The sequence below is a fragment of the Streptomyces sp. NPDC045899 genome (genome assembly GCF_056431485.1).
In genome coordinates this window covers 1-94822 of the sequence record NZ_JBWKKP010000017.1, presented here as the reverse complement: position 1 = coordinate 94822, position 94822 = coordinate 1, and the positions used below count along the sequence as shown (strand labels likewise).

Annotated in this window: 61 protein-coding genes and 1 pseudogene; 20 read left to right on the top strand and 42 right to left on the bottom strand. The window is 73.1% G+C overall.

Annotated elements, in window-relative coordinates:
- Positions 1-110 precede the first annotated feature (110 nt).
- The 3 genes from AC07FT_RS24315 (at position 111) to AC07FT_RS24305 (ending at position 2433) form a co-directional block, all read left to right on the top strand.
- Positions 111-608, top strand: a complete 498-nt coding sequence (locus AC07FT_RS24315) for a hypothetical protein (RefSeq protein WP_479178087.1) — start codon at positions 111-113, stop codon at positions 606-608.
- 103 nt (positions 609-711) lie between these two features.
- Positions 712-1716, top strand: a complete 1005-nt coding sequence (locus tag AC07FT_RS24310; protein WP_479178086.1) for a zinc-binding dehydrogenase — start codon at positions 712-714, stop codon at positions 1714-1716.
- A gap of 372 nt (positions 1717-2088) precedes the next feature.
- Positions 2089-2433, top strand: coding sequence for a hypothetical protein (locus AC07FT_RS24305; protein WP_471203606.1), 345 nt, complete (start codon positions 2089-2091; stop codon positions 2431-2433).
- Positions 2434-2495: 62 nt separating this feature from the next.
- On the opposite strand, the gene AC07FT_RS24300 is transcribed toward AC07FT_RS24305, so the two are convergent.
- The 21 genes from AC07FT_RS24300 to AC07FT_RS24200 form a co-directional block, all read right to left on the bottom strand.
- A complete protein-coding gene (locus AC07FT_RS24300; protein ID WP_479178085.1) occupies positions 2496-4415 on the bottom strand; it encodes an AfsR/SARP family transcriptional regulator in 1920 nt (639 codons plus the stop codon).
- 66 nt (positions 4416-4481) lie between these two features.
- Positions 4482-5267 carry an IclR family transcriptional regulator gene (locus tag AC07FT_RS24295; protein WP_471203610.1) on the bottom strand — a complete coding sequence of 262 codons (786 nt, stop codon included), beginning with the start codon at positions 5265-5267 and terminating at the stop codon, positions 4482-4484.
- 11 nt (positions 5268-5278) lie between these two features.
- Positions 5279-6037: a thioesterase II family protein gene (locus AC07FT_RS24290; RefSeq protein ID WP_479178084.1), complete on the bottom strand. Its 759-nt coding sequence runs from the start codon at positions 6035-6037 to the stop codon at positions 5279-5281.
- Between the two features lie 153 nt (positions 6038-6190).
- The gene (locus AC07FT_RS24285; protein WP_432037686.1) at positions 6191-7012 is read right to left on the bottom strand and encodes a helix-turn-helix transcriptional regulator; all 822 of its coding nucleotides are present in this window, start codon (positions 7010-7012) and stop codon (positions 6191-6193) included.
- Positions 7013-7101: 89 nt separating this feature from the next.
- Positions 7102-7833 carry a helix-turn-helix transcriptional regulator gene (locus tag AC07FT_RS24280; RefSeq protein ID WP_254739555.1) on the bottom strand — a complete coding sequence of 244 codons (732 nt, stop codon included), beginning with the start codon at positions 7831-7833 and terminating at the stop codon, positions 7102-7104.
- Between the two features lie 595 nt (positions 7834-8428).
- Positions 8429-10033: a phosphoglycerate dehydrogenase gene (gene serA / locus AC07FT_RS24275; protein WP_479178083.1), complete on the bottom strand. Its 1605-nt coding sequence runs from the start codon at positions 10031-10033 to the stop codon at positions 8429-8431.
- Between the two features lie 77 nt (positions 10034-10110).
- Complete coding sequence (gene sbnA / locus AC07FT_RS24270) at positions 10111-11130, bottom strand: 2,3-diaminopropionate biosynthesis protein SbnA (RefSeq protein ID WP_479178082.1); 1020 nt, start codon at positions 11128-11130, stop codon at positions 10111-10113.
- A 40-nt stretch (positions 11131-11170) separates the two neighbouring features.
- The gene (gene sbnB / locus AC07FT_RS24265; RefSeq protein ID WP_479178081.1) at positions 11171-12214 is read right to left on the bottom strand and encodes a 2,3-diaminopropionate biosynthesis protein SbnB; all 1044 of its coding nucleotides are present in this window, start codon (positions 12212-12214) and stop codon (positions 11171-11173) included.
- A 56-nt stretch (positions 12215-12270) separates the two neighbouring features.
- Complete coding sequence (locus AC07FT_RS24260) at positions 12271-13251, bottom strand: TauD/TfdA family dioxygenase (protein ID WP_479178080.1); 981 nt, start codon at positions 13249-13251, stop codon at positions 12271-12273.
- 11 nt (positions 13252-13262) lie between these two features.
- On the bottom strand, positions 13263-15650 hold the full coding sequence (locus tag AC07FT_RS24255) for a non-ribosomal peptide synthetase (RefSeq protein ID WP_479178079.1): 2388 nt from the start codon (positions 15648-15650) through the stop codon (positions 13263-13265).
- Positions 15647-16366 (bottom strand): DsbA family protein, encoded by a 720-nt coding sequence (locus tag AC07FT_RS24250; protein WP_471203626.1) that lies wholly within the window; start codon positions 16364-16366, stop codon positions 15647-15649. The genes AC07FT_RS24255 and AC07FT_RS24250 overlap by 4 nt, the downstream gene beginning before the upstream one ends.
- A complete protein-coding gene (gene fabG / locus AC07FT_RS24245) occupies positions 16363-17127 on the bottom strand; it encodes a 3-oxoacyl-ACP reductase FabG (RefSeq protein WP_479178078.1) in 765 nt (254 codons plus the stop codon). The genes AC07FT_RS24250 and fabG overlap by 4 nt, the downstream gene beginning before the upstream one ends.
- Positions 17124-17969, bottom strand: coding sequence for a 3-hydroxyacyl-ACP dehydratase FabZ family protein (locus tag AC07FT_RS24240; protein ID WP_479178077.1), 846 nt, complete (start codon positions 17967-17969; stop codon positions 17124-17126). Before AC07FT_RS24240 ends, fabG begins: the two co-directional genes overlap by 4 nt.
- Positions 17966-19066, bottom strand: coding sequence for a beta-ketoacyl synthase N-terminal-like domain-containing protein (locus tag AC07FT_RS24235; protein ID WP_479178076.1), 1101 nt, complete (start codon positions 19064-19066; stop codon positions 17966-17968). Before AC07FT_RS24235 ends, AC07FT_RS24240 begins: the two co-directional genes overlap by 4 nt.
- The gene (locus AC07FT_RS24230) at positions 19063-20076 is read right to left on the bottom strand and encodes an acyl-CoA thioesterase family protein (RefSeq protein WP_479178075.1); all 1014 of its coding nucleotides are present in this window, start codon (positions 20074-20076) and stop codon (positions 19063-19065) included. Before AC07FT_RS24230 ends, AC07FT_RS24235 begins: the two co-directional genes overlap by 4 nt.
- Positions 20077-20112: 36 nt before the next feature.
- Positions 20113-20883, bottom strand: coding sequence for an alpha/beta fold hydrolase (locus AC07FT_RS24225; protein ID WP_479178074.1), 771 nt, complete (start codon positions 20881-20883; stop codon positions 20113-20115).
- Positions 20880-21920 carry a beta-ketoacyl synthase N-terminal-like domain-containing protein gene (locus tag AC07FT_RS24220; RefSeq protein ID WP_479178073.1) on the bottom strand — a complete coding sequence of 347 codons (1041 nt, stop codon included), beginning with the start codon at positions 21918-21920 and terminating at the stop codon, positions 20880-20882. The genes AC07FT_RS24225 and AC07FT_RS24220 overlap by 4 nt, the downstream gene beginning before the upstream one ends.
- On the bottom strand, positions 21917-23050 hold the full coding sequence (locus tag AC07FT_RS24215) for a beta-ketoacyl synthase N-terminal-like domain-containing protein (protein WP_479178072.1): 1134 nt from the start codon (positions 23048-23050) through the stop codon (positions 21917-21919). The genes AC07FT_RS24220 and AC07FT_RS24215 overlap by 4 nt, the downstream gene beginning before the upstream one ends.
- A complete protein-coding gene (locus tag AC07FT_RS24210; RefSeq protein ID WP_479178071.1) occupies positions 23047-24324 on the bottom strand; it encodes a beta-ketoacyl-[acyl-carrier-protein] synthase family protein in 1278 nt (425 codons plus the stop codon). The genes AC07FT_RS24215 and AC07FT_RS24210 overlap by 4 nt, the downstream gene beginning before the upstream one ends.
- 36 nt (positions 24325-24360) lie before the next feature.
- Positions 24361-24612 (bottom strand): acyl carrier protein, encoded by a 252-nt coding sequence (locus tag AC07FT_RS24205; protein WP_254739585.1) that lies wholly within the window; start codon positions 24610-24612, stop codon positions 24361-24363.
- Positions 24613-24697: 85 nt separating this feature from the next.
- The gene (locus AC07FT_RS24200; RefSeq protein ID WP_471203643.1) at positions 24698-24916 is read right to left on the bottom strand and encodes an MbtH family protein; all 219 of its coding nucleotides are present in this window, start codon (positions 24914-24916) and stop codon (positions 24698-24700) included.
- Between the two features lie 359 nt (positions 24917-25275).
- On the opposite strand from AC07FT_RS24200, the gene AC07FT_RS24195 reads away from it, so the two are divergent.
- The 4 genes from AC07FT_RS24195 (at position 25276) to AC07FT_RS24180 (ending at position 28572) form a co-directional block, all read left to right on the top strand.
- Entirely contained in the window at positions 25276-26046 is a 771-nt protein-coding gene (locus AC07FT_RS24195; protein ID WP_479178070.1) for a thioesterase II family protein, read from the top strand.
- Positions 26047-26280: 234 nt separating this feature from the next.
- Complete coding sequence (locus tag AC07FT_RS24190; RefSeq protein WP_479178069.1) at positions 26281-27423, top strand: Cmx/CmrA family chloramphenicol efflux MFS transporter; 1143 nt, start codon at positions 26281-26283, stop codon at positions 27421-27423.
- A 171-nt stretch (positions 27424-27594) separates the two neighbouring features.
- Positions 27595-28266 carry a DUF4232 domain-containing protein gene (locus AC07FT_RS24185; RefSeq protein WP_479178068.1) on the top strand — a complete coding sequence of 224 codons (672 nt, stop codon included), beginning with the start codon at positions 27595-27597 and terminating at the stop codon, positions 28264-28266.
- A gap of 57 nt (positions 28267-28323) precedes the next feature.
- Complete coding sequence (locus AC07FT_RS24180; RefSeq protein ID WP_432037667.1) at positions 28324-28572, top strand: hypothetical protein; 249 nt, start codon at positions 28324-28326, stop codon at positions 28570-28572.
- A 93-nt stretch (positions 28573-28665) separates the two neighbouring features.
- On the opposite strand, the gene AC07FT_RS24175 is transcribed toward AC07FT_RS24180, so the two are convergent.
- On the bottom strand, positions 28666-29214 hold the full coding sequence (locus AC07FT_RS24175; protein ID WP_479178067.1) for a hypothetical protein: 549 nt from the start codon (positions 29212-29214) through the stop codon (positions 28666-28668).
- A 152-nt stretch (positions 29215-29366) separates the two neighbouring features.
- Between AC07FT_RS24175 and AC07FT_RS24170 the strand changes: the two genes are divergently transcribed.
- The gene (locus AC07FT_RS24170; protein ID WP_479178066.1) at positions 29367-30602 is read left to right on the top strand and encodes a sensor histidine kinase; all 1236 of its coding nucleotides are present in this window, start codon (positions 29367-29369) and stop codon (positions 30600-30602) included.
- On the opposite strand, the gene AC07FT_RS24165 is transcribed toward AC07FT_RS24170, so the two are convergent.
- A complete protein-coding gene (locus AC07FT_RS24165; RefSeq protein ID WP_479178065.1) occupies positions 30520-31137 on the bottom strand; it encodes a hypothetical protein in 618 nt (205 codons plus the stop codon). The genes AC07FT_RS24170 and AC07FT_RS24165 overlap by 83 nt on opposite strands.
- 292 nt (positions 31138-31429) lie before the next feature.
- On the opposite strand from AC07FT_RS24165, the gene AC07FT_RS24160 reads away from it, so the two are divergent.
- Together AC07FT_RS24160 and AC07FT_RS24155 are read left to right on the top strand one after the other, a co-directional pair.
- Positions 31430-32419 (top strand): ATP-binding cassette domain-containing protein, encoded by a 990-nt coding sequence (locus AC07FT_RS24160; RefSeq protein WP_479178128.1) that lies wholly within the window; start codon positions 31430-31432, stop codon positions 32417-32419.
- On the top strand, positions 32416-33267 hold the full coding sequence (locus tag AC07FT_RS24155) for an ABC transporter permease (protein ID WP_479178064.1): 852 nt from the start codon (positions 32416-32418) through the stop codon (positions 33265-33267). Before AC07FT_RS24160 ends, AC07FT_RS24155 begins: the two co-directional genes overlap by 4 nt.
- 69 nt (positions 33268-33336) lie before the next feature.
- Here AC07FT_RS24155 and AC07FT_RS24150 read toward each other — a convergent pair whose 3' ends face one another.
- The 8 genes from AC07FT_RS24150 to AC07FT_RS24115 all read right to left on the bottom strand — a co-directional run bounded on the left by AC07FT_RS24150 (position 33337) and on the right by AC07FT_RS24115 (position 78114).
- Entirely contained in the window at positions 33337-34401 is a 1065-nt protein-coding gene (locus tag AC07FT_RS24150; RefSeq protein ID WP_479178063.1) for a hypothetical protein, read from the bottom strand.
- A 193-nt stretch (positions 34402-34594) separates the two neighbouring features.
- Positions 34595-34906, bottom strand: coding sequence for a hypothetical protein (locus AC07FT_RS24145; RefSeq protein WP_479178062.1), 312 nt, complete (start codon positions 34904-34906; stop codon positions 34595-34597).
- A gap of 87 nt (positions 34907-34993) precedes the next feature.
- Positions 34994-49909, bottom strand: coding sequence for an amino acid adenylation domain-containing protein (locus AC07FT_RS24140; protein WP_479178061.1), 14916 nt, complete (start codon positions 49907-49909; stop codon positions 34994-34996).
- 3 nt (positions 49910-49912) lie between these two features.
- On the bottom strand, positions 49913-65314 hold the full coding sequence (locus tag AC07FT_RS24135) for an amino acid adenylation domain-containing protein (RefSeq protein WP_479178060.1): 15402 nt from the start codon (positions 65312-65314) through the stop codon (positions 49913-49915).
- A complete protein-coding gene (locus tag AC07FT_RS24130) occupies positions 65311-71625 on the bottom strand; it encodes an amino acid adenylation domain-containing protein (RefSeq protein ID WP_479178059.1) in 6315 nt (2104 codons plus the stop codon). The genes AC07FT_RS24135 and AC07FT_RS24130 overlap by 4 nt, the downstream gene beginning before the upstream one ends.
- Before the next feature lie 237 nt (positions 71626-71862).
- The gene (locus AC07FT_RS24125; protein WP_479178058.1) at positions 71863-73125 is read right to left on the bottom strand and encodes a cytochrome P450; all 1263 of its coding nucleotides are present in this window, start codon (positions 73123-73125) and stop codon (positions 71863-71865) included.
- A gap of 7 nt (positions 73126-73132) precedes the next feature.
- Positions 73133-74101 carry a TauD/TfdA family dioxygenase gene (locus AC07FT_RS24120; protein WP_479178057.1) on the bottom strand — a complete coding sequence of 323 codons (969 nt, stop codon included), beginning with the start codon at positions 74099-74101 and terminating at the stop codon, positions 73133-73135.
- Positions 74098-78114: a PA14 domain-containing protein gene (locus tag AC07FT_RS24115; RefSeq protein WP_479178056.1), complete on the bottom strand. Its 4017-nt coding sequence runs from the start codon at positions 78112-78114 to the stop codon at positions 74098-74100. Before AC07FT_RS24115 ends, AC07FT_RS24120 begins: the two co-directional genes overlap by 4 nt.
- A gap of 267 nt (positions 78115-78381) precedes the next feature.
- On the opposite strand from AC07FT_RS24115, the gene AC07FT_RS24110 reads away from it, so the two are divergent.
- Entirely contained in the window at positions 78382-79032 is a 651-nt protein-coding gene (locus tag AC07FT_RS24110; protein ID WP_471203674.1) for a response regulator, read from the top strand.
- Positions 79033-79234: 202 nt separating this feature from the next.
- Here the strand turns inward: AC07FT_RS24110 and AC07FT_RS24105 are convergent, their stop codons facing one another.
- The 3 genes from AC07FT_RS24105 to AC07FT_RS24095 form a co-directional block, all read right to left on the bottom strand.
- On the bottom strand, positions 79235-79489 hold the full coding sequence (locus AC07FT_RS24105; protein WP_176182264.1) for a LysR family transcriptional regulator: 255 nt from the start codon (positions 79487-79489) through the stop codon (positions 79235-79237).
- Between the two features lie 270 nt (positions 79490-79759).
- The gene (locus tag AC07FT_RS24100; protein WP_479178055.1) at positions 79760-82309 is read right to left on the bottom strand and encodes an ABC transporter permease; all 2550 of its coding nucleotides are present in this window, start codon (positions 82307-82309) and stop codon (positions 79760-79762) included.
- The gene (locus AC07FT_RS24095; protein ID WP_471203677.1) at positions 82309-83073 is read right to left on the bottom strand and encodes an ABC transporter ATP-binding protein; all 765 of its coding nucleotides are present in this window, start codon (positions 83071-83073) and stop codon (positions 82309-82311) included. Before AC07FT_RS24095 ends, AC07FT_RS24100 begins: the two co-directional genes overlap by 1 nt.
- Before the next feature lie 228 nt (positions 83074-83301).
- Between AC07FT_RS24095 and AC07FT_RS24090 the strand changes: the two genes are divergently transcribed.
- Complete coding sequence (locus AC07FT_RS24090; RefSeq protein ID WP_479178054.1) at positions 83302-84519, top strand: cytochrome P450 family protein; 1218 nt, start codon at positions 83302-83304, stop codon at positions 84517-84519.
- Between the two features lie 27 nt (positions 84520-84546).
- Here the strand turns inward: AC07FT_RS24090 and AC07FT_RS24085 are convergent, their stop codons facing one another.
- Positions 84547-85227, bottom strand: coding sequence for a DUF4142 domain-containing protein (locus AC07FT_RS24085; RefSeq protein WP_479178053.1), 681 nt, complete (start codon positions 85225-85227; stop codon positions 84547-84549).
- Positions 85228-85772: 545 nt separating this feature from the next.
- Positions 85773-86267 carry a MarR family winged helix-turn-helix transcriptional regulator gene (locus AC07FT_RS24080; RefSeq protein ID WP_471203683.1) on the bottom strand — a complete coding sequence of 165 codons (495 nt, stop codon included), beginning with the start codon at positions 86265-86267 and terminating at the stop codon, positions 85773-85775.
- Positions 86268-86380: 113 nt separating this feature from the next.
- Here AC07FT_RS24080 and AC07FT_RS24075 point away from each other — a divergent pair, with 113 nt between their 5' ends.
- Entirely contained in the window at positions 86381-86794 is a 414-nt protein-coding gene (locus AC07FT_RS24075) for a hypothetical protein (protein WP_479178052.1), read from the top strand.
- A 5-nt stretch (positions 86795-86799) separates the two neighbouring features.
- Here AC07FT_RS24075 and AC07FT_RS24070 read toward each other — a convergent pair whose 3' ends face one another.
- The gene (locus AC07FT_RS24070; protein ID WP_479178051.1) at positions 86800-87006 is read right to left on the bottom strand and encodes a hypothetical protein; all 207 of its coding nucleotides are present in this window, start codon (positions 87004-87006) and stop codon (positions 86800-86802) included.
- 53 nt (positions 87007-87059) lie between these two features.
- Between AC07FT_RS24070 and AC07FT_RS24065 the strand changes: the two genes are divergently transcribed.
- A complete protein-coding gene (locus tag AC07FT_RS24065; protein ID WP_479178050.1) occupies positions 87060-87899 on the top strand; it encodes an alpha/beta fold hydrolase in 840 nt (279 codons plus the stop codon).
- Positions 87900-87905: 6 nt separating this feature from the next.
- Here AC07FT_RS24065 and AC07FT_RS24060 read toward each other — a convergent pair whose 3' ends face one another.
- Positions 87906-88265 carry a DUF6234 family protein gene (locus tag AC07FT_RS24060; RefSeq protein ID WP_479178049.1) on the bottom strand — a complete coding sequence of 120 codons (360 nt, stop codon included), beginning with the start codon at positions 88263-88265 and terminating at the stop codon, positions 87906-87908.
- A gap of 47 nt (positions 88266-88312) precedes the next feature.
- Positions 88313-89281 (bottom strand): GlxA family transcriptional regulator, encoded by a 969-nt coding sequence (locus AC07FT_RS24055; protein ID WP_479178048.1) that lies wholly within the window; start codon positions 89279-89281, stop codon positions 88313-88315.
- A 115-nt stretch (positions 89282-89396) separates the two neighbouring features.
- Here AC07FT_RS24055 and AC07FT_RS24050 point away from each other — a divergent pair, with 115 nt between their 5' ends.
- Together AC07FT_RS24050 and AC07FT_RS24045 are read left to right on the top strand one after the other, a co-directional pair.
- On the top strand, positions 89397-90386 hold the full coding sequence (locus tag AC07FT_RS24050) for an NADP-dependent oxidoreductase (RefSeq protein WP_479178047.1): 990 nt from the start codon (positions 89397-89399) through the stop codon (positions 90384-90386).
- Positions 90387-90608: 222 nt separating this feature from the next.
- Positions 90609-91145, top strand: a complete 537-nt coding sequence (locus tag AC07FT_RS24045; RefSeq protein WP_479178046.1) for a DUF1062 domain-containing protein — start codon at positions 90609-90611, stop codon at positions 91143-91145.
- A 78-nt stretch (positions 91146-91223) separates the two neighbouring features.
- Here the strand turns inward: AC07FT_RS24045 and AC07FT_RS24040 are convergent, their stop codons facing one another.
- Complete coding sequence (locus AC07FT_RS24040; RefSeq protein ID WP_471203699.1) at positions 91224-91607, bottom strand: VOC family protein; 384 nt, start codon at positions 91605-91607, stop codon at positions 91224-91226.
- Positions 91608-91725: 118 nt separating this feature from the next.
- Here AC07FT_RS24040 and AC07FT_RS24035 point away from each other — a divergent pair, with 118 nt between their 5' ends.
- Both AC07FT_RS24035 and AC07FT_RS24030 read left to right on the top strand, forming a co-directional pair.
- Positions 91726-92103 (top strand): hypothetical protein, encoded by a 378-nt coding sequence (locus AC07FT_RS24035; protein ID WP_479178045.1) that lies wholly within the window; start codon positions 91726-91728, stop codon positions 92101-92103.
- A gap of 57 nt (positions 92104-92160) precedes the next feature.
- Complete coding sequence (locus AC07FT_RS24030; protein ID WP_479178044.1) at positions 92161-92490, top strand: hypothetical protein; 330 nt, start codon at positions 92161-92163, stop codon at positions 92488-92490.
- Between the two features lie 202 nt (positions 92491-92692).
- On the opposite strand, the gene AC07FT_RS24025 is transcribed toward AC07FT_RS24030, so the two are convergent.
- Positions 92693-93070: a hypothetical protein gene (locus AC07FT_RS24025; RefSeq protein WP_479178043.1), complete on the bottom strand. Its 378-nt coding sequence runs from the start codon at positions 93068-93070 to the stop codon at positions 92693-92695.
- A 473-nt stretch (positions 93071-93543) separates the two neighbouring features.
- Here AC07FT_RS24025 and AC07FT_RS24020 point away from each other — a divergent pair, with 473 nt between their 5' ends.
- Positions 93544-93876 (top strand): ATP-binding protein, encoded by a 333-nt coding sequence (locus AC07FT_RS24020; protein ID WP_479178042.1) that lies wholly within the window; start codon positions 93544-93546, stop codon positions 93874-93876.
- Positions 93877-94203: 327 nt separating this feature from the next.
- Here AC07FT_RS24020 and AC07FT_RS24015 read toward each other — a convergent pair whose 3' ends face one another.
- Positions 94204-94425 carry a hypothetical protein gene (locus tag AC07FT_RS24015; RefSeq protein WP_471203702.1) on the bottom strand — a complete coding sequence of 74 codons (222 nt, stop codon included), beginning with the start codon at positions 94423-94425 and terminating at the stop codon, positions 94204-94206.
- A gap of 215 nt (positions 94426-94640) precedes the next feature.
- On the opposite strand from AC07FT_RS24015, the pseudogene AC07FT_RS24010 reads away from it, so the two are divergent.
- A pseudogene (locus tag AC07FT_RS24010) lies at positions 94641-94822 on the top strand (DNA-directed RNA polymerase subunit alpha); the annotation flags it as partial.

The window sequence follows — 94822 nt, the reverse complement described above, 5'->3', positions numbered from 1 at the left end:
TTGTCGAGCCGAATGCCCGCGTCTCCCTCCTACCGCGTGGGTCATCCCCCCCCCCCCCCCCCCCCCCCCCCGCGGCCGGGGATCTCCCGGCCCATGACACCATCGACGGCGTGATCGACCTGGGCTACTCCCTCTCCCGCCGCTTCCCGGACCCACCGCAGACGGACTACCGGAGCGCGGACCAGCGTGCGCTGCGCCACGATCTCTTCTGCGGTGACGTCTATCTCGCCGACACCCGCGAGGACCGTGAGGTGTCCACCGCCTGGGGCTGGGTTCCGGTGCTCGACTTCGCCTGGGCACTGTGCGACATCGTGGAGCGGCTCGACCGGGATCCGCGGGGCAGCCGTTCGGCCACCCCCGTCCACGCGGAGCTGGACTTCACCGAGTCCACCGACCGGCTGCTCTTCGAGCGGCGGTTCGGCTGGGTGGACATCACCGCCGACTGGGTCCCGGCCGGGGAACCGCCGCTGTCCTTCAACCACACGGCGCTGCGCCGGGAGGCCCGCGACTTCCTGCACGATCTGATCGCCGATCTCGTGGACATGCACGAGGGCCTGGGCGACAACCCCGTGGTGTGGGACCTCCAGTCCCGCTTCCCCCGGGTCTGATCCGCCTCCCGGAGGAGCTTGACTTCAACCTTTGTTGACGTCGGAGGCTCATCGGGCAGGGGCACCGATCATCCGGTGCGCCACCGGCCCTTGGGAGAGCGCCATGCACGCCGTACGACTGCACGCCTTCGGCCCCGCCGAGAACCTGGTCCTGGAGGAGACCGAGGACCCCGAGCCCGGTCCCGGCCAGGTGCGGATCGCGGTCGCCGCGGCCGGGGTGCACCTCCTGGACACCGCGCTGCGCGCCGGGATGACCAGCGCCGTCCACACCGCCCCCGAACTGCCCACCGTCCCGGGCCGGGAGGTCGCGGGCACGGTGGACGCGCTCGGCGAGGGCACCGACCCGGCCTGGCTGGGCAAGCGGGTCGTCGCCCATCTGGGCATGGTCCCCGGCGGCTACGCCGAACGGGCCGTGGCCGCTGCCGGGAGGCTGCACGAACTGCCGGACGGGCTGGACGAGGCAGCGGCCGTCGCCATGATCGGTACCGGCCGCACCACCATGGGCATCCTGCAGTTCGCGGAGCCGGCCCCGGACGACGTGGTGATCGTGACCTCGGCGGCGGGCGGGATCGGCCAGCTGCTCGTCCAGTACGCGAGGAACGCGGGCGCCACCGTCGTCGGACTCGCGGGCGGGGCGGCCAAGGTGGCGCGCGTGCGGGAGCTGGGTGCCGCGATCGCCGAGGACTACGACGATCCGGCGTGGCCCGGGCGGGTGCGGACGGCCCTGGCCGGGCGCGCGGCCACCGTACTCTTCGACGGGGTGGGCGGGGACGCGGCGCGGGCCGCGATCGGCCTCCTGGGCCGGGGCGGACGCCATCTGGTCTTCGGCTGGTCCTCGACGGGACTGACCGGCGGCGGCCCACTGGAGCCGGACGAGCGGGAGCTCGCCGAGCGCGGGATCACCTCCACCCCGGTGCTGGGCCCGCCGATGCTGGAGCGGGCCGGTGGCCCGGACCCGCTGCGCACCCTGGAGGAGCGGTCGCTCGCGGAGGCAGCCGCCGGGCGGATGGTCCCGGCGGTGCAGCGATTCCCGCTCGCCGAGGCCGCCGCCGCGCACCGGGCGCTGGAGACCCGCGCCACGATGGGAAAGGTCGTCCTCATCCCCTGAACCGGCGTGCGGGGAAAGGCCATTCCCCGGCGCCCGGATATCCGTGCCGAGTTGCCGCCTGGCGGGGGTCCAGGCGGCGGCTCAGAAACTAGCAGCGCGGGGAAAGCGCTCGCGATCTCAAGTCAAAGAATTCGATCTCGGACGCCCTCCGCCGGTCCCCGGCAGCACCATGGGCCCCGTGCCCGCCGCATGTCACGCCTCGTCCCGCTCCTGTTCCGCCCCGCTCCGGCCGGCGCCGGTGCCCGCCACGGAGGGATCTATCAAACGTCTATAGCCGGTGCGGACCGGAGAATAGGGCGGTGATGGGCGCGTATTCCATGCTGGTTCCACGGCACCGCTGTCGGCGCCCGCAGGGAAAACCGGGGAGGAAACATGGGAAACGACACGACGGAGATCCTCGCCAGAATGGAACGCGACTACACGGCCTGGCTGGAGCAGGGCGGACTCAGCCATATGGTGAGTCTGGACGGTCGTGATCTGGCCGACCCGGCGGTATTCGCCGAGGTGATCAGTGAACTCGCCCTGGCGGCGCACCGGGCGGAGTACACCGGGTCGCTCGCGGGCCAGTCGCTGATGAGCGACGCCAGCGCCCGCTGGGCCAGTCTGGTGGCGCTCTTCATCAACGCCGTACACAACGACACCCTCGACGCGCTGCGCGCCGAGACCTCCGTGATGGCCGCCGGCCTCGACGGGGGCCATGCGGGCGGCTGCGGCTGAACCACCGCGCCGCACCGTGAGGACGGCGTCGGCGGCCACCGCGCGGTGGCCGCCGACCGGTTTCAGGCCACCAGCGCGGGACCGGGGAAGCCGGTCAGCTCCGGCTCGGCGGCGTCCTGCTCCCGGGCGAACTGCCGGACCAGGAAACGGAACCGGTACTCCAGCCGGTCCCCCTCGGCCGAGAGCTCCAGCAGCCGTGCGGTGGTGAGCGAGTCGAGCGCGCTCTCCGCGCTGGCCTCGGACCAGCGCAGCTCCGCCGCCGCGTCCCGGGCGGTGAAGGCCGCCGCGAACCGGTGGGCCAGCGCCCGGAAGGCGTGCCGCGCGTCGGCGGCCAGCCGGGCGTGGCTGCGGCGCAGCGCGGCCCGCACATCGAGGCTGCCGAGGGAGAGTTCGCCCAGCAGCCGTTCCACCGGGCCCAGCCGGTTGGCCAGATGGGCCAGCCGCCACTGTGGCTGGGCGGCCAGCCGGGCCGCGCAGATCCGCAGTGCCAGCGGCAGTCCGTCGCAGCGCTCCACGATCCGTCCGGCCGCCTCGGGCTCCGCCGCGACCCGTTCGGATCCGGCGACCGCGGCCAGCAGCCCGCACGCCTCCACCGCGTCCAGCGGGCCGAGCCTGACCAGCCGTACGCCCTCCACCGAGGTGAGCGGGGAGTGGCTGGTGACCAGAGTGCGACAGCCGTCGCCGACCGCGAGCAGCGGGCGGACCTGGCGGTCCTCCACCGCGTTGTCCAGGACGACCAGGGCGCGGCGGCCCGCGAGCCGGCTGCGGTAGAGCTGGGCCCGCTCGTCCAGCGCGGCGGGCAGGTCGTGGGGACCGGCGCCCAGGGCGCGCAGGAACCAGCCGAGCACATCCGAGGGGTCCTTGGGGCTGCCGTCCTCGGCGCGCAGATCGGCGTAGAGCTGGCCGTGCGGAAAGGCCCGGCGACAGCGGTGGGCGGCGTGCACCGCCAGTGCGGAGGTGCCGGTGCCGGGGGCTCCGGTGAGCACGATGCCGCCGGTGCCGTGCGGATCGGCCAGGGCGGTGCCGAGTTCGGCGAGCGGCTGGGCGCGGCCGGAGAAGTCGGCGATGTCCGGCGGCAGCATGGCGGGGACCAGTCCGGCCCAGATGTCCGCCGGGGGCGGCGCGACGGCGGATGCGAGGGCGGCTCCCCTTCCGGCCCCCGGCACCGCCGGACCCGGTTCCGTCCCGGCGCCCGGTCCGACCCCGGGTCCGGCGCCGAGGGTGACGGCCTTCGGCGTGGCGGCCGGTCCGGTCACCTCACCGATGAGCAGCTCCCGGTGCAGACGGCGCAGGGCGGACCCGGGGTCCACGCCCAGTTCGTCGCGGAGCGCCCGGCGCCCCCGCTCATACACGGCCAGTGCGTCGGCCTGCCGGTCGCAGCGGTACAGCGCGGTCATCAGCTGGCAGCGCAGGGTCTCCCGGAGGGGGTGCTCGGCGACCAGCCGGGTCAGCTCGGGAACGGACTGGGCGTGGCGTCCCAGGGCGAGTTCGGCCTCGATCCGGTCCTGTACGGCGGCGAGCCGGGCCTCCTCCAGACGCGGCAGTTCGGCCTCGCTGAGCCGGCCGGTGACATCGGAGAGGGCGGGGCCGCGCCACAGCGCGAGCGCGGCGGTCAGTCGGTCGGCGGCGGTGGCGTAGTGGCCTCCGGTCAGCGCGGTACGGCCCTGTTCGGCCAGCCGCCGGAACTCGTCCCAGTCGTAGCGGGCGTCGCCGACGTCCATCGCGTAGCCGCTGCCGCGGCGGTCGGTGCGCAGCCAGGGGCCGCAGCGCTTCCGCAGCCGGGAGACATAGGTGTAGAGCTGCGCGGTACGGGTCGGTGGCGGGGTGGGGCCCCACAGCAGTTCGCTGAGCCGGTCGTCGGAGAGCACCCGGCCGCCGGAGAGCAGCAGGGCGGCGAGGACGGTGCGCTGTTTGGCCCCCTCGACCGGTACCGCCGAACCGTCCACCCGGACCTGCACCGGGCCGAGGATCCGGAACTCCACGTGCGGCGGGCGCTCCTGACCATCACATTCCAGCCGCAAAGCTGCACTCCTCCAGGCTTGAGCCTGTCAGCATCCTGACAGTTCGCTGAGTCTGACGGCCGCGCCGATCGTGTCGGATCCGTACTCCTGCCCGGGGTGCCGGGTCAGTCTGCTGACCGGTCCGGAGAGCGACAGCGCGGCGATCACCCGGCCGCCGGGCCCGCGGACGGGCGCGGCGACGGTGGCCATGGCGGGTTCCCAGCCGCCGAAGCTCTGGGCCCAGCCGCGGCGGCGGACCCCGGAGAGCATGCCGGCGCTGAACCGGGCGCCGCGCAGCCCCTCGTACAGCAGCTCGGGCTCCTCCCAGGCCAGCAGCACCTGGGCGACCGCACCCGACTTCAGCGGGAAGGCGCTGCCGACCGGCACGGTGTCGGCCCCGGTCCCGAGCGCTTCGGAAGCGGCCACGCACACCCGCAGTTCACCGCGGCGGCGGTAGAGCCGGGCGCTGGCGCCGGTGCGCTCGCGCAGTGCGGTGAGCACGGGTTCGGCGGTGAGCAGCAGCCGGTCGTGGCGCGCCTCGACGACCATGTCGCCCAGGCGCGGGCCGAGTGCGAACCGCCCGTCGCGGTCCCGGGCGACCAGCCGCAGCCGTTCCAGGGCGAGGGCCAGCCGGTGCACGGTGGGCCGCTTGAGACCGGTGGCGGAGACCAGGGTGGCCAGGGTGGCCGGACCGCTCTCCAACACGCCCAGCAGCAGCGACGCCTTGTCCAGTACGCCGACGCCGCTCTCCAGCCGGGGCGGGCCGGGCCGGGCGGCACCGGCCGCCCGCCGCGCTGCCGGGTCCACTGTGGTCGTCATCGTCAAGGTGGCCATGGCAGTCGTCCTCAGCCGAGGTGGGCGGCCAGCGCGCGGAGGACCGCCTCCCGCTGCTGGACGAGGTAGAAGTGGTCTCCGGGCAGCACCGTGAGGTCGAACCCGGCGGGGGCCACCGCGGCCCAGGCCCGCAGATCGGCCACGGTGACGCGGGGGTCGCGGTCGCCGACGAGGCCGGTGACGGGGCAGCCGACCGGGACCGGGGGACGCGGTCCGTAGGTGCCCACGGCCTTGAAGTCGGCCCGGAGCGCGGGCAGCACCAGGGCGCGCAAGTCCGGATGGTCCAGCAGCGCGGTGTCCGTGCCGCCGATGCCGCGGATCTCCTCCAGCAGCGCGTCATCGCCGCGGAGGTAGGTGTCCTTGGGGGTGACCTGGTGGGGTGCCTTGCGGGCGGAGACGACGAGCGCGTCGAGGCGGATACCGTGTCCGCTCTCCAGCCGCAGCGCCACCTCGTAGCCGACCGAGGAGCCCATGCTGTGGCCGAACAGGGTCAGCGGGGTGTCGGTGAACGGCAGCAGTGCGGCGGTCACTTCGTCGGCGAGCCGCTCGACGCTGTCGATGGCCGGTTCCTCCAGCCGCTCCTGGCGGCCGGGGTAGCGGGTGGTGAGGACCTCCACACCGGCGGGGAGCGTCCCGTCGGCGGCCGCCCGTCCCCAGTTGTGGAAGAAGCCCGCCGAGCCGCCCGCGTGGGGCAGACAGACCAGCCTCCTGCGGACCGCCCCGGCCGGGGCGTACCTGCGGAACCACCTGCTGTCGACACCGATGGCCATCGTCTGCTCGCCTCCCCGCGCGGGAATTGACGGGATTCACCGTACGGATCGGACCGCCCGGATTCCCCTGGTCTTTTCTAGCGGCGTGAGTCGGCGTCCGGCAACGCGGCTTCATGAACCTGCCAGTGGGTTGCGGAAAACCAGGAAAGGGGTTCATCTTCGGCCGCCGGGGGATTGCGAGAGCAGCAGTCCCAGTTCGGCGGCGCGCACTCCGGCTTGAAATCTCGAGGTGGCACCTAACAGCGCCATAATTTCGGCCACATATCTTCGGTAGGTACGGACCGACATGGCCAGTTCCCGGGCGGCGACGTCATCGGTGACCCCGGCGCGCAGCCGTTCCAGGATCTGCTGGGCGATCTCGGTACGGCCCTTGTCGCCGAAGTCGATACGGTCCGAGACCACCACGGCGTTGCGCCACACCCCGTCGAAGAGGGCCAGCAGCGGCCGGATCACCCCGCCGGAGCGGATGACCGAGGCCCGGCGGCCGACCGCGGAATCAGCGCAGACCAGGGCGCGTTCATGGTCGGCGATCACGGCGGCCAGGGCGGGGATCCGGGCGACCCGGGTCTCCACCCGGGGCTCGCCGACATGGCCGCTGACGAACCGCCAGTCGAGGGTGGCCGGGGTGCACAGCAGCCGCACGGTCAGCTCCTCGTGGCCGTCGGCGGCCAGGAGTACGGTGAGCGCCTGGTGGACGGCGCGGGCATAGCCGGGTTCGGCGGCGAGCACCACATCAACGCGCGTAGTGGCGTCGGAGACCAGTTGTGCCGCGGTGTCCACCGCGGTGTCCTGGCCCTCGATGACATCGACCGTGGCGCCCTGGTGCATCCGGTCGCGGCGGCGTACGACGGTGGAGGCCAGCAGGGCGCTGACTTCCAGGAGTTCCTGCTCGAATTCATCGCCGACATCGACCGATTCCAGGCCGAGTTCCGGCCGACTGGTGCCGTGCGCCCGTTCGGGCATCACCGATGACACACCACTCACCCCCGTGTGAGTCGTCGTTCAGCGGACGGCGCCGCCGAACCCCTCTTCAGCTCTGTGTCCCCCCGCGCCGGTGCGGCGCCTCAGTCGTTCGACGACAGCAGCCCCAGTTCGACCGCCCGCACCCCCGCCTGGAACCGGGAACTGGCGCCGAGACCGCGCATGATCTCGGCGACATGGCGGCGGTAGGTGCGCAGGGACACCTCGACCTCGCGGGCCGCCACATCGTCGGTGTAGCCCTGGCAGAGCCGCTCCAGGATGCGGCGGGCGGACTCGGTCCGCAGCCGCTCGCTGATCCACTCGTGCTCGGCGGGCTGGACGGCGCCGCCCCAGGCACCGGCGAACAGCAGGTCCAGCGCGCGGACCAGGGCCGGGTCCTCGATGACCGAGACCACTTCCTCACCGCCGCGCTCCAGCCGGGACCGCACCATGGCCACCCGGCCGTCCACGATCAGGGTTTCGGCCACGGCCTCGGTGACCCGGAGCTGTACATGGGCGCCGCCGCGTTCGGCGACGGTCCGCACGGCGGACTCCCCCAGCGATTCGGGGGTGCACAGCAGCCGGGCGGGAATGCGCTTGCGGCCGCCCGCGGTGAGCCGCCCGACGGCGGCGCCGACCGCCTTGGCACGGTCACCGCCCTCCGGCAGGGCCGCACTGACACCGTGCCGGGCCTGGCTGATGAGCACCTCGACGGCATTGGCGACGACCGCTTCATCGCGTTCGAGGGTGACGATGGAGTTCCGGGCGGCGGTGCGCCGATGCAGATTCACCGTCGACTCGATCAACTCGCGGGCCTGGAGCAGCGCTTCTTCCACGCTGTCGGCCGTTCTCGAGGAATCGGATGCCTTCGATGGACCTGTCATGCCTACCCCCGAGACGTTTCGACGAACAGCGCTGCCCACGGCATGTCGATCGACCAGGAGTGACCCAGCGGTTGACCCTTGAATGTATTGCTGGTGACCAGGGTCCGACCCAACGGGAATCGCCTGAACATCCGAGCGGAACTCCGTGAACGGGAAAAGCTGCGAAGCACGGAACACTTCACCAAGCGGCTCGGGGCCGAGATTAGTTTGAGCGGTGTACGGCAGTCAACGCACCGGAAACGGTCAAGAGTCGGCAAAGTCCGCTTCTTATGGGTCACTTCACGTTCATCCGGGCGGAGGCGCGCCCGCCGTGTCAGCAACCTGCGCCACTCAACCGGAAACTCGACACCATTTCGCCCCACACCGATCACGCTACGCACTGTTCTCGCGACCTTCGGCTACCATCACGCCTCTCTCTGTCCTGTTGCTGCCACCTCCGGAGCATTCGCGGGGTCAAGCCCACGGTAAAGTCCGGCCATCGCACAATTGCTCCGGTGTTCCGGCTGATGCGGAATAGAGGAATCTATACAAGCGTCCTCCGGATTTCCTATCCGCCGTCGCCCAGCGTCCACCAGCGCGTCGCCCGCACGTCACCGGCGGCTTCGGCCAGCGGTTCGGGCCCAACCGGGGCGTCCACGCTCAGCGCCACCACCGCGTCCCCGCCCGGTGCCGTCCTGGCCAGCCGCATCGCGGCGATGTTCACCCCGGCCGCGCCCAGCGCCGCGCCGAGCGCGCCCAGCACACCGGTCCGGTCCGGACAGCGGAAGAACACCGCCTCCCCGCCCAGCGGGAAGTCGATCGGCAGTCCGAAGATCTCCACCAGCAGGGCCCGGCCGCCGGGTTCGGTGAGCGTGCCGGTCACCGACGCCTCGGAGCCGTCGGCGAAGACCGCCCGCAGCGTGACCGCCGAGCGGTGGCCCAGCGCGTCCGGCCCGGTGGTGGCGAACGCCTCCAGCCCCCGTCCGGCGGCCAGCGCCGGGGCGTTCACATACGACACACCGCCCTCCACCGGACCGGTCAACGCACCCTTGAGCGCACCCAGTTCCAGCACCCGTACGTCATGGCCGGCGATCTCCCCGCGGGCCACCGCCTCCAGCCGCCCCGGCAGCCGTCCGGTGGCCGCGACCAGCAGTCCCGCCAGCCGCTCGGTGAGCACCAGCCACGGCGCGAGATCCGGGGCGACCGCCCCGGCCCGCACATTGACCGCCTCCGGCAGCAGCGCCCCGGCCAGCGCCCGCCGCACCGAGCCGGCCACCGACACCCCCGCCCGCTCCTGGGCCTCGGCGGTGCCCGCCCCCAGATGCGGGGTGACCACCACCGAGTCCAGTTCGAACAGCGGCGACTGCGGGCACGGTTCGACGGCGAACACATCGATGCCCGCCGCGGCCACCCGGCCCTCCTTGAGCGCCGCGTACAACTCCGCCTCGTCCACGATGCCGCCACGGGCCGCGTTGACGATCCGCACCCCGGGTCTGACCCGGTGCAGCGCCTCGAACCCCAGCAGTCCGGTGGTCTCCGGGGTGCGGGGCAGATGCACCGAGATCAGCTCGGACCGCTCCAGCAGTTCCTCCAGCGGCACCAGCGTCACGCCCTCCTGGGCCGCGTGGGCGGGCTGGACGTACGGGTCGTGGGCGATGACGTCCATCTCGAACGCCCGCATCCGCCGGGCCACCAGGGTGCCGATCCGGCCCAGCCCCAGCAGTCCGAGCGTCTTGCCCGCCAGTTCCACCCCGGAGAACCGGGAGCGCTGCCACTGTCCCGCCTTGAGCGCCGCGTCGGCCTGCGGGATGTTGCGGGCCACCGCCACCAGCAGCCCCACCGCCAGCTCCGCCGCGCTCACCACGTTGGAGGTGGGGGCGTTGACCACCATCACCCCGGCCGCGGACGCCGCGGGCACGTCGACGTTGTCAAGACCCACCCCGGCCCGGCCGATCACCCGCAGCCGGTCCGCGGCGGCCAGGGCCTCGGCGTCCATCCGGGTCGCGCTGCGGATCAGCACCGCATCGGCTCCGGGGAGCGCGGCGAGCAGCGCCGCGCGGCCGGCCCCGGCGCAGTGGCGCACCTCCACGCCCGGCCCGAGCGCCTCCACGGTGGCCGGCGACAGTTCCTCGGCGATCAGTACGACGGGCCGGTGGACCACGGGCTCGTCCATGGCTTGCCTCCTCCAACGACTCCTGCTGGGACAACTCCTGGCATCACGGTGACCTCCGGGGCCGGGGGGCGGGGCGCTCAGCCGACGCCCGCGACCAGCCGCCCGGCCGGGACCGGCGGCACCGGCGGCACCGGCGGCTCGCCGTCACCCTCCAGGGGGGCGTAGTGCTCGGCCACCCACTCCGGGTCGTAGACCGAGTCGAGATAGCGGTCGCCCTGGTCGGGCGCGATGGCCACCGCGGTGAGCCGCTCCCCGCCCGGCCGCGCCGCCAGCCAGCGCCGCGCACCGCTCACCACCGTCCCGGTGGAACCACCGAAGAGGAAACCGCGGCGGGCCATCGTCCGGCAGGTCTCGATGGTCTCCCGCTCCTCCACCAGCACCACGTCGTCGACCAGTCCGGTGTCCAGCAGCGGCGGCCGCACCCCGGCGCCGAGCCCCGGGATCAGCCGCCGCGCGGGCGGACCGCCGAAGGTCACCGAGCCGACCGAGTCCACCGCCACCACCGTCACCGACCGGCGGTGCTCCCAGAACCAGCGGGCACAGCCCATCAGGGTGCCGGTGGTGCCCGCCCCGACGAACAGCACGTCCAGCGCCGGGAACTGGGCGGCGATGGCGGGTGCCGTGGTGCGGTAGTGCGCCGACCGGTTGTGCGGGTTGGTGTACTGGTTGAGCCAGACGTAGCGGGGGTCGTAGGCCACCAGCCGCTGGACGTAGTCCATCCGCGCGCCGAGCAGTCCCCGGGTCCGGTCCGGACGGCTGATGGTGAGCACCTGGGCGCCGAAGGACTGCATCTGGCGGCGGCTGGCGGGGTTGCAGCGCGAGTCGGTGACACAGAGGAAGCCGTAGCCGCGGCTGGCCGCGATCATGCTGAGCGCGATACCGAGGTTGCCGGAGGAGGACTCGACGATGACCGAACCCGGGGTCAGCGCCCCGTCGCGTTCGGCGGCGAGCACCATCTCCCGGGCGGCCTTCAGCTTCACCGATCCGGCGAAGTTGAAGCTCTCGCACTTGAGGAAGACAGGGAGGTCGCACACCGCGGCGAGATCCACATAGAGGTCCTCCATGTTGATCTCGTGCGGGGCTTGGATTACGGGCACGTCATCACCGCGATTCGTTGGGGGCGCCGCTGTCCGGCGCCTACGAGCCGGCTCGCCCGTAGCGGCTGAGCTCGTGGAAGAAGCCGTCCACCACCGACAGTCCGCCCGCGCGGGCCAGCCGGTCGTGGACGAAGCGGCCGAGGGCGATGTCGAGCACGCCCAGGCCGAAGGGGGAGAACACCAGCGGGCGGTCGGCGGGCAGCTCCACCCGGCCCTCCAGCACGTCGTACAGGGTCCCGGCGATGAAGTCCCGGTTGCCGGTCAGCTGTTCCACCAGATGCGGGGAGGTGTCCGCCTTCAGGCAGTGGTCCACGTCGTCGACGACGTTGGTGGCGCCGAGCAGGATCTCGGGGGCCAGATCACGCAGCGAGACATTGAGCACCAGCGGGTTGTGGGCGAACCAGGCCGGGTCGTGGATATGCGGGGCGCCCGCCACCGTCGCGAACACCACCAGATCGCTGGCCCCGATCAGCTCCCGCGCGGAGCCGTGCACCACCGAGGGGGCGGCGCCGGGGCGTGCGCCGAGGTATCCGGCGAAGCCCTGTGCGTGCTGGTCGGACAGGTCGAAGACACCGACCTCGTCGAAGCTCCAGCCGGTCTCCACCAGATAGGTGTGGATGTAGCGGGCGATCAGCCCGGTGCCGATGAAGCCGATCCGCCGCGGCCGCTCGCCCCGGCTGAGCCGGTCGGCGGCCAGCGCCGCGGAGGCCGCGGTGCGCGCGGCGGAGATGATCGAGGACTCCAGGCAGGCGAACGGATAGCCGGTGTCATGGTCGTTGAGGATCAGGACGGCCGAGGCGCGCGGAATGCCCGCGGCCACGTTCTCCGGGAAGCTGGAGATCCACTTCAGTCCGTCGGTGGGCCGCTCACCGCCGACCGAGGCCGGCAGCGCGATGATCCGCGAGCTGGGCCAGTCGGGGAAGCGCAGGAAGTACGACGGCGGATTGACCGTCCGCTCCTCGCCGTGCAGCCGGTAGACTTCCTCGACCAGCTCCAGGACCTGCTTCTCGTGGCCCGAGAGCACGTGGTCCACCTGGGCTCCGGAGATGACGGCGAACGGCGGCACGCCGGACCGCTGGGACATGTTGGGCTCCATCCATGACATCGGTGGTGACGGTCGGTCGGTGGGGACGGGGTCGTTCAGGCCGGGCCGGGGACCCGTACCGGGTCGCCGAGCACCACGGCGATCTCGCGCTCCCCCTCGTAGGGTTCGCGGCTGTGCGCCATCCGCAGGTTGTCCACGACCATCAGGTCCCCGGGCCGCCAGGGCTCCCGCAGGGTGTGCTTCTCGTAGACGCCGTTGATGGCCAGCACGGTGTCCTCGGTGATGGCGCCGCCGTCCCCGTAACGGCTGTTGAACGGCAGTCCGTCCGCGCCGAATTCGAAGGTCAGGTACTCGCGGACGACCGGGTCCAGCGTCCATTCGTTGAGGAAGGCGATCTGGTTGAACCAGCCGCGGCGGCCGTCGGCCGGATGGCGCAGTACCGCGGCCGAGCGCTGCCGGGTGCGCAGATCGCCGCCCGGCAGCCATGCGGTCTCGATGCCCCACCGGGCGCAGTACGCGTCGATGGCCGCGCGGTCCGGGGCGCCGAAGGACTCCTCGCGCCCCACGCCCACGGTGTCGGTGTAACTGCGGTCCAGCCGCCAGCCGGTGCGCTCGAACCGCTCCACCAGCGCCGGGTCCAGCGCCTCCAGCACCGTCCGGGAGTCGGCCACCCCGGTGATCCCGCCGGAGGCGGGCGCGGTGAGGGCACCGAAGAGCAGGGTGGCGGGCACCTCGCGGCGGTAGCTCAGCTCGTGGTGCATACACATCGGCTGGTCGGGGGGCCACTCCGAGGAGGAGTACACCCCCTCGGCGAGCCGCCGCCGGGTGGCGAACCCCTCCCGTTCGTCCATCACCTCCTCCAGCAGTTCCCGGCCGACGCGGCCCACCGCGGCCACGTCGACCAGGCCCAGACCGCGCACCAGCACCGCGCCGTGTGCGGCGACGGCCGCGCGCAGCGCGGTGCGGTGGGCGGCGGCCCAGGCGGCGGGGTCGGCGGGCGGCGGCCCGTCGAGCCGGATGACGGCGGGGCGGTCGGCGAGGACCTCCACCGGGGGGAGCGGGGCGTGCACGGCCATCGTCGGGGTCCTCACGTCTCGGGGGCGGCGTCGACCAGCGCGGCCAGGTCGGCCAGTACGGGCAGGCGGTGGAGGTCCTTGAGGGTGAACCGGCGCTCCATCGACACGATCAGCCGCACCGCGGTGAGCGAGGTGCCGCCCCGGTCGAAGAAGTTCTCGGTGCGTCCGATCTCTTCGGCGGGCACCTTCAGCACCTCGGCCCAGGCGCGCGCCAGCCGCTGTTCGGTGCGGGTGCGCGGGGGCTCGTGGCCGGTACCGCCGCCGCTGTCGTCGAGTTCGGCGGCCAGGGCGCGCAGCGCCTTCTTGTCGGTCTTGCCGTTGCCGGTGAGCGGCAGCCGCTCCAGCCGTTGGATCCGGCGCGGCACCATATAGCCGGGCAGCACCCGGGCCAGCCGTTCGCGCAGCACCTCGGCGGGTTCGGTGGAGCCGGACTCGAAGGCCACCAGCTGCTTCCCGGCGTCCGGGGTCTCCACGACCACCACCGCGCCGTCCCGTACCCCGGGCAGCCTCAGCAGCTGGTTCTCGATCTCGCCGATCTCGATCCGGAACCCCCGGATCTTGACCTGGGCGTCCCGGCGGCCGAGGAACTCCAGTTTCCCGTCCGGCAGCCAGCGGCCGAAGTCACCGGAGCGGTAGAGCCGCTCACCGGGCCGGTGGGGGTCGGTGGTGAACGCCTGGGCGGTGCGCTCGGGGTCGTTGACGTAGCCGCGGCCGACGCAGATCCCGGAGAACACGATCTCGCCGGGGGCGCCGAGCGGCACCGGCCGGAGCCGTTCGTCCACCACGTACACGGTGACGTTGCCGACCGGCGGGCCCAGCGGTACGGAGTCCCGTGCGGGGACCGCCGTCATCACCTCGTGGTTGGTGTCGTCGCTGGTCTCCGTCAGCCCGTAGGCGTTCATCAGGGCGATCCGCGGGAAGCGGGCGAACCAGCGGACGGTCAGCTCCTTCTTCAGCGCCTCGCCGGTCACGGACACACAGCGCAGCGCGGGCAGTTCACGCGGCCGGGCCTCCAGCCGGGAGAGCACCACCTCCAGGTAGGAGGGCACCGCCTGGAGCACCGCGACCTCACCGCGCTCGATGGTGTCGAGGTAGCGGTCGACGTCGAGGACGGCCTCCTGCTCGACGATGAGCGTGCGGCCGCCGACCACCAGGGCCGCCACCAGCTGCCACAGCGAGATGTCGAAGGACTGCGGGGCGGTCTGCGCCACCACCTGGCCCTCGGTGATCGACTGGTCGTCGATCTTGGCGTAGAGGTGGTTGACGAAGCCGCCGTGTTCGCACATCGCGCCCTTGGGCTCACCGGTGGAGCCCGAGGTGAAGTAGAGGTAGGCCAGCCGTTCGGGGCCGATGGCGAGCCCGGGGTCGGTGTCCGGGTGCCCCTCGGCGCACGCGTCCTCCACGGTCAGCAGCTCCGTGCCCGCGGGCGCGGCCTGCCGGAGGTGGCCGGGGCCGCCGGGTTCGGTGAGCACCAGACGGCATCCGGCACGGCTCAGGGTGCGGCCCATCCGGTCGGCGGGCGCGCCCGGTTCGACGGGCAGATACGCGGCCCCGGCCTTGAACACCCCGATCACAGCGGCCATCCAGTCCAGGTTCCGCTCGGTGACCACGGCGACCACGGCCTCCTCGCCGAGACCGCGGGCGAGCACCGCGTGGGCGATCCGGTTGGCGCGCGCGTTGAGCCCGGCGTAGGTCAGGCTCCGTCCGGCGTACACGGCCGCGATGTCGTCCGGGCGGACGGCCGCCTGCGCCTCGAACAGCTCGTGGAACCGCCGGTCGGGCAGCGCCCGCTGGGGCCCGGACATCCCGGTGAGCTGGTGGCGCAGCTCTTCCCCGGAGAGCAGGGTGCGGGCCCGGCAGGACGTGTCGGGCTCGGTGGCCAGCCGCTCCAGCGCGGTCAGGTAGTAGCCCGCGATCCGTTCCGCGGCGGCGCCGTCCAGCACCTCGGTGCGATACCGCAGCCGCAGCTCGGCGCCGCCGGGGATCAGGTGGAAGGAGACGGTGAGCACCACCGGGGAGCCCTCGGCGGGGACGTACCGGCCGCCACTGAGGTCGAGCACCGTCTCGTACGGCGCCTCGTCCGGCCGGGGCGCCACGGAGCCGCGCAGCAGCTCCCGCCAGCTCTCGTCACCGGCCGTGACCCGCACCCCGAGGGGCACGGTCTCGCCATGGGCCACCCAGCCGGTGGTGAGCTCCCGTTCGCCGCTGAGCGCGCCGAGCACCACGGTGTGCGCGGCCAGCGCCACGGTCTGCCAGCCGCAGCCGGAGCGGCGGGCCCGCAGCCGCGCGGCGGCCAGCAGCCGCGCCGGGAGCGGCCGGGAGGCCGTGGCGGTGTGCCCGGCGGCCGGACCGGTCGCCGGCGACCAGCGGGGCACGGTCCGTGCGGGTCCTGCGCTCATGACGGGGTCCTCTCCAGCCGGTCACCGGCGACGGCCGTGACGTCCTCGGGGACGGCCACCGGGGCGGCCGCGAAGGGGACGTCCGAGACGCCGTCCCACGCGGTGCCGCGCACCGCCGCCACGAACGCCGAGACCCGCTCGGCGCCCCAGAAGCCCTCCCGCCCGTGCACGAAGTACGGCACCCCGAAGGCGTCGTCCTGGTACGCGGCGGTCAGACAGGCCACGCCCCTGGCGCGCAGCCGCTCGTCGTCCACGGCGTCCGCGACGCCCGGGTCCAGGCCCAGTTCGTCCGCGATGAGCGCGATGGTGGCCCGGTCCGCGAGGTCCAGTCCGCGGTTCCAGCGCGCCCGGTAGGCGGCGGCCACGAACTCCCGTCCCCGGCCCGCCTCCTCGGCGGCCAGATAGGCCAGGTGCGAGACCTCCCAGTGCGGTGCCCGGTCCACCGGCCAGGTCACCTGCCAGCCGCGGGCCTGGGCCCAGCGGCGGGCGTCGCGCAGGATGTAGAAGTTCTTGGCCCGCGACATCGGGACCACGGGCAGGGTGATGCCCTCGTCGGCGAGCAGCTTCTCGGACGCGGCGTCCGGCTCCCAGTACGGGATCCACCGGATGGCGTCCAGGACGTCCGGGTAGCGCTCGCTCAGGTCCCGGTACGCGAACCACGAGTACGGGCTGCGCAGCGAGAAGTACCAGCGGGGCTGTGTGTTCCGGCGGCTCACAGCACGATCCCCCCGTCGATGTGGACCACGGATCCGGTGATGTACGCGGCGCGGTCCCCGGCCAGGAAGGCCACCAGCTCGGCGACCTCCTCCGGGGTGCCCATGCGGCCGAGGGTGACGTCCGCGAGGGCCTTGTCGCGCGCGGTGTCGCCGACGGCCGCCACCATGTCGGTGTCGATGAAGCCGGGAGCCACGACATTGACGCGGACGCCGTAGCGGCCGATCTCCTTGGCCAGGGAACGGGAGAAGCCGATGATCCCGGCCTTGGAGGCGGCGTAGTTGGTCTGGGTGGCGTTGCCGTGCACCCCGGCCACCGAGGAGATGTTGACCAGGGCGCCGGAGCGCCGCTTCATCATGGAGAAGGCGACCGAACGGCAGACGTGGAAGACACCGTCGAGATTGGTGCCCAGTACCGAGCGCCAGTCGTCGTCGCTCATCATCACCATCGCCTTGTCGCGGGTGATCCCCGCGGAGGTGACACCGACCGCGACCGGGCCCAGCTCCCGTTCGGTGTGCGCCACCCAGGCCCGCACCGCGTCCGGGTCGGACACGTCCACCCGCTCGGCCAGCACCCGGGCGCCCAGCGCCTCGGCCTCCTTGGCGAGGAGTTCGGCGGCCTCGGGCCGGGAGTGGTAGCAGAAGCCGACGTCATAGCCGTCCCCGGCCAGCCGCAGCACCGTGGCCCGGCCGATCCCGCGGGATCCGCCGCTGATCAGCGCCACCGGTCTGGTCCGGTCCGGCCGTCGCTCGTCCTGGGTCATGAAGTCGCCTCCTTCAGCGCGCCGGCCGGCCGGAAGGCCATCACCATGCGCGCCACGGACATCACCGGGCGGGAGCCGCAGCGGCTCTCGCCCTCGAAGATCACCGAGTCGCCGAGCGAACGCGCCACCGTGACGCGGTGCTCGATCAACTCGCCGGGGTGGACGGGGCCGTGGAACTCCGCGTCGGCGACCGAGCCGAACAGCATCACCTGCCCGCGGGTCGCGGGGGCGTCGGCCGAGGCCAGCAGCCCGGCGGCCTGGCCCCAGGACTCGATCACCAGCGAGGAGGGGTAGGCCGGGGAGGTGCCGGGGGTGAGACCGGCGTACCAGGGCTCGTTGAGGGTGACGGCCTTGACCGCGGTCACCCGCCGTCCGGGGACCAGTTCCAGCACCCGGTCCACCAGCAGCATCGGATAGCGGTGCGGCAGCAGCCCGGTCACCTCGGGGCCGTCGGGGGCGGCTGCCCGGCCGCTGTCCGCGGGACGGTAGCGCAGCCGTACCGAGGCGGCGTCACCGCGCGGGGTCACGGCGGTGGCCGCGCAGCGCCAGCCGTCGTCCCGGCGGCGCCAGGTCAGTGTGAGGTCGAGGGTGTCGCCCGGGTAGACCGCACCGCCGAACCGCGCCGAGTCCACGGCCGCCAGGGCGACCGGTTCGGGCGCGGTGGCGAGTGCCGCGCGGTGGGCGCACTCCACGACACACACGCCGGGGAAGATCGGGAAGTCCGGGTAGTGGCCCGCGAACACCGGCTCGGCTGCGTCGATGTCCACCCGTGCCACCGCCTTCCCGCCGTCCGGCGGGGACACCACGCGCACCCCGGCGGCCACCGGGCTCACGCCGTTCATGACGCCACCAGCCGCAGTACGGCACAGGACAGCGAACCGTCGCGGTCGGCGGAGGTCACCACCGCGAGCCGCCCGGCCGCCTCGTCCGACAGCGCGGCGGTGGCCAGCAGGAAGGCGATCTGGAAGGTGGCGGAGGCGGCCGAGACATCACCGAGCCGCCCCACCGGCGGCACCCGCTCCAGCGTCTGCGTGCCGAACAGCGCGGTCAGCGCGGCCCGTTCCTCCCGGCCGAGCCGCCCGTGGGCGTCGCCGGGGCTCGCGGCCCACACCTCCCCGGGCCGGGCGCCCGCCGCCTCCAGCGCGGAGGCCACACACGCCTCCAGCACCGCCCGCACCCGGTCACCGGTGGCCACCCGGGTGCGTACGGACAGGATCTCGGCGAGCGGCGGACGGCCGGGGCTGACCGTGTCGGGGCGCTGCAGCAGCAGCACCGCGGCCCCCTCGCCCAGCGCCACGTGGTCCTCGCCCCGGCTGTGCCGCTCCAGCCAGTAGCGGGCCCGGGAGTACTCCTCGGCGGCCGCGCACAGCACCGACTCCGCCCGGTCCGACGCCAGCAGCCGGGCCGAGTAGTGGAGGGCGGCGAGCCCGGCCGTACGGCCCCCGGCGAGCGTGGTGTTGGGGCCCCGGATGCCGTACCAGATGGAGCACTGCCCGGCCGCGCAGTTCATCACCGCGTTGGGCATCACCGCCGGGTCCACGTCGAACGGCGCGTCGCCCTCCAGGGAGGTGCGGGTGAAGTCCATCATCGACTCGGCGCTGCCGGTGGTGGTGCCGAGCACCAGACCGGCCCGCTCCCCGGTCTCCCGCTCCCGGTCCGCCCCCGGCTGGTCCAGCAGCCCGCCGACGGCGCTCACCGCGAGACCGGTCACCCGGTCCATCGAGCGGGTGCCCCGTTTGCCGAGCGCCTGCCGGGTCTCGAAACCCGGCACCAGATGGGCCGTTCCCACCGGTACCCGCCAGCGGGCGGTGTCCACCGGGGCACCGGTCGGACGGTCCGAGCGGACCCCGTCCACCAGCGCCTCGGCATCCGGTCCGTACGGGGAGACCGCCGACCACGCGGAGATCACCGGTGGCGCGGCCGGTGCGGCGCCGCTCATACGGCCGCTCGCTTCGGGCTGCTGAGCGCGGCGACGGTGGCCTCGTCGAGGGTGGCCATCGCCCACTGGTTGGGGGCGTGTTCCCGCAGGTAGCCATGGGTGATGGTGCCGGTGGCGGTGTGCACGAGATCCCCGCCGCGGATGACGTAGCAGTCCATCCGGGCGGTGTAGAGCAGGCTCTTGAAGACGTCCTCGATGGTGTAGACGGTGTAGAGCTCCTCCTCCATCACCGTCTCGTCCAGCAGCCGGATCCGGGACTGGGTGACGACCGGGATCCAGCCGCGCGAGTCCAGGACGTGCTTGATGGGCAGCCCCCGGTCGGCGAGGAACAGGTCCTCGGCCTCCTCCATCACGCGCAGGAAGCCGGACATCTGCACCCGCTCGTTGAAGTGGCAGTAGAAGTACGGCATCCGCCAGCGCCAGCCGAACGCGTTGTCCTCGCCGATCAGCCGGGCCAGCACCGGATCGGTGGTGCCGGTGGCCCCCCGGCCCTCGGCGAGGGCGCCGTACGGACGCGGGGTGACCCCCAGCTCCAGGCGGTCACCGGTGCCCAGCCGCGGTACGGCGAACCGGCCGAGTCCGGCGGGGTACTCCTCGGACGGGGCGATATGGCCGTCGACGCGCAGCGCCACCCGCACCGTGGAACCGGCGCACTTGATCCGCTGCCCGTCACGCCGGACGAACTGGCTGACGGTGAAGGTGAACTCGGTGGCACCGTCCTTGGTGGCGGGCACCACCTCCGCCTCCACCTCGTCGTCCACGGCCAGCAGCGCGCCGAGCCGGGAGCGCAGCTCCACCACCTCGAAACCGAGTCCGTACCGCCGGTACAGCTCACCCACCGGCAGTCCGGCGGTGCGGAAGTGGTGCAGCACCGCGGCCTCGGACACGTAGTTGATGTGCTTGAAGCCGATGGCGTAGCTGATGTTGTTGCCTTCGAACACCGGCCGCAGCCGTACGGTGGTCGGGGCGTCCAGCAGGGCCGACACGGCCGGATCTGACACCGGGCCCATCGCAGTCTCCTTCGGTTCCAGGGGTCGTTTCCGGATTCAGGTGCCGACGGGGTACGCGCCGCGGTCGCTCCGGGCGCGCTCGGCGGGTCCGTCGAGGAAGTCGTGGACGGCGCCGGTGAACCACACGGGGTCCGCCAGCATCGGGAAGTGGCCGCCGCCGGTGCGGATCGACTCCCGGCCGCGCGGCAGCGCGGCGGCGAGCGTCCGGGCCTCGGCGGCGTCGGCGGTGGTGTCCCGGTCGCCGCCGATCACCAGACACGGGGTGCCGATGGTGTGCACCGGGACCAGCGGGGTGCTCAGGTAGGCGTCCAGGAAGCGCAGCCAGCCGTAGGGACCGACGAACTCGCACAGCCGCTGGGCGATATCGGCCCGCAGCGCCGGGTCGATCGGCCGGGTACCGGACTGCAGCCGTACCCCCTCGGCCATGGTGGCGGGGAAGGACGCCAGCAGCGGCGCGATCATCGCCCAGGGGAAGTCGTCCGCCGACGGCCGGTAGAAGGGGTTCACCAGCACCGCTCCGGCCGCTCCCGGCGGGTCCCCGGCCACCGCGCGGCGGCCGAGCAGCTCCAGCAGCGGCATCGAGGCGAAGGAGTGGGCGACCACCAGATCGGCGCCACCGGGCACCGCGGCGAGCACCTCCGCCAGCAGCCCGGCCGAGTCCCGCTCATGACGCCAGCCGGCGATGCCCGCGCCGCCCCAGGGCAGTTCGGGTGCGTGGACCTCCACATCGGGACCCCAGTGGGCGGCACAGGCCGACCAGATGGCTCCGCTGTTGCCCAGTCCGTGCAGCAGGACGACTCGTCTCACGCCGGTTCCTCCACGGGGAGGGCCGGATGGGGCGCGTGGCAGGTCAGGGGCCCGGCCGGGGGTACGGGCTCGGGTCCGGCCTCGGGCCCGTCCGGGAGGGCCGGGCGTACCGCCGGACGGAAGACCGTGGCGGTCGCCTCCGTACCGGCGCCGCCCAGCAGCGCGTGGACGGGACCGGTCCGGCCGGAGTCGGCCCAGCCGACGGCCGCCGCGCACTGGAGCAGCCCCAGCGCCCCGGAGCACTCCCCCCAGCCGGTCAGGTCGGCCGTCTCCGCCCCGGCCGGCACGAGCGCCGGATCGGGACACAGCCACAGCCCGCCGCCCCCGTCCGGCGCGGTGGCGGTCGACCGGGCGGCGGCGTCGCGGAGTTCCGCGGTGCGCACCACGGGGCCGAGCAGCAGCCGGGGCGCCGCGCCGCCCACCGCGTCGGTGCTCCCCGCCGCGTCCGTCCGGCTGACCACCACGGCGGCGCCGCCGTCCACCACCGGGCCGCCGGTCAGCCGCCGGGTGATCTCGTTGTCCGGTTCGACGCCGATCACCAGCATGTGGTCGGCCCGTCCGGACCGCAGGGTCAGCCGGGCCCAGCGCAGGGCGTCCAGACCGGAGGTGACGCCGTTGCACACCGACAGATTGGGGCCGCGCAGCACGAAGCGGATCGCGGTCTCGGAGGCGATGATGTTGCTGGAGGCGTTGGGGATGTCCATCGCGCTCAGCGCGGCGGTGGTCTCCCGCGCGATGGTCTCCACCGCCCGGCAGACGGTGTCGGCGTTGCCCAGGTTGGAGCTGACCACCACCCCCACCCGGTCGCCGGGGACCCGGAGGCCGTGCGGGCCGAGCAGTCCGGCGTCCCGCAGCGCGGCGGCGGCCGCGCACAGTCCCAGCTGGGTGGCCCGGTCCTTGAAGCGCAGCCCCTTCTTGCCGATGAGCTCGGCGGGGCGCACCGGTCCGGCACCGGCCACCGCGCCGCGCAGCAGCCCGGCCGGATCGCTCACGCCCGGCAGCACCACGCCCGTCCCGGTGATCGCCGTCCCCGTCATGCCGCACCCGCCACGATCGCGACGGCGTTGACGCCGCCGAAGCCGAACCCGTTGACCTGCGCCACCCGTACCGGGGTGGTGAGGGGGGCACCGCGGACCAGCCGCAGTCCCTCGCCCTCCGGCAGCGGATCGGTGAGATGGGCGATCGGGGGCACCCGGCCGCCCGCCACCGACGCCAGCGCCACGATCAGGCTCATCAGCCCGGCGGAGCCGGAGGTGTGGCCGGTCAGCGATTTGATACCGGTGAAGGCGGGCCGTGCGCCGCCGAACACCCCGGCCATCACCTCGGCCTCGGTCCGGTCGTTCAGCGGGGTGCCGGTGGCGTGCAGCACCACCAGGTCGATGTCCTCGGGACGGCTGCCCGCCGCCGCCTGCGCCCGTTCCACCGAGGCGCGCACCCCGTCCGCGTCCGGCGCGGTCTGGTGGTGGGCGTCGCAGTTGACCGCGACCGAACGCAGCCAGCCGCGCACCGGGCGGTCCGCCACCGGCTCCCGGCGCAGCACCACGGCCGCGGCGCCCTCACCGAGGATGGTGCCGCGGCGGGCGCGGTCGAAGGGCCGGACGACATCGGGCGGATCGAACTGCACCCGGTCGGCCAGGCCGAACATGGACTCCGTCACCGTGTCGCAGCCCGCCACCACCACCGTGTCGCTCTCGCCCTGTTCCAGCAGGTCCCAGCCGAGCGCCAGCGCGTAGAGCGAGGCCGAACAGGCGCCCGCGAAGGTGTGGGTGTCATACGCGCCGAAGCGGCGGCGCAGCGCCGGGCCGAAGTCCAGGTCCCCGGCGGCGAACGGGACTCCGTCGCGCCACCACAGCTCCAGTGAGCGCAGTTCGCGCAGTCCGGTGCCGACCAGCACCGGGGTACCGCCGAGGTCCTCGGGGAGCCCGGCGTCGGCGGCGGCCTGGCGGACCGCCTCCAGCAGGAAGCGGGTGGCACGGCCGGGTTCATCGGTGCCGTCACCGCCGGAGCGGTCGTCGATCTCGAACAGCTGCCGGGCGGTGAAGCGTTCGCGGTCGAAACCGCGCAGCGGACCGAGGCCGCTGCGGCCCTCGCACAGCGCGTCGAAGATCTGCCCGGGGTCGTCCCCGATACTGGCGACCGCGCCGACGCCGGTGATCGCATAGCTCATGAGGCGCTCCCGGCGAGCGGCCGTTCTCCGGCGCCGGCCTCGTACTTGCCGAGGATCACGATGGCGTTGTTGCCGCCGAAGGCCAGTCCGTTGTTCTGCACCACCCGCAGATCGGCGTCCACGGCCCGGTTGGGCACACAGTCGATCTCACAGGCCGGATCGGTGGTGGTGTGGTTGATGGTCGGCGGGATGAAACCGTGGGTGATGGCGAGTCCGCAGGCGATGGCGCCCAGCGCGCTGGCCGCGCCCATGGTGTGGCCGAGCATCGACTTCAGCGAGATGGTGCGCGGGGTGGCCGCCCCGAACACCTCGCGGATGGCGCGGGATTCGGTGATGTCATTGGCCTTGGTGCCGGTGCCGTGGGCGGAGATCAGATCGACCTCCTCCGGTTTCACCCCGGCGTTCTCCAGTGCGATCCCCATGCAGGCGGCGACGCTGGACCCCTTCGGCGCGACCTGGTGGTACGCATCGCAGTTGAGGCCGTAGCCGAGCACCTCGGCGTAGATCCGGGCACCGCGCGCCAGCGCCGACTCCAGGCTCTCCAGCACCAGCACCCCGGAGCCCTCGCCGGTGAGGATTCCCTTGCGGTCGACGTCGAAGGGCTGGCAGCACTCGGGGGCGATGGTGCCAAGACGGTAGAAACCGGTGAAGGTCTTGCGGCACATGGCGTCCGCGCCCCCGCACAGTGCGAACTCCACCTCGCCGGAGCTCACCGCGTCGAAGCCGTAGCCGATCGCGTAGTTGCCCGCGGAGCAGGCGGTCGCGATGGTCAGGGCCTCGACGTCGGTGAGCTGGAGCTCCTGCGCGATGGTGGTGGACAGCCGGGCGGCCGGGACCCGGCGCACGGTCTGCCGGTCCATCCGCTCGGGTCCTTCGGCGACGTCGGTCTCCACCAGCTGGTCGAGTTCGAAGGACTCACCGTCGGTCGTGCCGACGGAGATCAGCCCGCGCCGTCCGGCGAGCCATTCGGGGTCCAGACCCGCGTCCCGCACCGCCATCCGGGCCGCCGCGACGGCGAACCGGCTGGCCCGTCCCAGCTCCCGGACCGGGGTACGGGTGATCCACTCCAGTGGATCGAATCCCCTGACCTCGCATCCATTGACGTGCGCGAAACCCTCGACGTCGAACACCGAGATGGGGCTGACCCCGCTGCGCCCCTCCCGGAGGCTCCGGGTGAACTCGTCGGCGCCTATACCGATACTGGAAATGACGCCGAAACCGGTGAGCACCACACGGCGTTTCACCGCCGCGGCACCGGGACGTGAATCGGACATGGTGACTTCCCTTTTGACTCGGCGGCCACGGGCCGGTTACCGGCTGGGGGCCTCCGCCACGACCTGGTAGACCTTCTCCAGATTCACCATCTCGCTCAGCTCCGACTGATCGATGGTGATCTTGAACTCCTTCTCCAGGGAGGCGAGGATCTCGATCGCCCGGAGGGAGTCGGCACCGTGGTCGTCGATGAAGAGGCTGGTGTCGGTGACCTCGTCCTCTTCCAGTTCGAGAATGTCGCAGACGATCTCCTTGATCGTCGCCTGGCGCTCCGCCGTGATCGTGGCCATGGTGGTTCTCTCCTCGTGGTGATGCGGATGGAGTCGGAGTTGCGGACGCAGGCGGGACCTGCGGGGGACGGCGTCCGGGACGCCGTCAGGACGCGTTCGCGTCCATGGCCTCGGCGAGGCTGCGCGGACGCATATCGGTCCAGTTCTCGTTGACGTGGTCGAGGCATTCCTGACGGGCCGCCGGTCCGTGAACGGACTTCCAGCCGGCCGGGATCTCGGCGAAGACGGGCCACAGGGAATGCTGGCCCTCATCGTTCACCAGTACGTGGTAGGTGGCCTCGTCGTCCTCGAATGGATTAGCCATCTGCTTCCCCTTCCAGGGGCTCGCCCATTTCGGCTCGACCATAGGCAGCCGTGATTACGGCCCACAAGCGTCTTCGGGAACGAGCGGGGAGAAGTGCGTCAGAGATTCCAATGAGAAGAATTCGATAAAGCATTGCCAACGGGGCGGCCCCTGCTTTCGGCCGCCGCGGACACGCGGGAAAAGGGGGGTTCGCCGCCGCACGGTCCCCGGACGGTCCGTCCGGCCGTCACCCATCCCGTCCGGTCCACCACTCAGGGTGACACCGGGCCATCAAGAAATTCTCGGCCCCGGGCCGTCGGCCGGGCCCCGCGCGGTACCGTGGCCGCGCCAACCGCCGTCCACCGCACGGGAGTCCACCGATGTCGCGGTCGCTGCTCCGTCCGCTGCCCCGCCCCGGCGCGACCCGGACCCTGCTGTGCCTGAGCTTCTGCGGTGGCGGCACCGCCTCCTTCCGGCCCTGGGCCGAAGCCCTGCCGCCGGACGTGGAGTTGGTGCTGTACTGCTACCCCGGACGCGAGGGCCGATACACGGTTCCTTTCGCGGCCGACTGGAACGCGCTCCTCACCGACGCGCTGGACGCCGTCCGCACGGTCGCCGCCGAACGCCCGTACCTGCTGCTGGGGCACAGCATGGGCGCCTGGGTCGCGTTCGACCTCACCTGCCGGCTGGAGGCGGGCGCGGGCACCCCGCCGCGCGCACTGATCGCCTCCGGCACCGACTCCCCCGTCCGCTGGGCCGAGAAGCGCCGGGAGACCCCCACCTCGGCCGACACCGATGAGGAACTCCTCACCTGGATGAGCACGGTGGGCCAGCTGTCGGACGCCGTGCTCGCCGAACCCGAGCTGCGCGCGATGGCCGTCGAGGTGTTCCGCGCCGATCTGCTCGCCGCCGACGGCTACCGCTACCGCGAGGGCGTCACGGTGCGCACCCCGCTCCAGGTGCTGTACGGCGCGGACGACGACCTCCAGGACCCGGCGACGGGCTGGCGGCCGCTGGCCGCCGGGGAGTTCCGCGTGGACGTGCTGCCGGGCGGCCACTTCTACACCCCCGAGGTCTGGGCCCGGCTGCCCGAGACCGTCGCGGCCCTGCACCCGGCTCCGGCTCCCGCTCCGGCCGGAAACCGCAGCTAGGACCGGCGCGGGCGGAAACCCGGTTGAGGCGGTCGGCGGCCCCGGCTACCGTGCCCGGTGTGATGAGCCCCGAGTCGGACAGAACCGAGCCGCCGGTCACCCGGCGGCGGGTCATGCGCTGACCGAACACCGACGCTCCCTCCTCTGAGCTCCTCCGAGCTGCCGACGTCGGTTCCCGCACCGGTGACCGGACGACTTCCGCCATCCGCGTCCGCACTCACCGGAGCCGATTCCTTGCCCGTGTTCCTCCACGTCCTGGGCCTCGCCGTATTCGCCCAGGGCACCTCCGAGTTCATGCTGTCCGGCCTCGTCCCGGGTATCGCCCATGACCTGTCCGTGTCCGTCGGCGCCGCCGCCGGGCTGACCTCCGCCTATGCCATCGGGATGATCGTGGGCGCGCCGGTGATGGCCGCCTGGAGCGCGCGGTGGCCGCGCCGCCGCGCGCTGGCGGGCTTCCTGGCCGTGTTCGTCGTCGTCCATGTCCTGGGCGCCCTGACCACCGACTTCACGGTGCTGTTCGCCACCCGGGTCATCGCCGCCGTCGCCAACGCCGGTTTCCTGGCGGTGGCGATGTCCGTCGCCACCGCCCTCGTCCCCCCGGCGCTGCACACGCGCGCCACCGCCGTGCTGCTGTCCGGGGTCACGCTGTCCTGTGTGGCCGGGGTGCCCGCGGGGGCGCTGCTCGGTGACCGGTCCGGCTGGCGCGCGGTGTTCTGGGCGGTCGCCGTCCTCTGTCTGCCCGCGCTGGCGCTGGTGTTCCGGCGGGCCCCCGCCGATGCCGCACCGCACCGGGAGGTCCCGGTCCGCCGGGAGGTACGGGCGCTGCGGGCGCGCCCGGTGCGACGGGCGCTGGTGCTCGCGGCCACGGTCAACGGCGCCACGTTCGCCACCTTCGCGTATCTCGCCGTCATCGCCACCGATGTGGCCGGGCTGCCCGGCGGCGCGGTCCCGGCCCTGCTCGCCGCGTTCGGCGCGGGTGCGTTCGCCGGTGTCACGGTGGCGGGCCGCCGCGGCGCATGGGGCCGCGGGCTGTTCCTCGCGGTGGGCGCGCTGCCCGTCGGCTGGGCGGTCCTCGCGCTGACCGGCTCGCACCCCGTACCGCTGCTGGTGATGGCGGTGGTGCAGGGTGGCCTGTCCTTCGGGGTCGGATCGGCGCTGGTGGCCCGGGTGATGCGGACCGCGTCCCACGACGCGCCGTCCCTGAGCGGTGCGTTCGCCACCGTCGCGCTGAACGCCGGTGCGTTCGCCGGTCCCCTGGCGGCCGAGGCGGCTGCCGGGGCGCTCGGGGACTTCCGGGGCGCGGTGTGGCTCAGCGCGGCCCTGTCCGCGACGGCCGCCGCCGTCCTGGCGGTGTCCCGCGCCACCGGCCCCGGGTAGCAGAGCTCCTGGTCTTTCCGCTGCTCACAGCCGTGTTAGCCGGATGTTAGCGACGCGGAAGGCGCACGGCTCGGAGGGTTAGCGGTGCGGCAGTGTCCCGATAGCGGGCCCGGCCAGAGTGGATGTCGTACCGAGGAGAACGACCACACCGACTGTCCCGGGGGAACCGAGATGAGCTCCAGCGCCACTGTCCGCACCGCCCGTCGCCGCAGCCTGCGCGTGGCCGCCGCGGCCCTGATCGCCGCCGCCGGTCTGTCGCTGACCGCCTGCAACAACAACGACGCCGACGCCTCCAAGCCCGCGGGCCGGTCGGACACGTCCGCCGCCGGATCCAGCAGCTCGGGCTCCGCCGGCGGCGCGCAGGGCGCCCCTGAGGCCGACGCCGGTACCGGCACCGGAGGCAAGGCCGGAGCGTCCGTCCAGCGCTGCCACACCTCCGGTCTGACGGCGGCGTTCGCCACCGGCGAGGGCGCGGCCCCGGATCCGGAGGCGGGCGGTTCGACGACCAGCATCGTGCTGACCAACAAGAGCGGCCGCACCTGCAAGATCGGTGGCTTCCCGGGAGTGGACCTGAAGACCGAGAACGGCGGTGAGAGCTGGTCGCTGCAGCGCTCCTCGGCCACGTTCGGCGCGATCACCCTGGGCCCCGGTGACAGCACGGACTTCACCCTCAACGTCGCCCTGGCCGAGGAGGACGCGGAGGACGGCTTCTGGGCTCCCGCCTCGGTCTCCGTCACCCCGCCCAACGAGACCTCCTCGCTGACCCTGGACTGGCCCTGGGGCGCGCTCGTCGACCAGCGCGGCGCCACCCACCCGGCCACCTTCGTCAACCCCATCGGCTGACCAGACCCTCTGAGCAGGACCAGCTCGGAGAACACGGAAACAGAGAAGGAGACAACCATGAAGTCGTGGCGTTCTCGCATCGGTGCCGGACTCGCCGTCGGTGCGGCGGCGATCGCCATCCCGCTGACCGCCACCACCGCCTCCGCGGCCCCGCCCCCCGGCGACGGCTGGGTCCCCGTCGGCGCCCTGAAGTACCCCTCGAAGGCGGCGTGTGAGGCGGCGGAACTCCCGCAGGCCCAGGCCAACGGGTACCACGAGGTGTGGTGCGACGACAGCGAGACCATCATGCCCATCTACAGCCGCTGACCACTCTCCACCCGGCGGGACACCTCCCGCCGACACCCCCGCGATGAAGGTCCGCTGCCCCGGTGTGTCCCACCGGGCAGCGGACCTTCCGCGTCACGGAACCGCGCCGCCGCCGAGCGCGCGCCGGCGGATCGCCCGCAGCATGGAACGCCGGGTGAGGCCGCTCCCGGCCCGGATGGCCAGCCAGTACGGCCGGAACCGGCGCCGGGTGCGCTCGTCGGTGGCGTACACCCGGGTCTCCGTGCTGAGCACACCGCCGCCGAAGCGCACGTTCATCACCACCTTCAGCAGCCCCGGTTCGGCGCACTCCCGGACCACCTCCAGCGCACTCCCCTCGGGCCGGGCCCTGCCGTCCTCCAGCGTGTCCACACCGACGAACAGCACCTCGCCCTCGCCGGCGCGCACGGTCTCCCCCATCCCGCCCAGGAAGTCCCCGACGATCCGCCGCTCCCGCCCCACATCGGCCCGTGTCAGCGCCACCAGCGTCCGCGCCACCGGCGCCTCCGCCCAGGTGGTCTCCCACACCGCCCGCATCACCGCTCCGGCGTCCGCCGCCACACACACCCGGTGGACTTCCCGGAAGTGCCACCGCGGCAGCAGCCGGTCCAATTCCGTACGCCCGTCGAGGTCGTGCGCATCCATCGGCATCTCCCGGGACGGCGAATTAGGCTACCCGGAAGTCCTCCCACGGCATCCGCATTTCTGTCCACGCCATATCGAATTCTTCGAAAGGCCGTCAACTCCCCTTAGAATTCGCGCGGCAAGGGCGCTGACCGGATGGCAAGGGGAAGTCCATGGGCAGGGACAGCGGACGCGGGTCGTGGCGTGCCGTCGTGCGGGCCGGGTGCGGGGGTGCGGCGGGGCTGGCCGTGGTGGGCGGGGTGGCCGTCGGGGACGCGGCCGGGTGGGTGACGGCGTTATCGATGGTGGTGGCCGTCGGGGCCACGCTGGTGACGGTCGGCTGGTGGCCGCGGACGCGGGCGCGGCTCGGGGTGGTGGCGGCGGTGGTGGCCGTGGTCTCCGGGGTGGCGACCGTGCTCACCGGGGACGCCGGGGAGGACTCGCCCGTCGGGGTGCTGATGCTGGTGGAGTTCGCGGCGGTCACGGCGCTGGTGTTCGTGGTGGCCCGGTTCGCGCCCGCCCCGCAGGGGGTGCCGCTGGTGCTGCTGCTGTCGGCCGCCGGGTCCACGGTGATCCTGCGGGTGGGGGCGTACGGGTCGTTCCTGGAGGCGTTCGGGCAGTGCGCGTTCATGGGGCTCGGGGCGATCGGCGCCGTCCTGGTCGGGGGCTATCTGCGCGCGCTGGATGTGCGGCGGCTGAACTCGGTGCGGGTGGCGCGGCGCAGCCAGCGGCTGGAACTCGCCCGCGATCTGCATGACTTCGTCGCCCATGACGTCTCCGGCATCGTGGTGCTCGCGCAGGCGGCGCAGCTGGTGGGGGCCCAGCAGCCGGACCGGCTGATGCCGCTGCTGCGGCAGATCGAGGAGGCCGGTCAGCAGGCGCTGCGGTCGATGGACCGCACGGTGCGGATGCTCGGCGACAGCGACACCGCGGGCGGCGAGGCGGCTGAGGACCGGCCGCGGGCCTACGGTCTTGAGGACATCACCGACGTGGTGGAGCGGTTCCGCTCCTCGGGGCGGGCCGAGGTGCGGCTCGAACTGGAGCTGACCGCCGAGGCGATCGGCCGGGTGCCGCGCGAGGTGGCGAGCACCGCGCACCGGATGGTGGTGGAGGCGCTCACCAACGTCCGCCGGCACGCCCGTACGGCGGCCAGTGTGCGGGTGCGGGTCGCGCTGGAGCGGCGCGGCGGCGCGCTGTCCGTGAGCGTGGTCAACGGCGCCGAGGCGATCAGTTCGGGCTCCGGTGGCCACGTGGCCGAGGACGGCCGCCGGGGCGGCACCGGGCTGCTGGGGCTGACCGAGCGGATCGAGGCGCTGGGCGGCACGCTCAGCGCGGGGCCGGAGCCGCGGGGCGGGTGGCGGACGGCCGCCGTTCTGCCGCTCGCCGACGCCGGTAGTACGCCACGGTGACGAAGCCCAGCAGCGGACCCCAGGCCAGCAGCGGCGCGTAACAGGCGGTCTGGAGCCAGTAGAGCGGGCCGTAGGGATCGCTGATCTCCGCCAGGTTCTCCGGTGCGTTCCAGGTGAACGCGCCGAGGATGGTGATGGAGGTGACCGCGAGCGCGCCCAGCGAGGCCGGGATCACCGCGCACAGCACGGGGATCCGCCGGCCGCCCAGGAAGGGGATCCAGCGCGGCACCGTCTCGCCCCACGGCTGGACCAGACCCAGGGTGAGCAGTCCGAGTGCCTCCGCGAACACGCTGAGCGCGATCACGTACAGCGTCATCCAGCCCGGGAAGTGGCTCTCGTGCAGATCCGAGGCGGAGGCGAAGCCCAGGGGTACGCCGAATCCCATCGCGCACCGCCACAGCCCGGTGGGCAGCAGGGTGAACGGCACGGTGTGCGCGGCCCAGCGGGCCGGCCGCGAGGGGCGGGGGGACGGGGCGCCGTCCGCGTCGGCGCGGGGCGGCGGGGACGCCAGGTCCCGTTCGGCGCTCATCGTCATGGTGTCCTCCGTCGTTCCGCCGGTCCGCTGTCAGCGTGACGGAACGGGCCGGGCCGGCACATCCGCCGATCGGCAGGTCGCGGCGGGCCGGGGACGGGGGCCGGATGTGCCGTTCGGCAGAGCCCGTTCCGGGCACGGCGCACCGGATTCGGCCCCGGAATTCCGCCCGCATATCCATCGGTCAGTGGCCCCGAATAGCACGGCTTTCCGCACCCGGCAATTCCACTTCGACGTCTGTGATAACCCCGCCCCGGGGCGCAGAACGCCACCTACCGTATATCCGGTGGACACGATGATGATCGACGTCTCGCATATCTCGAAGCGATTCGGGACGATGACCGCGCTCGACGATGTGAGCCTCGCGGTGCCGCGGGGCTCGGTCCTGGGTCTGCTCGGCCACAACGGTGCCGGGAAGACCACCCTGGTCAGCATTCTCGCCACGCTGACCCGCCCCTCCTCCGGACGGGCCCGGGTCGCCGGGCTCGATGTGACCGAACGCGCCGAGGAGGTGCGCCGCCTCATCGGGCTCACCGGCCAGTACGCGTCCGTGGACGAGACGCTCCCCGGGCGCGCCAATCTGATCCTGCTGGCCCGGCTGCTGGGCGCCACGCGCGCGGAGGCGGCCGGGCGGGCGGATGAACTGCTGGAGCTGTTCGACCTCACCGGTGCCGGACGCCGCAACGCCAGGAACTACTCCGGCGGGATGCGGCGGCGGCTGGACCTGGCCGCCAGTCTGGTCGGCCGCCCCGAGGTGCTCTTCCTCGACGAACCGACCACCGGACTGGACCCGGTGGCCCGCCGCGGGCTCTGGGAGATCGTGGAGCGCCTGGTGAAGGACGGCACCACGGTCCTGCTGACCACGCAGTACCTGGAGGAGGCCGATACGCTCGCGGACTCCATCACCGTCCTCGCCGAGGGCCGGGTCATCGCCTCGGGCACCGCGGCCGAGCTGAAGGAGCGGGTGGGGCGGCGCAGCGTCTCCGTCACCCTGCGCCGGGCCCAGGACCGCGCCCGTACGGTTCAGGCGCTGCGCCGGGCCGCCCTGGCACCGGCGCATGACGAGGACGGGCTCGTCCTCACGGTGCCGGTGGCCGACTCCACGGACATCGCGGTGGTGGTCCGGGCCGTCGACGAGGCCGGTACGGACATGGCGGGGCTCGCGTTCTCCGAACCGACCCTCGACGACGTGTACCTGGCGCTCAACCACCCCACGGCCGCGCACCACGCCACCGCCACCGCCGCCACCACCGGCCATCCGACCGAGGCAGGGACGTCCTCATGAGCATCACCGCCGACCATCCGCGCTCCCCCGCGAACGCCGGGACGACGACGGGCCCGGCCGCGCCCCCGCGCTTCCGCGGTTCGAGCGCCCCGCGGCAGATCCAGGTGCTCTCCGGGCGGTCGCTGCGGGCGCTGCGCGAACCGGCCCTGGTGCTGCCGGGCATCCTGGAGCCGATCCTGATGCTGACCGTCTTCAGCCAGGTGTTCCGGAGCGTGTCGCAGACACAGTCGTTCCCGGCGGGCGTCAGCTACATCGACTACCTGCTGCCCGCGTTCCTCATCACCAGCGCGGTGAGCGCGGGGCTGAAGTCGGGGGTGGCGCTGACCACCGAACTGAACAACGGGATCGTGGCCCGCTTCAAGTCCATGCCGATCCACACCGGCACCATCCTCATCGGCCGCAGTATCGCCGACACCGTGCTGAACGCGGTGAACATGCTCGTGATGCTGGTGGCCGGGGCCCTGGTGTTCGGCTACGGCCCGGCGGGCGGGGTGCTGGGCTCCCTGGGGGCGCTGCTGGTGGCGGTGGTCCTCGGCTGGTCGCTGGGCTGGATGTTCATGGCGCTGTCGGCGTGGCTGCGCAAACCGGAGGCGATGCAGCCGGTGGGCGGCATGGTCAACATGGTGCTGCTGTTCGCCTCCAACGCGTTCGTGCCGACCGACGGACTGCCGTCCTGGCTGCGGGCGTTCGCCGAGGTGAACCCGATGTCCCATGCCATCACCGCGGCGCGGGACCTGGCGCTGGGCGATCCGGACGCCGGTACGGTGCTGGCCACGTTCGGCATCTGCGCGGTGGTCGTGACCGTCATCGCCCCGCTGGCCATCCGCAACTTCCGCCGCGCGAGCTGACAGGGGAAGGCCAGGGAGCCCCGGACGGCCGCCGACGCGGTCGTCCGGGGCTCATGGCCGTTGGGGGGCTCACAGCCGTCCGCAGCGCTTGCAGCGGCCCCGGCGGCGCAGGTGGTAGGCGAGGGTGGCGGCGGCCAGCGCGGCCCCCCACAGCGGCCAGAACATCTCCGGCACGGTGGTGCCCCAGTCCTCGCTCTGGTTGTCGAACTTGCCCTGGATCTCCAGCCGGATGTACATCACCCCGGCGATCGTGATCAGCAGCGCCACCAGCGAGGCCGGGACGATGGCCAGCAGCGGCGGCACCCGCTTCCCCCGCAGCCCCACCATCCAGCGCGGGAACACCTCGCCCCAGCGCCGCACCAGGCCGAGGGTCAGCAGCGCGCCGAGGGCGCCGAGGGTGGCGAGACCGGCTCCCCAGTACCAGAGGTGGTCCTCCTTGCCCTCCTCCCACAACTCGTCGGAGATGCCCAGCGGAATGCCCAGGGCCCAGGCCCAGCGGGTGCTGGCGTACACGAACGGGACGATCACGGCGATCCGTACGGCCTTGCGGCCCCAGCGGGCCGCCGCCTCCGGGCTGGTCCAGCCCGGCTCCCCGTCGGTGCGCCCGCACGAGCCGCAGGCGTCCCGCAGCCGCCGCTGGTAGGCCAGCGCCGTGACCGCCATCAGCCCCACACCCGCGACCAGGAAGAACTGGTTGAGCACCGTCCAGTTGATGGCACCGAAGCGGAGCATCAGCGCATAGGCGAGATTGCCCAGCAGCCGGAAGTCGGCGAACGCGGCGAGCGCCACGGCGACGAGGCACCAGGTGTAGCCCAGCAGCAGGTTCCGCGGCACCCGGCGCCGGCCCGGGAGCGCCATCAGCAGCGCCACGGCCGCACCGGGCAGCAGCAGCGCGGCCAGTACCGGGGCCAGGGTGGACGCCGGGGTGTGCTCGAAGGCCGAGTACTCCGGGTTGGCGTCCTCCGCGCCGAACGGGAAACCCCCGCCGCCCAGCGCCCAGTAGACGTTGGCCAGGCCGTAGAGGAAGAGCGCGGCCGCGGCCGCGTAGCCGACCCGCTCCGGCCGGCGGAAGCGGGAGCGGGCGGGAGTCCGGACCTCCGGCGGCCCCCCGTCCCTGTTCGCCACCTGGGTCATGCGCTGTCCCTTCACTGCCGAATGCAGGATTACCCGGTCAGGATCGCCGTCCGGAGCGGCCTTCCACATCTGCCGATCGGGAGATTTCCTTCCGGCGGCTCCACACCGGAACCCCGGAAAAGGAACGGTGCTCCCGGGCATACGCCCGGGAGCACCGGCTGAAAGTGGAAAAGACCCACCGTGGTCAGCGATCTCAGCAGGAGACGAGACCCTCGTATCGGCTCGCCTGGAAGATGGCCGCGTTGGCGGTGTCGGACGCGCCCGGTGCGAGGGTCATACAGCGGCTGAAGTAGTTGTTGTTGAAGTCGACCTTGACCTTCTGGGTGGTCGAGCAGTTGTTGGTGACCTCGACCATGATCGTGACCAGGTAGGTCACATCGGCCTTGACGCAGCTGGGGGCCGCGGCGCGGGTGGTGGACGGCGCCGCCTGGGCGGCGCCCTGGGTGGCGGCCACGAGGGCCATCGCACTCATCGCGGTGGCGGCGGCAGCGGCTATTTTCTTCACAATTCCTCCTGGGAAAATGAATGCACCGGGGGATAAAGCCCGTTGACCGGAAAGCTACCCGAACGCATGCCCGAGGTAATTTCTGATTCAGGAATTTCGATCGAGGATCTCCCGCACCACACAGCCGATTTCGGCCAGCGGTCCGGGCTGGAGGAGCTGCCGGTGTTCGCAGTCCACCTCATGGGTCGTCAGCCGCCCGCCGACGTACGGGGTGAGCCGGTCGGTCCAGCTCGCCACCTTGCCCGCGGGGTCGCCGGGGAAGTCCTCGGACTCGGTGGCCACGAACAGCGTCACATCGCCGTCGTAGACCCCGGGTTCATGGCCGAGCGTCAGCTCCCAGTTGTTGTTGTTGACCCGGCCGATACGGAGGATGTCCCGCTCCTCGAAGGTGGCCAGGGCGCTGCCCTCGGCCCGCAGCACCTCCATGACCGCCGTGTACTCCAGCGGCCCGGTCCCGAACGCCCTCGGGTCGTGTCCGGCGAAGTCCAGCAGCACCGCCAGCACCTTCTGTTCGTCCGCCGCCACGAACGCGTCGTCGAACTCCTCATGCGGCATGGGCGGCTGGTCGAGGTTGGCCAGCAGTCCGACCTCCTCGCCCTCCCGGCGCAGCCGGACCGCCATCTCATGGGCCACCAGCGCCCCCATCGACCAGCCCAGCAGGTGGTACGGGCCGTGCGGCCTAATGGCGCGGATCTGCTCGACGTAGTCCGCCGCCATCTCCGCGATCGAGGCGGGCAGTGGCTCCTCACGGGCCACACCACGGGCCTGGATGCCGTAGACCGGCTGATCGGCGGGGAGGTGGCGGAGCAGCCCCGCGTACATCCAGCTGACACCGCCGACCGGGTGCACACAGAACAGCGGTGACCGGTCCCCGGCGGTGCGCAGCGGCAGCACCACCTCGAAACCGGTGTCGCCGCCCGCCGATTCCTCCTGGCCCATCAACGCGATCAGTTCGGCCACCGTGGGGGCCTGGAAGACGGCCCGGTTGGAGACCTCGGCGCCGAACACCGCGCGGATCCGGCTGACCAGCTGGATGGAGACGATGCTGTCGCCGCCCAGCTCGAAGAAGTTGTCGTCGATACCGACCCTCGGCACCCGCAGCAGTTCGGCGAAGAGCGAGCACAGCAGCTCCTCACGGGGGTTGCGCGGTCCCCGGCCGGCACCGGCGGACGAGCCGAAGTCGGGTACCGGCAGCGCCGTGCGGTCGACCTTGCCGTTGGGGGTGAGCGGCAGCGCGGCGAGGGTGACGAACGCGTCGGGCACCATGTACTCCGGCAGCGCCGCCGCCACCCGCTCACGCACCGCCCGGACGTCCACCTCGCCCCGGCCCGCCGTGGGCACCAGGTACGCCACCAGCTTCTTGGCACCGGGCCGGTCCTCCTGGACCACCACCGTCACCTGGGCGACCTCCGGACCGGCGGCCACCGCCGCCTCGATCTCGCCGAGTTCGATCCGCAGACCGCGGATCTTCACCTGGTGATCGGCCCGGCCGACGAACTCCACCCGCCCCTCGGCGTCCCAGCGCACCAGGTCACCGGTGCGGTACATCCGTGAGCCGGGCGGCCCGTACGGATCTGCGGTGAACCGCTCGGCCGTGAGCCCGGGCAGATCCGCGTAGCCGCGCGCCACTCCGGCGCCCGCCACGTACAGTTCGCCCACCACGCCCGGCAGGGCGAGCCCCAGCCGCCCGTCCAGGACGTAGACCCGCATCCGGTCCATGGCGCGGCCGATCGGCACGGTCTCCCCTGTCCGGTACGAGCCGCGCACGGGGTGGCAGGTGGCGAAGGTGGTGGTCTCGGTGGGCCCGTAGACATGCACCAGACCGGTGTCCGGGCAGGCGTCCAGCACCCGCTGGAAGGCGCCGGGCGACACCTGCTCACCGCCGGTCCACACCTGCGCCAGACCGGCGAAGCAGCCCGGGTCCTCCTCGGCCATCAGGTTGAACAGCGCGGTGGTCAGGAACACCGCGGTCAGCCCGTCCCGTTCGGCGTGGCCGCGCAGCCGGGCCGCGTCGAGCTGCCCCGGCGCGGCCACCACGGCGGTGCCACCGCCGAGCAGCGGCGCCCACAGCTCGTACGTCGAGGCGTCGAAGGCATGCGGCGAGTGCACCAGCACCCGCTCGTGCGCCCCGCCACGCCACCGGCCGTCGGCGGCCAGCGCCACCACGTCCGCGTGGCTGACGGCGATGCCCTTGGGCCGGCCCGTGGAACCGGAGGTGTACATCAGATAGGCCAACTGGCCCGCCAGCAGCGGTACGCCCGGGTTGTCCGCGCCACCGTCGGCCGCATCGTCCGGCCCGGCCCCGGCCCCGGACCCGTCTCCGTCTCGGTCTCCGTCTCGGTCTCCGTCTCGGTCTCCGTCCACCACCAGCACCCGGGCGGTGTGGGTGAACTCCACCCCGGCCATGGCCCGGTCGGTCAGCAGCACGCCCGCGCGGGTCTCCGCCACGATGGTCTCCAGCCGCGCCCTCGGCGCCCGGGCGTCCAGCGGTACGTACGCCGCGCCCGCCTTCAGCACGGCGAGCGTGGCGACCACCAGTTCCACCGAACGCTCCTGGAGAAGTGCCACCCGGTCGTCGGGCCGGACCCCCAGCGCGATGAGGCGGTGGGCCAGGACATTGGCGCGGGCGTTGAGCCCTGCGTAGTCGAGGCTCACCCCGTCCGCGATCACGGCGACGGCCCCGGGGGTGTTCACCGCCCGTGCCTCGAAGTGCGAGACCACCGTGCCCCCCGGGACCGTGTCCTCCTCCGTCCCGGGCAGCAGCCGCGCCCGCTCCCCGGCCGACATCAGCCCCAGCCGGGCCAGCGGCCGTTCCGGATCGGCGACCGCTGCCGTCAGCAGCCGCACCAGACGCCCGGCCATGGTCTCGACGGTCGTCCGGTCGAAGAGCGCGGCGTTGAACTCGATCCCCGCGCCCAGCACCGGACCTGAGCCGTCCGTCCCCGGCTCCTCACTGAAGCCGAAGGTCAGGTCGAACTTGGCGCGTTCGGAGTCCAGCGGGTACGGCACGGCCGTCAGCCCCGGCAGCTCCAGATCGGCGCTCTCGTTGTTCTGGTGGCTGATCGCCACCTGGAACAGCGGGTTGCGGGACAGCGAACGGACCGGGCTCAGCTCCTCCACCAGCCGCTCGAACGGCACGTCCTGGTGGGCGAAGGCCGCGAGGTCCGCGGTCTTCACCCGCTCCACCAGCTCCCGGAAACCGGGGTCGCCGGAGGTGTCGGTGCGCAGCACCAGCGTGTTGACGAAGAAGCCGACCAGGTCCTCCAGCGCCTCGTCGGTACGGCCCGCCACCACCGTGCCCAGCGGGATGTCCGTTCCCCCGCCGAGCCGGGTGAGCAGCGCGGACACCGCCGCCTGGAACACCATGAACAGACTCGCCCCGGTGCGCCGGGCCAGCCCGGTGAGCCCGGCGGCCAGCCCCTCGGGCAGGACGACCGGCACCGTACCGCCGCTCGCCCCGGCCCCGGCGGTGCGCTGCCGGTCCAGCGGCAGGCCCAGCTCCTCCGGCAGTCCGGCCAGGGTCCGCCGCCAGTGGTCGAGCTGCCGCCCGACCGCGCTGTCCGGATCGTCCTCGCTGCCCAGGGTCCGCCGCTGCCACAGGGCGTAGTCGGCGTACTGGACGGGCAGCGGCGGGAACTGCGGCGCCCGACCCTCGCACCGGGCGCGGTAGCCGGTGCCCAGGTCACGGACGAGCGGGGCCAGCGATCCGCCGTCCCCGGCGATGTGGTGCAGCACCAGCAGCAGGACGTGCTCGTCGGGCGCCAGGCGCAGCAGCCGGGCCCGCAGCGGGATGTCGGCCGCCAGGTCGAAGTCCCGCCGCGCCTCGGCCTCCAGGGTCCGGTCGAGCCCGGCTTGATCGGTGTCGTACACCTCAAGGGCGAGGGTCACCTCGCCGGGTGCCAGGACGTGCTGGGACGGTACGCCGTCGGACACCGGGAAGACGGTGCGCAGGCTCTCGTGCCGGGTCACCACGTCCGCGAGCGCGGCGCGCAGCGCTGCGGCGTCCAGCTCGCCCCGCAGGGTCACCGCGAGCGGGATGTTGTAGCCGCCACCGCCCTCGACCTGGTTGATGAACCACAGCCTGCGCTGGGCGTAGGACAGCGGGACCACCGACGGCCGGTCCACCGGGCGCAGTTCCTCGCGCGCCCCGCCGGCATCGGCCAGCCGCCCGGCCAGGGCGGCGACGGTCGGCGCCTCGAAGACGGCCCGCACCGGGAGTTCGGCGGCCAGCTCGGTGCGGATCCGGTTGACCAGCCGGGTCGCCAGCAGCGAATGACCGCCGAGGTCGAAGAATCCGTCGTCGATCCCGGGCGCCTCGATCCCCAGCACCTCGGCGAAGAGTCCGCACAGGGTCTCCTCGCGGGGGTCGCGGGGCGCGCGCCGTTCCCCGGCCGCGCCGTACTCCGGCACCGGCAGGGCCTTGCGGTCCAGTTTGCCGTTCGACGTCAGCGGCAGGGCGTCCAGCACCACGACGGCCGCGGGGACCATGTAGCCCGGCAGTTCCTCCGCGAGGTGGCCGCGCAGCGCGGCGGGGGTCACGGACGGACCGGCCACCGCGTAGCCGACGAGCCTGCGGTCACCGGGACGGTCCTCCCGGACCACCACGGCGGCCTGCTCGACGGCGGGGTGTCCGGCGAGCCGGGTCTCGATCTCGCCGAGTTCGATCCGGAAGCCCCGGATCTTCACCTGGTCATCGGCGCGGCCCACGAACTCCAGCTGACCGTCCGCCCGCCAGCGGACCACATCCCCGGTCCGGTACATCCGCGACCCCGCCGGACCGAACGGATCGGCGGTGAACCGCTCCGCCGTCAGCGCCGCCCGCCGCAGATAACCCCGCGCAAGACCCGGACCCGCCACATACAGCTCACCCGCCACCCCCGGCGGAGCCAGCCGCAGCGCACCATCCAGCACATAGGCCCGCGTGCCGGGCAGAGGTGTGCCGATCGGCGGAAGGCCGGTGTCGGCGCTCAGCGCACCGCTGGTGGTCACCATGACGGTGGACTCCGTCGGGCCGTAGGCGTTCACCATCCGGCGCCCCGGCGCCCACCGCTCCACCAACTCCGCCGGACACGCCTCACCGCCCACCACCAGACACCGGAAGTCCGGCAGTCCGGTGGCGGGGACGGTCGCGAGGGCGGCCGGGGGGATCAGGGCATGGGTCACCCGACGGGAGGCGAGCACCTCGGTGAGCGCCTCCCCTACGAGGGGTCCAGGAGCCGGAACGACGAGCGTGGCGCCGGCCGTCAGCGCCATGCACAACTCCAGCACGGAGGCGTCGAAACTCGGCGAGGAGAACTGCAGCACCCGGCTCTCCGCCGTCACCGCGAACCGCTCCCGCTCAGCCGCCGCGAACGCGGCAAGCCCACGATGGGACACCACCACACCCTTGGGCACACCCGTCGAACCCGAGGTGTAGATGACATACGCCGGAGCATCCAACGCCACAACCACCCCAGGCGCAGCCGGACGCTCCTCCACGTCCCCGTCCAACAGCACGACGGTGTGGCCCTCCGGCACCACATCCGCAAACGCCTCCGTGGTCAACACCACCACCGGCCGCGCATCACCCAGCATGAACGCCACCCGCTCCGCCGGATAATCCGGATCCACCGGCAGATACGCCGCACCCACCCGCATCACCGCAAGCGACGCCACCACCGACTCCACCGAACGCCCCAACACCAGGGCCACCACATCCTCCGCACCCACACCCACCCCAGCCAGACGACCCGCCAACACCCCCGCACGCCCGTCCAACTCCGCATACGACAACGCCACCCCGGCCGACTCCACCGCCACCGCATCCGGCGACCCCGCCACCCGCTCCCCGAACAACTCCGGGAACGTCACCGGTGCGACGGCGCCACCGGTGTCGGTCCACCGTGCCAGCCGGTCCCGTTCGTCCGCCGACAGCGGATCGACGGCGGCCACCGGCCGCTCCGGGTCCTCGGCGAACGCCTCCAGCAGCCGTACCAGCCGCTCCCCGAGAGCCCGTGCCTCCGCCGCGTCGAAGAGGTCGGGGCGGTGGTCGAGTTTGAGGGTGAGGGCGTGCGCGGTGTCGGTGACGGCGAGCTGGAGCGGATAGTGGGTACCGTCCTGGATCTCGGCGTCCACGACCCCGAGTCCCTGGGCGGCCTCGGCCAGTCCGCCGGAGTCCACCGGGAAGTTCTCGAAGGCGGTCGAGGTGTCGAACAGCGCCCCGCCCGCGTCCACCAGCCGCTGGATGTCGGTGAGCCCCAGGTACTTGTGCGGCATCAGATCGAGCTGCCGGTCCTGGAGCCGGGTCGCCACGTCCAGCAGGGTGTCCCCGCGCTCGACGGTCACCCGCACCGGGAGGGTGTTGATGAACAGGCCCACCATGGTCTCGACGCCCGGGAGTTCGGCGGGCCGGCCGTTCACCGTCTCGCCGAACAGCACATCGTCCCGGCCGGTGGCGGAGCACAGCAGCAGCCCCCACGCGGCCTGCACCACGGTGTTCTTGGTCAGCCCGTGGCGCCGGGCGCGGGCGGTGAGCGCCGCCACGGCCTCCGCCGTCAGCGCGCCCTCCCACGCCTCGGACCGCACCGGGCGGCGGCCCGGGTCGGCGGGGGCGACGAGGGTCGGCTCGTCCACCCCGGCCAGCGCGGTGCGCCAGGCGTCCTCGGCGGCCGGCCGGTCCTGTGCGGCCAGCCAGGCCAGGTGGTCGCGGTACGGGGTCACCTCGGGCAGCCCCGAGGCGTCGCCGCGCCGTCCGTACAGCTCGAACAGCTCGGCCATCACCAGCGGCCCGGACCAGCCGTCGAGCAGGATGTGGTGGTTGGTGAAGAGCAGCCGGTGGGCGTCCTCGCCGAGCCGGACCAGGGTGAACCGCAGCAGCGGGGGCCGCCGCAGATCGAACCGCGCGGCCAGGTCGTCGGCGAGCAGCCGGTCCAGCGCCGCGGTGCGTCCGGCCTCGTCCAGTCCGCTGAGGTCCACCTCGGTCCAGGGCGGTTCCACCTCGTGCGGAATCGTCTGGAGGGACTGTCCGCGAGCGCCGGTACGGAAGGCGGCTCGCAGGTTGTCATGGCGGCGCAGCACCGTGCGGGCGGCGTCGCGCAGGACGGCGGGGTCCAGCTCACCGCGCAGGTCCAGCGCCATCTGGACGTTGTAGACATCGGCCCCGCGCTCGTCGTAGAGGGCATGGAAGAGCAGCCCCTCCTGGAGCGGGGAGAGCGGGAGGACATCGGCCAGACCGCCGGGGTGCGCGGCCTCCAGCCGGTCGATCTCGTCCTGGCCGAGGTCGACCAGCGGCAGGTCGGACGGGGTGAGTCCACCGCCCTCGGGGCGTCCGGCGTGTGCCACCAGGGCGCGCAGCGCGCGGAACCAGGCGCGGGCCAGTTCCCGTACGTCGGCCTCCTCCAGCAGCCGGGTGGGATAGACCCAGTTGGCCACCAGGCGGGGGCCGTCGGGGTGGCTGACGGCGGTCGCGGTGAGGTCGAGGGTGTGCGGCAGCGGCATCGCCGCGTCGGCGACGGACGACAGGTCGCCCGCGGCCTCCGGCTCCTCCAGGACCTCCGTGTCCGGTGCCTCGCCCAGCCGTCCCAGGTAGTTGAAGCCGATCTGGGGTTCGGCGAAACGGCCCAGGGCGCGGGCGGTCTGCGGGTTGAGATGGCGCAGCAGACCGTAGCCGACGCCGTTGTCGGGGATGGCGCGCAGCCGTTCCTTGACCCGTTTGAGCGCGCCGCCGACGGCCGGGCCCGCGGCGGCCAGTTCCGCGCCGGTGAGCTCGCCCGCGTCCAGCCGTACCGGGTAGAGGCTGGTGAACCAGCCGACCGTACGGGACAGATCGGCGCCCGGCACGATCTCCTCGCGGCCGTGGCCCTCGAGGTCGATCAGCACCTCCGGGCCCTCGCCGCGTCCGGTGGCGCGCCGCCATCCGGCGACGGCGAGGGCGAGCGCGGTGAGCAGCACGTCGTTGACCCCGGCGCGGAATGCGGCGGGCACCCGGCCCAGCAGTGGTCCGGTCACCTCGGCGGGCAGGGTGAAGCGCAGCATGGCCGCGGTGCCCATGGTGTCGCGGGCCGGGTCCAGCGGTTCACCGGTCAGCAGGGGGTCGGGACCGGTGAGCGTCTGGCGCCACAGCGCCACCTCGCGCATCCGCTCCGGCTCCCCGGCGGCCTCGGTGAGCTGCCGGGACCAGCGGCGGAAGGAGGTGCCGACGGGGTCGAGGGCGACCGGACGGCCCGCGCGCAGCGCGTCCAGGGCGGCCTGGAGATCGGGCAGCAGGATCCGCCAGGACACCCCGTCGACCACCAGATGGTGGGCGATGACGGCCAGCTGGCCGGGGGCGTCGGGACCGGCGTCGAACCATACGGCCCGGACCATCCGGCCCTCGACGGGGGCGAGTTCGCCCTGTGCGGCGGCGATCTCCTCGGCGGCCCGCGCGTCGAGCCGGTCCTCGGTGAGCCCGGCGCGCACCAGCGCGGCGGCGTCCACCCGGCGCAGACAGTCCCCGGCCCGTACGGCGCCGGGCGGCGCGGTCTCCAGCGACCATCCGATGTCGTCCGCGATCCGGGTCAGGGTCATCCGCAGCGCGTCATGGTGGTCCAGGACCGCCTGGAGCGCCGTGCGCACGGTGTCCAGGGTGGTGCCGGGCGGCACGGGCATCGACATGGTCTGGTTGAACTGGTCGATGGTGCCGCCGCGTTCGCGCAGCCAGTGGATGATCGGGGTGAGCGGGACCTCGCCGACGCCGTCGGAGACGGGCGCCTCGGCGGCCGGTCCCCCGGTGGTGTCGGGCACGGCGACGGCCGCGGCCAGCGCGGCCACCGTGCGATGCGCGAACACATCGCGCGGGCTGAACCGCAGCCCCTCCGCACGGGCCCGGCTCACCAGCTGGATGGAGATGATGCTGTCGCCGCCCAGCTCGAAGAAGCTGTCGTCGACACCGACCGACGCGACGCCCAGCACCTCGGCGAAGAGCGCGCACAGCGTCTCCTCGGCCGGGGTGCGCGGCACCCGGCCGCCCTCTCCCCCGCCGCCGAACTCCGGTGCGGGCAGCGCCCGGTGGTCCAGCTTGCCGTTGACGGTCAGCGGGAGCGCGTCGAGGGTGACGAACGCGGCCGGGACCATATGGTCCGGCAGCGCGGCGGCCGCGTGGTCCCGCAGCGCGCCCGCGTCCGCCGTACGGCCCGCGGCGGGCACCACATAGGCGGCCAGCAGCCGGTGGCCCGGCCGGTCCTCGCGGACCCGCACCACCACCTGGCCGACCGCCGGATGTCCGGCGAGCACGGCCTCGATCTCACCGGGTTCGATGCGGAAGCCGCGGATCTTCACCTGGTCGTCGGCGCGCCCCAGGTACTCCAGCCGTCCGTCCGGGCCACGGCGGGCCAGATCGCCCGAGCGGTACATCCGGCTTCCGGGCGGGCCGCAGGGGTCGGCCACGAAGCGGCCCGCGGTGAGGTCCGGTCGGCCGAGGTAGCCACGGGCCAGCCCGGCCCCGGCGATGTACATCTCGCCCGGCGCGCCGGGCAGGACCGGCCGCAGCGAGGTGTCCAGGAGGCGCACCCGCAGATCAGGGATGGCCTCGCCGATGACACTGCCGGTCGCGGCGGCGGCGCCCGCCCGGTCCAGGGCGACATGGCTGACGTGCACGGTGGTCTCGGTGATCCCGTACATGTTGACCAGCCGGGGCGCGGTGTCGTCGTGCCGCCGGTACCACTCCTCCAGCCGCCACGGGTCCAGCGCCTCACCGCCGAAGACGACGGTGCGCAGGGCCAGTCGACGGCCGAGGGCCGGGTTGTCCCGGTCGGCGGCCATCAGCTGGTGGAACGCGGACGGGGTCTGGCTGAGCACGGTGACCCGCTCGCGGACCAGCAGCTCCAGGAAGGCTTCGGGGGAACGGCTGACGGCGTGGTCGACCACGACCAGCCGTCCGCCGTGCAGCAGCGGGCCCCAGATCTCCCACACCGAGAAGTCGAAGGCGTAGGAGTGGAACATCGTCCACACGTCGTCCGGGCCGAAGCCGAACCAGGGGTCGGTGGCGGTGAACAGCCGCACGGCGTTGCGGTGCGGGACCACCACGCCCTTGGGGCGGCCGGTGGAACCCGAGGTGTAGATGACGTACGCCGGGGAGTCGGGGGTGAGGGCCGCGGTGCGGTCGGCGTCGGTGGGGTCGGTGGCGGGCCGTCCGGCCAGCTCCGTCCGGACCGCCGGGTCGTCCAGGGCCAGGACCGGCACTCCCGCGGGCAGCGTGTCCGGTGCGGCGCCGGTGGTGGTGACCACCAGCGCGGGCGCCGCGTCGCCGACCATGTGGGCCAGCCGGTCGGCCGGGTAGTCCGGGTCGAGCGGCAGATAGGCCGCGCCCGACTTGAGGACGGCCAGCAGCGCCACGACGGTCTCGGCCGAGCGCGGCAGCGCCAGCGCCACCAGCCGCTCGGGTCCGGCGCCACGGGCGATCAGCTGGTGGGCCAGCCGGTTGGCCCGCGCGTTCAGTTCGCCGTAGCCGAGCGCGGTGTCCCCGTACACCACGGCGGTGGAGTCGGGGGTGGCTGCGGCGGTGGCCTCGAAGACCTCGGTGAGGGTGCGCGCCCCGGCCTCGACGAGAGGTCCGCCGGACTCGGCCGCCCGCTCCTCGGCGGTGCGCAGATCGATCCGTCCGACGGGCGTGGCGGGGTCGGCGGCGAACGCCTCCAGCACCCGCAGATACCGCCCGGCCAGGGTCCGGACCTCCGCCGCGTCCAGCAGGTCGGGGCGGTGGGACCAGGTGAGGGTCAGCTCGTCCCCGCGCTGGGCGGCCAGCAGCCCCAGCGGGTAGTGCACCGCGTCCCGGACCTCGGCGTCGACGACCCCGAGGTCACGGGCGGTGGACTCCAGGGTCTCGGCGTCCACGGGATAGTTCTCGAACACCACCAGGGTGTCGAAGAGTTCACCGGTGCCGGTGAGCTTCTGGAGGTCGGCCAGGCCCAGGTACTGATGGGCCAGCAGCCCGGACTGCCGGGTCTGGAGCCGGGTGGCCGCCTCGGCGAGGCTCTCCCCGGGCCGGGTGTCCACCCGTACCGGCAGGGTGTTGATGAACAGCCCGATCATGGACTCCACACCGGGCAGCTCCGGCGGGCGCCCGGACACCGTCGAGCCGAACACCACGTCCTCGCGGCCGGTGAGCGCGCCGAGCACCACACCCCACGCGGTCTGCACCAGGGTGTTGACGGTCAGCCCGTGCGTCCGGGCCGCGGCCAGCAGCCCGGCGCTCAGCTCCGCGGGCAGCTCCTGGGTCCAGCGCTCCGGCGCGGCGGGGGCACGGTCCGCGGGGACGTCGCCCCGCAGCAGCGTCGGTTCGGTGACCCCGTCCAGCGCCGCCCGCCAGGCGTCCTCGGACACCGTGCGGTCCCGCGCCGCCAGCCAGGCAAGATAGTCGCGGTACGGAACGGCCGGGGGCAGCCCGGTGTCCTCGCCGCCGCGCCCGTACAGCTCGAACAGCTCCCCGATGAGCAGCGGCATCGACCAGCCGTCCACCGCGATGTGGTGCACGGTGAGCACGAAGCGGTGTCGGCCGTCGCCGAGCCGGACCAGGGTGCAGCGCAGCAGCGGGGGCGCGGTCAGATCGAACCGCTCGGCGCGGTCGGCGGCCAGCAGCCGGTCCAGCTCCGCCCCTCGCGCCTCGCCGTCGAGCCCGCCGAGGTCCACCTCGGTCCAGGGCACCTCGGCCTCGCGGGGGACGACCTGGAGGGCGTGGCCGGACGTGGACGTGATGAACGCGGCGCGCAGATTGGCGTGGCGGCGCAGCAGGGCGCCGGTGGCGGTGCGCAGGGTCGCCGCGTCCAGCGGGCCGTGGAGTTCCAGGGCGGACTGGATGGTGTAGACGTCGGGCGCGGACTCGTCGTAGACGGAGTGGAACAGCAGTCCCTGCTGGAGCGGGGAGAGCGGCAGGACGTCGGCGAGACCACCGGGCGCCGCCGCCAGCCGGTCGATCTCGTCCTGTCCGACGGCCACCAGCGGCAGATCGGAGGGGGTGAGCCCGCCCGCGTCCGGCCGGTCGGCGGCCACGGCCAGGGCGCGCAGCGCGTCGAACCACAGCCGGGCGACCTCGCCGACCTCCGCCTCGGTGAGCAGTTCGGCGGAGAAGGTCCAGGAGGCCACCAGCCGCCGGCCGTCGGGGTAGTCCAGGGCGGCGGCGTTGACCTCCAGGGCGTAGCCCAGGGGCATCGCGGGGTCGCCCGCCCCGGTGAGGTCGCGCACCGTCACGGTGTCGGCGGCGGCCGTGTCACCGGCGTCCGCCTCGCCCATCCGGCCCAGGTAGTTGAAGCCGATCTGGGGTTCGGCGAAGGCGGCGAGCTCCGGGCCGGTCCCGGGGTTGAGGTGGCGCAGCAGCCCGTAGCCGAGCCCCTTGTCGGGGATGGCGCGCAGCTGCTCCTTGACGGTCTTCAGGGCGGTGTCCAGGGCCCGGCCGCCGGTCCACAGCTCGTCCTCCGGCAGTGCGCCGGGGTCCAGGGCCACCGGGAAGAGGCTGGTGAACCAGCCGACCGTACGGGAGAGGTCGACGCCCTCGGCGATCTCCTCACGGCCGTGGCCCTCCAGACCGACCAGCACCGCCGACCCGTCGCCCCGGCCGCGCTCGCGCCGCCAGCGGGCCACCGCCAGCGCCAGACCGGTCAGCAGCACCTCGTTGATCCCGGTGTGGTACGCGGCGGGCACCCGGCCGAGCAGCGGTTCGGCCACCTCGGCGGGCAGGGTGAGCGTCAACTGCCGCGCTGCGCCGACCACGTCGTGGACCGGATCCAGCGGACGGTCGGTGAGCGCGGGGTCCTCGGTGGCGGCGATGGCGCGCCACAGCGGGAGTTCGGCGACCCGCTCCGGCGCGGTGGCGTTCTCGGCGAGCAGCCGCGTCCAGCGGCGGAACGAGGTTCCCACCGGCTCCAGTTCGGGGGTCTTGCCGTCGGTGAGCGCGTCGAACGCCGCCTCCAGGTCGGGCAGCAGCACCCGCCAGGAGACCCCGTCGACGACCAGGTGGTGGGCGATCACGGTGAGCCGTCCCGGGGCGGCCCCGGCGTCGTACCAGACGGCCTGGAGCATCCGGCCGTCCTCCGGCGCCAGCCGCCCCATGGCGGCCCGCAGTTCCTCCGCGTCGTCGGGGTCCTCGGTGCGGCGGACGCAGTCCTCCGCCCGTACGGCGCCCGCCGGGGCCACGGTGAGGGCCCAGTCGGCGCCGGGGGCGCGGGTGAGCCGCAGCCGCAGCGCGTCGTGCCGGTCCAGCAGCGCCTGGACGGCGGCCCGGACCTGGTCCTCCTCCAGCCCGGCCGGAACCGGCAGGGTCATGGTCTGGTTGAACGCGTCCACCGGACCGCCGCGGGCCTGCTGCCAGCGCATGATCGGAGTGGGCACGACCTCGCCCACACCGTCCTCGGCCCGCACGGCGGGCTGCCGGGGGCCGGGGTCCAGGGCGGCGAGCCGGGCCACCGTGCGGTGCTCGAAGATCTCCCGCAGGGTGATCTCCACTCCCGCCTTGCGGGCGCGGTGGGCGAGCTGGATCGAGGAGATGCTGTCCCCGCCCCGTTCGAAGAAGCTGTCGTGGACACCGATCGAGTCCACCCCCAGCACCTCGGCGAACAGCCCGCACAGCGCCCTCTCGCGCTCGGTGCGCGGTGCCCCGCCGCCCTCCGCCGCCACGGACCCGGGCGTGGCGGGCCGGGCGGTCACCAGCCGGGCCCGGTCCTCGGAGGTGAAGGCCGGTACGGACCCGGCGGGCCGCCGCGGATCGGCGGCGAACGCGGCCAGGACGGCGAGGAAACGGTCCAGGATCTCCCGCCCGGCGCCGTCCGCGAACAGGTCCGGCCGGTGGTCCAGCCGGACCGTCATCCGCTCGCCGCGGACCGTGCCCTCCAGGTTGAGGGTGTAGTGGGTGGCGTCCACGGTGGTGGCGGCCACCGCTCCGATGCCCTCGGCGGAGTTCTTCAGGGTGTCGGTGTCGATCGGGTAGTTGGCGAAGATGGTGATGGCGTCGAACAGCTCACCGCCGCCGACCAGTTGCTGGATCTCCGCCAGGCCCAGGTGTTTGTACGCGATGAGTTCGCTCTGCCGGTCCTGGAGCCCGCGCACCAGCTCGGCCAGCGGCCGCTCCGGATCGACGCGCAGCCGCACCGGCAGGGTGTTGATGAACAGCCCCACCATGGACTCCACCCCCGGCAGCTCCGGGGGCCGGCCCGAGACGGTCTCGCCGAACACCACGTCGTCCCGGCCGGTCAGCCCGGCCAGCACCAGCCCCCAGGCGGTCTGCACCACGCTGTTGAGCGTCAGCCCGTGGGCGCGGGCCCGCCGGGCGAGTCGCGCCGACAGCTCCGCGTCCACCTCCTCGATCAGCGTCGCGGGCAGCGCCGGACCGCGCGCCGGATCGGGCGGCGCCACCAGCGTCGGCCCGTCCAGACCGGCCAGCGCGTCCCGCCACGCCTCCTCCGCCTCACCCCGGTCCTGCCGGGCCAGCCAGGCCAGGTAGTCGCGGTAGGGGGCGACCGGCGGCAGCGCCGTCTCATCGCCGCCGCTGGTGTAGAGGGCCATCAACTCGCCCAGCACCAGCGGCATGGACCAGCCGTCCAGCAGGATGTGGTGGGCGGTGAAGACGAACCGGTACTCGGCGTCGGCCAGCCGCACCAGCGAGAACCGCAGCGGCGGACGGGCCAGGTCGAACCGGCGGGTGCGGTCCGCCTCCAGCAGCCGGGCGAGCTCCGCCTCCCGGTCCGCGTCGGCGACCTCGCGCAGATCGTGCGCGGACCAGTCGGGCGCGGCCTCGCGCAGGATCACCTGCACCGGCTCCCCGCTGGTGCGGTTGCGGAAGCTGGCCCGCAGGTTGTCATGGCGCCGCAGCACCGTCGCCACGGCCTCGCGCAGCCGTCCGGCGTCCACGTCCCGGCGCAGGTCGAGGGCCATCTGGATGACGTAGACATCCGCGCTGTGCTCCTCGTAGAGGGCGTGGAAGAGCATGCCCTTCTGGAGCGGGGACAGCGGCCACACGTCCACGAAGCCCGGCTTCGTCACTTCGCTGTGTCCTTTCATCGGCTAGAGCCCACTCTCGAACGCGTCGATCTCGTCCTGCGACAGCGAGAGCAGGGAGAGGTCGGACGGGGTGAAGCCGCCCGCCTCGGGGCGTTCGGCGTGTGTGACCAGGGCGCGCAGGCCCTCGAACCAGTGGTCGGCCACCCGGCGGACCTCGTCCTCGGCCAGCAGGTCGCCCGGCCAGGACCAGATGGCCACCAGCCGCACCCCGTCGGGGCGGTCCTGGGCGACGGCGCTGACACCGAGGGCGTGGGCCAGCGGCAGGGCGGGGTCACCGCCGGAGCCGAGGGTCTCGGTGGCCTCCGGCGGTGGGGCCCAGTCCTCGGCCCGTACCGCCGCGGGGTCCACCGCCGGGAACCGGCCGAGGTAGTTGAAGCCGATCTGCGGGGCGGGGAGCGCGGCCAGCTCCGGACCGTGCCCGGGGTGGAGATGGCGCAGCAGCCCGTAGCCGAGCCCCTTGTCGGGCAGGGCGCGCAGCTGCTCCTTGACCGCCTTGAGCGCGGTGCCCAGCGCCGCGCCCCCGGTGCGCAGGTCCTCCCCGGACACCGGCCCGGGGTCGACGGCGACCGGGTACAGGCTGGTGAACCAGCCCACCGTACGGGACAGGTCGAGGCCCTCGGCGATCTCCTCACGGCCGTGGCCCTCCAGACCGACCAGCACCGCCGACCCGTCGCCCCGGCCGCGCTCGCGCCGCCAGCGGGCCACCGCCAGCGCCAGACCGGTCAGCAGGACATCGTCCACCCCGGCGTTGAAGGCGGCGGGCACCGTGCCCAGCAGCGGTCCGGCCACCTCGGCCGGCAGCGTCACGGTGAAGCTGCGGGCGCTGCCCACCACATCGCGGGCCGGGTCCAGCGGACGGTCCGCGAGCGCCGGGTCGTCGGTGGCCAGCACCGCACGCCATCGCTCCAGTTCAGCGGTGCGCGGCCCGGCCGTGGCCTGCTCGGCCAGCAGCCGCGCCCAGCGGCGGAAGGAGGTGCCCACCGGGGCGAGCCGGACGTCCTCACCGGCGGTCACCGCCCGCCACGCGGTCTTCAGGTCCTCCTGGAGGATCCGCCAGGACACCCCGTCCACGGCCAGGTGGTGCACCACGAGCAGCAGTCGCCCGGGGCGGTCGCGTCCGGCGTCGAACCACACGGCCCGTACCAGTTCGCCGTCCTCGGGGGACAGTTCGCCCTGGACCCGGGTCTGTTCCGCGGCGACCCGTCCGATCAGCGCGGACGGTGCCACTCCGGTGATGTCCACCCGGCTGGTCAGCCGGGCCGCCTCCACCGCGCCCTTGGGCGCGATCTCCAGCCGCGGTCCGGCCCCGCCGCCCGCGGGCAGCACCCTGGCCCGCAGCATGTCGTGGTGGTCCAGGACGGCCTGGAGGGCGGCGGCGAGCAGGCTCTCGGAGCAGTCCGCGGGGACCTGCACCAGACTCGCCTGGTGCACGGTGCCGGTCGGCCCGCCCCGTTCGTAGAGGTCCAGCATCACCGGGGTGAGCGGCAGTTCGCCGAGGGCGTCCCCGGGCGCCTCACCGGGGGCGGCGGCCGTCTCCTCACGGGCGACCCGGGCCAGCGCCCGGACCGTCTTGTGCCGGAACACCTCCCGCAGGCTGATCAGCAGCCCGGCCTCACGGGCCTTGCTGGCGAGCTGGATGGAGACGATGCTGTCGCCGCCCAGCTCGAAGAAGTCGTCGTCCGGACCGATCTCCTCGACGCCCAGCACCTCGCGGAAGAGCGCGGTCAGCAGCTCCTCGCGCGAGCCGCCGGTATCCTCCCCGGGCCCGGCCCCGGTGTCCTCCCCGGCCCCGGTGCGGGCGCGGGCCTCCAACTCCGGTCGTACCGCGGCCCACCAGCGGGCGGGCGCGTCGTCCCCGAGCTGTCCGAGCGGGCTGTCCGGTGCGGCGGCCATGGCCTCCAGCACCCCACGCAGCGCGGCCATCAGCCCCTCGGCCTCGGTGGCGGTGAACAGATCGGGCCGGTAGCCGAGCCGGCAGTGCAGCCCGGCGCCGTCCGGACCGGCGTCCAGCGTGAGCGGGTAGTGGGTGGCGTCGTTCATCTCCACGTCCACCGCGCGCACCCGGCCGTCGTCCTCGCCGCCGAACCCGGCGCCGTCGGTGGGCACGTTCTGGAACACCAGCAGGGTGTCGAAGAGTTCACCGTGGCCGGTCTCGCGGCGCAGCTCCACCAGCCGGACGTGCTCATGGGACAGCAGCGCGGTCTGGCGGTCCCACAGTCCGCGCAGCAGCGCGTCCAGTGGTGCGGCCGGATCGATGCGCACCCGCACCGGGACGGTGTTGATGAACAGCCCCACCATCCGCTCGACCCCCGCCACCCGCGGCGGCCGTCCGGCCACCGTGGTGCCGAAGACCACGTCCTCGGAGCCGGTGATCCGGCTGAGCAGCAGCCCCCACGCGGCCTGGACGACGGTGTTCATGGTCACCCCGAGCCGCTGGGCGGTGGCGGTGAGCGCGGACACCAGCGCCTTCGGCATATGGGCGGAGACCTTCTCCGTCATCACCGGCAGCCGGTCCGGATCGGCGGGCGCCAGCAGGGTGGGCCCGCTGAGCCCCGCCAGCTCCCCGCGCCAGGCGGCCCGGGTGGCTTCCCGGTCCTGGGCGGTGAGCCAGCGCAGATACTCACGGTACGGACGGACCGGGGGCAGCTGTGACCCGTCGCCCTCCGCCGCGTACAGCCGCATCAGCTCGTCCAGCAGCACGGGTGTGGACCAGCCGTCGAGCAGCAGGTGATGCCAGGTGAGCACCAGCCGGTGGCGGCCGGCGGCCAGCCGCACCAGGGTGCAGCGCAGCAACGGCGGCCGGGCCGGATCGAAGCGGTGGGCGCGGTCCTCGGCCATCACCCGGGCCAGCCCGGCGGCCCGCTCCGGCTCGGCGAGGTCGCTCAGATCCCGTTCGGACCAGGGGAGTTCGCCTTCGGCCAGCACGATCTGCACCGGCCGGGCCAGCCCGTCATGGGCGAATCCGGCACGCAGGTTCTCATGGCGGCGCAGCAGCCCCGCCACGGCCGCCCGCAGCGCCCCCGGGTCCGGCTCACCCTCGAGGTCCAGGCCGAACTGCACGGTGTAGACATCGAGTTCGGCCTCACTGTAGAGGGAGTGGAAGAGCAGCCCCTCCTGGAGCGGTGCCAGCGGCAGGACGTCCACCAGGTCCGGATGGGCCCGCTCCAGGGTGTCCACCTCGCCCTGTGTCAGGGACACCAGCGGGAAGTCGGACGGGGAGCGGCCCCCGGCCCCGGTGGCCGAGGCCAGCGCCTCCAGGGCGGTCCGCCAGCCGTCGGCCAGCTCCCGCACCTCGTCCCCGGCCAGCAGCTCGCCCGCCCAGGTCCAGCGGGCGGCCGGCTCCCCGCCGTCCGCCGTCCACTCGATGTCCAGCGCGTACGGCAGCGGGGCGTCCGGCGCGCCGAGCGGGGTGGCCACCGCCGCGGCGGGGGTGACCCGGATCTGCGGTGCGGCGAACCCGGCGAACACCGCGGCGGTCTGCGGGTTGAGATGGCGCAGCAGTCCGTAGCCGACCCCGTGGTCGGGCACCGCGGCCAGCTGTTCCTTGATCCGCTTCAGCGCGGCGCCCGGCTCCCGGCCGTCGCCGGTGTCCAGGCGGACCGGGCGGGTGGCGGTGAACGGGCCCACGGTGCCGGACAGTTCCCGCGGGGCGCGGCCGCGGCCGTCCGCCGCGAGGTCCAGCAGCAGCCCGGCCGGGGCGGGCCGGCCGTGCCGGTCGCGCCACGCGGCCACCGCGAGGGCCAGCGCGGTCAGCAGCACCGTGTCGGGGTCGGTGGCGAACCGCCGGGAGACCTCGGTGAGCGCCGCGGCGGGCAGGGCCGTCTCCAGGGTGCGGGCGGTGGCCGTGAGATCGCGGGAGGTGTCCAGGGCGCGGGCGCCCAGCGGGGTGTCCCCCGCGCCCAGCACCCCGGTCCACACCGCCACTTCCCCGATCCGGGCCGGGTCCACGGCCTCGGCGGCCAGCCGCTCGGCCCAGGTGCGGAAGCCGGTGGCCACCGGGGGGAGCTCCGGACTCCGGCCCTCGTCGGCCGCCCGCCACGCCGTGTCCAGACCGTCCAGCAGCACCGGCCAGGAGCCGGGGTCGGCCGCGAGCTGGTGGACGACCAGCAGCAGCCGGTGGACGGCACCGGGTCCGGCGTCGAACCACACCGCCTGGACCACCACACCGCGCTCCGGGGCGAGCCGGGCGCGGGCGGCCGCGGCCTCCTCCCGCAGGGCGGCGTCGAGCGGTTCGCCGGTCAGCTCCCGGGCGTCGACCCGGGTGAGCGCATCGGCGGCGGACACCGCGCCGCGCGGCAGGGTCTCCAGGCTCCACACGTGGTCGCCCACCTGCCGGGTGAGCCGCAGCCGCAGGGTGTCGTGGTGGTCCAGCAGCGCCTGGAGCGCGCCGGCCGGTCCGTCCTCGCCGGTCGCCGTCCGCGTCACCAGGCCGTGGCGGCCGAGGTGGTCGGCCGGACCGCCGGTGCGCAGCACATGCAGGGCGGGGGTCAGCGGGATCTCGCCGACCCCGGCGTCCGGGGCGGTCCGGTCCGGCTCCCCGGTGGCCACCGCCGCCGCGGCCAGCTCCTCGACCGTGCGGTGGCGCAGCACATCGGCGGCGGTGAACTCCAGCCCCGCCTCCAGGGCCCGGCTGACGAGCTGGATGGAGACGATGCTGTCGCCGCCCAGCTCGAAGAAGCCGTCGTCCGGGCCGACCCGCTCCACTCCGAGGAGTTCGCCGATCAGCGCGCACAGCAGCCGTTCCTTGGCGTCGCGCGGCTCCCGGCCACCGCCCCCGCCCAGGCGCGGTTCGGGCAGCGCGGCCCGGTCCACCTTGCCGTTGGCGGTCAGCGGCAGCGCGTCCAGCGTCATCAGCGCGGCGGGCACCATGTACGCGGGCAGCCTCGCCGCCAGATGGGCGCGCAGCGCCTCCGGGCCCGGCGGCCTGCCGCCCCTGGCCACCGCGTAGCCGATGAGCCGGTCACGGCCGTGTTCATCGGGGCGTACGGCCACCGCGGCACGGTCCACCGCGGGGTGCGCGGCCAGCACCGCCTCGATCTCGCCGGGTTCGATGCGGAAGCCGCGGACCTTGACCTGGTCGTCGGCGCGGCCGACGAACTCCAGCTCGCCGTCGTCGCGCCAGCGGACGACGTCCCCGGTGCGGTACAGCCGCTCGCCCGGTCCGCCGAACGGATCGGCGACGAAGCGCTCGGCGGTCAGCACCGGCCGGTTCAGATAGCCGCGGGCCAGGCCGGCCCCGGCGATGTACAGCTCACCGGCGACCCCGGCCGGGACCGGGGCCAGCCGGTCGTCCAGGACGTAGACGCGGGTGTTCCACACCGGGCGGCCGATGGGCGCGCGCACGGCCCCGGCCAGCGGACGGCTCATCGTGGCCGCCACGGTGGCCTCACTGGGCCCGTAGGCGTTGACCATCCGGCGCCCGGCCGACCAGCGCGCCACCTGGTCCGGGGCGCACGGCTCCCCGCCGACGGCCACGGTGCGCAGGCCGGGCAGGTCGGTGTCGGGCACGGTGGCCAGAGCGCCCGCGGTCAACTGGAAGTGGGTGATGTCCCGGTCGCGCAGCAGCGCGGCCAGCTCGGCGCCCACGGGCGCGCCGTGGCCGTCCGGCAGCACCAGCGCGGCCCCGCTGAGCAGGGTCATCGCCAGATCGGCCAGCGAGACGTCGAAGCTGGGGGAAACGGCCTGCAGCACCCGGCTGTCGGCGTCGAGGGCGAAGGTCTCCCGGTGGGCACCGGCCATGGACGCGATCCCGGTGTGCGGGACCACGACGCCCTTGGGACGGCCGGTGGAGCCGGAGGTGTAGATGATGTACGCGGGGTGGGCCACGTCCAGCGGCCGCACCCGGTCGGGGTCGGCCGGGTCGCCGTCGGCGGCGGCGGCCAGTTCCGCGAGGGTCCGGTCCGCGTCGACGACCAGCGGGTCGGTTCCGGTGGCCGCCCCGATCCGTTCGGCCTCGGCCGCGGTGGTGAGGACCAGCGCGGGGCGGGCGTCCCGGGCGATGAACGCGATCCGCTCGTCCGGGTAGCCGGGGTCCACCGGCAGATACGCCGCCCCCGCCTTCAGCACGCCCAGGGTGACCGCGAGCCAGTCCGGCGACCGGGGCACGGCCACCGCGACCGGGTCCTCGGGACCCGCGCCCCGCGCGATGAGCAGCCGCGCCCACCGGTTGGCGCGCGCGTTCAGCTCCGCGTAGGTCAGGCTCCCGGCGTCCGCCACCACGGCGGTGCGCCCGGGGGTGCGGGCGGTCTGGACCGCGAACAGCTCCGGGAACGTGGCCGGTCCGGCCTCGCGCGCGGTGTCGTTCCACTCGACGAGCACCCGCTGCCGCTCCGCGCCGCGCAGCAGCTCCACCCCGCCCACCGGCTGCCGCGGATCCTCCGCGACGGCGGCCAGCACGGCGCCGAACCGCGCCGCCAGCGACTCCACGGTGGTGTGGTCGAACAGCTCGGTGCGGTAGGTGATCTGGCCGCGCAGCCCGGCGGGCGCGCCGTCCGCGTCGAATGTCTCACCCAGCTCCACCCCGAGGTCCACCTTGGCCGAGGTCAGCTCGAACGCGGCCGGGGAGGCGGTGAGTCCGGGCAGCTCCAGCCGCGGGGCGGCGTTGTTCTGGAACGCCAGGAACACCTGGAACAGCGGGCTGTGGGCGCTCCCGCGGTCGGTGCCGAGCGCGTCGACCAGCTTCTCGAACGGCACGTCCTGGTGGGCGTAGGCCGCCAGGTCCGCGGTCCGGACCCGGTCCAGCAGCTCCCCGAAGGCCGGGTCGCCACTGAGGTCGGTGCGCAGCACCAGGGTGTTGACGAAGAACCCGACGAGGTCCTCCAGGGCCTCGTCCGCGCGTCCGGCCACGGCGGTGCCGATGGGGATGTCGTCCCCGGCGCCCAGCCGGTGCAGCAGGGTGGCGAGTCCGGCCTGGACCACCATGAACAGGCTGACCTGGTGCTCACGGGCCAGTCCCGCCAGCCGTGCGTGCAGTCCGGCGCCGAAGCCGAACTCCACCACCCCGCCCTCGTGGCCGGGTTCGGCCGGCCGCGGCCGGTCGGTGGGCAGGGCCAGTTCGGCAGGGGCGCCGTCGAGGGCGTCCCGCCAGAAGCCGAGCTGCCGGGAGAGCGGGCTCTCCGGATCGTCCTCCGCGCCGAGGAGGGCGCGCTGCCACAGGGTGTAGTCGGCGTACTGGACGGGCAGCGGGGTGAACTCCGGGGCGTGGCCCCGGACCCGGGCCGCGTAGGCGGTGGACAGATCGCGGGCCAGCGGGGCGTTGGACCACCCGTCGCTCGCGATGTGGTGGACGGTCAGCAGCAGCACGTGCTCGTCCTCGGCCACCGCGAACAGCTCGGCCCGCAGCGGGATCTCGGCGGCCAGGTCGAAACCGCGCGCCGCGGCCTCGCGCAGCGCACCGGCGAGCCCGTCCGCGGGGACATCCGCCGTCCGGAGCGGGACGGTGACCTCCTCCGGGGCCAGCACGTGCTGACGGGGACGCCCCCGGGTCTCGGGGAAGACGGTCCGCAGGCTCTCGTGGCGGATGAGCACATCGCCGAGCGCGGCGCGCAGCGCCTCCCGGTCCAGGGTGCCGCGCAGCCGGATCGCGATCGGCACGTTGTAGGTGCCGCTCGGGCCGTGCAGCCGGCCCAGGAACCACAGCCGCCGCTGGGCGGAGGACAGCGGGATCTCCTCGGGCCGGACGGCCGGGACCAGCGCCGGGCGGGCACCGCCCGTATCCGCCAGCCGCCGGGCCAGCAGCCGCGCGGTGGGCGCCTCGAACACCGCCCGGACGTCCACCTCCGCGCCGAAGGCCGAACGGACCCGGCTCAGCAGCCGCACCGCGCTGAGCGAATTGCCGCCGAGCGCGAAGAAGTCGTCGTCCACGCCGACGCCGGGCAGCTCCAGCACCCGGGCGAACAGCCCGCACAGGATCTCCTCGCGCGGGTCGCCCGGCGCCCGCGCGGCCGTGTCCCCGGAGCGGAACTCCGGCTCCGGCAGCGCCGCCCGGTCCAGTTTGCCGTGCGCGGTCAGCGGCAGCGCGTCCAGCACCACCACCGCGTCCGGGACCATGTACGCGGGCAGCGCCCGGCCCGTCCACGCGCGCACCCCGTCGCCGTCCAGGGTCCGCCCCGGACGCGCGGTGGCGTAGGCGACCAGCCGCCGGGTCCCTGGGCTGTCCTCGCGGACCACCACGGCCTGCGCGGCCACATCCGGATGGGACGCGACGGCCGCGGCCACCTCGCCGGGTTCGATGCGGTGGCCGTGCAGCTTCACCTGGTCATCGGCGCGCCCGGCGAACACCAGGTTCCCGTCGGGCAGCCGCCGGGCCAGATCGCCGGTGCGGTACATCCGGCTCCCGGCCCGGCCGTACGGATCGGCGGTGAACCGTTCGGCGGTCAGCGCGGGGCGGCCCAGATAGCCGCGGGCCAGCGCGGTCCCGGCGATGTACAGCTCGCCCACCACCCCGGCGGGCACCGGCCGCAGCGCGGTGTCCAGGACGTAGGCCCGCACATTGCCCTGCGGACGGCCCATCGGCACCGGACCGCCGGGCAGTTCCTCCCCGGGCGCGATCCGGTACTCGGTGCAGTTCACGGTGGCCTCGGTGGGCCCGTAGACGTTCCACACGGTGGCCGCCGGATGGCGCTCCCGCCACTCCGCCAGCGCCTCCCCCATCAGCGCCTCACCGCCGAGCAGCAGCTCCCGGGCGGGCGAGAAACCGTCGGGCAGCGCGCCCAGCAGCGGCAGATGGCTCGGGGTGGCCTTCAGGAACGTCACCGGGGTGTCCGTCAGCCGGGCCGCCACCGGGTCGTTCTCCTCCAGCGCCCCGACGAGCACCGTGCCACCGGTCACCAGCGGGGTGAACAGGGCGGTGACGGTGAGGTCGAAGGAGACCGGCGAGTGCAGCAGCGCCGCCCCGGCCGCGCCGGAGTACGTCCGCGCGGTCCAGGCCAGGTAGTCGGCGACCGAACGGTGCGCCACCACCACGCCCTTGGGCCGCCCGGTGGAGCCGGAGGTGTAGATGACATACGCGGGGTGGTCCGGGCCGAGCGGTGCCCTGCGGTCGCCGTCGGCCGGTGCGTCCGACGACAGCGCGGCGAGGGCCGCGGCCGTCTCCGGATCGTCCAGCACCACCCGTTCCACCGTGTCCCCGGGCAGCGCGGCGGCCGACTCCGCGGTGGTCACCAGCAGCACCGGGGCGCTGTCGGTGAGCATGTGGCCGATCCGCCCGGCCGGGTACGCCGGGTCCACCGGGACGTACGCGGCACCGGACTTCACCACCGCGAGCAGTGCGACGACCAGGTCGGCCGAGCGCTCCATCGCCACCGCCACCAGCCGCTCGGGACCGGCGCCGCGCCCGGCCAGCAGCCGGGCGAGCCGGTTGGCGCGCGCGTCCAGCTCGGCGTACGTCAGCGTGGTGGCACCGTGGACCAGCGCGGTCGCCTCCGGTGTCCGGGCCACCTGCGCCTCGAACAGCTCCGGCAGCGTCCGCTCCGCGGCCGGGAGTCCCGGCCCGGCCCACTGGGACTCCAGCAGCGCCCGCTCCTGCGCGCCGAGCAGATCGACACGGCCGACCGGCAGGTCGGGGGTGGCGGCGATGGTCACCAGCAGCCGCCGCATCCGCCGGGTGACGGCGATGGCGGTGTCCGCGTCGATGAGATCGGGGCGGTGGTACCAGTGCAGCGCCGTCCGCCGCTCGTCCGCCATCACCACCATGCCCAGCGGGTAGTGGTTGTCGCCCTTGGTGTCCACCTCGGACAGGGTCAGTCCGTGCACCGGTCCGCCGGCGCCGTCAGCACCGTCGGAGGGGAAGTTCTCGAAGACCACGGCGGTGTCGAAGAGGGTGCCCAGACCCGTGAGCCGCTGGAGGTCGGCAAGCCCCAGGTAGTGGTGGCCCAGCAGTCCGACCCGCCCTTCCTGGACCCGGACGAGGGTCTCCAGCAGGGTGGCGGCGGGGTCGATCCGCACCCGTACCGGCACGGTGTTGCTGAACAGCCCCACCATGGACTCCACCCCCGGCAGCTCCGGCGGGCGGCCCGAGACGGTCTCGCCGAACAGCACGTCGTCCCGGCCGGTCAGCCCGGCCAGCACCAGCCCCCACGCGCCCTGCACCACCGCGTTCATGGTCAGGCCGTGGCGGCGGGCGAGCGCGCCCAGCGCGGCGGTCAGCTCCGCGGGCAGCTCATCGGTGATCCGGCCGGGCAGGACGGCCGTCCGGCCCGCGGCGTCCGGCGCCACCAGCGTCGGCGCCTCCACTCCGGCCAGCGCGGCGCGCCAGGCGTCCTCCGCCGCGCCCCGGTCCTGCCGGGACAGCCAGGCCAGGTAGTCGCGGTACGGGACGACCGGCGGCAGCGCGGCGTCATCACCGCCGCTGCCGTACAGCGCGAACAGCTCGCCCGCCAGCACCGGCGCCGACCAGCCGTCCAGCAGCAGGTGGTGGGCGGCGAACAGCAGCCGGTGGGTGTGCTCGCCGAGCCGGATCAGGGTGAAGCGCAGCAGCGGCGGCCGCTCCGGGTCGAAGCGGTGGGCCCGCTCGGCGCGCAGCAGCCGGTCCAGCTCGGCGGTGCGCGCGTCCTCGTCGAGACCGCTGAGGTCGATCTCGTTCCAGGGCAGTGCGGCCTCGTCCGGGATCAGCTGCAACGGCCGTCCGTCGGCGGTGCGGTGGAATCCGGCGCGCAGGGTGTCATGGCGGCGCAGCAGCCCGCTCACGGCGGCGCGCAGCGCGCCGGTGTCCAGCGCACCGGACACATCGACGGCGAGCCGGGTGATGTAGACGTCCTCGGCGTCCCGGTCGTACGCGGTGTGGAAGAGCAGCCCCTCCTGGAGCGGGGAGAGCGGCAGGACGTCGGTGAGTCCCGGCTGGGCGGCGGCCAGCCGGTCGATCTCGGTCTGGTCCAGCTCCACCAGCGGCAGATCGGACGGGCTGAGCCCGCCGCCACCGGGCCGCCCGGCGTGTGCCACCAGCGCCTCCAGCGCGGTGAACCAGCCCCGCGCCACCTCGGCCACCTCGTCCTCGGTGAGCAGTTCACCCGGCCAGGTCCAGGTGGCCGACAGCCGCGGGCCGTCGGCGTGGGTCTCGGTGACCGCGTTGACGGTGAGCACGTACGGCAGCGGGGTGGCCGCGTCCGCGCCGCCGCCCAGACCGCCCCCGGGGCCGTCGGCGTCGTCGGCGGTGCCGATCCGGCCCAGGTAGTTGAAGCCGATCTGCGGTGCGGCGTACTTCGCCAGGGTCACGGCGGTGCGCGGGTTGAGGTAGCGCAGCAGCCCGTAGCCGATGCCGTGGTCCGGGACCGCCCGCAGCTGCTCCTTGACCCGCTTCAGCGCCCCGGCCGGCTCCGGTCCGGCGGCGGCCCCCTGTGCACCGGAGACCGTCCCCGGGTCCAGCCGCACCGGGTAGAGGCTGGTGAACCAGCCGACCGTACGGGACAGATCGGCGCCCGGCACGATCTCCTCACGGCCGTGGCCCTCCAGGCCGACCAGCACCGAGGAGGTGTCCCCGCGGCCGTGGCGGCGCCGCCAGTCGGCCACGGCCAGCGCCAGCGCGGTCAGCAGGACGTCGTTGACCTCGGCGCGGAACGCGGCGGGCACCGGGCCCAGCAGCGGGCCGGTCACCTCGGCGGGCAGCCGCAGGGTCAGATGTCCGGCGGTGGCCAGGGTGTCCCGGGCCGGGTCCAGCGGACGCGCGGTCAGCGCCGGGTCACCGCCCTCCAGCGCCCCGCGCCACAGCGGCAGTTCACGCATCCGCTCCGGTTCCGAGGCGGCGGCCGTCAGCGCCCGCGCCCAGGCGCGGAAGGAGGTGCCCACCGGCTCGGGGACGAAACGGCGGCCGGTGACGGCGGCCTCCAGCGCGGCGGTCAGCTCGGGCAGCAGGATGCGCCAGGAGACCCCGTCCACCGCCAGGTGGTGGATCACCAGCAGCAGCCGCCCCGGCCGCTCCGGGCCCGCGTCACACCACACCGCCTGCACCATCCGGCCCTCGCCGGGCGCCAGCCGGGACTGCGCGGCGCCGGACTCCTCGGCGGTCAGCGCCGCCAGGGCGGTGCCGTCCAGACCGGCGGTGTCCACCCGGCGCAGACAGTCCTCGGCGCGTACCGCGCCGCGCGGCGCCACCTCCAGGGTCCATTCGCCGATGTCCTCGATGCGGTGCAGCCGCAGCCGCAGCGCGTCATGGTGGTCCAGCAGCGTCTGGAGCACCTGGCCGACGCGCTCGGTGTCGAGCCCCGCGGGGACGGGGACGGGCATCGCCTGGTTGAACTGGTCGACCGGCCCGCCGTGTTCGCTGAACCAGTGGATGATCGGGGTGAGCGGCACCCCGCCGATCCCGTCCGAGGACGCGGTGCGCCGTGCGGGGGCCCTGCCCTCGGTGGCGACCCGGGCCAGCGCCTCCACCGTCTTGTGGGTGAAGACATCACGGGGGCTGAACCGCAGTCCGGCCTTGCGGGCCCGGCTGATCAGCTGGATCGAGCCGATGCTGTCGCCGCCGAGCTCGAAGAAGGACTGGTCGGCGCCGACCCGCTCCACCCCCAGCACCTCGGCGAAGAGCGCGCACAGCAGCTTCTCGCGGTCGGTGGCCGGTTCACGGCCGGTGTCGTCGGCGCCGAAGTCGGGCGCGGGCAGGGCCTTGCGGTCGAGTTTGCCGTTGACCATGAGCGGCAGCGCGGCCAGCGGGATGAACAGCGCCGGGACCATGTACGCGGGCAGCAGCCCGGCGACGTGGTCGTGCAGCGCCCCGGCCGCGGGGGTCGCGCCGGGCGCGGGGACGACGTACGCCACGAGCTGCCGTACGCCCGGCTGGGACTCGTGGACCACCACGGCCGCGCCGTCCAGTTCCGCGTGGCGGGCGAGCACCGCCTCGATCTCGCCGAGTTCGATCCGGAAGCCCCGGATCTTCACCTGGTCATCGGCACGGCCCACGAACTCCAGCTGACCGTCCGCCCGCCAGCGCACCACATCCCCGGTCCGGTACATCCGCGACCCCGCCGGACCGAACGGATCGGCGGTGAACCGCTCCGCCGTCAGCGCCGCCCGCCGCAGATAACCCCGCGCAAGACCCGGACCCGCCACATACAGCTCACCCGCCACCCCCGGCGGAGCCAGCCGCAACGCACCATCCAGCACATAGGCCCGCGTGCCATGGACCGGTGCGCCGATCGGCGGTGTTCCGGCGCCGACGGTCAGCGGTTCGCTCATCGACACGGCAACGGTGGACTCGGTCGGGCCGTAGGCGTTCACCATCCGGCGGCCCGGCGCCCACCGCTCCACCAGCTCCGCCGGGCAGGCGTCACCACCGACGATCAGGCAGTGGAAGTCCGGCAGTCCGGTGGCGGGAACGCTCGCCAGCGCGGCGGGCGGAATCAGGGCATGGGTCACCCCGCGGGAGGCGAGCACCTCGGCAAGGGGTTCGCCCGCGAGCGGACCGGGCTCCGGAACGACGAGCGTGGCGCCGGCCGTCAGCGCCATGCACAACTCCAGCACGGAGGCGTCGAAACTCGGCGAGGAGAACTGCAGCACCCGGCTCTCCGCCGTCACCGCGAACCGCTCCCGCTCAGCCGCCGCGAACGCGGCAAGCCCACGATGGGACACCACCACACCCTTGGGCACACCCGTCGAACCCGAGGTGTAGATGACATACGCCGGAGCATCCAACGCCACAACCACCCCAGGCGCAGCCGGACGCTCCTCCACGTCCCCATCGAGCAGCACGACGGTGTGGCCCTCCGGCACCACATCCGCAAACGCCTCCGTGGTCAACACCACCACCGGCCGCGCATCACCCAGCATGAACGCCACCCGCTCCGCCGGATAATCCGGATCCACCGGCAGATACGCCGCACCCACCCGCATCACCGCAAGCGACGCCACCACCGACTCCACCGAACGCCCCAACACCAGGGCCACCACATCCTCCGCACCCACACCCACCCCAGCCAGACGACCCGCCAACACCCCCGCACGCGCGTCCAACTCCGCATACGACAACGCCACCCCGGCCGACTCCACCGCCACCGCATCCGGCGACCCCGCCACCCGCTCCCCGAACAACTCCGGGAACGTCACCGGTGCGATCACCCGGTCCGTGGTCCGGCCGCCGCCCAGCTCCCGGAGTTCGTCGTCGGAGAGCAGCGCGATCCGTCCGGCCGGGCGGTCCGGCTCGTCGACCAGCGTGCGCAGGATGCGCACCAGCCGTTCGCCCGCGACCGCGACCTCGGCCTTCCCGAAGAGGTCGGGACGGTAGTTGAGGACCAGCCGCAGCCGTCCCTCGAAGACGTGCGCCACCAGGCACAGCGGATAGTGGTTGGCGTCCAGTACGTCGAACCCGTCGATCCGCAGCTCGCCCGCGAGGGCCCGCAGCGACTCCAGGTCGAAGGGGAAGTTCTCGAACGCCACATAGGTGTCGAAGAGTTCGCTGTGCCCGGCCAGCCGGTGGATCTCACTCATCCCCAGGTGCTGGAACGGCATCAGCTCCATGTGTTCGCGCTGGAGCCCGGCGAGCGCGTCGGCCAGCGGGGTGGCCGGGTCGATCCGCATCCGCACCGGCAGCGTGTTGATCAGCATGCCGACCATCCGCTCCACCCCCGCCACCTCCGGCGGGCGGCCGGAGACGACCGTGCCGAAGGTGACGTCGTCCCGGCCGGTCAGCGCGGCCAGCAGCAGCGCCCAGGCACCGTGCACGGCGGTGGAGAAGGTGAGGTCACGGCCGCGCAGCCGGGCCGACAGCGCCTCGGTCTCCGCCTCCGTCAGCTCCAGCGCGAGCTGTTCGGGGTGGACGACCGCACGGCCCGGGTCGGCCGGGGCCAGCCGGGTGGGTGCGTCGACGCCCTCCAGTGCCTGCTTCCACACCTTCCCGGCCCGGCTGTCGTCCTGACCGGCCAGCCACGCCAGATGGTCGCGGAACGGGGTGACGGCGGGCAGCGCGGCGGTGTCGCCACCGCTGCCGTACAGCTCGAACAGCTCGCCCAGCAGCACCGAGGTGGACCAGCCGTCCAGCAGGATGTGGTGGAAGGTGCACAGCAGGCGGCAGGCATCGTCACCGAGCCGCACCAGCAGGAACCGCATCAGCGGCGGCCGGGACAGATCGAAGCGGTGGGCCTTCTCGGCGGACTGCAGCCGCTCCAGCTCCGCGGTGCGCGCCTCCGCGCCGAGCCCGGCCAGGTCCGCCTCGGCCCAGGGCAGTTCGACCTCCCGGGAGACCACCTGCACCGGGCGGCTCTGCTTGGGGTGCAGGAAGCCGACCCGCAGATTGGCGTGGCGGCGCAGCAGGGCCGCGGCGCTCTCCCGCAGCGCGGCCACGTCCAGCGTCCCGCCCAGGTCGAGGACGACCTGCACGGTGTAGACGTCGTGGCCCTTCTCGTCGTACAGCGCGTGGAAGAGCAGCCCCTCCTGGAGGGGTGACAGGGGAAGGATGTCCTCGGGGCCCGACTTCGTCATTGCAGCGTCCTCCACTCGGCTTCCAGGCCGTCGATCTCGTCTTGGGATAGCTCCACCAGCGCCAGGTCCGACGGCGCGTAGCCGCCCGCCTCCGGCCGCCCGGCGTGGTCGGCGAGCGCGCGCAGCGCGCGGAACCAGCCGTCGGCCAGTTCTCGGACGTCGGCGTCGGACAGCAGCCGGCCGGGCCAGGTCCAGGTGGCCAGCAGCCGGTGGCCGTCCGGGTGCCGGTGGGCGATCGCGTTCAGCTCCACCACGTGCGACAGGGGCTGGTGCGGATCGCCGTCACCGAGCACGGCGTCGGATTCGGCGGCGGGGCTCCAGTCCGCCGGGCCGGAGCCGGGCGCGTCGGCGCGGCCCAGGTAGTTGAAGAGCAGGTGCGGGGTGGCGAGTCCGGCGAGCCGGGACCGGGCCGTGGGGTCGAGGTGGCGCAGCGGTCCGTAGCCCGCGCCCTCACCGGGCAGGGCGCGCAGCTGTTCCTTGACGGCGCGCAGCGCCGCCCCGGCCGCCGGTCCGCCGGACCACAGTCCGGCCCAGTCGCCGTCGGCCACACCGGGGTCGAGCCGGGCGGGGTGGATGCTGGTGAACCAGCCGACGGTACGGGTGAGGTCGAGGCCGTCGCCGCCATCGTGGCGGCCGTGGCCCTCCAGGTCCACCAGCGCGCCGGGGCCGCCGGGCCGTCCGCGCCGGGCCCGCCAGTCGGCGACGGCGAGGGCGAAGGCGGTGACCAGCACCTCGTGCACGGTGGCGCGCAGCGCGGTGGGCACGGTGGTCAGCAGGGGCTCGGTGCGGTCGGCGGGCAGGGTCATGGTCAGCCGCCGGGCCGTCCCGGCGGTGTCGGTGGCCGGGTCCAGCGGGGTGTCCACCAGTCCGGGTGCGGGCCGCCGCAGGGTCCCGGCCCAGATCCCGGCTTCGGCGGCATCGGCGGGCCGGCCGGCCAGGGCGGTGGCCCAGTGGCGCAACGAGGTGGTGGCGGGCGGGAGTCCGGGCGCGCGGCCGTCACCGGCCGCCTCCCAGGCGGTGCGCAGATCCGCCAGCAGGATCGGCCAGGACACCCCGTCCACGGCGAGGTGGTGGACGGCGAACAGCAGCCGTCCGGGGGCGCCGGGACCGGCGTCGTACCAGACGAGCTGGGCCATCACCCCGGCCTCCGGGTCCAGCCGCCGCCAGGCGGCGTGTGCCTCCCGGGCCACGGTGGCGCGCAGCGCATCGGCGTCCTGGCCGGCCACCCCGACCCGCCGGACCAGGTCCCGCGCGGCCACGGCGCCGCGTTCGGCGATCCGGTACGTCCAGCCGTCGCCGTCCCGCCGGGCGCGCATCCGCAGCGCGTCATGGTGGTCCAGGACGGCGGCGAGGGCGGTGCTGAGGCGGTCGTCGTCGCCCGCGCCGGGCGGCACCCGGGTGAGGGTGGTCTGGTGGAACGAGGTGAACGGGCCGCCGGGTCCGCCCCGTTCCTCCAGCCAGCGCATCATGGGCGTGGCCGGAAGCTCCCCGGTGGCGCCGACGGCCGTCCCGGGCGCGGGGGCCGCGGCGGGGCCGTCATCCGGGAGCGCGGCGGCGATCCGGGCCACCGTCTTGTGCTCGAAGACGTCCTTGGGCGCGAGGTCCAGGCCCATCCGGCGGGCGCGGGCGACCAGTTGGATGGAGACGATGCTGTCGCCGCCCAGTTCGAAGAAGGAGTCGTCCGGGCCGACCCGGGCCACCCCCAGCACCTCGGCGAACAGCCCGGCGAGCGCCTCCTCGCGCGGGGTGCGCGGTGCCCCGGACGCGCCGCCTTCGTCCCGCTCGCCGGTGTCCGGAGCGGGCAGCGCCCGGGTGTCCAGCTTGCCGTTGGGGGTGAGCGGCAGCTCCGCCAGCGCCACGAACGCGCCGGGCACCATGTGGTCGGGCAGCAGTCCGGCGGTGTGCTCCCGCAGCTCCGCAGCGTCCACCACCGCGCCCGGCGCGGCCACCGTGTAGCCGACGAGCCTGCGCAGCCCCGGCTGGTCCTCGCGGACCACCACCGCGGCCCGTGCCACGGCGGGGTGGCGGCGCAGCACGGCCTCGATCTCACCGGGTTCGATCCGGAAGCCGCGCAGCTTCACCTGGTCGTCCACGCGGCCGAGGTAGTCGAGCACCCCGTCCGGCCGCCAGCGGGCCAGATCGCCCGAGCGGTACATCCGGGCGCCGGGGGCGCCGTAGGGGTCGGCGACGAACCGTTCCGCGGTCTGTCCGGGGCGGCGCAGATAGCCGCGGGCGAGCTGGCCGCCCGCGATGTACAGCTCACCGGGGACCCCGGGCGGTACCGGTCGCAGCGCGCCGTCCAGCACGTACACCGCCGTGTTCGCCATCGGGCGGCCGATCGGCACCGGTCCGGCCGGGATCTCCTCGTCCGGGCCGATGCGGTGCGCCACACAGCCGACGGTGGCCTCGGTGGGCCCGTACTCGTTGACGACCGCGGCGCCGGGCCGCTGCTCCCGCCACTGCGCCACCACCTCGCCGAGCAGCGCCTCACCGCCGACGACCAGGTCACCGGTGGGTGAGAACTCCTCGGGGAGCACACCGAGCAGTCCGAGGTGGGACGGGGTGGCCTTGAGGAAGCCGGGCCGGGGCGCGCCGTCGCCGGGCCCCTCCAGCGCGGTGACCCGTACCCGGCCGCCGCTGATCAGCGGCGCGTACAGGGCCGTGACGGTCAGGTCGAAGGAGACGGGTGAGTGCAGCAGCGCGCTCTCCGCCACCGACGGGTACCGCTCCCGCGCGCAGTCCAGGTACACCGCCACCGAACGGTGTTCCACCACCACGCCCTTGGGGCGGCCGGTGGAGCCGGAGGTGTGGATGACGTAGGCGGGGTGGTCGGCGGTGAGCGGGGCGTGGCGGTCGGCGTCGCACGGGTCCCGCTCCACCGTCCCCGTGGTGCGGGACACATCCAGCACCGGGAGGCCGTCGGGTACCGCCGCGGCGGCGGACGGGGTGGTGAGCACCAGTGCCGGGGCCGCGTCGGTGAGCAGGTGGGCGATGCGCTCGGCCGGGTGGCCGGGGTCCACCGGGACGTACGCGGCACCGGACTTGACCACCGCGAGCAGCGCCACCACCAATTCGGCCGAGCGCGGCAGCACCACGCCCACCAGCCGCTCGGGTCCGGCGCCGCGTGCGATCAGCTCATGGGCCAGCCGGTTGGCCCGCGCGTTCAGTTCGGCGTAGCGATACGTGACGGCGCCCTCGACCAGGGCGGGCGCGTCCGGGGTACGGGCGGCCTGGGCCTGGAACAGCTCGGGCAGCAGGGCGCGCGGGGCCACGGCGGGGGCCTGGTTGAAGCCGTACAGCACCTGTTCGCGTTCGGCGGCGGTGAGCAGTCCGACGGTGCTGAGCGGCTGCTCCGGTGCGGCGGTCACCGCCTCCAGCAGCCGCACGAACCGGTCGGCCATCCGCTCGACGGTGTCCCGGTCGAACAGGTCGGTGGCGTACTCCAGCCGTCCGTCGATCCCGGTGGCGGCGCCCCGGTCGGCGGCCCGCTCGTCCAGGCCGAACAGCAGGTCGATCTTGGTGACTCCGGGGTCCACCTGCTGCGGGGTGGCGGTCAGGCCGGGCAGTTCCAGGGTGGACTCGGACGGTGTCTGCACATCCATCATCACCTGGAACAGCGGATTGCGGGACAGCGAGCGCTCCGGGTTGAGCGCCTCCACCAGCCGGTCGAACGGCACGTCCTGATGGGCGTGGGCGGCGAGCGCCATCTCCCGGCTTCGGACCAGGAGTTCACCGAAGGTGGGGTCACCGCTGAGGTCGTTGCGGAACACCACGGTGTTCACGAAGCAGCCGATGAGGTCGTCCAGGGCCGGATCGGTACGTCCGGCCACCGCGCTGCCCAGGGGGATGTCGTCGCCCGCGCCCAGTTTGCCGAGCAGCACGGCCACCGCGCTCTGGAAGACCATGAACAGACTGGCGCCGTGGGCGCGGGCCAGTCCGGCCAGCCGCTCGTGCAGTCCGGCGCCGATGGCGAACCGCACGATGTCACCGCGCTGGCTGGGCACGGGCGGCCGGGGCCGGTCGGTCGGCAGCGACAGCTCCTCCGGCAGTCCCTCCAGAGCACGCGTCCAGTGGGCGAGCTGGCGGGCCAGCGGGCTGTCCGGGTCGTCCTCGTCGCCGAGCACACCGTGCTGCCACAGCGTGTAGTCGGGGTACTGGACGGCCGGCGGCGTGAACGCGGGCGCCTGCCCCGCCGTCCGCGCGGTGTACGCCCGGCCCAGGTCGCGGGCGAGTGGGGCGAGCGAGAGGCCGTCGGCCACGATGTGGTGCAGCACCACCAGCAGCACATGCTCCCCGGGGCCCAGGACCAGCAGCCGGGGCCGCACCGCCGGTCCGGCCGCCAGGTCGAACCCCTCGGCCACCACGGCGGCCACGGTGGCGTCCAGCGTGTCCTCGGTGGCCTCGCCGACCGTCAGCACCACCCGCGCGTCCGCCTCGGCGGGGGTGAGGATGTGCTGCCGGGGACGGCCGTCGGTGTCGGGGAAGACGGTGCGCAGGCTCTCGTGGCGGGCCAGTACGTCGGACAGCGCCCGTTCCAGCGCGGCCCGGTCCAGCCGTCCGGACAGCCGCAGCGCGAGCCCCATGTTGTAGGCGCCGGTGGGTCCTTGGAGCCGGTTCATGAACCACAGCCGCTGCTGGGTGAGGGACAGCGGCAGTTCGGCGGGGCGCGCCATCGGCGCCGGCGCGTTCCGCGCCCCGTCGGCGCCCTCCAGCCGGGTCGCCAGCCGGGCCACGGTCGGCGCCTCGAAGACGGTGCGCACCGACAGCTCGGCCCCCAGGGTCTCGCGGATCCGGCCGAGCAGCCGGATGGCGGAGAGCGAGTGGCCGCCGCGTTCGAAGAAGTCGTCGTCCACACCGACGCGTTCGGTCTTCAGCACCTCGGCGACCAGGGCGCACAGGGTCTCTTCGCGTGGGGTGCGCGGCGCACGGTAGGGCGCCCGCGCGGCCTCCGGGGCCGGTGGCGCGGGCGCGGCCGGCGGCGCGGTCCAGCCCTCGGGCAGCAACAGGTCCAGCGCGCCGACGGGGTCGCCGGGGTCGGCGTCGGCCAGGGTGGCCAGGAAATCCACCAGCCGCTGCCGGTGGCCGGCGACCGTGTCGTGGTCGTACAGGTCGGCGTTGGCGTGGAAGTCGATGAGGAAGCCGTCGCCCGGCTCCCGGTTGTCCACCACCAGCGACAGGTCCTCCTCCGGGCCGATGGAGAAGCCGCGCACGGTGGACGGACGGCCCGCGAAGGTCAGCGGGGTGCCGTACATGATGAGGTTGATCTCCGGGCCCCACAGCCGTTTGCGCGCCCCCACCCGGCGCAGATCGCGGTGCACGTCCTCGTAGCGGTAACGCTGGTGGCGCAGCACCTCGTGGAGTTCACGGCTGACGGCGGCCAGCAGTGCGGCCACGGTGGTGTCCGGGCCGACCTCGGTGCGCAGCGGCAGCGCGTTGGACACCACCCCGGGGGTCCGCCGGGCGGCCCCGCCGGGACGGGCAGCCACGGCCAGGCCCAGCACCACATCGGTGGCGCCGGTGAGCCGGTGCAGATACGCGGCGATGGCGGCGACCGTCACGGCCGGCCAGCTCACCCCGGTCTCCCGGCCCAGCGCCCGCAGTCCCTCCGCGGTCTTGGCGGGCACCTCCCCGGCCAGCCGTACATGGTCGGTGGGCACCCGGTCCGGCCGCGGCGCCAGGCTCACCGGCTCGCCGAGCCCGGCCAGCCGGCCGGTCCAGAACTCCCGGTCCCGCGCGAACCGTTCGGACTCCCGGTACGCCACGTCCTGGGCCACCAGGTCGCGCACCGAGCCGAAGGGAGCGGGCGACGGCTCCTCCCCGGCCACCAGCGCGGTGTACACCTCGGCGACCCGGGCCACGATCAGCGACCAGCTGTAGCCGTCCACGATGGCGTGGTGCACCCGGCTGAACCAGGTGTACCGGTCCTCGGCCAGGGTGATCAGCCCGAACGTGAACAGCGGCCCCGTGGACAGGTCCACCGGGGCCGCCACCCGCGCGAGCATCCACTCCTCCGCCTGGGCGGAAGGGTCGGCCGCGCCACTGACGTCGAGCGTGTGCAACGGCCAGTCCACGGCCTCCTGGACGATCTGCCGCGGTCCCCCGTCACCGGGCACGAACCGCAGCCGCAGGGTGTCGGCCTCGTCCACGGTGCGCCGCAGCGCGGTCTCGAACAGCGCGGTGTCGACCGGACCGGAGATCTCGACGCATTCGGCGATGCTGTACATCGGGTTGTCCGGATTCACCTGCTGGGCGAGCCACATTCCGGACTGGGCGGCCGTCAGCGGCACATGGGGACCATTCTGATCGGCCATTGCCATTCACCTCGATTGGGTAGGCTCATCGATCGGGCCCAACCCTACGGAGCTTCGGGAACGGCCCCACGGGCTCATGAAAAACTTGAAATCGCCGAGAAACGCATATCGAAGAATGCGTATCGCGCTGTACCGGCGGCGGGCCGGACCGCTACCGTCGCCCGGTCCCCCGGCATGGACGAATGCCCCGGCCAGCAGCGTGGCCGGGGCATGCGTACGGCGCCAGGAGGCGGCGGATCAGCCGGTGGCCGGGGTCAGCGCCACCGGCAGGCTGCTGTAGCCGTGCAGGAAGTTGGAGTGGATCGGCCGGCCCGGTCCCGTCAACTCCGCGGCCGCCACGAATGAGCGCAGCGCGGTGAGCATCGCATGGATTTCCGCACGCCCCAGATAAGCGCCGAGACAGAAGTGCGGACCGTATCCGAACGACACATGCTTGTTGGGCGTGCGCCCCAGATCGAATACCTCGGGAGCGGTGAACACCTCCTCGTCGTAATTGGCTGAGGTGTTCCACAGGGTGACGATGTCCCCCGCCCTGATCCGCTGACCGCCCACCTCGGTGTCCACCACCGCCCGCCGTCCGAAGTGCATGGCCGGGGTGACCCAGCGCAGCACCTCCTCCACGGCGCTGTCCACGGAGACGTCACCGTCGCGCAGCCGCCGCCACTGCGCCGGGTGTCCGATCAGCTCCCGCATCCCGCAGATCATCGACAGCCTGCTGGTCTCGTCACCGCCGAGGATCAGGCTGTAGCAGTTGAAGACGATCTCCTCCTCGGTGAGCGGTTCACCGTCGATCGCCGCCGTGGCCAGGACGCTGATCACGTCCCCGGTGGGCTCCTCACGCCGCTCCTCGGCCAGTTCGGCGAAGTACAGCAGCAGTTCGTTGCGGGCCACCAGTGAGTCCTGGACGCTCTGCCCCGCCTCCTCCGCGCTCAGCGCCTGTTTGGTGAGGCTCAGCAGATAGCCGCGGTCGGACTCCGGGACCCCGAGCAGATCGGCGATGGTGGCCATCGGGATGTGCTCGGCCACGTCCTGGGCGAAGTCGCACGCGCCGCGTCCGACGGCGGTGCGCATCAGCCGTTCGGTGCGCCGCCGCACACCCGCCACCACCCGCTCCAGCACCCGGGGCGCGAACGCCTTGAGCAGCAGGTTGCGGATCTCGCGGTGGCGGACCCCGTCGGTGACCGCGAGCATCTTGCCGCTCGCGGAGTCACCGCCCTGGAGCAGGGTGGTGAGGACGTTGCCCTTCTCCGAGGTGAAGGCACGGTTGTCGCGGTAGACCGCCATCACGTCCCGATGGCGGGAGAGCACCCAGAAGCCGGGCATCAGCCCCTCGGTGGGATGCCAGTGGACCGGGCTCTCCCGCCGGAACCGGCGCCACATCGGCACCAGTTCACGGTCCAGGAAGGTCTGCGGATCGGTGAGGTCGACCTCACCGGGACCGGGACCGGTGAGCTCCGGCCCGTCGAGGGTGGCGACGGCGTCGCGCGGCTGACCGGACATCCCGCGCCTACCCCTCGCGCCGGGTCATCGACACCAGCACCTTGCGGTCCCCGGTGAACGGACGGCGCCCGTGCGTGGTGAGGATGTTGTCGATCATGATCAGATCGCCGTCCTCCCACCGCTCGGCCAGGGTCGTGGCGGTGTACGCGTCCAGGATCACGGCCAGTTCCTCCGCGGTGATCGGGGTGCCGTCGCCCACATAGGCGTTACGCGGCAGCCCGTCCTCGCCGCAGATCTCCAGCAGCCCCTCGCGGACCGCCTCCGGCAGCGCGTGGACGTGGAAGAGATGTGCCTGGTTGAACCACACCCGGCGCCCGGTGAGGGGGTGTTCCACCACCGCCGGACGGCGCTGCCGGGTGCGCAGCACCTCACCGTCCCACTCCGCCTCGATGCCGTGCTCGGCGCAGTAGCGGTCCACCTGCGCCCGGTCGTCGGTCTGGAAACCCTCCTGCCAGGACAGCCCCATCCCGGTGCGGTAGGTGCGGGTGTAGAGCACCCCGTGCTCCTCGAACCGCGCCACCAGCTCCCCGGGCAGCCGGTCCAGCACCGCGCCGCTGTCCGCCACCGGTGTCTCCCCGCCGGTGGCCGCCGCCTTGGCGCAGTACAGGAAGAGGTTGTGCGGCCAGTTGTGGGAGTACGCGCTCTCGTTGTGCTGCGGAATGGACTGGTCGGCCGGGTACTCGGTCGAGGTGTACACATTGCCCTTGACCCGGCTGCGCGGGGTGGAGCGCTCGTTGTACTCCAGCGTCCGGCCGCCGATCAGCTCGGCCAGACCCGCGAGTTCGTCCTGTTCGCCCAGGTCCAGGTTCTTCACCATCACCGCGGCGTGGTCCAGCATCGCCGCCCGCAGCCCGTCCAGGTTGGCGGCGATCCACCCCGGTCCGTCACCCCCGTGCCGCGGGGTGACCCGGACCAGTCGGGTGCCGTGGTGTTCCAGCAGGCCGACGTCGGCGTCCTCGAAATACTTCTCCGTCATTCCTTCTCCACCTCCAGGCTGAAGCCGTCGATGCTCACGTGGTCGACCGGGTCACCGGCCGCGTACTCGTAGGCGTTCAGGAACGGGCCGCCGGAGACCGGCTGGGTGAACCGTCCGAGCGCGTTGTTCAGCAGCCGGGTGTCCAGCACCGTGGCGTACTGCCCGCCCGCGTGCTCGGTCCCGCGCTGGTACTGGCCGAGCCAGCCGTAGTCGTAGTCCCCGGGCAGGTTGTCCGGGACGTGGTCGGGGTCCACCGTGCCGTCGGCGGTGAGCGGTTCGCCGAACGGGCCGTAGCGGTACACCCCGCCCCGCTGGTGTCCGTCGTCCCCGGCGACGGCGAACACATCGCCGCGCACGGTCGGATAGCTCCAGCTGGTACGGGCCCCGTCCACGGCGCCCTTGCGCACCTGCACCACCCCGCCGGGCAGGGCCACCACCCGGGCCAGCACCCGCTTGTCGGCGCGGAGCACGAAATCGATGTCCGGGTCGGTCAGCGAGGTGTGGCCGTAGAGCTGTCCGGTGTCACCGGCACCGGTCGAGCTCCGCCGCACCAGATGGTCGGCGGTGTCCGACGCGTAGACCACCTCGGCCGGGTCCTTCCCGGTGAGCTTCGTCCCCAGGTAGCGCTCGGCCGCGTCGTGGCGCTGCGCCACCGTGGCGCCGCCCTGCCGGTAGCCGGTCATATGGCCGTTGTGCGCGTAGGTCACCCCGCTCACCGGGGTGTCGCCGGTCGTGGCGAGCAGCCGGTCGGCCGCGTCGTAGCAGTAGCCGGTCTCCGTGGTGCCGTCCGCCGTGCGGTCGGTCAGCCGCAGCCGGTTGCCGTTGTCCCCGGCGCCCTTCGCGGTGCCGTCGGGGCAGCCCGAGGGCGCGGTGGTGAAGTCGTAGCCGTAGTGGTGTCCGGTCACCCAGGCGTCCACCAGCCGGCCCGCCGCGTCGTAGCGGTAGTCGGGCCCGTTCTTCCGGCCGCCCCCGCCCGCGGTGGACTCATCGGTCACCACACCCGAGCGGGCGCGGCTGACGGTGCTCGGCAGCTCGCGGCCGTCGGCCATGGTCCAGTCCTTGGCGGTGATCCGGCCCGCGGCGTCCCGGCGCACCGCCAGCTCCGAGCCGTTGCCGTACGACACCTTCGCGATCCGGCCGCCCTCGTCCAGCGCGACCGTGGCCAGGGTCCGGCCGTCCAGCGCGACACCGGTCTCCCGGCCCGCGTCGTCGTACCGCACCGTCTTCACCTGTGCGCGGTCCCCGGGCGGGGTGGAGGTCTCGCGCACCACCCGTCCGGCCCGGTCGTAGCGGGTGTCGGTACGGACGCCCTGGACATCGGTGAGCCGCACGGTCCGCCCGAGCAGGTCGACCGTGTACACCAGGTCGCCGCCGGGCTCGGACGCCCTGGTGGTCAGCGGGTCCCCGCCGTACGCGGTGTCGTAGGTGATGGTGCGCGCCGGGGCGTCGTCATTGCCGGGCACGTGCATGGCCAGGATCTGGCCGCGCTCCCCGTAGTCCACACAGGCCCACTCCGGCCCGCCGAAGTTCACCGCGACCGGCAGCCCGCGGGTGTTGTAGACGAACTTCTCGGCCCGCGGCCCGCCCTCGGCCGGTGCCGCCGAGGTGACGGCCTTCGGCAGCCCCGCCTGCGGCAGCGGATCATCCCGGTCGGTGCACGGGTTGTCGGCCTTCTCGTCCGCGCCGTAGTACGTGTACGTCTGCCGCGCACCGCTGGGCATCACCTTGGCGGTGGGCCGGAACATCGCGTCGTAGGAGTAGCCGGTCCTGAGCTTCAGCCCCCCGGGGTCGGTGACGGTCGCCACCGGTACGCCCATCTCGTTCAGCAGGGTCTCCACCGTCCGGTCCGGGACCCCGTCGGAGCCCGCCGTGACGGTGGTCATGCCGGCGGCGCCATAGGCCGTGGTCTCCGACGGCACCTTCGCGCAGCCGTCGGGCGCCGGGGTCACCAGCCGCCCGTCGTCGGCGAAGCACTTCCGGGGGCCGGGTCCGAAGGTGCCGACGGGGCGGCCCGCCTCGTCGTGCACCGTGGTGGTCAGCCGCCCGGCGGCGTCGAGCCGGGTGGCGGGACCGCCGTCCGCGGTCCAGGTGGTGCGCACCGTGCGGCCGGTGGCGTCGGTGTCGGCGCTGACCAGGCCCGCGGGGTCGTACGCCACCGTGCGCACCCCGCGCAGCCCGGCCACCTCGATCCGGGTGGAGCCGGAGCCGTAGCCGTAGGTGTGCTCGGGGCGGGCGGATCCGCCGTCCGCGGCACCGGTGGGCTCGGGGCCGTCCAGCCGCGTGGCCTGCCGGACCGTGTCGGCGTAGCCGAGGCGGTAGTTGGCGGTGGTGCGGTCGCGGCGGTCCGGATCGGCCGCGATCCAGTCCATCACCAGCGGGGTGCGGACATCGGTGAGCCGGTGGTCGGCGGTGTAGCCGAAGTCGGTGGTCTCCTCACCGGGGTTGACGATGCGGGCCAGCTTCCCGGCCGCGTAGCGCAGCTGGGTGGTGCCGACGCCCGGTACGGAGACGGCGCAGACGAAGCCCTGCGGGGCGTGGTCGTCGGCACAGGTCTCGTCGCCCGCGTAGGAGAACGTCAGCCCCGCGTCCTCGGCCGCCTTCGCCGCCGTGCGCCGGGCGGCGTCGCCGGTGCCCTCGGCCTTGTCCTTGTCCTTGGCCGTGCTCCTGTTCTTGCCCTTCGGCACGGCGAGCGGCGCGGACCCTCCGGAGGCGCTACCGCCCTGACTCGGCGGATCCGCCACGCCGTTGGCAGCCCCCGGCGCGCCCGCCGGTGTCGTCGAGGTCGTCGTCCCCGCGCCCGGCGCGCCGTCGCCGGTGCCCTCCTTGAGCGCGCTCGCGTCCTTCGCACCCGTGGCGGCCGGGGTCACGCTCCAGCCGGGCGGCAGTACGGCGCCGTCGGGCGACAGCCATGACGAGGGCACCGGCAGAGCACCCTTGCCGGACCGCTGCGCCCACAGGGCCACCTGGCCGCCCTCGGCGGGCCGCTGGTACTCCATCCGGATCCGGTAGGTGTGACCGGCCCTCAGCTGGCGGACCGACCCGAACCGCGGTGCCGGTCCGCCCTTCTCGCCCGTCCAGTCGTCCACCACCGGTGTGCCGTCCAGCCAGATCCGCACCCCGCCGTCGTAGACGCCGCCCAGGCGGTAGCCGCCCGAGTCGGGCACCCGCAACCGCCCGGTCCAGCGCGCCCGGAACCGGTCGCCGGGCGCGGCCCGCGGCCACGGCGCCTGGTCGCCGCCCCAGCCGAACGAGGGCTGGGTGTCGGTCCGCACGGCCGCCGGGTCCTCCGTGTCGCCGATACCGCTGCCGGAGGTGCCGCTGTAGTACCTGCCGGTGAGTCCCGCCTCGGCGGTGGCCAGCGAGTCATAGGTGAAGGTGGCGCCCAGCGGCCCGGCCGGGGTGGCGGCCTGCGGAGTGGCCACGGAGGCCGTGGCGTTGCCGTTGGCCAGGTTCACCGACACCGGGCCGAGGGTGTCGGCGGGCACCGGCCCGTCGGCCGCCTGTGCGCCGAGCCGCAGGTCCACCGCCAGGGAGCGGGCCGGGGCGTCGGCGGTCACCGTGTCGCCCGCGCGGTCCTTGGCCCGTACCGTCCAGCGGTACCGCTCCCCGTCCTTGAGCAGGCCGTCCGGCACGGTCCAGCGCGGGGTCCGCAGCCAGCCGGAGGAGACGGTCTGCCCGGTGCGCGGTGAGTCACCGGTGCCGATCACGAACTCGTAGGCGGCGCCGCCGGAGAGGCGCGCAGCGCTGAGCACCGGACGGCGGGCGGCCGTGGTCACCCCGTCGGCGGGCGCGGCGGGCTTCGGCGCCGCGGTGGCGCCCCGCCCGCCCGTCTTCCCGCCCGGAGCGCCGCTGTTGTCGAACGTCCCGGCGGGCCAGGCGGGCCGCACCGGGTTCCCGGTCTCCGCCGCCATCAGGGCCACGTCCGAGGGGGACCCGTGCGCGGCGCGGCCCAGCCAGTCCGGGGCCGCCGAGGCCAGGGTGCCGCTCGCGATCATCGCCACGGAAGCGGTCACGGACACCGCACATGCCGCCGCCACTCTGAGTGTTCTGGTGCGAGCCATGCTCAGTCACCACTCCAACCTGAAAGGCACCGCACGGGGCCGCACGGCGTCGAGAGGGGGGTCCGGCCGTGTCATAGGAGTCACCTCGGGCCCGCGACACCGCCTGGCGGCATGCTCCCAACCGCCCCCACGGCCCCAAAGCCCTTAACGAAACTTTCGATACGGGCCCGCGGACCGTCCCGGTGCGGAGAGTGTGCTCTTCCGGCTACGGTGAGTGTCGTGACCACCCGCATCCTGCTGGCCGACGACCAGGACACCGTCCGGATCGGCTTCCGGCTGATCATCGACTCACAACCGGACATGGAGGTCGTGGGGGAGGCCGCGGACGGCCTGGAGGCCGTCGAACTCGCCCGTAGGCTCCGGCCGGACGTGGTGCTCGCCGACATCCGGATGCCGCGGATGAACGGGCTCGAGGTCACCCGGCTGCTCACCGGACCCGGTGTCGAGGACCCGGTCAAGGTGATCGTGGTGACCACCTTCGACCTGGACGAGTACGTCCACACCGCGCTGCGCAACGGCGCCTGCGGCTTCCTCCTCAAGCGCTCCGGACCCACCCTGCTGGTGGAGGCGATCCGGGCGGCGATGGCCGGGGACGCCATGATCAGCCCCTCGGTGACGGTCCGTCTGCTGCGCCAGTTCCAGGAGCCGGAGAAGCCGCGGGCCAAGCAGCCACTCGAGGCGCTGACCGAACGCGAGGTGGAGATCGCGGGGCTGGTCGCCCAGGGGATGACCAACGCCGAGATCGCCGGCGAGCTGTTCATCTCGGCCGGCACGGTCAAGACCCATATCGCCAACGTCCAGCGGAAGTTGGACGTCCGGAACCGGGTCGGGATCGCCGCCTGGGTCTGGGACAGCGACCGTGTCGGCTGACCGCCCGCCGACTTAACCGTCGGTTGCGTTCGCTGCACCTTCCTGCCATCCACACCCTGTGGACAGAAGGCGCCGGATCGGCTCCCCCTCGGAAGGACCCCGCGATCCCCCCCGGCACCCCCCGGCGCCCTCCGCCACCAACGGACAAGGGCCCGGCCCCCGTTGTGCGGGGACACGGGCCCTAGGGCGTGCCAGGAAGGAGTCAGGCGGCGCAGACGCCTTTCATGCTGTCGATAAGAGCCAGTACGGCACGGGCCGACGGCAGGATCATGCGCCCTTCGCGGGTGAGCTGGGCGCCGGTGGAATCGCGAGTGAAGAGCTTTGTACCGAGCATTTGTTCCAGGCACTTGATCTGATAGCTGATGGCGGGCTGTGAATAACCGAGGACCTTCGCCGCCTGATCCATACGGCCTATCTCCGCTATAGAGACGAAGGCGCGAAACTCCCGCTCGTGCATTTTGCCCCCTGTCCGATTCGGCTGCCTTCTGGGCTGCCGAGAACCGGTTCCACAGCACCGGTCATCCGATCCGTCGAACCCATATCAACGTAACTGATCTCGCATGGCAACAGCCGGTGCAGGAAGCTGCAATGCGGTGCCCCGCACTATGGGTAGGACCGCCCCGCGGTGCCTCGTCGGGGGAATTTTCGAGGCACCGCGGGAGTCTTTTCGGTGATTCCGCGACACGTTCCGGAAGAGCGGAACGCACGGTCCGTCACCGCCGGAGTCTCACTCCTGGGTGACCGCCTTCAGCACATTCAGCCGGGCCCCTCGCCGGGCCGGTCCCAGCGAGGCCAGCATGCCGACCAGCGCGGCACCCACCAGATAGACCGCCATCAGCGCCCAGGGAAGCGACAGACTGCTCACGCCCTGGGACTTCATCGAGCGGGCCACCGCCAGACCGAGTCCGGAGCCGACCAGTACGCCGAGCACCGCGCCGAAGAGCGAGATGACCACCGACTCCGTCATGATCATGCGGATGGTCTGCCCCCGGCCGAGCCCGATGGCGCGCAGCGCGCCCAGCTCCTTCGTCCGCTCCATCACCGACAGCGCCAGGGTGTTGACGATGCCCAGCACCGCGATGATCATCGCGACCGCGAGCAGCGCCTGCACCACGTTGAGCATCATGTCGAAGCCGTCGTTGAACTTCTGCGCGACCTGCTCCTTGGACTGCACCGTCACCTCGGGGCTGTCCCGCAGCGCCTTCTCCACCCGCGGCTGGACCGAGTCGGCCGAGGCACCCGGCGCCAGCTTGATGTACGCCTGCGACGGCTGGGCGTAGCGGAAGCCCTTCGTGGCATCGGCCCAGGGCACCACCACGCTGTTGGCCAGCGCCATCTCCGCGAAGGTGCCCGCCAGCCGGTAGCTGCGCCGCTCCCCGCGCTGGAGCTGGACGGTGACCTTGTCGCCGACCTTCACCCCGCGGTCCTCGGCGGTGTTCTTGTTCATCAGCACCGAACCGGGGCCGAGTTCACCGATCGACCCGGTCTCGGCCCGCAGGCTCAGCAGCCCGCGCGCCGCCTTCCAGTCCTCCCACGAGGAGACGGTCTGGGTGGCGCCCCCGACCTTCGCGGTGTCGAACGAGGCGCCCGCCGCGGCGTCCACCCCGTCGATCCCGCGCACCGCGCGCAGCGCCGCCGGGTCGATGGAAGCCGACATGCCCGCCCCGGTGTCGCCCATGGCGACCAGTTCGGCCTTCAGCTTGCCGGAGATCTCGTTGTTGACGCTGTCCTTCGCCGACGCGGCCACCGTACTGAGCGTGGTGACCAGCGCGACGCCGATCATCAGGGCCGAGGCGGTGATCGCGGTCCGGCGCGGATTGCGCGCCGAGTTGCGCCGTCCGAGCTGGCCCGGGAGCGAACGGGAGAACATCCCGCCCAGCAGCCACACCGCGGGCCTGCTGATCAGCGGGGTGAGCAGCGCGACCCCGATGAAGGCCAGCAGCACACCGGGCAGGACGGCGGAGACCGCCGCGTCGCCCGAGCCCATCAGCCCGGTGAGCAGCAGCCCCGCGCCCAGCACCAGCAGGATCGAACCGGTCCAGGTCTGCTTGCGGTGCCTGCGGTCCGGGGCCGCGGCGGCGCGGATCACCGCGATCGGCGGCACCTTCGCCGCGCGCAGCGCCGGGAACAGCGCGGCCAGCATCGTCACCCCGACGCCCACCACCAGCGATACGGTCACCGCGCTCGCCGGCACCGCGAGATCGGCGACCTCCAGCCCCTCCATGGTGTCCGCCAGCAGCGAGGCGCCCAGCGCCCCGAGGCCGACCCCGAGCCCGAGGCCGACGCCCGCCGCGACCAGCCCGATGACCATCGACTCCAGCAGCACCGACCCGATCATCTGGCGGCGGCTGGCGCCCAGCGCCCGCAGCAGCGCCAGCTCCCGCATCCGCTGGGCGATGATGATGGAGAAGGTGTTGATGATCAGGAAGACACCCACCAGCACCGCCACGGCGGCGAAGCCCAGCAGCACCTGGGTGACCAGGTCCAGGACGTCCCGCGAGCGGTCGGCCGACTCCTTCGACAGCTCCTCACCGGTGCGCACCTCGAAACCGGCGCCCAGCTCCTTCTTCAGCGCGCTCTGCACGGAGGCGGCGCCGGCGCCGGAGTCGAGGGTCACGGTGACGGCCGAGTACTCACCGGTCCCGCCCAGCATCAGCCTCTGCGCCACCGGTTCGGTGAACGCGACCGTCTGCTCACCGCCGATGGAGTCACGGTCACCGGAGTACCCGAAGACACCCGCGACGGTGAACGTCCGCTTCGGCTCCCCGGTCAGTACCGCGATGGTGTCGCCGACCGAGAAGTGGCCCTTCTCGGCGAGCCCCGCGTTGATCGCCACCTCGCCCGGCTTCACGGGGGCGTGCCCCTCGCGCAGCTTCAGCAGCGAGGTCTCCCCGGTCCAGCTCCTGCCGTACCGGGGGCCGCCGGTGGACGGGACCACCTTGCCGTCCGCGCCGAGCGCCCGCGCGCCCTCGACCCGTACCTCCCCGGCGGCCTTGCCGACCCCGGAGACGTCCGCGACCTCGCGCACCGTCGCCCGGTCCAGCCCCACCGGCGCACTGGCCGCGTCGCCGACCCCGGCGTCGACCCGCGGTTTCGCGGCGACCTGGAGGTCGATGTCGTCGTACGCTCCCGCGAACTGGGCGTCGAACGAACGGCCCAGGGTGTCCTGGAGGACGAAGGCGCCGGAGACGAAGGTGACGCCCAGCACCACCGCGAGCCCCGACAGCAGCAGTCTGAGCTTGCGCGAGAGCACGCTCTTGAGAGTCGCCTTGAACATCAGGCCACCTTCTCCAGCGTGTCGATCTTCTTCATCATGTCGAGCACGGTCTCGGCGGTCGGTTCGGTGATCTCGCCGACGACCTGGCCATCGGCGAAGAAGACCACCCGGTCCGCGTAGGAGGCGGCGTTGGGGTCATGGGTGACCATCACGATCGTCTGGCCCAGCGTCCGCACCGAGTCCCGCAGGAAGCGCAGCACCTCGGCCCCGGCCCGTGAGTCCAGATTGCCGGTCGGCTCGTCCGCGAAGATCACCTCGGGCTGGGACACCAGCGCCCGCGCGCACGCCACCCGCTGCTGCTGCCCACCGGACAGCTCCGACGGCAGGTGCCCCAGCCGTTCGCTGAGCCCCACCGTGTCGATCACCCGTTGGAGCCACTCCGGCGAAGGCTTCCGTTTCGCGATGGCGAGCGGCAGCAGGATGTTCTCCTCCGCGGTCAGCATCGGCAGCAAATTGAATTGCTGGAAAATAAATCCGATGCGCTCTCTGCGAAGGCGGGTCAACTCCTTGTCGCTCATTCCGTTGACCTTCATGTCGGCGATGTACACATCGCCTTCCGTCACCGAGTCGAGACCGGCGATGCAGTGCATCAAGGTCGACTTACCGGAACCCGAAGGTCCCATGATCGCGGTGAATTGACCCCGGCGCAGTTCCACATCCACCCCTCGCAGGGCGGCGACTTGGGCATCGCCCACGCCGTAGGTCTTGTGGACATTCACCGCTCGGGCGGCCAGTTCCGTCTCCGTCGAAATCGTCGCGCTCACGCGGCTCACTCTCCCTGTGCCGGGCGGTGCTTACGCTGTCGAGCCGAGACTAGGACGGGCCCTGGGGCGGCCACCTCTGCCGAATGGCAGAGATCGGGGCGGAGTCGGCGCCGTGGGTTCGCTTCGAAGTCTTTGCATCACACCTGTGCGGGCCGGAGGCCGGACCTAGGGTCCGGGGAGCAGGAGCGCCGACCGGACAGCGCCTACCGGACAGTCGAGGGGGACGGCATGGCCGCCACACGGACACTCTCCAAATACTGGATGCTCACCAACGAGTTCACCCAGAACCCCTATCCGGTACTGGAACACGTCCGTGAGGAACGCCCGGTCTGCGAGATCACGCTCCCCGACGGCGGTCGCGCCTGGGTGGTGACCCGCTACGACGAGGCCCGGGCCGCGCTCGCCGACCCCCGCCTCAGCCGCGACATCCATGTTCACTACCAGTTGATGTCCCGCCGCTCGGGGCGCACCCTCACCCCTCCCCCCGAGGAGGCCAACCACCTGGCCAACCTCGAACCGCCGCGCCACACCCCGCTGCGCAAGGCCATCAGCTTCGCCTTCACCCCACGCCGCGCCGAGGCGCTGCGACCGAGGGTCCTGGAGATCGCGGACGAACTCCTCGACCGGCTGGCCGCCCGTACCCGCCCCGACCTGATCGCGGGCTACGCCGACCCGCTGCCCGTCATCGTCATCGCCGAGCTGATGGGTGTCCCCGCGGACGCCTGGCCGGACTTCCTGCGCTGGTCCCAGGCGCTGCGGACGTTCTCCCCGACCGACACCTCGGGGGTCCTGGACCGCAACATCCAGGACCTGTCGGCGTATATGTCCTCGCTCATCGCGGCGAAGGAGCGCGAACCGGGCGAGGATCTGCTGTCCTCCCTCATCCACGCCGACGCCGAGCGGCGGCTGACCCCCACCGAGATCCTCTCCACCGGCTTCGCCCTGATGACCGGCGGCAACGACACCACCGCCAGCCTGGTCGGCGGGGTCATCGCCGCCCTGCTCACCCATCCCGGGGAACGGGAGCGGCTGCTCGCCGAACCGGGCCGCTGGGGCGCCGCGATGGACGAACTGATCCGCTACGTCAGCCCGATCAGCAACGCCCTCCAGCGCGTCACCACCGAGCCGGTCGAACTCGGCGGCGTCACCATCCCGGCCGGCGAGGTCGTCATCATCTCCGTGATGTCCACCAACCGCGACCGCGGCCAGTTCCCCGACCACCCCGACGACCTCGACCTGGACCGTGCCAAACCGGCCCATCTGAGCTTCGGCTTCGGCATCCACTACTGCTCCGGGGCCCATCTGGCGAAGATCATCACCGAGATCGGCGCACGACGGCTCTTCGAGCGCTTCCCCGAGGTGCGGCTGGCGGTCGCGCCGTCCGCACTGCGCTACCAGCAGAACGTGGTGGTGCGCCCGCTGGAGGCGCTGCCGGTCACCTGGTGAATCCGGTGACCGGCGGCCGCGCCGCGGTCACTTGGACTTGGGAACGGTGGAGGCGACGTCGTCGAGCACGGCGTCCGTGACCAGACCGGTGTCCTCGAGCACCTCCATATGGTCGTTCACCGTGGCGTTGGTCTGCGTGGCCAGCCGCCGGATCAGGGAGTTCTTGGTGGCGGCGCGGACCTGGGCGATGACGATGAAGATCTTGCCGTGCGAGGCACGCAGCAGGTCCACGAAGAGCTGGTCGAACTTCTCGCCGTCGGCCTCCTTCAACTGCTGTACCCAGGCCTGCTGTTCGGCACTGGCCTCGTCGGGCAGCGGCACGTTGAGGGTCTTGGCGGTCTCACGGGTGAGCTGGTCCAGCTTGCTGTGGCCGTCCAGCAGGTGCATCCCGGCCCGTTTGATGGCCTCACCCGCGGCCTGGCTCTGAGCCATCCGCCCGGCGGGGATCTCCCACAGCCCGGCCTGCCGGACCTTGACCAGGAACGTCTTGTCCAGTTCGGTCAGCGCCCCGGACCCGGAGGCGGCCGCCGTTCCGGCGTCCTGCGCGGACGGCACGGTCCCCGCCACCGAGCCCTCCTCGCTGTCACTCCTCGAGATCCACACGGCCACCCCGGCGACGATCGCCACCATGGCGACCACGGCGGCCAGGATCCGGCTGCGAGGAAACGCGGAGCCGTGGTGTCGCGCGTTCCGGGCGTGAGATTTCATCATGCCTCCTGGGGACGCAACGGCCCGTCGGGAGAGCCGTGGCCGTGCTGCGGGGATCAGCGGTACGACTGAGGTACGGCAGGCACGGATCTTTGCACTCAGCAAAAGCCGGTCTTCGTCATCTGCGCTCAAGATGCGCCCGAAGGTGGCGTCTTTGCCTTAGAATCCCGGCCCTCGCGGCACGGTGTGTCCCGACGGCGACACTCGCGGCGGGTGTTGTGGCAGCGCCCCGGCAGCGAGATTGCCGTGCCCGCGCCCCCACGGGGCCGTCATGACCACGCGACGCCGCGGGTGATGTCAGCGGCGAACCACCTGGCATACGGTGCCATGGCGGCAGCTCGCGCCATGTGGGGCGCCGTGCCGGCGGCTCACGCGGCGGGCGCAGCCGCGGCGGCGTCCCACGACCGCACGAAGGTTCAGTGGCGGCCCACTCCGCCCGACATGCCCTGGCGAGGACTCATGCCACACGGGAGACCGCGACGGCACCCCGCACCACTCGCCGTCCGCGACGGCACCGGCATGCCCGCGAGGGCCCCGCGCCACGTTCACCAGCCGGCGACTCTTCGCGGCTCCCCCCGCTTGCCCGAGGGCTCACCGCCGGCCTCCGTGAAGGCTTGCAACGCCTCGATCAGACCGCGCCGCTGCCCCGCGGGCATCGCTGCCACGATGCCCGTGAGCTCGCCCTTGCGCCGCTCGGTGACCTCCTCCACCGTGCGCCGCCCGGTATCCGTCAGCGAGATCACACTGGTCCGCCGGTCCGCCTCCGAGGTCCCGCGGGCCACCACCCCGACCGCCGCCAGCCGGTCGATCATCCGCATCGCCGTGGAGGGCTGCACCTCCAGTTCCTCGGCCAGCCGGGAAAGACTGAGCGGCCCACGGTTCTCCAGCGCCACCAGCATCCGGAACTGCGGCAGGGTCAGCGTCTCCTCCACCGCCGCCAAGGACCGCGCCGACACCGCGACCAGCAGCCGGGAGGCGATCAACAAGGCGTGCACCATGGCCTCGATATCGGATTCGGGAACGGGCGAACTCGTCGGCATAGGCCCTTTCTACCCCGGCCCCGCCGGAATCGCGGTGGCCGAATGGCCCCCGCTGTGCCACCCTGCGCCTATGCTCCGCACGACGTCCCACCCAGCGAACCAGCCCGGGAGCCATGCCGCGTAGGCCACCGGCAGCGGTACGGGCCGCCCTCGCTCACCACCCCCGTCACCCGCGTCCCCCGCGCTACTCGGTCGTCGACGGAGTCTCCGCGGCGACACTCGGCGAGATCCACCGCCTGGAACGGGCCCGCGGCAACCCCGGCGCGGTCGCCCGGGACCTGCGGTGGTGGAGACACCAGGCGGCACAGGTGACCCGCCGGGCCGGGCCCGGCACCCCCGATCCGCCGTGTCCGTGCTGCGAGCCGGACCCCGAGGGCCGCCCCGGTCTGGAACGTGTACTTGGCGCCCTCTCCCGCCGCGCCCGGCGCGAACTCGCCGCGGTGGTGGGCTCGGTGGACCGCAGGGTGCTCGCGACCACCTACGGACCGCCACCCGACGTGCCCGAGTGGTGGGAGCGTCGCCACTGACGCCCTCAGATCGGCCGGTACATGCCCGGCACGTCACCCGCCATCAGCCCCCGGCTGATGGCGATGTAGACGGGCCCGTGCGGAGTCGGGGTCTGCCACGCCTCCCACTGGTCCAGCTCTTCCGCGCAGTACCGCTTCAACAGCCCGATGAGGAGGCCGAATTCATCGTCCGACAGCGGCCCGTGCCTCTCCTCGCCCCCGTTCGTCTCCATCCCCGCAGCCTATGCGGCCACCATCCTCCCGCACCTCCCGAAAGGCCCCGCCCATGCCTGCCTTCTCCGCGCCCGACGGCACCGAACTCGCCTACGACATCCTCGGTGACGGGCCTCCGCTGATCGTCCTCCCCGGCGGCCCGATGCAGGACCCGGCCTATCTGGGCGACCTCGGCGGTCTCTCCGCACACCACCGGCTGATCAGACCGCACCTCCGCGGTACGGGCCGTTCGGCCACCCCGCACGACCCCGCCACCTACCGCTGCGACCGCCTCGTCCCGGACGTCGAAGCCCTCCGCGCCCACCTCGGCCTCGACCACGTCGATCTGCTCGCCCACTCCGCCGGCACCAACCTGGCCATCCGCTACGCGGAACACCATCCGGACCGCGTCCGCAGACTGGCCCTGATCACCCCGAGCCCCATGGCACTCGGCATCACCGTCACACCCGAGCTCCGCCGTGAAACGGCCCTCCTCCGCCAGGACGAACCGTGGTTCCCGACGGCGTTCGCCGCCCTGGAGGCGATCACCTCCGGAAAGGCCACCGCCGACTCCTGGCAGGCCATCGCCCCGTTCCGCTACGGCCATTGGGACGCCACCACCCAGGCCCACCAGGCCGCCGAGGCCACCCAGCGCAACAACGAGGCCGCCGCCGTCTACGCCTCCGAAGGCGCCTTCTCCCCCGACACCACCCGCACCGCCCTCGCCGGCTTCCAGCAGCCGGTACTGCTCCTCGCCGGGGAGTACGACCTCAACTCCCCGCCCGCCTCCGTGGCGGCCCTGGCCGACCTCTTCCCCACCCCGCACCTCACGACCCAGCCCGCCACGGCCCACTTCCCGTGGCTGGACGACCCGTTCCGTTTCCTGTCCACCACCACGTCCTTCCTCGCCTGACGCGCCTCATCCCAGACCCTCACACCCGTCCGCGTGAGGGTCCTGGGCACACACCCGCGACCGCCGCACGTCCTCCCGGACCGCGCCTTCCCTCTGGGCCGCCAGCATGACCACGCCTGTGAGCAGGACGACCGCCACCTGGCTCCAGACGATCGCCACGTGACGCTTCCGCGCGGCCACCACCGCCACCACGACGGCGATGGCGGCCACCACCGCCACCTTCAGGAGATACGGCCCGGCCGGGTCCCCGACGTCCTCGGGATCCCAGGAGGTGAACCACCAGTGGAGGGAGATCCCGGCCAAGGCCACCACCTCCCAGAACGCCAGAGCGAGGGCAACCCATCCCATACCGGTTCGTTCCGCCATGGCCCGAGCACACCACCACACACCGCGCGGCACATGAGTACGCGTACTCATCCCCCCGCACCGGAGCGGAAGGTCCGGCGGTACCTCTGCGGGCTCACACCGATGGCGGCGTGGAGCCGCTGCCGCAGGGAGGCGCCGGTGCCGAGTCCGGACCGCCGGGCGACGAGGTCGACGGGCCAGTCGGTGGTCTCCAGGAAGTGGCGTGCGAGGTCCACGCGTTGCCGGGTGAGCCACTGACCGGGCGTCGTGCCGACCTCATCGCGGAAGCGGCGGCTGAAGGTGCGCACGCTCATATTGGCGTGCGCGGCCAGCCCGGCCACGGCGAGCGGTTCCGACAGCCGCCGCGCGGCCCAGGCCCGGGTGGCCGCGGTGCTGCCGGTGGCCGGTCCGGGGACGGGACGCCGGATGCGCTGCGCCTGACCGCCCTCCCGCCATGGCGGTACGACACAGGAGCGGGCGACCTCGTTGGCCACATGACTGCCGTGGTCGCGGCGGACGATGTGCAGACAGAGGTCGACACCGGCGGCCACTCCCGCCGAGGTGAGGACGTCCCCGTCGTCGACGTACAGCACGTCCGGGTCGATACGGGCGGTGGTGAACATCCTCTGGAGCCGATCGGCCTCACGCCAGTGGGTGGTGGCGGGACGGCCGTCGAGCAGTCCGGCGGCGGCCAGTACGTAGGCCCCGGTGCAGATCGCGACGAACCTCGTCCCCGGCCGTACGGCGGCCAGGGCCTCCCGCAGCGGTTCGGGCAGCCGGCCCTCCTCCCGTATGGGCCCCAGCCGGTGGGAGGGCGGGACGACCACGGTGTCGACGGTGGCCAGCAAGGAGGCGTCATGGGAGACAGCGAGGTCGTAGTCGGCCTCGGCCCGCACAGGGCCACCGTCCAGGCTGCACGTGGTCACGGAGTAGAGCGGATGGCCGTCGCCGTCACGGGCGGCGTGGAAGATGCGGGCGGGAATGCCCAGCTCGAAGGGGACGACGCCGTCCAGGGCCAGAACGCCAACACGATGCATGGCCGGATCCTTTCAGGGCGTGACCGTCAGGCCACCACCGCGGGCCACGGCACCCGGGCAGTGTGGGCCCGCCGGCACCGCCGTCCCAGCTCGCCCCGGAGAAGGAGCACCACCCATGCCTCAGCCCGTGGACACGTCCGTAGACACCCCTCCGACCATGCGCGCCGTCTCCCAGGACCGGGCCGGAACCCCCGACGTCCTCACGGTCGTCGAGACGGAACGACCGGAACCGGGCCGGGGCGAGATCCTGGTCCGCGTGCACGCGGCGGGCGTCAACCCCGCCGACTGGAAGACGCGCGAGCGCGGTGTGTTCGCCGACGGAACACCCCTCCCCTTCACCCTCGGCTTCGACGTGTCCGGAGTCGTCACGTCCGTCGGCGCGGGCGTGACGGTGTTCCGGCCCGGCGACGAGGTGTTCGGCATGCCCCGCTTCCCGCACCCGGCGGGCGCGTACGCCGAGTACGTCACCGCCCCGGCCCGGCACTTCGCCCCACGCCCCCGCGGTCTCGACCACACCCGGGCCGGTGCCCTGCCGCTGGCCGCGCTCACCGCCTGGCAGGCCCTGGTGGACACCGCCGCCGTCCGGCCCGGTCAGCGCGTCCTGATCCACGCGGGCGCCGGTGGCGTCGGCCATCTGGCCGTCCAGATCGCCAAGGCCCGTGGCGCGTACGTCATCGCCACCGCCAGCGCCGCCAAACACGACCTCGTACGCGCCCTCGGCGCCGACGAACTCATCGACTACCGCACCCAGGACATCGCCACCACCGTCCGCGACGTCGACGTCGTCCTCGACAGCGTCGGCGGCGCCACCTGGTCCCGTTCGCTGCGCACGCTCCGCCGCGGAGGCACCCTCGTCTCGATCCTCCCCCTCGACGACACCTTCCCCTCCGGGCAGGCCGAGGAGGCCGGGGTCCGGGCGGTGTTCATGCTCGTCGAACCGGACCAGCAGGGCCTCCGTGAGATCAGCGCCCTGATCGAGGACGGCCGTCTCCACGTCATCGTCGACGCCGTCTTCGCCCTCGAACAGGCGGCGCAGGCACACGCGTTGGGCGAAACGGGTCGCACCACGGGCAAGATCGTCCTGATACCCGTCCCCACCCCGTAACGCCCCTGGCGATGAGGCGCTCGAAAACCAGTGGAGCGGCGCCGTCGTGTGCCCTTACCGTGCTGCCGGACCAAGCCGTCGAGCCGAAGGCATGCCGTTGTACACCGTGTGAGACCCCCCGAGAGCTGATCTGTCGCGCGTCGCACCTGTGCGCCGCGCTGCTTCTTGCTGCGGACTTCTCACTGAAACCGGTGTACTTCTGTGCTCACCACCTGGTTTGTCATGCCCACCCGCCTGCCGATCGTCCTCCGCCGTTGCCACACCTGCGCCTCCGCGAGCTCCGGGCGCTTCCGGGCGAGCGGAAAGTTCCGCGTCAACGCCAACCACAAGCTCATCGACGCCTGGCTCCTCGTGCTCTGCACCACCTGCGGGGAAACGGCGAAGCTCACGCTGCTGGAGCGGACCCACGTGCGCTCCGTACGACCCGAGCTGCTGGACCGGCTGCACGCCAACGACCTCGGCCTGACAGCCGAACTGCTCCAGGATCCCGCCGTGCGGCACCGCAATCGCATCGCCCTCGACTGGACCGACGCCTGGCGTCTCGACACCGGCGGACCGGACCACCTGGACCAGGAGGTGATCGACGTCTCGGTCCGCTTCGCGGCGCGGATCCCGGTCCGCCCGACGCGGCTGATCGCCGAGGGCTGCGGTCTCTCACGGGCCGGGGCCGAGAAACTGATCACCGAAGGGAAGCTCGTCTCGGCGGTCCGGCTGAACGGCAAGCTCTCCGACGACTTCACCTTCACGCTCAAGCGCTGAGCACCCCCTGAACCGGGGCCTGTCCGGCACCACCCGCCCGACAGGCCCCGGTGCCGCACCAGCCCTTGAGCGAGTACCTCAGGAGGACGTCACAGCCCGTTCGGCCTCACTGCGGAGAACACAGAACTCATTGCCCTCAGGGTCCGCGAGAACGGCCCAGCCCGCACCGTCGCCCTCCCGGCGGTCGGCGACCAGGGTGGCACCGAGGCCGAGCAGCCTCTCGACCTCCTCCTCGCGCGAGGTCTCCGGGCGCAGGCACAGGTGGAGCCTGTTCTTGACCGCCTTCGGCTCGGGCACCTGGTTGAAGTACAGGTTCGGCCCCTCCGGCAGCATCACCTCGGTCTCCCGCGAACCAGGCTCGTCCTCCGGATGCAGCGGACGACCGAGCACCTCGCTCCAGAACCGGGCCAACTCATAGGCATCCGCACAGTCGATCGCCACGTTCTCCACTACCGAAACCATGTGCCTGAGCCTGCCCCAGCCACCGCCCGGGCTGCCACCCCGATCTGAGTACCCCGACACATGCGCCTGAGCACCCGCACCGATCCGAGCCGGGCGGCGGTCTGCCTAGCCTCCTGCCATGAACGATCACGGGGGAAAGGAACGACCGGGCCCACAGGCCGAGGCGGAGCACGCCGCCGCGCAGCCGAACGCACCCGGCCTGGCATGGAGAGCGCTCGGCCTTCTCGTGCTGTGGCTGGTGGGAGGGGCGTTGTTCCTGTTGACCAGACTGATCCCGCTCGGCACGGCCAACTGCGACTACGAGCAGCACGCCGCCTGCGACGAGTCCACCCTGGACCTCGCCATGGCCATCCCGGGAATCACCATCCCCCTGGCCGTACTCGCCGGCAGCTGGGCCCTCTTCTCCCGCCGCCCCGGCGTCGCCCCACTCGCCTGGATCTCCACGATCTTCCTCATCGTCACGGCCACCGGCTCCGCGTTCGCCCTCGCGACCTGAGGCACACTGGTACCTGGGCGAAGGCTCGCTAGCATCCACCACGTTGGGGGTGGAGCCATGGCACTGGTACGCAAAGGCGCGCGGGGCATCGTCGTCGACGGCACGGCCTACCGCTGGCGACTGCGGAGCAGGCCGACCTATCTCCAGGGCTTGGCTTGGTCACCGTGCACATACGCGGTCGAGCACGCGGACACCCCTGGGACAACCCTCGTGGTCACCACCAACCAGCCGCATCCGAGCAACTGGCTCGGCCGGAAGGCCCATCCCACGCTGCCGTCCGAGGTCGCGAATGCCGTTCGACGCGCCCTTGGCGACGGCTGGTCCCCCACGCTTCCGGGGTCCCCGTTCCACCTCGACCAGTCCGCCGGCTTCACCCCGTCCCCCTGAACGAGAACCGCACACGCTGCGTCGTGCGGACGGCCAGCGGCTCTACCGCCGCCACCAGCCAGCTGTCCGCGCTTGTCCACCGCTGTTCGTCAGCGTTGCCGGACCGCCGGGAGCGACTACCGGCTCGAGGGTGAGTCTCTCGGAAACTGCGGAGAGCTCACCGACGGGCCATCAGCGCCACTGATGGCCCGTCACAAAGGAATTAGTGATCGTTGAGGAATTGGAAGTGGTAGGAGCCCGAATTATCCGAGGGCTCATGCGAGACGATGACGTCGAACTTGCGGTTTTCCGCGAGGTTGTACCTACCGCCGTCCGAGGCGTCCCGGTAGCTGCACTTACCGTCGTTCTTCTTGTCGGTGAGGCTGTACAGGAGGTCGCCGCTGTCGTAGTCGAAGACGTTCACCCACGCCTTCTTGCCGTCGCCCTTGGTGTCACAGACCCTGAGGTAGTCACCGTTCTCCTCGATGTAGGCCGCCGCGTGCTTACCCCTGTCGTACAGCGGTCCGTGGTCCCAGTTCACCGCCTGCGCCGAGCCCGGCACCATGGCCACCGCGACAGCACCCATGACCAGTGCGGACATTCCGCCCTGAACTATCCGCTTGATGCGCAATTCAATCCCCCTGCTTTATGGTGAAGAGCGGTCAGTCGCATGAGGCTAACAGTGCATGTCGGTCAACTCGCGCGCAGGACTAGCCCGGTGAGAAGCCGTGACACTTCCAGGATGGCTTCAGAGGGCGGTATGAGACCTGTGTCTGATTCACCGCTTGAGTTTCAGACGGGCGTTGTCGACGACATGGGGTGCGATCGGCAGGTCCATCGCCTCGAACCTGCCGGGCCCGCAGCGGGCCGTCGATTCTCGACGGCCCGGTGAAACTCCTCCAGCTGCGCGGAAAGCTCCGCGATCCGGTCCTTGGCCGCCTCGGCCTGCGCGGCGATCTCCCGCTCACGCTCCTCCAGCCCGGGCCAGCACCGCGCCGAGCGTCAGCGCCCCGCCGGTCATGCGGTGCGCCAGCTTCCATCCCGTCTGCTCGGCTCTGCCTGGGTCGACGGCAGATGGGCCGGGATGGGAGCTCCCCGCGCACGACAATAACCGGCCGTCACTCGCGCACGACGCTCGGCGCCTGCGCGGAGACGGCTGAGCTGCTCATCAGCGAGCTGGTCACCAACGCCGTGCGATACGGAGAGGCGGAGGAGCTCGGCTTCGCCCTCTTCCACCAGAAGGGCGAAATCCACATCGAGGTCAGCGACGGCTCCCCCGGTCGCCCCAGGATCGGACGTCCCGCCCCGGTCGATGAAAGCGGCTGGGGGATGCTCATCGTCGACGCGCTCGCCGACGCCTGGGGGACCAGTCAGGACGGTACGAGGACGTGGTGCAAGCTCACCTAGCGCCCCGTCCGCCCCCGCCAGGACGCCGTGCCCCACGGCCGACGGGCACCGCGGATGTCAGAAGCCCCGGACCAAGGGTCGTCCGGGGCTTCTTGCTCGGCCTCCATGCCTCAGGCGGGCTCCGGTACATCCTCGTCAAGGAAGGTCTCGTCTTCCCCGAAGTCCGCGGCCTGGAAGGGGTTCGTCGTCGGAGGCGGCGATGCCGTAGTGGCACAGCGGGGTTGCCCTTCCAGGGCGGAGAACAGCGACGTCAGTTCGATGAGGGGTCTCCCTTTGGGGTACAGGTCCCTGAAGGGGCCTGGCGTGCCATGACCGGGCACGGCGGTCCTAGAGCTTGGTCATCTTGGCGTACGGGCTCAAGATCCGCATTTGCGTCGAACCGAAGTCCACGAGCGCCGCGATTCCGTCCTCGATGCCGATCACCCAGCCGAGGCCGTACACGTCGTGCGTGACCTGGTCGCCCACGGCGAAGTGCTTGGGAGCCGGGGTGACCGGAGCCGCGAAGGGGCTGGTGGGCAAATGACGCTTCGGTGCAGCAGGCTTTGTCATCGCCCCCAGTATGCCCCTACGAACTGCGCTGGTCGCTGGTTCTCAGGGGCAGAAGTAGCTGATCGTCGGGCTCTGCAGCAAGAGCTGAGCCTGCCGACCGGCCGCCAGACGGGCGGAGGTCGGGTGGTTCAGATTCATGGGAGGCCGATCCGCCCGTACCCTTCATGGGTGTCTACGGCGTCACCTAGCGCGCCACATACTGGAGGCAATACCTCGTGCTCATCGCTCAGCGTCCGTCACTGACCGAAGAGGTCGTCGACGAGTTCCGCTCCCGGTTCGTGATCGAGCCGCTGGAGCCGGGTTTCGGCTACACCCTCGGAAACTCCCTGCGTCGTACGCTCCTCTCCTCGATCCCCGGTGCGGCGGTCACGTCCATCCGGATCGACGGGGTCCTGCA

Excerpts from the sequence above, each read along its gene's own strand:
- AC07FT_RS24310 (WP_479178086.1), top strand. The coding sequence starts at position 712 with ATGCACGCCGTACGACTGCACGCCTTCGGCCCCGCCGAGAACCTGGTC.
- AC07FT_RS24305 (WP_471203606.1), top strand. The coding sequence starts at position 2,089 with ATGGGAAACGACACGACGGAGATCCTCGCCAGAATGGAACGCGACTAC.
- AC07FT_RS24295 (WP_471203610.1), bottom strand. The coding sequence starts at position 5,267 with ATGGCCACCTTGACGATGACGACCACAGTGGACCCGGCAGCGCGGCGG.
- AC07FT_RS24290 (WP_479178084.1), bottom strand. The coding sequence starts at position 6,037 with ATGGCCATCGGTGTCGACAGCAGGTGGTTCCGCAGGTACGCCCCGGCC.
- serA (WP_479178083.1), bottom strand. The coding sequence starts at position 10,033 with ATGGACGAGCCCGTGGTCCACCGGCCCGTCGTACTGATCGCCGAGGAA.
- sbnB (WP_479178081.1), bottom strand. The coding sequence starts at position 12,214 with ATGTCCCAGCGGTCCGGCGTGCCGCCGTTCGCCGTCATCTCCGGAGCC.
- AC07FT_RS24260 (WP_479178080.1), bottom strand. The coding sequence starts at position 13,251 with ATGGCCGTGCACGCCCCGCTCCCCCCGGTGGAGGTCCTCGCCGACCGC.
- AC07FT_RS24255 (WP_479178079.1), bottom strand. The coding sequence starts at position 15,650 with ATGAGCGCAGGACCCGCACGGACCGTGCCCCGCTGGTCGCCGGCGACC.
- fabG (WP_479178078.1), bottom strand. The coding sequence starts at position 17,127 with ATGACCCAGGACGAGCGACGGCCGGACCGGACCAGACCGGTGGCGCTG.
- AC07FT_RS24240 (WP_479178077.1), bottom strand. The coding sequence starts at position 17,969 with ATGAACGGCGTGAGCCCGGTGGCCGCCGGGGTGCGCGTGGTGTCCCCG.
- AC07FT_RS24235 (WP_479178076.1), bottom strand. The coding sequence starts at position 19,066 with ATGAGCGGCGCCGCACCGGCCGCGCCACCGGTGATCTCCGCGTGGTCG.
- AC07FT_RS24230 (WP_479178075.1), bottom strand. The coding sequence starts at position 20,076 with ATGGGCCCGGTGTCAGATCCGGCCGTGTCGGCCCTGCTGGACGCCCCG.
- AC07FT_RS24220 (WP_479178073.1), bottom strand. The coding sequence starts at position 21,920 with ATGACGGGGACGGCGATCACCGGGACGGGCGTGGTGCTGCCGGGCGTG.
- AC07FT_RS24215 (WP_479178072.1), bottom strand. The coding sequence starts at position 23,050 with ATGAGCTATGCGATCACCGGCGTCGGCGCGGTCGCCAGTATCGGGGAC.
- AC07FT_RS24210 (WP_479178071.1), bottom strand. The coding sequence starts at position 24,324 with ATGTCCGATTCACGTCCCGGTGCCGCGGCGGTGAAACGCCGTGTGGTG.
- AC07FT_RS24205 (WP_254739585.1), bottom strand. The coding sequence starts at position 24,612 with ATGGCCACGATCACGGCGGAGCGCCAGGCGACGATCAAGGAGATCGTC.
- AC07FT_RS24200 (WP_471203643.1), bottom strand. The coding sequence starts at position 24,916 with ATGGCTAATCCATTCGAGGACGACGAGGCCACCTACCACGTACTGGTG.
- AC07FT_RS24195 (WP_479178070.1), top strand. The coding sequence starts at position 25,276 with ATGTCGCGGTCGCTGCTCCGTCCGCTGCCCCGCCCCGGCGCGACCCGG.
- AC07FT_RS24185 (WP_479178068.1), top strand. The coding sequence starts at position 27,595 with ATGAGCTCCAGCGCCACTGTCCGCACCGCCCGTCGCCGCAGCCTGCGC.
- AC07FT_RS24180 (WP_432037667.1), top strand. The coding sequence starts at position 28,324 with ATGAAGTCGTGGCGTTCTCGCATCGGTGCCGGACTCGCCGTCGGTGCG.
- AC07FT_RS24175 (WP_479178067.1), bottom strand. The coding sequence starts at position 29,214 with ATGGATGCGCACGACCTCGACGGGCGTACGGAATTGGACCGGCTGCTG.
- AC07FT_RS24170 (WP_479178066.1), top strand. The coding sequence starts at position 29,367 with ATGGGCAGGGACAGCGGACGCGGGTCGTGGCGTGCCGTCGTGCGGGCC.
- AC07FT_RS24165 (WP_479178065.1), bottom strand. The coding sequence starts at position 31,137 with ATGACGATGAGCGCCGAACGGGACCTGGCGTCCCCGCCGCCCCGCGCC.
- AC07FT_RS24160 (WP_479178128.1), top strand. The coding sequence starts at position 31,430 with ATGATGATCGACGTCTCGCATATCTCGAAGCGATTCGGGACGATGACC.
- AC07FT_RS24155 (WP_479178064.1), top strand. The coding sequence starts at position 32,416 with ATGAGCATCACCGCCGACCATCCGCGCTCCCCCGCGAACGCCGGGACG.
- AC07FT_RS24150 (WP_479178063.1), bottom strand. The coding sequence starts at position 34,401 with ATGACCCAGGTGGCGAACAGGGACGGGGGGCCGCCGGAGGTCCGGACT.
- AC07FT_RS24140 (WP_479178061.1), bottom strand. The coding sequence starts at position 49,909 with ATGAAAGGACACAGCGAAGTGACGAAGCCGGGCTTCGTGGACGTGTGG.
- AC07FT_RS24135 (WP_479178060.1), bottom strand. The coding sequence starts at position 65,314 with ATGACGAAGTCGGGCCCCGAGGACATCCTTCCCCTGTCACCCCTCCAG.
- AC07FT_RS24130 (WP_479178059.1), bottom strand. The coding sequence starts at position 71,625 with ATGGCCGATCAGAATGGTCCCCATGTGCCGCTGACGGCCGCCCAGTCC.
- AC07FT_RS24125 (WP_479178058.1), bottom strand. The coding sequence starts at position 73,125 with ATGTCCGGTCAGCCGCGCGACGCCGTCGCCACCCTCGACGGGCCGGAG.
- AC07FT_RS24120 (WP_479178057.1), bottom strand. The coding sequence starts at position 74,101 with ATGACGGAGAAGTATTTCGAGGACGCCGACGTCGGCCTGCTGGAACAC.
- AC07FT_RS24105 (WP_176182264.1), bottom strand. The coding sequence starts at position 79,489 with ATGCACGAGCGGGAGTTTCGCGCCTTCGTCTCTATAGCGGAGATAGGC.
- AC07FT_RS24100 (WP_479178055.1), bottom strand. The coding sequence starts at position 82,309 with ATGTTCAAGGCGACTCTCAAGAGCGTGCTCTCGCGCAAGCTCAGACTG.
- AC07FT_RS24090 (WP_479178054.1), top strand. The coding sequence starts at position 83,302 with ATGGCCGCCACACGGACACTCTCCAAATACTGGATGCTCACCAACGAG.
- AC07FT_RS24085 (WP_479178053.1), bottom strand. The coding sequence starts at position 85,227 with ATGAAATCTCACGCCCGGAACGCGCGACACCACGGCTCCGCGTTTCCT.
- AC07FT_RS24080 (WP_471203683.1), bottom strand. The coding sequence starts at position 86,267 with ATGCCGACGAGTTCGCCCGTTCCCGAATCCGATATCGAGGCCATGGTG.
- AC07FT_RS24075 (WP_479178052.1), top strand. The coding sequence starts at position 86,381 with ATGCCGCGTAGGCCACCGGCAGCGGTACGGGCCGCCCTCGCTCACCAC.
- AC07FT_RS24070 (WP_479178051.1), bottom strand. The coding sequence starts at position 87,006 with ATGGAGACGAACGGGGGCGAGGAGAGGCACGGGCCGCTGTCGGACGAT.
- AC07FT_RS24065 (WP_479178050.1), top strand. The coding sequence starts at position 87,060 with ATGCCTGCCTTCTCCGCGCCCGACGGCACCGAACTCGCCTACGACATC.
- AC07FT_RS24060 (WP_479178049.1), bottom strand. The coding sequence starts at position 88,265 with ATGGCGGAACGAACCGGTATGGGATGGGTTGCCCTCGCTCTGGCGTTC.
- AC07FT_RS24055 (WP_479178048.1), bottom strand. The coding sequence starts at position 89,281 with ATGCATCGTGTTGGCGTTCTGGCCCTGGACGGCGTCGTCCCCTTCGAG.
- AC07FT_RS24050 (WP_479178047.1), top strand. The coding sequence starts at position 89,397 with ATGCCTCAGCCCGTGGACACGTCCGTAGACACCCCTCCGACCATGCGC.
- AC07FT_RS24045 (WP_479178046.1), top strand. The coding sequence starts at position 90,609 with ATGCCCACCCGCCTGCCGATCGTCCTCCGCCGTTGCCACACCTGCGCC.
- AC07FT_RS24040 (WP_471203699.1), bottom strand. The coding sequence starts at position 91,607 with ATGGTTTCGGTAGTGGAGAACGTGGCGATCGACTGTGCGGATGCCTAT.
- AC07FT_RS24035 (WP_479178045.1), top strand. The coding sequence starts at position 91,726 with ATGAACGATCACGGGGGAAAGGAACGACCGGGCCCACAGGCCGAGGCG.
- AC07FT_RS24030 (WP_479178044.1), top strand. The coding sequence starts at position 92,161 with ATGGCACTGGTACGCAAAGGCGCGCGGGGCATCGTCGTCGACGGCACG.
- AC07FT_RS24025 (WP_479178043.1), bottom strand. The coding sequence starts at position 93,070 with ATGTCCGCACTGGTCATGGGTGCTGTCGCGGTGGCCATGGTGCCGGGC.
- AC07FT_RS24020 (WP_479178042.1), top strand. The coding sequence starts at position 93,544 with ATGGGCCGGGATGGGAGCTCCCCGCGCACGACAATAACCGGCCGTCAC.
- AC07FT_RS24015 (WP_471203702.1), bottom strand. The coding sequence starts at position 94,425 with ATGACAAAGCCTGCTGCACCGAAGCGTCATTTGCCCACCAGCCCCTTC.